This is a genomic window from Enterobacter sp. HK169 (assembly GCF_001719105.1).
GTDB lineage: Bacteria > Pseudomonadota > Gammaproteobacteria > Enterobacterales > Enterobacteriaceae > Enterobacter > Enterobacter asburiae_B.
In genome coordinates this window covers 1,252,386-1,367,728 of sequence record NZ_CP017087.1, presented here as the reverse complement: position 1 = coordinate 1,367,728, position 115,343 = coordinate 1,252,386, and the positions used below count along the sequence as shown (strand labels likewise).

105 protein-coding genes, 4 tRNA genes, 3 pseudogenes and 1 other annotated feature (2 of these 113 cut by a window edge) are annotated in these 115,343 nt (G+C 54.4%); of the genes and pseudogenes, 67 read left to right on the top strand and 45 right to left on the bottom strand.

From position 1 onward, the window contains the following. The 30 genes and pseudogenes from wcaC to ugd all read left to right on the top strand — a co-directional run. Positions 1–149, top strand: partial view of a colanic acid biosynthesis glycosyltransferase WcaC gene (gene wcaC / locus EnteroDNA1_RS06595; protein WP_039263106.1) — the 3' end only. Its footprint begins 1,069 nt before the window's first position; only the last 149 of its 1,218 coding nucleotides appear in the window; its start codon lies beyond the left edge, outside the window; the stop codon is at positions 147–149. After that, on the top strand, positions 124–1,344 hold the full coding sequence (wcaD, locus tag EnteroDNA1_RS06590; RefSeq protein WP_029742034.1) for a colanic acid polymerase WcaD: 1,221 nt from the start codon (positions 124–126) through the stop codon (positions 1,342–1,344). The genes wcaC and wcaD overlap by 26 nt, the downstream gene beginning before the upstream one ends. Before the next feature lie 16 nt (positions 1,345–1,360). Further along, on the top strand, positions 1,361–2,107 hold the full coding sequence (wcaE, locus tag EnteroDNA1_RS06585; protein WP_039263104.1) for a colanic acid biosynthesis glycosyltransferase WcaE: 747 nt from the start codon (positions 1,361–1,363) through the stop codon (positions 2,105–2,107). 15 nt (positions 2,108–2,122) lie between these two features. Further along, positions 2,123–2,671, top strand: coding sequence for a colanic acid biosynthesis acetyltransferase WcaF (gene wcaF / locus EnteroDNA1_RS06580; protein ID WP_069303059.1), 549 nt, complete (start codon positions 2,123–2,125; stop codon positions 2,669–2,671). A gap of 24 nt (positions 2,672–2,695) precedes the next feature. Next, positions 2,696–3,817 (top strand): GDP-mannose 4,6-dehydratase, encoded by a 1,122-nt coding sequence (gene gmd, locus EnteroDNA1_RS06575; protein ID WP_014884502.1) that lies wholly within the window; start codon positions 2,696–2,698, stop codon positions 3,815–3,817. Positions 3,818–3,819: 2 nt separating this feature from the next. After that, positions 3,820–4,785 (top strand): GDP-L-fucose synthase, encoded by a 966-nt coding sequence (fcl, locus tag EnteroDNA1_RS06570; protein ID WP_013097874.1) that lies wholly within the window; start codon positions 3,820–3,822, stop codon positions 4,783–4,785. Positions 4,786–4,787: 2 nt separating this feature from the next. After that, complete coding sequence (locus EnteroDNA1_RS06565) at positions 4,788–5,267, top strand: GDP-mannose mannosyl hydrolase (RefSeq protein ID WP_033145977.1); 480 nt, start codon at positions 4,788–4,790, stop codon at positions 5,265–5,267. After that, positions 5,264–6,487: a colanic acid biosynthesis fucosyltransferase WcaI gene (gene wcaI, locus EnteroDNA1_RS06560; protein ID WP_048980170.1), complete on the top strand. Its 1,224-nt coding sequence runs from the start codon at positions 5,264–5,266 to the stop codon at positions 6,485–6,487. Before EnteroDNA1_RS06565 ends, wcaI begins: the two co-directional genes overlap by 4 nt. A gap of 3 nt (positions 6,488–6,490) precedes the next feature. Then, positions 6,491–7,927: a mannose-1-phosphate guanyltransferase gene (cpsB, locus tag EnteroDNA1_RS06555; RefSeq protein ID WP_069303058.1), complete on the top strand. Its 1,437-nt coding sequence runs from the start codon at positions 6,491–6,493 to the stop codon at positions 7,925–7,927. A 111-nt stretch (positions 7,928–8,038) separates the two neighbouring features. Further along, entirely contained in the window at positions 8,039–9,409 is a 1,371-nt protein-coding gene (gene cpsG, locus EnteroDNA1_RS06550) for a colanic acid biosynthesis phosphomannomutase CpsG (protein WP_045899519.1), read from the top strand. Positions 9,410–9,455: 46 nt separating this feature from the next. After that, positions 9,456–10,850 carry an undecaprenyl-phosphate glucose phosphotransferase gene (gene wcaJ / locus EnteroDNA1_RS06545; RefSeq protein WP_033145973.1) on the top strand — a complete coding sequence of 465 codons (1,395 nt, stop codon included), beginning with the start codon at positions 9,456–9,458 and terminating at the stop codon, positions 10,848–10,850. 1 nt (position 10,851) lies between these two features. Further along, a pseudogene (gene wzxC / locus EnteroDNA1_RS06540) lies at positions 10,852–12,329 on the top strand (colanic acid undecaprenyl disphosphate flippase WzxC). A 17-nt stretch (positions 12,330–12,346) separates the two neighbouring features. Then, entirely contained in the window at positions 12,347–13,627 is a 1,281-nt protein-coding gene (gene wcaK, locus EnteroDNA1_RS06535) for a colanic acid biosynthesis pyruvyl transferase WcaK (RefSeq protein WP_032658813.1), read from the top strand. Continuing rightward, complete coding sequence (gene wcaL, locus EnteroDNA1_RS06530; protein ID WP_064672799.1) at positions 13,624–14,844, top strand: colanic acid biosynthesis glycosyltransferase WcaL; 1,221 nt, start codon at positions 13,624–13,626, stop codon at positions 14,842–14,844. The genes wcaK and wcaL overlap by 4 nt, the downstream gene beginning before the upstream one ends. A 12-nt stretch (positions 14,845–14,856) precedes the next feature. Next, positions 14,857–16,248 carry a colanic acid biosynthesis protein WcaM gene (gene wcaM, locus EnteroDNA1_RS06525; RefSeq protein ID WP_047741609.1) on the top strand — a complete coding sequence of 464 codons (1,392 nt, stop codon included), beginning with the start codon at positions 14,857–14,859 and terminating at the stop codon, positions 16,246–16,248. 176 nt (positions 16,249–16,424) lie between these two features. Next, the gene (galF, locus tag EnteroDNA1_RS06520; RefSeq protein WP_029742022.1) at positions 16,425–17,321 is read left to right on the top strand and encodes a GalU regulator GalF; all 897 of its coding nucleotides are present in this window, start codon (positions 16,425–16,427) and stop codon (positions 17,319–17,321) included. A 353-nt stretch (positions 17,322–17,674) separates the two neighbouring features. Then, positions 17,675–18,748, top strand: a complete 1,074-nt coding sequence (rfbB, locus tag EnteroDNA1_RS06515) for a dTDP-glucose 4,6-dehydratase (RefSeq protein ID WP_069303057.1) — start codon at positions 17,675–17,677, stop codon at positions 18,746–18,748. 1 nt (position 18,749) lies between these two features. After that, on the top strand, positions 18,750–19,619 hold the full coding sequence (gene rfbA, locus EnteroDNA1_RS06510; RefSeq protein ID WP_064672796.1) for a glucose-1-phosphate thymidylyltransferase RfbA: 870 nt from the start codon (positions 18,750–18,752) through the stop codon (positions 19,617–19,619). Then, positions 19,616–20,011, top strand: coding sequence for a sugar 3,4-ketoisomerase (locus EnteroDNA1_RS22460; RefSeq protein WP_064672795.1), 396 nt, complete (start codon positions 19,616–19,618; stop codon positions 20,009–20,011). The genes rfbA and EnteroDNA1_RS22460 overlap by 4 nt, the downstream gene beginning before the upstream one ends. Continuing rightward, positions 20,012–20,467, top strand: a complete 456-nt coding sequence (locus EnteroDNA1_RS22455; protein WP_064672794.1) for an acyltransferase — start codon at positions 20,012–20,014, stop codon at positions 20,465–20,467. A 2-nt stretch (positions 20,468–20,469) separates the two neighbouring features. Next, entirely contained in the window at positions 20,470–21,573 is a 1,104-nt protein-coding gene (locus tag EnteroDNA1_RS06495) for a DegT/DnrJ/EryC1/StrS family aminotransferase (RefSeq protein ID WP_064672793.1), read from the top strand. After that, positions 21,561–22,826 carry an O-antigen translocase gene (locus EnteroDNA1_RS06490; RefSeq protein WP_069303056.1) on the top strand — a complete coding sequence of 422 codons (1,266 nt, stop codon included), beginning with the start codon at positions 21,561–21,563 and terminating at the stop codon, positions 22,824–22,826. The genes EnteroDNA1_RS06495 and EnteroDNA1_RS06490 overlap by 13 nt, the downstream gene beginning before the upstream one ends. Before the next feature lie 25 nt (positions 22,827–22,851). Then, on the top strand, positions 22,852–23,817 hold the full coding sequence (locus tag EnteroDNA1_RS06485; RefSeq protein ID WP_166670504.1) for a glycosyltransferase family 2 protein: 966 nt from the start codon (positions 22,852–22,854) through the stop codon (positions 23,815–23,817). Between the two features lies 1 nt (position 23,818). Then, complete coding sequence (locus EnteroDNA1_RS06480; protein ID WP_064672790.1) at positions 23,819–24,706, top strand: glycosyltransferase family 2 protein; 888 nt, start codon at positions 23,819–23,821, stop codon at positions 24,704–24,706. After that, on the top strand, positions 24,706–25,866 hold the full coding sequence (locus EnteroDNA1_RS06475) for an EpsG family protein (RefSeq protein ID WP_064672789.1): 1,161 nt from the start codon (positions 24,706–24,708) through the stop codon (positions 25,864–25,866). Before EnteroDNA1_RS06480 ends, EnteroDNA1_RS06475 begins: the two co-directional genes overlap by 1 nt. Then, positions 25,853–26,959: a glycosyltransferase gene (locus EnteroDNA1_RS06470; protein ID WP_064672788.1), complete on the top strand. Its 1,107-nt coding sequence runs from the start codon at positions 25,853–25,855 to the stop codon at positions 26,957–26,959. Before EnteroDNA1_RS06475 ends, EnteroDNA1_RS06470 begins: the two co-directional genes overlap by 14 nt. After that, a complete protein-coding gene (locus tag EnteroDNA1_RS06465; RefSeq protein WP_064672787.1) occupies positions 26,956–28,083 on the top strand; it encodes a glycosyltransferase family 4 protein in 1,128 nt (375 codons plus the stop codon). Before EnteroDNA1_RS06470 ends, EnteroDNA1_RS06465 begins: the two co-directional genes overlap by 4 nt. A 95-nt stretch (positions 28,084–28,178) precedes the next feature. Continuing rightward, on the top strand, positions 28,179–29,198 hold the full coding sequence (galE, locus tag EnteroDNA1_RS06460; RefSeq protein ID WP_064672786.1) for a UDP-glucose 4-epimerase GalE: 1,020 nt from the start codon (positions 28,179–28,181) through the stop codon (positions 29,196–29,198). A gap of 121 nt (positions 29,199–29,319) precedes the next feature. After that, complete coding sequence (gndA, locus tag EnteroDNA1_RS06455; protein ID WP_069303055.1) at positions 29,320–30,726, top strand: NADP-dependent phosphogluconate dehydrogenase; 1,407 nt, start codon at positions 29,320–29,322, stop codon at positions 30,724–30,726. Between the two features lie 226 nt (positions 30,727–30,952). After that, positions 30,953–32,119 carry a UDP-glucose 6-dehydrogenase gene (gene ugd, locus EnteroDNA1_RS06450; protein WP_033145958.1) on the top strand — a complete coding sequence of 389 codons (1,167 nt, stop codon included), beginning with the start codon at positions 30,953–30,955 and terminating at the stop codon, positions 32,117–32,119. A gap of 52 nt (positions 32,120–32,171) precedes the next feature. Here the strand turns inward: ugd and EnteroDNA1_RS06445 are convergent, their stop codons facing one another. Next, positions 32,172–33,176: an NAD-dependent epimerase gene (locus EnteroDNA1_RS06445; protein WP_069303054.1), complete on the bottom strand. Its 1,005-nt coding sequence runs from the start codon at positions 33,174–33,176 to the stop codon at positions 32,172–32,174. Positions 33,177–33,367: 191 nt separating this feature from the next. Between EnteroDNA1_RS06445 and wzzB the strand changes: the two genes are divergently transcribed. Beyond that, on the top strand, positions 33,368–34,348 hold the full coding sequence (gene wzzB / locus EnteroDNA1_RS06440) for an LPS O-antigen chain length determinant protein WzzB (RefSeq protein ID WP_064672783.1): 981 nt from the start codon (positions 33,368–33,370) through the stop codon (positions 34,346–34,348). Between the two features lie 39 nt (positions 34,349–34,387). Here the strand turns inward: wzzB and hisIE are convergent, their stop codons facing one another. The 9 genes from hisIE to hisL form a co-directional block, all read right to left on the bottom strand. After that, positions 34,388–34,999 (bottom strand): bifunctional phosphoribosyl-AMP cyclohydrolase/phosphoribosyl-ATP diphosphatase HisIE, encoded by a 612-nt coding sequence (gene hisIE, locus EnteroDNA1_RS06435; protein WP_069303053.1) that lies wholly within the window; start codon positions 34,997–34,999, stop codon positions 34,388–34,390. After that, positions 34,993–35,769 (bottom strand): imidazole glycerol phosphate synthase subunit HisF, encoded by a 777-nt coding sequence (gene hisF, locus EnteroDNA1_RS06430; protein ID WP_023330862.1) that lies wholly within the window; start codon positions 35,767–35,769, stop codon positions 34,993–34,995. Before hisF ends, hisIE begins: the two co-directional genes overlap by 7 nt. After that, on the bottom strand, positions 35,751–36,488 hold the full coding sequence (hisA, locus tag EnteroDNA1_RS06425; protein ID WP_064672782.1) for a 1-(5-phosphoribosyl)-5-[(5-phosphoribosylamino)methylideneamino]imidazole-4-carboxamide isomerase: 738 nt from the start codon (positions 36,486–36,488) through the stop codon (positions 35,751–35,753). Before hisA ends, hisF begins: the two co-directional genes overlap by 19 nt. Next, positions 36,488–37,078 carry an imidazole glycerol phosphate synthase subunit HisH gene (gene hisH, locus EnteroDNA1_RS06420; protein ID WP_032636077.1) on the bottom strand — a complete coding sequence of 197 codons (591 nt, stop codon included), beginning with the start codon at positions 37,076–37,078 and terminating at the stop codon, positions 36,488–36,490. The genes hisA and hisH overlap by 1 nt, the downstream gene beginning before the upstream one ends. Next, positions 37,078–38,145, bottom strand: coding sequence for a bifunctional histidinol-phosphatase/imidazoleglycerol-phosphate dehydratase HisB (gene hisB / locus EnteroDNA1_RS06415; RefSeq protein WP_064672781.1), 1,068 nt, complete (start codon positions 38,143–38,145; stop codon positions 37,078–37,080). The genes hisH and hisB overlap by 1 nt, the downstream gene beginning before the upstream one ends. After that, positions 38,142–39,203 (bottom strand): histidinol-phosphate transaminase, encoded by a 1,062-nt coding sequence (gene hisC / locus EnteroDNA1_RS06410; protein WP_045356756.1) that lies wholly within the window; start codon positions 39,201–39,203, stop codon positions 38,142–38,144. Before hisC ends, hisB begins: the two co-directional genes overlap by 4 nt. Then, complete coding sequence (gene hisD, locus EnteroDNA1_RS06405) at positions 39,200–40,504, bottom strand: histidinol dehydrogenase (protein WP_069303919.1); 1,305 nt, start codon at positions 40,502–40,504, stop codon at positions 39,200–39,202. The genes hisC and hisD overlap by 4 nt, the downstream gene beginning before the upstream one ends. A 5-nt stretch (positions 40,505–40,509) precedes the next feature. Beyond that, the gene (hisG, locus tag EnteroDNA1_RS06400) at positions 40,510–41,409 is read right to left on the bottom strand and encodes an ATP phosphoribosyltransferase (protein WP_028018500.1); all 900 of its coding nucleotides are present in this window, start codon (positions 41,407–41,409) and stop codon (positions 40,510–40,512) included. 45 nt (positions 41,410–41,454) lie between these two features. Next, positions 41,455–41,578 (bottom strand) — a sequence feature (His leader region). Next, entirely contained in the window at positions 41,554–41,604 is a 51-nt protein-coding gene (hisL, locus tag EnteroDNA1_RS22310) for a his operon leader peptide (protein ID WP_001364200.1), read from the bottom strand. It overlaps the preceding feature by 25 nt. A 175-nt stretch (positions 41,605–41,779) precedes the next feature. On the opposite strand from hisL, the gene EnteroDNA1_RS06395 reads away from it, so the two are divergent. The 4 genes from EnteroDNA1_RS06395 to EnteroDNA1_RS06385 all read left to right on the top strand — a co-directional run bounded on the left by EnteroDNA1_RS06395 (position 41,780) and on the right by EnteroDNA1_RS06385 (position 45,205). Beyond that, positions 41,780–42,604, top strand: coding sequence for an SDR family oxidoreductase (locus EnteroDNA1_RS06395; protein WP_024908072.1), 825 nt, complete (start codon positions 41,780–41,782; stop codon positions 42,602–42,604). Between the two features lie 41 nt (positions 42,605–42,645). Then, positions 42,646–43,575 (top strand): LysR substrate-binding domain-containing protein, encoded by a 930-nt coding sequence (locus tag EnteroDNA1_RS06390; protein ID WP_069303052.1) that lies wholly within the window; start codon positions 42,646–42,648, stop codon positions 43,573–43,575. A 219-nt stretch (positions 43,576–43,794) separates the two neighbouring features. Beyond that, positions 43,795–43,857, top strand: coding sequence for a membrane protein YoeI (gene yoeI / locus EnteroDNA1_RS22305; protein ID WP_099458931.1), 63 nt, complete (start codon positions 43,795–43,797; stop codon positions 43,855–43,857). Then, complete coding sequence (locus EnteroDNA1_RS06385; protein WP_023336236.1) at positions 43,847–45,205, top strand: APC family permease; 1,359 nt, start codon at positions 43,847–43,849, stop codon at positions 45,203–45,205. Before yoeI ends, EnteroDNA1_RS06385 begins: the two co-directional genes overlap by 11 nt. A 117-nt stretch (positions 45,206–45,322) precedes the next feature. On the opposite strand, the gene sbcB is transcribed toward EnteroDNA1_RS06385, so the two are convergent. Further along, the gene (sbcB, locus tag EnteroDNA1_RS06380; RefSeq protein ID WP_370650855.1) at positions 45,323–46,759 is read right to left on the bottom strand and encodes an exodeoxyribonuclease I; all 1,437 of its coding nucleotides are present in this window, start codon (positions 46,757–46,759) and stop codon (positions 45,323–45,325) included. 198 nt (positions 46,760–46,957) lie between these two features. Between sbcB and dacD the strand changes: the two genes are divergently transcribed. The 4 genes from dacD (at position 46,958) to EnteroDNA1_RS06360 (ending at position 50,362) form a co-directional block, all read left to right on the top strand. Then, entirely contained in the window at positions 46,958–48,124 is a 1,167-nt protein-coding gene (dacD, locus tag EnteroDNA1_RS06375) for a serine-type D-Ala-D-Ala carboxypeptidase DacD (RefSeq protein ID WP_032658759.1), read from the top strand. 119 nt (positions 48,125–48,243) lie between these two features. After that, positions 48,244–48,717 (top strand): DNA gyrase inhibitor SbmC, encoded by a 474-nt coding sequence (gene sbmC, locus EnteroDNA1_RS06370; protein WP_033145946.1) that lies wholly within the window; start codon positions 48,244–48,246, stop codon positions 48,715–48,717. Between the two features lie 92 nt (positions 48,718–48,809). Beyond that, positions 48,810–49,868 (top strand): FUSC family protein, encoded by a 1,059-nt coding sequence (locus tag EnteroDNA1_RS06365; RefSeq protein WP_023312358.1) that lies wholly within the window; start codon positions 48,810–48,812, stop codon positions 49,866–49,868. A gap of 158 nt (positions 49,869–50,026) precedes the next feature. Further along, complete coding sequence (locus EnteroDNA1_RS06360) at positions 50,027–50,362, top strand: DUF496 family protein (RefSeq protein ID WP_008499467.1); 336 nt, start codon at positions 50,027–50,029, stop codon at positions 50,360–50,362. A 47-nt stretch (positions 50,363–50,409) separates the two neighbouring features. On the opposite strand, the gene EnteroDNA1_RS06355 is transcribed toward EnteroDNA1_RS06360, so the two are convergent. Together EnteroDNA1_RS06355 and EnteroDNA1_RS06350 are read right to left on the bottom strand one after the other, a co-directional pair. After that, complete coding sequence (locus tag EnteroDNA1_RS06355) at positions 50,410–50,745, bottom strand: gamma-glutamylcyclotransferase family protein (protein WP_033145944.1); 336 nt, start codon at positions 50,743–50,745, stop codon at positions 50,410–50,412. 53 nt (positions 50,746–50,798) lie between these two features. Beyond that, a tRNA-Asn gene (locus EnteroDNA1_RS06350) sits at positions 50,799–50,874 on the bottom strand. A 161-nt stretch (positions 50,875–51,035) separates the two neighbouring features. Between EnteroDNA1_RS06350 and emmdR the strand changes: the two genes are divergently transcribed. After that, the gene (gene emmdR, locus EnteroDNA1_RS06345) at positions 51,036–52,490 is read left to right on the top strand and encodes a multidrug efflux MATE transporter EmmdR (protein WP_123244567.1); all 1,455 of its coding nucleotides are present in this window, start codon (positions 51,036–51,038) and stop codon (positions 52,488–52,490) included. Between the two features lie 103 nt (positions 52,491–52,593). Beyond that, positions 52,594–52,669: transfer RNA gene (locus EnteroDNA1_RS06340), tRNA-Asn, on the top strand. 140 nt (positions 52,670–52,809) lie between these two features. Here EnteroDNA1_RS06340 and EnteroDNA1_RS06335 read toward each other — a convergent pair. The 3 genes from EnteroDNA1_RS06335 to shiA all read right to left on the bottom strand — a co-directional run bounded on the left by EnteroDNA1_RS06335 (position 52,810) and on the right by shiA (position 57,445). Beyond that, a complete protein-coding gene (locus tag EnteroDNA1_RS06335) occupies positions 52,810–54,582 on the bottom strand; it encodes an aminopeptidase P family protein (RefSeq protein ID WP_069303051.1) in 1,773 nt (590 codons plus the stop codon). Between the two features lie 18 nt (positions 54,583–54,600). Then, a complete protein-coding gene (locus EnteroDNA1_RS06330) occupies positions 54,601–56,055 on the bottom strand; it encodes an AMP nucleosidase (RefSeq protein ID WP_023312354.1) in 1,455 nt (484 codons plus the stop codon). A gap of 73 nt (positions 56,056–56,128) precedes the next feature. Continuing rightward, a complete protein-coding gene (gene shiA / locus EnteroDNA1_RS06325) occupies positions 56,129–57,445 on the bottom strand; it encodes a shikimate transporter (protein WP_048979815.1) in 1,317 nt (438 codons plus the stop codon). Positions 57,446–57,701: 256 nt separating this feature from the next. Between shiA and pagP the strand changes: the two genes are divergently transcribed. Then, on the top strand, positions 57,702–58,277 hold the full coding sequence (gene pagP, locus EnteroDNA1_RS06320; protein WP_033145939.1) for a lipid IV(A) palmitoyltransferase PagP: 576 nt from the start codon (positions 57,702–57,704) through the stop codon (positions 58,275–58,277). On the opposite strand, the gene EnteroDNA1_RS06315 is transcribed toward pagP, so the two are convergent. The 3 genes from EnteroDNA1_RS06315 to EnteroDNA1_RS06305 are packed head-to-tail and all read right to left on the bottom strand — an operon-like array spanning position 58,274 to position 63,383. Beyond that, complete coding sequence (locus tag EnteroDNA1_RS06315) at positions 58,274–59,239, bottom strand: acyltransferase (RefSeq protein WP_069303050.1); 966 nt, start codon at positions 59,237–59,239, stop codon at positions 58,274–58,276. The genes pagP and EnteroDNA1_RS06315 overlap by 4 nt on opposite strands. Beyond that, entirely contained in the window at positions 59,236–62,298 is a 3,063-nt protein-coding gene (locus EnteroDNA1_RS06310) for an efflux RND transporter permease subunit (RefSeq protein ID WP_069303049.1), read from the bottom strand. Before EnteroDNA1_RS06310 ends, EnteroDNA1_RS06315 begins: the two co-directional genes overlap by 4 nt. After that, the gene (locus EnteroDNA1_RS06305; RefSeq protein WP_069303048.1) at positions 62,298–63,383 is read right to left on the bottom strand and encodes an efflux RND transporter periplasmic adaptor subunit; all 1,086 of its coding nucleotides are present in this window, start codon (positions 63,381–63,383) and stop codon (positions 62,298–62,300) included. Before EnteroDNA1_RS06305 ends, EnteroDNA1_RS06310 begins: the two co-directional genes overlap by 1 nt. Positions 63,384–63,779: 396 nt before the next feature. On the opposite strand from EnteroDNA1_RS06305, the gene EnteroDNA1_RS06300 reads away from it, so the two are divergent. The 3 genes from EnteroDNA1_RS06300 (at position 63,780) to ldtA (ending at position 67,910) form a co-directional block, all read left to right on the top strand. After that, a complete protein-coding gene (locus tag EnteroDNA1_RS06300; protein WP_023312348.1) occupies positions 63,780–64,211 on the top strand; it encodes a universal stress protein in 432 nt (143 codons plus the stop codon). A 47-nt stretch (positions 64,212–64,258) separates the two neighbouring features. Next, positions 64,259–66,952: a cation-transporting P-type ATPase gene (locus EnteroDNA1_RS06295; protein WP_069303047.1), complete on the top strand. Its 2,694-nt coding sequence runs from the start codon at positions 64,259–64,261 to the stop codon at positions 66,950–66,952. Positions 66,953–67,013: 61 nt separating this feature from the next. Further along, entirely contained in the window at positions 67,014–67,910 is an 897-nt protein-coding gene (gene ldtA / locus EnteroDNA1_RS06290) for a L,D-transpeptidase (RefSeq protein ID WP_069303046.1), read from the top strand. A gap of 145 nt (positions 67,911–68,055) precedes the next feature. On the opposite strand, the gene EnteroDNA1_RS06285 is transcribed toward ldtA, so the two are convergent. Beyond that, a tRNA-Asn gene (locus EnteroDNA1_RS06285) sits at positions 68,056–68,131 on the bottom strand. Positions 68,132–68,451: 320 nt separating this feature from the next. Here EnteroDNA1_RS06285 and nac point away from each other — a divergent pair. Further along, positions 68,452–69,369, top strand: coding sequence for a nitrogen assimilation transcriptional regulator NAC (gene nac / locus EnteroDNA1_RS06280; RefSeq protein WP_033145933.1), 918 nt, complete (start codon positions 68,452–68,454; stop codon positions 69,367–69,369). A gap of 96 nt (positions 69,370–69,465) precedes the next feature. After that, positions 69,466–70,416, top strand: a complete 951-nt coding sequence (gene cbl, locus EnteroDNA1_RS06275) for an HTH-type transcriptional regulator Cbl (protein WP_023336219.1) — start codon at positions 69,466–69,468, stop codon at positions 70,414–70,416. A 43-nt stretch (positions 70,417–70,459) separates the two neighbouring features. Here the strand turns inward: cbl and EnteroDNA1_RS06270 are convergent, their stop codons facing one another. After that, on the bottom strand, positions 70,460–71,068 hold the full coding sequence (locus tag EnteroDNA1_RS06270) for a glutathione S-transferase family protein (protein ID WP_083239546.1): 609 nt from the start codon (positions 71,066–71,068) through the stop codon (positions 70,460–70,462). A 170-nt stretch (positions 71,069–71,238) separates the two neighbouring features. Between EnteroDNA1_RS06270 and EnteroDNA1_RS06265 the strand changes: the two genes are divergently transcribed. From EnteroDNA1_RS06265 to EnteroDNA1_RS06255, 3 genes are all read left to right on the top strand, one after another. After that, positions 71,239–72,132 (top strand): LysR substrate-binding domain-containing protein, encoded by an 894-nt coding sequence (locus EnteroDNA1_RS06265; protein WP_069303045.1) that lies wholly within the window; start codon positions 71,239–71,241, stop codon positions 72,130–72,132. 177 nt (positions 72,133–72,309) lie between these two features. Continuing rightward, positions 72,310–72,663 (top strand): type II toxin-antitoxin system RelE/ParE family toxin, encoded by a 354-nt coding sequence (locus EnteroDNA1_RS06260; RefSeq protein ID WP_069303044.1) that lies wholly within the window; start codon positions 72,310–72,312, stop codon positions 72,661–72,663. Positions 72,664–72,667: 4 nt separating this feature from the next. Further along, positions 72,668–72,970: an XRE family transcriptional regulator gene (locus EnteroDNA1_RS06255; protein ID WP_029741460.1), complete on the top strand. Its 303-nt coding sequence runs from the start codon at positions 72,668–72,670 to the stop codon at positions 72,968–72,970. 75 nt (positions 72,971–73,045) lie between these two features. On the opposite strand, the gene EnteroDNA1_RS06250 is transcribed toward EnteroDNA1_RS06255, so the two are convergent. Further along, positions 73,046–73,966: a LysR family transcriptional regulator gene (locus EnteroDNA1_RS06250; RefSeq protein ID WP_069303043.1), complete on the bottom strand. Its 921-nt coding sequence runs from the start codon at positions 73,964–73,966 to the stop codon at positions 73,046–73,048. Between the two features lie 141 nt (positions 73,967–74,107). On the opposite strand from EnteroDNA1_RS06250, the gene EnteroDNA1_RS06245 reads away from it, so the two are divergent. The 3 genes from EnteroDNA1_RS06245 to EnteroDNA1_RS06235 all read left to right on the top strand — a co-directional run bounded on the left by EnteroDNA1_RS06245 (position 74,108) and on the right by EnteroDNA1_RS06235 (position 75,379). After that, entirely contained in the window at positions 74,108–74,497 is a 390-nt protein-coding gene (locus EnteroDNA1_RS06245; protein ID WP_059445031.1) for a RidA family protein, read from the top strand. Positions 74,498–74,788: 291 nt separating this feature from the next. Beyond that, entirely contained in the window at positions 74,789–75,046 is a 258-nt protein-coding gene (locus tag EnteroDNA1_RS06240) for an AbrB/MazE/SpoVT family DNA-binding domain-containing protein (RefSeq protein ID WP_033145928.1), read from the top strand. After that, positions 75,047–75,379 (top strand): type II toxin-antitoxin system PemK/MazF family toxin, encoded by a 333-nt coding sequence (locus tag EnteroDNA1_RS06235; RefSeq protein ID WP_064672767.1) that lies wholly within the window; start codon positions 75,047–75,049, stop codon positions 75,377–75,379. It begins immediately after the preceding gene. Between the two features lie 54 nt (positions 75,380–75,433). Here the strand turns inward: EnteroDNA1_RS06235 and EnteroDNA1_RS06230 are convergent. The 6 genes from EnteroDNA1_RS06230 to EnteroDNA1_RS06205 all read right to left on the bottom strand — a co-directional run bounded on the left by EnteroDNA1_RS06230 (position 75,434) and on the right by EnteroDNA1_RS06205 (position 83,640). Then, positions 75,434–75,509: transfer RNA gene (locus EnteroDNA1_RS06230), tRNA-Asn, on the bottom strand. A gap of 164 nt (positions 75,510–75,673) precedes the next feature. Continuing rightward, on the bottom strand, positions 75,674–77,863 hold the full coding sequence (locus EnteroDNA1_RS06225; RefSeq protein ID WP_045356712.1) for a TonB-dependent siderophore receptor: 2,190 nt from the start codon (positions 77,861–77,863) through the stop codon (positions 75,674–75,676). Positions 77,864–77,889: 26 nt separating this feature from the next. Next, positions 77,890–79,215 carry a lysine N(6)-hydroxylase/L-ornithine N(5)-oxygenase family protein gene (locus EnteroDNA1_RS06220; RefSeq protein ID WP_069303042.1) on the bottom strand — a complete coding sequence of 442 codons (1,326 nt, stop codon included), beginning with the start codon at positions 79,213–79,215 and terminating at the stop codon, positions 77,890–77,892. Continuing rightward, entirely contained in the window at positions 79,212–80,954 is a 1,743-nt protein-coding gene (iucC, locus tag EnteroDNA1_RS06215) for an IucA/IucC family protein (protein ID WP_073001525.1), read from the bottom strand. Before iucC ends, EnteroDNA1_RS06220 begins: the two co-directional genes overlap by 4 nt. Then, entirely contained in the window at positions 80,951–81,898 is a 948-nt protein-coding gene (locus EnteroDNA1_RS06210) for a GNAT family N-acetyltransferase (protein ID WP_069303041.1), read from the bottom strand. Before EnteroDNA1_RS06210 ends, iucC begins: the two co-directional genes overlap by 4 nt. Further along, positions 81,898–83,640: an IucA/IucC family protein gene (locus tag EnteroDNA1_RS06205; RefSeq protein WP_069303040.1), complete on the bottom strand. Its 1,743-nt coding sequence runs from the start codon at positions 83,638–83,640 to the stop codon at positions 81,898–81,900. Before EnteroDNA1_RS06205 ends, EnteroDNA1_RS06210 begins: the two co-directional genes overlap by 1 nt. A 138-nt stretch (positions 83,641–83,778) precedes the next feature. On the opposite strand from EnteroDNA1_RS06205, the gene EnteroDNA1_RS06200 reads away from it, so the two are divergent. Then, positions 83,779–84,990 carry an MFS transporter gene (locus tag EnteroDNA1_RS06200; RefSeq protein ID WP_069303039.1) on the top strand — a complete coding sequence of 404 codons (1,212 nt, stop codon included), beginning with the start codon at positions 83,779–83,781 and terminating at the stop codon, positions 84,988–84,990. On the opposite strand, the gene mtfA is transcribed toward EnteroDNA1_RS06200, so the two are convergent. Continuing rightward, positions 84,987–85,784: a DgsA anti-repressor MtfA gene (mtfA, locus tag EnteroDNA1_RS06195; protein WP_033145920.1), complete on the bottom strand. Its 798-nt coding sequence runs from the start codon at positions 85,782–85,784 to the stop codon at positions 84,987–84,989. The two genes, EnteroDNA1_RS06200 and mtfA, sit on opposite strands and share 4 nt — an antisense overlap. Positions 85,785–85,999: 215 nt before the next feature. Here mtfA and EnteroDNA1_RS21700 point away from each other — a divergent pair, with 215 nt between their 5' ends. The 3 genes from EnteroDNA1_RS21700 to EnteroDNA1_RS06185 all read left to right on the top strand — a co-directional run bounded on the left by EnteroDNA1_RS21700 (position 86,000) and on the right by EnteroDNA1_RS06185 (position 88,664). Further along, positions 86,000–86,146: a DUF2256 domain-containing protein gene (locus EnteroDNA1_RS21700; RefSeq protein ID WP_071891562.1), complete on the top strand. Its 147-nt coding sequence runs from the start codon at positions 86,000–86,002 to the stop codon at positions 86,144–86,146. Then, positions 86,143–87,672, top strand: a complete 1,530-nt coding sequence (locus tag EnteroDNA1_RS06190) for a cryptochrome/photolyase family protein (RefSeq protein ID WP_134211286.1) — start codon at positions 86,143–86,145, stop codon at positions 87,670–87,672. The genes EnteroDNA1_RS21700 and EnteroDNA1_RS06190 overlap by 4 nt, the downstream gene beginning before the upstream one ends. 92 nt (positions 87,673–87,764) lie before the next feature. After that, positions 87,765–88,664: a LysR family transcriptional regulator gene (locus EnteroDNA1_RS06185; protein WP_069303037.1), complete on the top strand. Its 900-nt coding sequence runs from the start codon at positions 87,765–87,767 to the stop codon at positions 88,662–88,664. Here EnteroDNA1_RS06185 and EnteroDNA1_RS06180 read toward each other — a convergent pair. The 4 genes from EnteroDNA1_RS06180 to EnteroDNA1_RS06165 form a co-directional block, all read right to left on the bottom strand. Further along, on the bottom strand, positions 88,639–89,427 hold the full coding sequence (locus EnteroDNA1_RS06180; protein WP_069303036.1) for a substrate-binding domain-containing protein: 789 nt from the start codon (positions 89,425–89,427) through the stop codon (positions 88,639–88,641). The two genes, EnteroDNA1_RS06185 and EnteroDNA1_RS06180, sit on opposite strands and share 26 nt — an antisense overlap. Next, positions 89,424–90,737 carry an MFS transporter gene (locus EnteroDNA1_RS06175; protein WP_069303035.1) on the bottom strand — a complete coding sequence of 438 codons (1,314 nt, stop codon included), beginning with the start codon at positions 90,735–90,737 and terminating at the stop codon, positions 89,424–89,426. Before EnteroDNA1_RS06175 ends, EnteroDNA1_RS06180 begins: the two co-directional genes overlap by 4 nt. A 282-nt stretch (positions 90,738–91,019) precedes the next feature. After that, positions 91,020–92,669 carry a class I fumarate hydratase FumA gene (gene fumA, locus EnteroDNA1_RS06170; RefSeq protein WP_064672760.1) on the bottom strand — a complete coding sequence of 550 codons (1,650 nt, stop codon included), beginning with the start codon at positions 92,667–92,669 and terminating at the stop codon, positions 91,020–91,022. Between the two features lie 55 nt (positions 92,670–92,724). Next, the gene (locus EnteroDNA1_RS06165) at positions 92,725–94,233 is read right to left on the bottom strand and encodes an anion permease (protein ID WP_072196639.1); all 1,509 of its coding nucleotides are present in this window, start codon (positions 94,231–94,233) and stop codon (positions 92,725–92,727) included. Between the two features lie 604 nt (positions 94,234–94,837). Between EnteroDNA1_RS06165 and EnteroDNA1_RS06160 the strand changes: the two genes are divergently transcribed. Continuing rightward, entirely contained in the window at positions 94,838–97,618 is a 2,781-nt protein-coding gene (locus EnteroDNA1_RS06160) for a flavocytochrome c (RefSeq protein WP_069303034.1), read from the top strand. Positions 97,619–97,712: 94 nt separating this feature from the next. Next, positions 97,713–98,675, top strand: coding sequence for an FAD:protein FMN transferase (locus EnteroDNA1_RS06155; RefSeq protein WP_069303033.1), 963 nt, complete (start codon positions 97,713–97,715; stop codon positions 98,673–98,675). Here the strand turns inward: EnteroDNA1_RS06155 and dcuR are convergent. Together dcuR and EnteroDNA1_RS06145 are read right to left on the bottom strand one after the other, a co-directional pair. After that, positions 98,656–99,375 carry a two-component system response regulator DcuR gene (gene dcuR / locus EnteroDNA1_RS06150; RefSeq protein WP_033145914.1) on the bottom strand — a complete coding sequence of 240 codons (720 nt, stop codon included), beginning with the start codon at positions 99,373–99,375 and terminating at the stop codon, positions 98,656–98,658. The genes EnteroDNA1_RS06155 and dcuR overlap by 20 nt on opposite strands. Next, a complete protein-coding gene (locus tag EnteroDNA1_RS06145; RefSeq protein ID WP_039263791.1) occupies positions 99,372–100,988 on the bottom strand; it encodes a sensor histidine kinase in 1,617 nt (538 codons plus the stop codon). Before EnteroDNA1_RS06145 ends, dcuR begins: the two co-directional genes overlap by 4 nt. A 164-nt stretch (positions 100,989–101,152) precedes the next feature. On the opposite strand from EnteroDNA1_RS06145, the gene EnteroDNA1_RS06140 reads away from it, so the two are divergent. After that, positions 101,153–102,016 carry an N-acetylmuramic acid 6-phosphate etherase gene (locus tag EnteroDNA1_RS06140; protein ID WP_069303032.1) on the top strand — a complete coding sequence of 288 codons (864 nt, stop codon included), beginning with the start codon at positions 101,153–101,155 and terminating at the stop codon, positions 102,014–102,016. A gap of 57 nt (positions 102,017–102,073) precedes the next feature. Here EnteroDNA1_RS06140 and ompC read toward each other — a convergent pair. Next, positions 102,074–103,239, bottom strand: a pseudogene (gene ompC / locus EnteroDNA1_RS06135) (porin OmpC). Between the two features lie 284 nt (positions 103,240–103,523). Between ompC and EnteroDNA1_RS06130 the strand changes: the two are divergent. From EnteroDNA1_RS06130 to EnteroDNA1_RS06120, 3 genes are all read left to right on the top strand, one after another. After that, positions 103,524–104,225 (top strand): phosphohydrolase, encoded by a 702-nt coding sequence (locus EnteroDNA1_RS06130; protein ID WP_064672753.1) that lies wholly within the window; start codon positions 103,524–103,526, stop codon positions 104,223–104,225. Between the two features lie 61 nt (positions 104,226–104,286). Beyond that, a complete protein-coding gene (locus EnteroDNA1_RS06125; protein WP_069303031.1) occupies positions 104,287–105,702 on the top strand; it encodes a DNA cytosine methyltransferase in 1,416 nt (471 codons plus the stop codon). After that, positions 105,683–106,174, top strand: coding sequence for a very short patch repair endonuclease (locus EnteroDNA1_RS06120; RefSeq protein WP_047061127.1), 492 nt, complete (start codon positions 105,683–105,685; stop codon positions 106,172–106,174). Before EnteroDNA1_RS06125 ends, EnteroDNA1_RS06120 begins: the two co-directional genes overlap by 20 nt. On the opposite strand, the gene yedA is transcribed toward EnteroDNA1_RS06120, so the two are convergent. Then, on the bottom strand, positions 106,146–107,060 hold the full coding sequence (gene yedA, locus EnteroDNA1_RS06115; RefSeq protein ID WP_069303030.1) for a drug/metabolite exporter YedA: 915 nt from the start codon (positions 107,058–107,060) through the stop codon (positions 106,146–106,148). The two genes, EnteroDNA1_RS06120 and yedA, sit on opposite strands and share 29 nt — an antisense overlap. A 178-nt stretch (positions 107,061–107,238) precedes the next feature. Between yedA and EnteroDNA1_RS06110 the strand changes: the two genes are divergently transcribed. The 3 genes from EnteroDNA1_RS06110 to dgcQ all read left to right on the top strand — a co-directional run bounded on the left by EnteroDNA1_RS06110 (position 107,239) and on the right by dgcQ (position 110,173). Then, positions 107,239–108,150, top strand: a complete 912-nt coding sequence (locus EnteroDNA1_RS06110; RefSeq protein ID WP_032658668.1) for a DUF808 domain-containing protein — start codon at positions 107,239–107,241, stop codon at positions 108,148–108,150. A gap of 78 nt (positions 108,151–108,228) precedes the next feature. Next, positions 108,229–108,411, top strand: a complete 183-nt coding sequence (locus EnteroDNA1_RS06105; protein WP_023312315.1) for a YodC family protein — start codon at positions 108,229–108,231, stop codon at positions 108,409–108,411. A 73-nt stretch (positions 108,412–108,484) separates the two neighbouring features. Then, positions 108,485–110,173 (top strand): cellulose biosynthesis regulator diguanylate cyclase DgcQ, encoded by a 1,689-nt coding sequence (dgcQ, locus tag EnteroDNA1_RS06100; RefSeq protein ID WP_064672749.1) that lies wholly within the window; start codon positions 108,485–108,487, stop codon positions 110,171–110,173. Here dgcQ and EnteroDNA1_RS06095 read toward each other — a convergent pair. Continuing rightward, positions 110,170–110,970: a mannosyl-3-phosphoglycerate phosphatase-related protein gene (locus EnteroDNA1_RS06095; protein WP_033145905.1), complete on the bottom strand. Its 801-nt coding sequence runs from the start codon at positions 110,968–110,970 to the stop codon at positions 110,170–110,172. The two genes, dgcQ and EnteroDNA1_RS06095, sit on opposite strands and share 4 nt — an antisense overlap. A gap of 301 nt (positions 110,971–111,271) precedes the next feature. Further along, positions 111,272–111,499, bottom strand: a complete 228-nt coding sequence (gene yodD, locus EnteroDNA1_RS06090; RefSeq protein WP_008500310.1) for a YodD family peroxide/acid resistance protein — start codon at positions 111,497–111,499, stop codon at positions 111,272–111,274. Positions 111,500–111,628: 129 nt separating this feature from the next. Here yodD and dsrB point away from each other — a divergent pair, with 129 nt between their 5' ends. Beyond that, positions 111,629–111,817 carry a protein DsrB gene (gene dsrB / locus EnteroDNA1_RS22450; RefSeq protein ID WP_013097741.1) on the top strand — a complete coding sequence of 63 codons (189 nt, stop codon included), beginning with the start codon at positions 111,629–111,631 and terminating at the stop codon, positions 111,815–111,817. A gap of 101 nt (positions 111,818–111,918) precedes the next feature. Here the strand turns inward: dsrB and rcsA are convergent, their stop codons facing one another. The 6 genes and pseudogenes from rcsA to fliN all read right to left on the bottom strand — a co-directional run. Beyond that, the gene (rcsA, locus tag EnteroDNA1_RS06080; protein ID WP_069303029.1) at positions 111,919–112,542 is read right to left on the bottom strand and encodes a transcriptional regulator RcsA; all 624 of its coding nucleotides are present in this window, start codon (positions 112,540–112,542) and stop codon (positions 111,919–111,921) included. 287 nt (positions 112,543–112,829) lie between these two features. Further along, positions 112,830–113,622: pseudogene (gene fliR / locus EnteroDNA1_RS06075) on the bottom strand (flagellar biosynthetic protein FliR); the annotation flags it as partial. A gap of 7 nt (positions 113,623–113,629) precedes the next feature. Beyond that, a complete protein-coding gene (fliQ, locus tag EnteroDNA1_RS06070) occupies positions 113,630–113,899 on the bottom strand; it encodes a flagellar biosynthesis protein FliQ (protein ID WP_008500315.1) in 270 nt (89 codons plus the stop codon). A gap of 9 nt (positions 113,900–113,908) precedes the next feature. Further along, positions 113,909–114,646, bottom strand: a complete 738-nt coding sequence (fliP, locus tag EnteroDNA1_RS06065) for a flagellar type III secretion system pore protein FliP (protein ID WP_033145903.1) — start codon at positions 114,644–114,646, stop codon at positions 113,909–113,911. Beyond that, entirely contained in the window at positions 114,646–115,020 is a 375-nt protein-coding gene (gene fliO, locus EnteroDNA1_RS06060; protein WP_023312309.1) for a flagellar biosynthetic protein FliO, read from the bottom strand. The genes fliP and fliO overlap by 1 nt, the downstream gene beginning before the upstream one ends. A 2-nt stretch (positions 115,021–115,022) precedes the next feature. Further along, positions 115,023–115,343 carry the 3' portion of a flagellar motor switch protein FliN gene (gene fliN, locus EnteroDNA1_RS06055; RefSeq protein WP_023312308.1) on the bottom strand. The gene runs 93 nt beyond the window's last position, so only the last 321 of its 414 coding nucleotides appear in the window; the start codon falls outside the window, past its right edge; the stop codon is at positions 115,023–115,025.

Sequence of the window (115,343 nt, the reverse complement as noted above, 5' to 3'; positions counted from 1 at the left end):
AGGTTCTGCCGCTGGTACAGCTGCCGAAGGCGCAGATTGCTGAGATCGTTTTTGGCACTGACCTGGAATCGTTCCGCAACCGCAGCCGCAAGGCCTACAGTGGACAACAGATGCTGGAGGAATATGTCTCGTTCTATCAGAATCTGTAGTTATCTGCTGCTGCCGCTGATCTACCTGCTGGTCAACGTCAAAATTGCCCAGCTCGGCGAAAGCTTCCCGATAACCATCGTGACCTTCCTGCCCGTTCTGCTTCTGCTGTATGTCGATAAAATCAACCTCAAGAAGCTGATGATTGCCTTAGGGCTGGGCACGGGCCTGACGCTGTTTAACTACATCTTTGGCCAGTCGCTGGATGCGAGTAAATACGTCACCTCGACCATGCTGTTTGTTTATATTGTCATTATTATCGGAATGGTCTGGAGTATTCGGTTTAAAACTATTTCTCCGCACAATTATCGGAAAATCCTTAGGTTCTTTTATATTGCCGTTGCGTTAATTGTTATGCTTGCCGCGCTGGAGATGGCGCAAATTATTCTCACCGGCGGCAGCAGCCTGATGGAGATAATTTCGAAATATCTCATTTACAGTAACAGCTATGTATTGAACTTCATCAAGTTTGGCGGGAAGCGTACTACAGCCCTCTATTTTGAACCGGCGTTTTTCGCTCTGGCGTTAATCTCAATTTGGCTCAGCATCAAACAGTTTGGTATCAAAACGCCTAAGACCGATGCTATGATTCTTGCAGGAATTGTTCTGTCTGGATCGTTCTCAGGGGTAATGACATTTATCCTGTTTTACCTGCTGGAGTGGGCGTTCCAGTACCTGAACAAAGATGCGATTAAGAAAAAGCTGCCGCTGGCGATTATCTCCCTGACGGTATTTATGGTAGGCGTGATATTTGCCTTCCCGTACATCTCAGAACGTTTGGGTGATTTGGGAACGGAAGGGTCTTCGTCCTATTATCGCATCATTGGGCCACTGGTGATGGTGGGTTATTCCTTAACCCATATTGATGGGGTAGTAAGATTCGGCTCACTTTACGAATATGTTGCATCATTCGGAATCTTTAACGGTGCGGATGTCGGTAAAACCATAGACAATGGTCTGTATCTGTTAATTATTTATTTTTCGTGGTTCGCCGTACTGTTGACCCTGTGGTATCTGTTTAAAGTTTTCAAAATGATGATTAACGCGTTTGGTGATAACCAGAACTTTCGCGTTCAGCTTTATCTGTTTACTCCGGTGTCGCTCTTTTTTACCGGGTCAATATTTAGCCCGGAATATGCTTTCTTGATTGTCTGTCCGTTTATTCTGCGCAAGGCGCTTAATATTACGAACGTATGACGAAATGAGGTGATTTATGTTTCTTAGCGTCATTACTGTCGCTTTTCGTAATTACGAAGGGGTGGTAAAAACCTGGCGCTCGCTGCGCAACCTGGCGCGCGATCCAAGCCTCACCTTTGAGTGGATTGTGGTCGACGGCGGCTCGAACGATGGCACGGCGGAGTTTCTGGAAAAACTCAACGGTGAGTTCAACTTACGCTACATCAGCGAGAAAGATAAAGGCATCTACGATGCGATGAATAAAGGCATCAACATGGCGCAAGGCCGTTATGCCATCTTCCTGAACTCGGGCGATATTTTCCATGATGACGTGGCGCTGTTTGCCCGTCAGCTGGCTCGCCAGAAAGAGGACGCCATGTATATTGGCGACGCGCTGCTCGATTTTGGCGACGGACATAAAGTGTGCCGCAGCGCGAAGCCAGGCTGGTATATCTATCACAGCCTGCCGGCCAGCCATCAGGCCATTTTCTTCCCGGTAAAAGGTCTGAAAAAACAGCCTTACGATTTGCAGTATAAAGTGTCTTCCGATTATGCGCTGGCAGCCAGCCTGTATAAATCAGGTTACCCGTTCCGTCGAATTAAAGGGCTGGTGTCTGAATTCTCCATGGGCGGCGTGTCAACGTCTAATAATCTGGAATTGTGCCAGGATGCCAAAAACGTGCAGCGTAAAATATTACGCGTGCCGGGGTTCTGGGCGGAATTGTCTTATTTATTACGCCTGCGTACCACAGGCAAAACGAAAACCTTATATAACAAAGCCTGAATATAAGGAAACGCAATGCAGGATTTAAAAGGTTTCTCCGTGCCGAAAGGTTTTCGGGGCGGGAACGGTATTAAGGTACAGCTGTGGTGGGCCGTTCAGGCAACATTGTTTGCCTGGTCGCCGCAAATAATGTACCGCTGGCGAGCTTTTCTATTGCGCCTGTTTGGCGCAAAAATCGGAAAAAACGTAGTCATCCGACCTTCTGTAAAAATTACCTATCCGTGGAAATTAACGCTTGGGGATTACGCATGGGTTGGGGATGACGCGGTGTTATATACCCTGGGCGAAATTACGATTGGCGCAAATTCGGTGGTTTCACAGAAATGTTATTTGTGCACCGGCAGCCACGATTTTATGAGTCAGCATTTTGATATTACCGCTTCGCCTGTTGTGATTGGCGAAAAATGCTGGCTGGCAACGGATGTTTTTGTTGCACCGGGTGTTTCTGTTGGCGATGGCACGGTAGTCGGTGCCCGCAGCAGCGTTTTTAAATCGCTACCGGCAAATAAAGTTTGCCGTGGCAACCCCGCAGTGGTGATACGCGAACGCGTTGAAACTGATTAAATTCATAAGTAGAGGAATATAAACATGTCTAAAGTCGCTCTCATCACCGGCGTTACCGGGCAGGATGGTTCTTACCTGGCAGAGTTCCTGCTGGAAAAAGGGTATGAAGTACACGGTATTAAACGTCGTGCATCTTCTTTCAACACCGAACGTGTGGATCATATTTATCAGGATCCTCACGCGGCGAACCCGAAATTCCATCTGCACTACGGCGACCTGACCGATACCTCCAACCTGACCCGTATCCTGCAGGAAGTACAGCCGGATGAAGTCTACAACCTGGGCGCGATGAGCCACGTAGCGGTCTCCTTCGAATCCCCGGAATACACCGCTGACGTTGATGCCATGGGTACGCTGCGTCTGCTGGAAGCAATCCGCTTCCTCGGCCTTGAGAAGAAAACTCGCTTCTACCAGGCATCCACCTCCGAGCTGTACGGCCTGGTGCAGGAAATCCCACAGAAAGAGACCACGCCGTTCTACCCGCGCTCTCCGTATGCGGTAGCAAAACTGTACGCCTACTGGATCACCGTGAACTACCGTGAATCCTACGGCATGTACGCCTGTAACGGCATCCTGTTCAACCACGAATCTCCGCGTCGCGGCGAAACCTTCGTGACCCGCAAAATCACCCGCGCTATCGCCAACATCGCGCAGGGTCTGGAGTCTTGCCTGCACCTCGGCAACATGGATTCCCTGCGTGACTGGGGCCATGCCAAAGACTACGTGAAAATGCAGTGGATGATGCTGCAGCAGGAACAGCCAGAAGACTTCGTGATTGCAACCGGCGTGCAGTACTCCGTACGTCAGTTCGTTGAAATGGCCGCGGCACAGCTGGGCATCAAGCTGCGCTTCGAAGGTACCGGCGTGGAAGAGAAGGGTATCGTGGTTTCCGTGACCGGCCACGACGCACCGGGCGTGAAGCCAGGCGACGTGATTGTCCAGGTTGACCCGCGCTACTTCCGTCCTGCTGAAGTGGAAACCCTGCTGGGCGACCCAACCAAAGCGCACGAGAAGCTGGGCTGGAAACCAGAAATCACTCTGCAGGAAATGGTTTCCGAGATGGTAGCCAAAGATCTTGAAGCAGCGAAAAAACACTCCCTGCTCAAGTCTCATGGCTACGAGGTTGCCATCGCGCTGGAGTCCTGAGAATGACAAAACAACGTATTTTTGTCGCCGGTCATCGCGGAATGGTGGGTTCCGCGATTGTTCGCCAGCTCGAACAGCGCGGTGACGTGGAAGTGGTTGTCCGCACGCGCGACGAGCTGAACCTGCTCGACAGCCGCGCGGTACAGGACTTCTTTGCTAACGAACGCATTGACCAGGTGTATCTGGCAGCGGCGAAGGTGGGCGGCATTGTCGCTAACAACACCTACCCGGCGGATTTCATCTACGAAAACATGATGATCGAGAGCAACATCATTCACGCGGCGCATCTGCACAACGTGAATAAGCTGCTGTTCCTCGGATCGTCCTGTATTTACCCGAAAATGGCGAAACAGCCGATCGCCGAGAGCGAACTGCTGCAGGGCACGCTTGAAGCGACCAACGAGCCGTACGCGATTGCCAAGATTGCCGGGATCAAGCTGTGCGAGTCCTACAACCGTCAGTACAACCGCGACTATCGTTCGGTGATGCCGACCAACCTGTACGGACCGCACGACAACTTCCACCCGAGCAACTCGCACGTGATCCCGGCGCTGCTGCGCCGCTTCCACGAGGCGACCGCCGAGAACGCGCCGGACGTGGTGGTGTGGGGCAGTGGTACGCCGATGCGTGAATTCCTGCACGTGGACGACATGGCTGCCGCCAGCATTCACGTGATGGAGCTGGATCGCGAGGTGTGGCAGGAGAACACCGAGCCGATGCTGTCGCACATCAACGTCGGTACCGGCGTGGACTGCACCATTCGCGAGCTGGCGCAAACCATCGCGCAGGTAGTGGGCTACAAAGGCCGCGTGGTGTTTGACGCGACGAAACCGGACGGCACGCCGCGCAAGCTGCTGGACGTGACCCGTCTGCATCAGCTGGGCTGGTATCACGAGGTGTCACTGGAGCAGGGGCTGGCCAGTACCTACCAGTGGTTCCTGGAAAACCAGCACCGCTTCCGGGGGTAACGATGTTTTTAAGTCAGGAAGATTTTGCCACGGTAGTGCGTTCGACTCCGCTCATCTCAATTGATTTGATCGTGGAGAACGAACGCGGCGAGTTCTTGCTGGGGAAACGAACCAACCGTCCTGCACAGGGCTTCTGGTTCGTGCCCGGCGGGCGCGTGCAGAAGGATGAGCGGCTCAGCGATGCGTTTGAGCGTCTCACTCTGGCGGAACTGGGCCTGCAGCTGCCGATGGCAGCGGGCCAGTTTTACGGGGTCTGGCAGCACTTCTATGACGATAACTTTTCAGGCACCGGGTTCACCACGCACTACATCGTGCTGGGGTTCCGCCTGAAGGTGAGTGAGGCAGACCTGCGTCTGCCTGACTCTCAGCATGACGACTACCGCTGGCAGACGCCAGAGGCGCTGCTTGCCAGCGACAATGTGCATGACAACAGTCGTGCCTATTTCCTGGCCGATCGTCAGTCCGGAGTGCCGGGCTTATGAAAATTTTAGTGTACGGAATCAACTACTCGCCGGAGCTAACCGGCATCGGGAAATACACCGGCGAGATGGTCGAGTGGATGGCGAGCCAGGGACATGACGTGCGGGTCATTACCGCGCCGCCGTACTACCCGGAGTGGAAAGTCGGGGAGCGCTACTCAAGCTGGCGCTACCGTCGCGAAGAGGGCGCAGCGACCGTCTGGCGCTGCCCGCTGTATGTGCCTAAGCAGCCCTCAACGCTGAAGCGGTTACTTCATCTGGGCAGCTTTGCCCTGAGCAGTTTCTTCCCGCTCATGGCGCAGCGTCGCTGGAAGCCGGATCGTATCATCGGTGTGGTGCCGACGCTGTTCTGCACGCCGGGCATGCGCCTGCTGGGCAAACTCTCCGGCGCGCGCACCCTGCTGCACATTCAGGATTATGAAGTTGACGCCATGCTGGGCCTGGGGATGGCAGGCAAAAGCAAAGGCGGCAAGGTGGCGAAGCTCGCCAGCGCGTTTGAGCGCAGCGGCCTGCATAACGTGGATTACGTCTCGACTATCTCGCGATCGATGATGAACAAGGCGCAGGAGAAGGGCGTTCCGGCAGAGAAGGTGATCTTCTTCCCGAACTGGTCCGAAGTGGCGCGTTTTCGCGATGTGACTGAGCAGGACGCTCAGGCCCTGCGCGCGCAGCTCGGTTTGCCTGAAGATCAAAAAATCATTCTTTACTCAGGCAACATCGGCGAAAAGCAGGGGCTGGAAAGCGTGATTGAAGCGGCCCAGCTGCTGAGTGAACATCCGTGGACGTTTGTGATTGTCGGGCAGGGCGGTGGAAAGGCGCGGCTGGAAAAAATGGCCGGGGAACGCGGCCTGACCAACGTGAAATTTTTCCCGCTTCAGTCTTACGAGGCATTGCCTGCGCTGCTGAAGATGGGCGACTGCCATCTGGTGGTGCAAAAACGCGGCGCCGCGGACGCTGTGCTGCCGTCCAAGCTGACCAACATTCTGGCAGTGGGCGGTAACGCGGTGATCACGGCAGAAGCCGAAACAGAATTAGGCCAGCTGTGCGACAGCTATCCGGGGATTGCCGTGTGCGTGGAGCCGGAATCGGTCCCGGCGCTGGTAACCGGAATTGAGAAGGCACTTGCCATGCCAAAAGTGAACACGGTGGCACGTGAATATGCCGAACGCACGCTCGAGAAAGAGAACGTGCTGAGCCAATTTATTGCAGATATACGGGGATAAATCATGAGTCAAACCACTTTGTATCCGGTTGTGATGGCTGGTGGCTCTGGTAGCCGGTTGTGGCCGCTGTCCCGCGTGCTCTATCCAAAACAGTTCCTCTGCCTGAAAGGGGATCTCACCATGCTGCAGACGACGGTAAACCGTCTGCACGGCGTGGAGTGTGAAAGCCCGGTGGTGATTTGTAACGAACAGCACCGCTTTATTGTTGCCGAGCAGCTGCGCCAGCTGAATAAGCTCACCGAAAACATCATCCTGGAGCCTGCCGGACGCAATACCGCGCCCGCGATCGCCCTGGCGGCGCTGGCGGCAAAACGCAGCAGCCCGGACTGTGACCCGCTGATGCTGGTCCTGGCGGCAGACCACGTTATCCAGCAGGAAGACGCCTTCCGCGACGCGGTGCGTGCGGCGATCCCTTACGCCGAGAGCGGCAAGCTGGTGACCTTCGGCATCGTGCCGGATCTGCCGGAAACCGGCTATGGCTATATTCGTCGCGGCAGCGTGACGCCGGGTGAAGGCGACAGCGTGGCGTTTGACGTGGCGCAGTTTGTTGAAAAACCGAATCTGGAAACCGCGCAGGCGTATGTCGCCAGCGGGGAGTATTACTGGAACAGCGGGATGTTCCTGTTCCGCGCCGGACGCTATCTGGAAGAGCTGCGCAAATACCGCCCGGATATTCTGGACGCCTGCGAGAAAGCGATGGCGGTGGTGGACCCGGATCTCGACTTCATCCGCGTGGATGAAGAGGCGTTCCTCGCCTGCCCGGAAGAGTCCATTGACTATGCGGTGATGGAACGTACGGCGGACGCCGTCGTGGTACCGATGGATGCGGGCTGGAGCGATGTCGGCTCCTGGTCCTCCCTGTGGGAGATCAGCGCCCATACCCCGGAGGGTAACGTCCACCACGGCGATGTTATTAGCCACAAAACGGAAAACAGCTACGTCTACGCCGAATCCGGCCTGGTGACCACGGTCGGGGTGAAGGATCTGGTGGTTGTCCAGACCAAGGACGCCGTGCTGATTGCCGACCGTAACGCCGTGCAGGACGTTAAAAAAGTGGTGGAGCAGATCAAGGCCGATGGCCGTCACGAGCACCATATTCACCGCGAAGTCTACCGTCCGTGGGGGAAATATGACTCCATTGACTCCGGTGAACGCTACCAGGTGAAACGCATCACCGTGAAGCCGGGCGAGGGGCTGTCGGTGCAGATGCACCATCACCGCGCCGAGCACTGGGTGGTGGTCGCGGGTACCGCTAAAGTCACCATCGACGGTGAAGTCAAACTGCTGGGCGAAAACGAGTCCATTTATATTCCGCTGGGGGCGACGCACTGTCTGGAGAACCCGGGGAAAATTCCTCTCGACTTAATTGAGGTGCGCTCCGGCTCGTATCTGGAAGAGGACGATATCGTGCGCTTTCAGGACCGCTACGGGCGGGTGTAGCACTCTGCATTATGCCCGGTGGCGCTGCGCTTACCGGGCCTGCGAATGACAAAAAAATCAATTTGGCCATTACGTGGTCAGGGCCGACTGTTGCCTGAAAAAGGGGTCATCATGGAAAAATTAACCTGTTTTAAAGCCTACGATATTCGCGGCAAGCTGGGCGAAGAGCTGAATGAAGATATCGCGTGGCGCATTGGCCGCGCGTACGGCGAATATTTAAAACCGCAGACCATTGTGCTGGGCGGCGACGTGCGTCTGACCAGTGAATCCCTCAAGCTGGCCCTGGCGAAAGGGCTGCAGGACGCGGGCGTGGACGTGCTGGATATCGGCCTTTCCGGGACCGAGGAGATTTACTTTGCCACCTTCCACCTGGGCGTGGACGGCGGTATCGAAGTGACGGCCAGCCACAACCCGATGGACTACAACGGGATGAAGCTGGTGCGCAAGGGCGCCCGTCCTATCAGCGGCGACACCGGCCTGCGCGACGTGCAGCGCCTGGCGGAAGCCAACGACTTCCCGCCGGTGAACGACGCGAAGCGCGGCAGCTACAAAAAAATCAACCTGCAGAAAGAGTACGTCGACCACCTGCTGGGCTACATCAACGTGGCGAACCTCAAGCCGCTGAAGCTGGTCATCAACTCCGGTAACGGCGCGGCCGGCCCGGTTGTCGATGCGCTGGAAGCCCGCTTTAAGGCGCTGAACGTGCCGGTGACCTTCGTCAAGGTGCACAACACCCCGGACGGCAACTTCCCGAACGGTATTCCTAACCCGCTGCTGCCGGAGTGCCGCGACGACACCCGCAACGCGGTGATTGAGCACGGCGCGGACATGGGCATCGCCTTTGACGGCGACTTCGACCGCTGCTTCCTGTTCGACGAGAAAGGGCAATTCATCGAGGGCTACTACATTGTCGGCCTGCTGGCGGAAGCGTTCCTCGAGAAAAACCCGGGCGCGAAAATCATCCATGACCCGCGCCTTTCCTGGAACACCGTCGACGTGGTCTCCGCGGCGGGCGGCACGCCGGTGATGTCCAAAACCGGCCATGCCTTCATCAAAGAGCGCATGCGCGAAGAAGACGCCATCTACGGCGGCGAGATGAGCGCCCACCACTACTTCCGTGATTTTGCCTACTGCGACAGCGGGATGATCCCGTGGCTGCTGGTGACCGAGCTGCTGTGCCTGAAGGGGCAGACGCTGGGCGAGCTGGTGCGCGACCGCATGGCGGCGTTCCCGGCGAGCGGGGAGATCAACAGCAAGCTGGCGCAGCCGGCCGAGGCCATTGCCCGCGTGGAGCAGCACTTTGCGATCCACGCGCTGGAAATTGACCGTACGGACGGCATCAGCATGGCGTTCCCGCAGTGGCGCTTTAACCTGCGCTCGTCCAACACCGAGCCGGTGGTGCGCCTGAACGTGGAGTCCCGTGCTGACACGGCGCTGATGGAAGCCCGAACGAAGGACATTCTGGCGCTGTTGAATCAGTAATAATTGCCCCTCCCGGCGGGAGGGGGAACCGAATACAGGAACAACGATGACGAATCTAAAAAAACGCGAACGAGCGAGAACGAATGCATCGTTAATCTCTATGGTGCAGCGTTTTTCTGATATCACCATCATGGTCGGTGGATTGTGGGCGGTGTGTCGGATCGGCGGGCTGCCGTTCTTATATATGCATCTGCTGATGGCTCTCATTGCGCTGGTCGTGTTTCAGATGATCGGCGGGATGACCGATTTCTACCGCTCGTGGCGCGGCGTGAAAATGACCACCGAACTGATGCTGTTGCTGCAGAACTGGACCCTGAGTCTGATCTTCAGCGCAGGCCTGGTGGCCTTCAGCCATGATTTTGATAATCGCCTCGTCACCTATCTCTGCTGGTATTTGATCACCAGCGTCGGCATGGTGGTGTGCCGTTCCCTGATCCGCTTCGGCGCGGGCTGGCTGCGTAACCGCGGTTATAACCGTCGCTTCGTTGCGGTAGCGGGCGATCTTCCGGTTGGTAAGGTTCTGCTCGACAGCTTCCGCAAAGAGCCGTGGTTAGGGTTTGAAGTGGTCGGGATTTACCACGACGCGAAGCCGGGCGGCGTGCCGTCGGACTGGGCGGGCAATTACGAACAGCTTATTGAAGACGCGAAAGCCGGTAAAATTCACAACGTTTACATCGCTATGCAGATGAGAGACGAATCCCGCATTAAGCAACTGATGCGCGAGCTGGCGGACACCACCTGTTCGGTGATCCTGATCCCGGACGTCTTTACCTTCAACATCCTCCATTCACGCATTGAAGAAGTGAACGGCGTGCCGGTGGTACCGCTGTACGACACCCCGCTGTCGGGCATTAACCGCGTGCTGAAGCGCGCGGAAGATATCGTGCTCTCTTCGCTGATTTTACTGCTCATCTCCCCGGTGCTGTGCTGCATTGCCCTCGCGGTGAAGCTGAGCTCTCCCGGCCCGGTTATCTTCCGCCAGACCCGCTACGGTATGGACGGTAAGCCGATTATGGTGTGGAAATTCCGCTCCATGAAGGTGATGGAAAACGACAAGGTGGTGACCCAGGCAACGCAGAACGATCCGCGCGTCACCCGCGTGGGGAACTTCCTGCGCCGCACCTCGCTGGACGAGCTGCCGCAGTTTATCAACGTCTTCACCGGCGGCATGTCGATTGTTGGCCCGCGTCCGCACGCGGTGGCGCACAACGAGCAGTACCGCTCGCTGATTGAAGGCTACATGCTGCGCCATAAGGTGAAGCCGGGCATTACCGGCTGGGCGCAGATCAACGGCTGGCGCGGCGAAACCGACACGCTGGAAAAAATGGAAAAACGTATCGAATTCGATCTGGAGTACATCCGTGAATGGAGTATCTGGTTCGATATCAAGATTGTTTTTCTGACCATCTTCAAAGGTTTCGTGAACAAAGCGGCGTACTAAGATGAGCTTACGTGAAAAAACCATCAGCGGGGCGAAGTGGTCAGCGATGGCGACCATCGTCATCATTGGCCTCGGTCTGGTGCAGATGACCGTGCTGGCGCGCATTATTGATAATCACCAGTTCGGCCTTTTGACCGTCTCGCTGGTGATTATCGCGCTGGCCGATACGCTGTCTGATTTTGGTATCGCCAACTCGATTATCCAGCGCAAAGAGATCAGCCATCTTGAGCTGACCACGCTCTACTGGCTGAACGTGGGGCTGGGTATTTTCGTGTTCGTGCTGGTGTTCCTGCTGAGCGACACCATCGCCAGCGTGCTGCACAACCCGGATCTGGCTCCGCTGATGCGCACGCTGTCGTTTGCTTTCGTGGTGATCCCGCACGGGCAGCAGTTCCGCGCGCTGATGCAGAAAGAGCTGGAGTTCAACAAGATCGGCATGATCGAGACCAGCGCGGTGCTGGCGGGCTTTACCTTCACCGTGGTGAGCGCCCATTTCTGGCCGCTGGCGATGACCGCTATCCTCGGATACCTGGTTAACTCTGCCGTGCGTACGCTGCTGTTCGGCTACTTTGGCCGCAAGATCTACCGTCCCGGGCTGCATTTCTCTCTCGCATCCGTCTCGTCCAACCTGCGCTTTGGCGCGTGGCTGACGGCGGACAGCATTATCAACTATGTGAATACCAACCTGTCGACGCTGGTGCTGGCGCGTATTCTTGGCGCGAGCGTGGCGGGGGCTACAACCTGGCCTACAACGTCGCGGTGGTGCCGCCGATGAAGCTGAACCCGATAATCACCCGCGTGCTGTTCCCGGCCTTCGCCAAGATCCAGGACGACACCGAGAAGCTGCGCGTTAACTTCTACAAGCTGCTTTCCGTGGTGGGGATCATTAACTTCCCGGTGCTGCTGGGGCTGATGGTGGTTTCCAGCAACTTCGTGCCGCTAGTGTTTGGCGAGAAGTGGAACGGCATCATCCCGATCCTGCAGCTGCTGTGCGTGGTGGGGCTGCTGCGCTCCGTGGGGAATCCGATTGGTTCCCTGCTGATGGCAAAAGCGCGCGTCGACATTAGCTTTAAGTTCAACGTGTTCAAAACCTTCCTGTTTATTCCGGCGATTATCGTCGGCGGGCATATGGCGGGCGCCATCGGCGTCACGCTGGGCTTCCTGCTGGTGCAGATAATCAATACCGTTCTGAGCTACTTCATCATGATCAAGCCGGTGCTGGGCTCCAGCTACCGTCAGTACATCCTGAGCCTGTGGCTGCCGTTCTATCTCTCGTTGCCGACCCTGGCGGTGAGCTACGGCCTGGGCATCATCCTCAGCGGTCACCTGCCGCTGGCCGCGCTGCTGGCGGTACAGGTTGCCGCGGGCGCGCTGGCATTTGGCATGATGATTGTGCTGTCACGCAATGCGCTGGTGGTGGAGATGAAGCGCCAGTTTTGCCGTAACGAAAAAATGAAAACGCTGCTTCGCGCAGGCTAGTTATTTAAGAGGCCATTATGAAATTATTAATTCTTGGCAACCATACCTGCGGCAACCGTGGCGACAGCGCCATCCTGCGCGGTTTACTGGATGCAATTAACACCCTTAAGCCTGAGACTGAAGTGGACGTGATGAGCCGTTATCCGGTCAGCTCATCCTGGTTACTGAACCGCCCGGTGATGGGCGACCCGCTCTATAGCCAGATGAAACAGCATAACAACGCCGCGGGCGTGATGGGCCGCGTGAAGAAAGTGCTGCGCCGTCGCTACCAGCACCAGGTGCTGCTTTCCCGCGTGACCGATACCGGCAAGCTGCGCAATATCGCTATCGCGCAGGGCTTTACCGATTTTGTCCGTCTGCTGTCCGGCTACGACGCCATTATCCAGGTCGGCGGTTCGTTCTTCGTCGATCTCTACGGCGTGCCGCAGTTTGAGCATGCGCTCTGCACCTTTATGGCGAAAAAGCCGCTGTTTATGATTGGCCACAGCGTCGGGCCATTCCAGGATCCGCAGTTTAACCAGCTCGCAAACTACGTGTTCGGCCACTGCGACGCGCTGATCCTGCGCGAGTCGGTCAGCCTCGACATGATGAAGCGCAGCGAAATTGACACCTCAAAAGTTGAGCACGGCGTGGACACCGCGTGGCTGGTGGATCACCAGGACGACAGCTTCCAGCCGAGCTACGCGGTGCAGCACTGGCTCGACGTGGCGGCGAAACAGAAAACCGTCGCGATTACCCTGCGCGAGCTGGCGCCCTTCGATAAGCGTTTAGGTACGACCCAGGCGGCGTATGAGAAAGCCTTCGCCGACGTGGTGAACCGCGTGCTGGACAGCGGGTACCAGGTGCTGGCGCTCTCCACCTGCACCGGCATCGACAGCTACAACAAAGACGACCGTATGGTGGCGCTGAACCTGCGCAATCTGGTGAACGATCCGTCCCGCTATCACGTGGTGATGGACGAACTTAACGATCTGGAGATGGGCAAGCTGCTCTCCGCCTGCGACCTGACCGTCGGCACGCGCCTGCACTCCGCCATTATCTCCATGAACTTTGGCACGCCGGCCATTGCCATCAACTACGAACACAAATCAGCAGGCATCATGCAGCAGCTCGGTATGCCGGAAATGGCCGTGGATATCCGTCATCTGCTCGATGGTTCGCTCGGTGCGATGGTGGGCGACACGCTCGGCCAGCTGCCTGCGATCAATGAACGCCTGGCGGTGGCGGTGAAAGCCGAGCGCGAGAAGGGCATTGGGATGGTGAAATCGGTACTTGACCGCGTACGGGAGGGGAAATGAAGGTTGGTTTCTTCTTACTGAAATTTCCGCTGTCGTCTGAAACGTTTGTCCTGAACCAAATCACCGCGTTTATCGATATGGGATATGACGTGGAGATTATCGCCCTGCAAAAGGGCGATACCAAAAATACCCATGCGGCGTATGCCCAGTATGGGCTGGAGGCGAAAACCCGCTGGCTGCAGGATGAGCCTTCCGGGAGACTGAGTAAGCTGCGCCACCGGGCCAGCCAGACCTTGCGCGGGATCCACCGCGCGTCGACGTGGCGAGCGCTGAATGTTTCCCGCTATGGTTCCGAATCCCGCAATCTGATCCTCTCGGCCATCTGCGGGCAAACCGCGCAGCCGTATCGTGCCGACGTGTTTATCGCCCACTTTGGCCCGGCGGGCGTCACCGCCGCGAAGCTGCGCGAGCTGGGCGTGATTGACGGCAAAATTGCGACCATCTTCCACGGTATCGATATCTCCAGCCGCGAAGTGCTGAACCACTACACGCCGGAGTATCAGCAGCTGTTCAGGCGCGGCGACATGATGCTGCCTATCAGCGACCTGTGGGCCGGACGCCTGAAAAACATGGGCTGCCCGGGAGAGAAAATTGCCGTTTCGCGTATGGGCGTGGACTTAACGCGCTTCACTCGCCGTCCTGTCAAGGTGCCGGGAAAACCGCTGCAGATCATCTCCGTTGCTCGCCTGACCGAGAAGAAAGGCCTCCATGTGGCTATTGAAGCCTGCCGCCAGCTGAAAGCGCGCGGGGTGGATTTCCACTATCGCATTCTCGGCATTGGGCCGTGGGAGCGTCGTCTGCGCACGCTTATCGAACAGTATCAGCTGGAAGATGTCGTAGAGATGCCGGGGTTCAAGCCGAGCCACGAGGTCAAGGCCATGCTCGACGAGGCTGATGTCTTTCTGCTGCCTTCCGTAACGGGCGCAGATGGCGATATGGAAGGCATTCCGGTGGCGCTGATGGAGGCGATGGCCGTAGGTATTCCGGTGGTATCAACCCTGCACAGCGGGATCCCGGAGCTGATTAAGTCTGACCACTCCGGCTGGCTGGTGCCGGAGAATAACGCGATGGCCCTTGCGGACCGATTAGCAGCCTTCAGCGATATTGACCAGCAGGCGCTGGAGCCCGTGCTCCAGAACGCCCGACAAAAAGTGGAAACCGATTTTAACCAGCAGGTGATTAACCGCCAGTTAGCGAGCCTGCTGCAAACGTTGTAACGCCGAGGATGTATGCTGAAAAAGATTACCCGACGCACCTTTGTCTCTTCTCTCTCCGTTCTGGCGGCCACGCCGCTGCTGTCGTCACGCATCGCGCGGGCGGCAAGCGGCAGAACGGTCTCTGTTAATCAGTACAATAACAACGACTGGATCGCCGCCTTTAAGCAGGCGTTTAATGACGGCGACACCGTCGTGGTCCCGGCCGGGCTCACCTGCGAAAACATCAATACGGGTATTTTCATTCCCGACGGTAAAACGCTGCTGATCCGCGGGGCGTTAACCGGCAACGGGCGCGGCCGCTTTGTTCTGCAGGAAGGCAGCAAAGTGATAGGCGAAGGTGCTGGCCGCACGGAGAACATCACGCTCGACGTTCGCGGTTCTGACTGCGTCATCAAAGGGCTGGCCATGAGCGGTTTTGGCCCGGTGACGCAGATCTACATCGGCGGCAAGAAACCGAGCGTAATGCGCAATTTGCTGATTGATAACATCAGCGTAAGCCAGGCCAACTACGCCATCCTGCGCCAGGGTTTCCACAACCAGGTGGACGGTGCCCGCATCACCAACAGTAAATTTAGCCATCTCCAGGGGGATGCGATCGAGTGGAACGTCGCCATCAACGATCGCAATATCCTGATCTCTGACCATGTCATCGACAACATCAACTGCACCAACGGCAAGATCAACTGGGGCATCGGCATTGGCCTCGCCGGCAGCACCTACGATAACGACTATCCGGAGAAGCAAACCGTCAAGAACTTCGTGGTGGCAAACATCACCGGCAGCAACTGTCGCCAGCTGGTGCACGTTGAAAACGGTAAACATTTTGTTATTCGCAATATCAAGGCCAAAAATATTACCCCCGATTTCAGTAAAAAGGCGGGTATAGACAACGCCACGGTGGCCATCTATGGCTGTGATAATTTCATTATTGATAATGTCGATATGGTGAACAGTGCGGGAATGTTAATCGGCTATGGGGTGATAAAAGGCGATTATTTGTCCATCCCGCAGAACTTCAAGCTCAACAATATTCATCTCGATAATCGTCAGCTTGCGTATAAATTGCGCGGAATACAGATTTCATCCGGTAACGCCACCTCGTTTGTGGCGATAACCAACGTGGAAATGCAGCGTGCAACGCTTGAGCTGCACAACAAGCCGCAACATCTTTTTTTACGCAATATCAATGTGATGCAGGAAGCCGCTGTGGGGCCCGCCCTGAAGATTAACTTCGACCTGCGTAAGGATGTGCGGGGTAAATTCATGGCGAAAGACGAGACGTTGCTGTCGCTGGCGAACATAAAAGCAGTGAATGAGAAGGGGCAAAGCTCGGTCGATATTGACCGGGTCGACCAGCAGGTGGTGAATGTGGAAAGGCTTAACTTTGCGCTTCCGCACAGATAATCGACAATCATCAGTTTTGAGACTATTCCTGGCATAAAAGCGCGATCTAATCAGATTACAACTACAGAAATTTGTGATGCTAAGGCGTAACATTGCCCAAGGATTACGGCAAATCATGCTGGCGAAAACAGGTTTAAGAGCTATAATTCGTCAACCATTTTAAGGTGGAAGAAATAATGATTAATTTGAAAGCAGTCATTCCGGTAGCAGGCTTGGGCATGCATATGCTGCCAGCCACAAAAGCCATTCCTAAAGAGATGCTGCCGATCGTCGACAAGCCAATGATTCAGTACATTGTCGATGAGATTGTTGCTGCAGGGATCAAAGAAATCGTCCTGGTTACGCACTCCTCCAAGAATGCGGTAGAAAACCACTTCGACACCTCTTACGAACTCGAAGCGCTGCTTGAGCAGCGCGTCAAACGCCAGCTGCTGGCGGAAGTGCAGTCTATTTGCCCGCCGGGCGTGACCATCATGAACGTGCGTCAGGCGCAGCCGCTGGGCCTGGGCCACTCTATCCTGTGTGCTCGTCCGGTTGTGGGTGATAACCCATTCATTGTTGTTCTTCCGGACATCATCATCGATACCGCTTCTGCCGATCCGCTGCGTTACAACCTGGCGGCAATGGTGGCGCGTTTCAATGAAACCGGCCGTAGCCAGGTGCTGGCGAAACGCATGAAGGGCGATCTCTCCGAGTACTCCGTTATCCAGACTAAAGAACCGCTGGAAACGGAAGGGCAGGTGAGCCGCATCGTTGAGTTCATCGAAAAACCGGATCAACCACAGACACTGGACTCAGACCTGATGGCGGTTGGCCGTTATGTTCTGAACGCTGATATCTGGGCAGAGCTGGAAAAAACCGAGCCAGGCGCCTGGGATCGTATTCAGCTGACTGACGCGATTGCCGAACTGGCGAAAAAACAGTCCGTTGACGCGATGCTGATGACCGGCGACAGCTATGACTGCGGTAAGAAAATGGGGTATATGCAGGCGTTCGTGAACTATGGACTGCGTAACCTGAAGGAAGGGGCGAAGTTCAGAACCCGTATTGAGAAGTTGCTCGCAAACGACTGATATTCCTGCAACGTCTTGGACAAGCGGCAGTCATTATTTTGGTGTATTGAAACATAGCCAAAATGATGACTGCCGTTTTTTATTATTAATCCTATGATTACATAGAGTTACAGGGTTTAAATCTGGATCGCTTTGTAGCGATTTGTGCTTGTTTCTGAGGTCGTTTAGGACGACAATTAACGCCAGTTTTTTGTCTGGATCCAGACAAAAAAATCATTTAATCAGAGATCGCTCAGTGCACTGGTAGCTGTTAAGCCAGGGGCGGTAGCGTGCTCAATTTCTGAAACCGTCAATAAATGCTCAGGTTTCAGAACGCCAGTATCCAGACATATATACTAGACGGAACAGATAACGTGAAAATTCTTGTGACGGGCGGGGCCGGCTTTATCGGCTCAGCGGTTGTACGACATATTATTAAAAATACCCAGGACGACGTCGTCAATGTGGATAAGCTGACCTATGCCGGCAACCTTGAGTCGCTTAGTGAAGTCAGCGAAAGCGATCGATATGTTTTTGAGCATGCGGATATTTGCGATAAAGACGCCATGGATCGCATTTTCGCAAAACATAAGCCTGATGCGGTGATGCACCTGGCCGCCGAAAGTCACGTCGATCGTTCTATTACCGGCCCGGCTGCGTTTATCGAAACCAATATCGTCGGCACTTATGTACTGCTGGAAGCCGCTCGTGCTTACTGGTCAACGTTGGATGAGCAAGCGAAGAAAGCCTTCCGTTTCCATCACATCTCTACCGACGAAGTGTATGGTGATTTGCCGCATCCTGATGAGCACCCGGCATCAGCTGAGCTGCCGCTCTTCACTGAAACCACGGCTTATGCGCCTAGCAGCCCGTATTCAGCATCAAAAGCCTCAAGCGACCATCTTGTTCGTGCCTGGCTGCGTACCTATGGTTTCCCAACTATTGTCACCAACTGTTCGAATAACTACGGCCCGTACCATTTCCCGGAAAAACTGATCCCACTGGTTATCCTGAATGCGCTGGACGGAAAAGCTCTGCCTATTTACGGCAAGGGTGACCAGATTCGTGACTGGTTGTATGTGGAAGATCATGCGCGTGCACTGTACACCGTTGTCACTAAAGGTAAACCGGGTGAAACGTACAACATTGGTGGTCATAACGAGAAGCAGAACCTGGACGTGGTCCATACGATTTGCGATCTGCTTGATGAGATTGTGCCTAAAGAAGAGTCTTATCGCGATCAGATTATGTATGTTGCTGACCGTCCGGGCCATGACCGTCGCTATGCGATTGATGCCGATAAGATTAGCCAGACGTTAGGCTGGAAGCCTGAGGAAACTTTCGAGAGCGGGATCCGTAAAACGGTGGAGTGGTACTTAAATAATACTGAGTGGTGCCGTCGTGTTCAGGATGGTAGCTATCAACGTGAACGTTTAGGATTAGAATAATATGAAAGGTATCATTCTTGCAGGTGGATCAGGTACTCGACTTTATCCTATAACGATGGGCATATCTAAGCAGTTACTCCCTGTTTACGACAAGCCAATGATTTATTATCCACTATCAGTGCTTATGCTAGCTGGTATCAAGGATATTTTAATTATTACTACCCCTGAAGATCAGCAAGGATTTGTCAGACTGTTAGGCGATGGCAGTCAATTTGGAGTTAATCTATCCTTTACTGTACAGCCTTCGCCGGATGGGTTAGCGCAAGCATTTATAATTGGCGAGAAGTTTATTGGTAAAGACCCGGTATGCCTTGTTCTGGGGGATAACATCTTCTTTGGCCAGGGCTTTACACCAAAATTAAGAAGCGCAGCAGAGCGTAACTCGGGGGCGACAGTTTTTGGTTATCAAGTTATGGACCCCGAACGTTTTGGCGTTGTTGAATTTGACAGCAATTTCAAAGCACTGAGTATTGAAGAAAAACCCTCACATCCGAAATCAAACTGGGCAGTTACCGGGTTATATTTCTATGATAATAATGTTGTAGACATTGCTAAAACAATCAAACCATCCGCACGAGGTGAGATTGAAATCACCTCAGTAAATGAAGTCTATCTCAATAATAACTTATTAACCGTTGAGTTATTGGGACGTGGTTTTGCATGGCTTGATACCGGAACACACGATAGCTTGATTGAAGCGGGCAGTTTTGTCGAAACGGTTCAAAAGCGCCAGGGGATGATGGTTGCCTGTCCAGAAGAGATCGCATGGCGTAATGGTTGGTTAAGTGATGATGAACTTTTAGCGCTAGGAACAAAGCTAAGTAAAAATTCTTATGGGCAATATTTAATCAAATTAGCGAGCCGTATATGAAAGTCGAACTTATCCCTTTACAAATTCATGGTGATGAACGGGGTTCATTAGTATCGTTAGAAAGGAATTCTAATATACCCTTTGATATCAGACGCGTATATTACATTTTCGACACTGAAAATGGGGTTACGCGTGGATATCATGCGCATAAAAAACTCATGCAAATGGCCATCGTTCTGAAAGGATCCTGCGATTTTATTTTAGATGACGGAAATGAAAGAATTTCTATCACTTTAAATAATCCTGCTCAAGGTTTACTGATTAACTCGTTCATTTGGCGAGAAATGAAAAACTTCACTCCCGATTGTGTACTGATGATATTAGCAGACAATGAATATGATGAGTCTGATTATATCAGGGATTATGATCAGTTCCGGTCGATGGCAAAATAAATGTTCATACATAAATTAAGCGATGTGCAGTCCGCTAATATTGGTGAGAATACGCGAGTATGGCAATTCTCGGTAATTTTAAAAGATGCAGTCATTGGTAATGATTGTAATATTTGTGCTCATACCTTGATCGAAAATGATGTCATAATAGGCGATCGAGTGACCATCAAATCTGGTGTGTATATTTGGGATGGTATAACAATTGAGGACGATGTATTTATTGGCCCCTGTGTTGCATTTACAAATGATAAAAAGCCGCGTTCAAAAGTTTACCCCGAAAAATTTTCGAGTATCCTGGTAAAAAAAGGGGCTTCTATTGGTGCTAATGCCACTATTCTTCCGGGAATCGTGATAGGTGAAGGTGCGATGGTTGGCGCAGGGGCTGTAGTAACGAAGGATGTACCGGCAAATACGACAGTTGTTGGCAATCCTGCAAGAATATTATTGGAGAAGTAATAATGGTTGACTTTCTGAACTTAAAAAAAATCAATAATCGATATGAAAGCGAACTTAAAGAGGCATGTTCACGGGTTATTGACTCCGGCTGGTATATAATGGGTGCGGAACTTGTCAATTTTGAAAAAGAATATGCAAAATGGTGTGGTGTAAAACACGCTATTGGCGTTGCTAATGGTTTAGATGCGCTGATTTTAGTACTTCGTGCCTGGAAAGAGTTGGGAAAACTGAATGATGGTGATGAGGTTATAGTTCCTGCTAATACATATATTGCCTCTATCTTAGCCATCACCCAAAACCAACTGACACCGATTCTTGTAGAACCCGATCCTTCAACATTTAATCTGAGTGTGGAAGGGGTTAGAAAAGCGATTACTGGTAAAACAAAAGCGATTTTACCTGTGCATTTATATGGAAGAATCTCGCCAATGAAAGGGATTATGGAGATTGCTTTTGAATATGATTTACTCGTGCTTGAAGACTGTGCTCAGTCTCATGGTGCGATAATTGACGGGCAAAAATGTGGCTCCTGGGGGCATGCAGCAGGTTTCAGTTTCTATCCGGGAAAAAATCTGGGCGCGCTCGGTGATGCAGGTGCGATAACAACTAACGATGATAACTTAGCGCAGGTTCTTGTTGCACTACGTAATTATGGTTCGCATGTAAAATATCAGAATAAATATAAAGGTATTAATAGCCGATTAGATGAAATCCAGGCTGCAATGCTTTCGGTTAAATTAAAATATCTGGATGATGATATTTCACGCCGTAGATATATTGCTGAAAAATATTTAACATCTATTAACCATCCTGATGTCATTCTTCCAGCTCTTGATGCTCAGCAAGAGCACGTCTGGCATTTGTTTGTCATTAAAACAAATCACAGAGACTCGTTGAAGAAATATTTGGATAGTAATAATGTTCAAACCCTTGTTCATTATCCTCTGCCGCCACATCACCAGATTGCATATGAGGAACTGAAACATTTGGATTTACCTGTTTCAGAATCACTTCATAACAGCGTATTATCTTTGCCGATGGATCCGACAATGACAGAGGCAGATATTGAGTATGTGATTAAAACAATAAATGGATGGTTGCTTTGAGTTTTGCAAAAGTAACGATACTAAGTGGTGTAATTACCTGTTTTAGGCTTGCATGTGGTCTAATAATATCAAAAGTTGTTGCTATTTATACAGGCCCGGCAGGTATTTCGAATCTGGGACAGTTACAGAACTTTGTAACCTTTATTAATGGGTTTATCTCATCCCAGGTTTCACAGGGTGTTAATCGCTATTCGGCTGAGCATAAGGACAATTATGAAAATGCTAAGCCCTACTGGCGGGCTGCAATAAAGCTTTCAACGATAGCCTGTTGTTTTATAATGTGCCTGGGGATTCTTTCCTCAGGTCATTTGGCTGAGTATCTTTTCCATAATAAAGAGTTTTACTGGCTTATAATTTTAGCATTGATGGTATTACCGCTAAATATTATAAATAGTATTTTTTTAGGTGTATTGAATGGGCTAGGTGATCACAATAAATTTTTCCTGGCAAATATTTTTTCCATTGCTTCATCCGTTATATCCATGACCGGCCTTGTCTATTTTTTGGGGCTTAAAGGTGCACTTATTTCAGCCGCTTTAAATAATGCAGTTGCCGGCTTTTGGTTAATAGTTATTATATTTAAAAAACCATGGTTTAAATTCAAGTATTGGTATGGTACGACCCCTCGAGAGCAAGTTAATGAGATGGGTAAGTACTTTGCAATGGGCATAATTGGTGCCTTAACAGGTCCGATTTCCCTGATTGTTGTCAGAACTCTGTTGACAAATAATTTTTCGTTAGAATATTCAGGGTATTGGCAGGCCGTTAGTAAAATATCAGAAGCCTATCTTGCGGTGTTAACCACTGCTATGACGGTTTATTATTTTCCTAAAACGGCTGCAGCGAAAACACTCTCTGACCATTTAAGCATATTGAAAACAGGTGCACGACTTGTTGTACCTCTTTCTCTTGTGATGGCGTTAGGTATTTTCTATTTAAAAGACTTTATTATAAGTTTTTTATTCACAAAGGATTTTCAACGTGCTGGCGTTCTTTTTTTGTATCAGAATATAGGCGATTTTTTCAGGATTTGTAGTTGGCTCTTCGCAACTATTCTACTGGCGAAAGGATACTTTGTGATAAATGCGACGTTAGAAGTATCATTCGCCCTTCTGTATCCTTTATTAGTTAAATTGCTTATCTCCATTTATGGGTTTGAAGGGGTAACCCTGGCATATTGTTCAACGTATTTTATTTATCTCATTGCTACTGCAATAATTTATTTGTGGCATATAAAATATAAAGTGAGTTAATGGAATGAGGATTACACCCGAAGACTTGAGCGTTATTATTCCGGCATACAATGAAGAAGCAAATATTCTAACTATTCTGAAAACCCTTGATAAGCAGTCTTTGGAGGGGTTTAGCGTCATTGTCGTTGACGATGGTTCACTGGACAATACAGCTGCTCTCGTAGAAATGTATGAACCGAAGCAGTTTAGCCTTCAATTACTCAAGCAAGACAATAAGGGTGCCGCACAGGCTAGGGAAACTGCTATTCGCTATTCCAAATCGAAATATATTGCAGTAATCGATAGTGATGACAGCTTAGCTGAGGATTCTCTGGAAAAAGCATTTAAACCTTTAGTCTCTGAACCCTCCCATGATATTTCCTTATTTAATTTGAATTATGTTGACTCTATAGATAAAAACGTCACAACTAAGTTTATTTGTTATACTCCTAACAAAAAATTGAAAGGCTCGGAAGTTTTTTCAAATTGTATTAGGTCATGGGGAGTGCATGCGTTTGGTATTTATAATAGAAATATAATTTTAACAGCATACGAATCATATAATACTTTGAATAAAGAGTGCGTTAATTACCTTAATAATGATGAGGTGATTTCACGCATCTCTTTTGATTTAGCTAATACTATCTTTTTATCCGATGGTGATTATTTTTTTGTAAACAATACTAACTCAACAACGCGCAGAATCAACCATAATTATTATAAAGTAATGCATAATGCTTTCTTTCTATTAAATTATATTGAACATAAAACTAATTCGCAAAACAAAAGTATACTAATTAACGATGCGTATGCTTTAATTATCAGTACTATATGGGGCGTGTCGGTTAGATATTTTAAGTGGTATAAGTCGCTTACATCGAGTAAGAGAGCAGAATGGCACTCAATGATAAGCCATTCAGTAAAATCTGTTATTCGCGATCTGAAAGTTAGAAATATGGTCGTCACGAAAAAAAACAAATTACAATTAATTTTATTAGGTATTATATTTTAATATGGATGCTATTTTAGTTACGATAATCGTTGCAAGTTATAATGCAGAAAAATATATTGTTGAAACCTTGGATTCCTGCATTAATCAAACTTACAAATCAATTCAGATAATTATAGCAGATGACAACTCAAAGGATAACAGCGTCCAGATTATTGAAAATTGGCTCAATGAAAAAAGAATATCACACCCTCATATTGAGTGCCTGTTGATCAAAAATGAGACCAATAAAGGTACAACGGCTAACTTTAACAGCGCGATTAAACACGTTAAAGGGCAGTGGATTAAATGTATAGGATCAGATGATATTTTGATTGCTACCTCTATCAGTGAATTTATTGAAAGAGTACAACGGGTACCTTCTAATGAAAATTATGGTGCATTCTTTACTTATTTTGAAACCTTTGGAACAGATGTCACTACACCAGATAAGTACCCGCTACCTTGGACAAGAGATGTTTGTAAGATGGCACCTTCTAACATCAAAAAAAATCTAGCAAACATCCACTTTAATAATTTGGCACCTGGTGCATTTATAAATCATAAATACCTGATCACGTTTGATGAGCGGTATCGATTACTTGAGGATTTACCTTTTTGGTTAAAACTTATAAATAATGATATACAGACAGGTTTCTTTGATTTTACAAGCGTTAAGTATCGGGTGCATGATGCGCAAGCCACATCCAGAAACTCAACTATAAATGTTCATCTTTATAATGATTTACTGTTAGTAAATGAGACCAGGTTAAAAGATAAACATTATATTGGCTATTTGCATAATAAATTAAATTTATACATTTCCTTTAATAATGTGCGTGCTTTCAAATATATCAAAGCAATGAACCCTGTTCAGGTTATAATAACTCTTTATGAAAAGGTTCGTAGATAATGTTTATACTAATGAACGTTATCCCTTTGTTAATTCTTTCGCTAATATGGGGAAGGTTTAATACAGGCTCTAAAAACATTCTTAGAATGATTATTTGGATTGTTTTAGTTTTCTCTTTTACAACTTTTTATATTAATGGCGTAGACTGGAGTATTTATTATACGCGGTTCATAAATGATGAAGAACTGTATTTAGCATTTGAGCCAGGGTTTGTTATTTACCTTAAAACCTTGCTGTTTATTGCAAACAATAACTTTGGGTATGCAATAATGCTATTTTACGCTCTGGCGTTTGCATTGCTAGGATATAATTTAAAAAAAATTAAAATAAATGAACCTCTTTTTATTGCCGCTTTGTTGATTGTTTTTGGGTATACATTAATATTAGAACAACTACGCCAATTTATTGCCTGCATCATAGTCTTTGCGGCAATAATAAACTATTCACTTAATAAATCATTGTTGCGGCTAATTGTAGGTGTAATCATCGCTGCTACAATGCATGTCTCAGCATTGATAATTATACCAGCGATTTTTTTATGCAAATTAAAGAGTAGAAAACTATTCATTTCGGTAACAGTTGCATCTATCTCTTTATTTGCCTTCTTGCTTATCTTTGGTGTAAAAATAATAATTTTACTTGCTCAAGTGAATTTCGCATTTAGAAAGATACTTTTTTATATTGAGCAGAATCCTATCTCGATACAGTTTGGATGGTTAAATCTACTAGTTCTGCTCTTCGTTGTTTTTTATGTTTCCTATTCTTATCAGATTGAGAAGAATGAAAGCTTGAGATTATTAAATCGATTTATTTTTGTTGGCGCTGTTATTTATCTTTATAGCGGGGCGATAACGTTCTTAACCAGGGTTACCTTCTATTTTATCTTTGTGGCAATTTTTATCTTTTCACTGTGTGCAAGAGAAAATTATAGACGGATTTTTGAGGTTAAAAGCTATAACACGCTGTTCCTTAATTTATATTTCTTTGTCTTTTTAACGTTTTGCTTCTTGTCATATTTCCGTAACCCTTCCGCTCCAGTATCTTTTGGCAATATGAATTATCATATCGCGACATTATTTGATGAAAGAGAAATAGGAAGAATAGCCAACGGTGTTCTGGGCGATGCGCTTAATGGAGAATCAAATAATGTGCAAAAATAAACTGCTATTCGTTATCACAGGACTGGGTCTTGGTGGTGCGGAACGGCAATTGTGCATCCTGGCTGATAAGTTTTATCAACGTGGGTATGATGTCATGATTGTCTCCTTAAATGGAGAGACAGTCGTACGCCCCGAAGAAAAAAACATCAAAATCCTTAATTTGAATTTAAAGAAGAGCCCGCTCTCGTTTTTTAAAGTGATATTCCACTGTCGAAAAATACTCAAAGAATATCAGCCTTCTGTTGTTCATAGCCATATGTTTCATGCAAATCTCTTAATGAGATTAGTCGGTTTTTTATTTAAAAAGAGTTATAAACTTGTTTGTACCGCTCACAGTAAAAATGAAGGCGGCGCATTACGAATGTTCATTTATCGTCTTACTGATAAATTTGCAGATGTAAATACTAATGTGAGTAGAGAGGCTCTGGATGAATTTATTCGTAATAAGGCTTTTTCAAAATCGAAGTCCGAGGTAGTATACAACGGTATTGACGTAGATAAATTTGATTATAACGCCGAGAGCAGGACATCTATCAGACATCAGCTAAATATTGATGACAAAGAAAAAGTCATTCTTGCAGTTGGACGACTAACCCCAGCAAAAGATTACCCTAATCTCATTAACGCTTTTAATATACTGCCGGATGATTTTAGGTTAATTATCATCGGCGAGGGGGAGTTGCGTAATGATATTGAGCGACATATTAATCGTTTAAACTTAACATCGCGAGTAACCTTGCTTGGTAGCATTGATTCAGTCAATGATTATTATTCTGCATGTGATTTATTTGTACTGTCATCTGAATGGGAAGGATTCGGATTAGTTGTTGCAGAAGCGATGGCCTGTAAATGCATTGCTGTATGTACAGATGCTGGCGGAGTGAAAGAGGTGATAGGTAATCCTCAGTACGTTGTACCTGTTTCAAATTTCCAGGCTTTGTCTGATAAAATAATTGAGATATGTGAATTAAATACTGAGCAAAAAAAGATTATTAGAAATCAAAACCGTAACCATATTGTAAAGAATTTTTCCATTACATCTGTGGTGGATCGTTGGTTAAGTATTTACAAAACACAACAGGTTGATAAATGAAAATTTTGCTCATAGGGAATCAATCTAGCACCATTATTCTTTTTAGAAAAAAATTGATTGAACAACTTGTGACCAGAGGAATTAAGGTTCACGTCCTTGTTATGGATAATGACAGAGGAAATTTTCAAACGATATCAATGTTTGGTGCTATGCCTGAGCAATATGATTTTTCACGGTCAGGAATGAATCCACTTTCAGATCTAATTAACACGGTTGCATTGTCAAAAAAGATCCGACATATTAATCCTGATGTTGTTTTTTGTTTTTTTCCAAAGCCGGTAATTTTTGGCACTCTGGCAGCAAAACTTGCTGGTGTCAAAAATATCTATAATCTTCTTGAAGGGTTAGGCTTCTGCTATACCGCTCATTTCAAAAAGGATTCGTTTAAAAAGAGGTTGCTAAAGGCAATACAGACTTTTTTATATAAGTTAACTTTGCCCCGAGCTAAAAAAGTGCTTTTCCTAAATCACGACGATTATCAAGACTTAGTAGTACAAAATAATATCGAAATTTCTGATTTTGAGGTAATTGGCGGCATTGGTGTCGATCTTAATGATTATTCTTATAATAAACCAAAAACGGATACTATACATTTTGGAATGGTATCCCGCTTATTGGTTGAAAAAGGCGTCAGAGAGTTTGTTCAGGCCGCAAAAATCGTTAAATCTAAATTTCCTCAAGTGAGATTTAGTATCGCTGGCGCTATAGATGACAATCCAGGTGGTATTACTCGAGACCAACTTAACAGTTGGGAAAACGAAGGTCATGTTGAGTTTTTAGGCCAGATATCAGATGTAAAAAGCTATCTCAATGATCTAAGTGTTTTTGTGTTACCTTCTTATCGTGAAGGCATTCCACGTAGTACTCAAGAGGCCATGTCTATTGGCCGTGCGATTATTACTACTGACGTTCCCGGCTGTCGTGAAACGATCGTCCACGGTATAAATGGGTTGATGGTTCCACCTTGGGACGTTGAAGCACTTGCAAGTGCAATGACTTCTGTCATTAATAATTCAGATCAGATAGTATCAATGGGTATAGAAAGTCGCCGCATTGCGGAAGCGAAATTTGATGATAAAGCTGCTACAGAGAAATTAATTAATATCTTAATTGCGCATGATTAAATCTTGTAATATATTAATCTGGCACTAAATAAGCTCTGCATTATTGCTGTTCTTATACTAATGATTATTAACTGATAATTAAGGTCAGAAATTATATGGCTATTCTTGTTACAGGCGGAGTTGGTTACATAGGTTCTCATACTGTGTTAACACTGCTTGAAAATAGTGAAAAAGTTATAATACTGGATAACTTATCAAACTCTTCTTTAGAATCATTGAACAGAATAAAATCTATCACAGGCATTGAACCTGTTTTTTATCAGGGTGATATTTTAGATAGTACACTTTTGCAAAAAATATTTTCTAAGCATAGCATAACTGATGTCATTCACTTTGCTGGTCTTAAGTCAGTTGGCGAATCTGTATCACAGCCCCTTAAATATTATGAGGTAAATATTTTAGGAAGTCTGTGCTTATTGGGTGAAATGCTCAAGGCAGGAGTTAAAAATTTCATTTTTAGTTCGTCCGCTACGGTTTACGGTGAACCAGAAACCATTCCATTAACAGAATCTTGTCGGACCGGAGGAACAACGAATCCTTACGGCACATCAAAATTGATGGTCGAAAAAATTCTTATCGATTTAGCAATTGCCCATCCGTCATTTAATATCACTATTCTGAGATATTTCAATCCTGTTGGCGCGCATCCATCAGGTCTTATTGGTGAAGATCCTAACGGTATTCCTAACAATCTTATGCCTTATATCTGCCAGGTCGCCATTGGTAAACGCGAACGGCTTTCGATTTATGGTAATGATTATCAGACGAAAGATGGTACCGGTGTTCGTGACTTTATTCACGTTATGGATCTTGCCGAAGGTCATGTGGCTGCATTAAAACGCCGAAACGATGCATCTAATCTCAATATTTATAATCTCGGAACAGGAAAAGGTTATTCTGTGCTCGAACTTTTGGATGCGTTCAAACGAGTGACAACACTTTCAGTACCCTATGTGTTTGCCTCAAGACGTCAGGGCGATATTGCTGAATGTTGGTCAGATCCTTCTAAAGCACGTGATGAGCTCGGCTGGACGGCTCAACGGGATCTCGAGGATATGGTCCGGGATGCATGGAACTGGCAGCAAAAGAACCCTAACGGCTTCAAAAATAATTGATAGTAAAAGAGCATCTTACGCCACCAGTAAATATTATTGGATTTCTGCATCCTGAGTTAACATAAGTCCAACATTGAACTGCGTGATGATTCGCAGCTACCACACCTGACAGGAGTATGTAATGTCCAAACAACAGATCGGCGTCGTCGGTATGGCAGTGATGGGGCGCAACCTGGCGCTCAACATCGAAAGCCGTGGTTATACCGTCTCCGTTTTCAACCGCTCCCGTGATAAGACCGAAGAAGTGATTGCCGAGAACCCAGGCAAGAAACTGGTTCCTTTCTATACGGTGAAAGAGTTCGTTGAATCTCTGGAAACGCCTCGTCGTATCCTGTTAATGGTGAAAGCAGGCGCAGGTACCGATGCAGCTATCGACTCCCTGAAGCCTTACCTTGAAAAAGGTGACATCATCATTGATGGCGGTAACACCTTCTTCCAGGACACCATTCGTCGTAACCGTGAGCTGTCTGCTGAAGGCTTCAATTTCATCGGTACCGGTGTATCTGGTGGTGAAGAGGGCGCACTGAAGGGCCCATCCATCATGCCTGGTGGACAGAAAGAAGCATACGAACTGGTTGCGCCTATTCTGACTAAAATCGCTGCCGTTGCCGAAGATGGCGAGCCGTGTGTGACTTATATCGGTCCGGACGGTGCTGGTCACTATGTCAAAATGGTGCACAACGGCATCGAATACGGCGACATGCAGCTGATTGCTGAGGCTTATTCCCTGCTGAAAGGCGGTCTGAACCTTTCCAATGAAGAACTCGCGGAAACTTTCACCGAGTGGAACAAAGGCGAGCTGAACAGCTATCTGATCGACATCACCAAAGATATCTTCACGAAGAAAGATGAAGAGGGTAAATACCTGGTTGATGTGATTCTGGATGAAGCTGCGAACAAAGGTACCGGTAAATGGACCAGCCAGAGCTCTCTGGATTTGGGCGAACCGCTGTCTCTGATCACCGAATCCGTCTTCGCGCGTTACATTTCTTCTCTGAAAGAGCAGCGCGTCGCGGCATCTAAAGTGCTGTCTGGCCCGCAGGCTAAACCAACGGGTGATAAAGCCGAATTCGTTGAGAAAGTGCGCCGTGCACTGTACCTGGGTAAAATCGTTTCTTACGCGCAGGGCTTCTCTCAGCTGCGTGCAGCGTCAGACGAGAACAACTGGGATCTGAACTACGGTGAGATCGCGAAGATCTTCCGCGCGGGTTGCATCATTCGTGCGCAATTCCTGCAGAAAATCACCGATGCCTATGCTGAAAACGCCGGTATCGCCAACCTGCTGCTGGCACCGTACTTCAAGAAAATTGCGGATGAATATCAGCAGGCGCTGCGTGACGTGGTTGCCTACGCTGTCCAGAACGGTATCCCGGTTCCGACCTTCTCTGCTGCAGTAGCCTACTACGACAGCTACCGTGCTGCTGTGCTGCCAGCTAACCTGATTCAGGCACAGCGTGACTACTTCGGTGCGCATACTTACAAACGTACCGATAAAGAAGGCGTGTTCCATACCGAATGGATGGAATAAGTTAACTTACTCGCTGTAATCAAAACCCGGAGCTTGTCTCCGGGTTTTTTTATGCAAAAAGTGTCGCCTGTTATTCGAAGTAGTCTGAATCTCGCCCCGCTCGTAGTGATTACTCCTGGTTTGCCTTGACAGTTCAGTTTGCCAGGAGGTACAAAGCCCAACAGTTATGTTTATCGCGATGGTCTGGCGGCCATCAGTACAGTTAACTCACAGAAGTCATTAGCGAATGAAAATAACAATCTCCGGAACAGGGTATGTCGGTCTTTCTAACGGCATTCTGATTGCCCAGAATCATGAAGTGGTTGCGCTGGATATCGTGCAGGCCAAAGTGGATATGCTCAATCAGAAAAAATCGCCGATTGTGGATAAAGAAATTCAGGACTATCTCAGCAATAAATCGCTGAATTTCCGCGCCACGACAGATAAAGAAGATGCATACCGCGATGCTGATTACGTCATCATTGCGACGCCTACTGACTACGATCCTAAAACCAATTACTTCAACACCTCAACTGTAGAGGCGGTGATCAAGGACGTTATCGCGATCAACCCTGATGCGGTGATGGTTATTAAATCGACCATTCCTGTTGGGTTTACCAAATCTATTAAAGAAAAGTTCGGTATTGATAATATCTTCTTCTCGCCTGAATTCCTGCGTGAGGGGAGAGCGCTTTACGATAACCTGCATCCTTCGCGTATCGTCATTGGCGAACGTTCAGAGCGCGCTGAACGCTTTGCTGCGCTGCTTCAGGAAGGCGCAGTGAAGAAAGATATTCAGGTGCTGTTCACAGACTCCACCGAAGCTGAGGCGATTAAGCTCTTCGCGAATACCTACCTGGCAATGCGAGTGGCTTATTTCAATGAGCTGGACAGCTATGCAGAGAGTCTTGGCCTGAATACCCGCCAGATTATTGAAGGTGTGTGTCTCGACCCGCGTATTGGCAACCACTACAACAACCCGTCATTTGGCTACGGCGGCTATTGCCTGCCAAAAGATACTAAACAATTGCTGGCAAACTATCAGGCTGTGCCGAACAACCTCATTTCGGCGATTGTTGACGCTAACCGTACACGTAAAGATTTCATCTCCGATTCCATCCTTGCGCGTCAACCGAAAGTGGTCGGCGTATACCGTCTGATCATGAAGAGTGGCTCCGATAATTTCCGCGCCTCTTCCATTCAGGGGATCATGAAGCGCATTAAGGCGAAAGGGGTTGAGGTTGTTATCTATGAGCCTGCCATGCCGGACGATCAGTTCTTCAATTCCCGGGTGATCCGCGATCTGGATGCCTTTAAGAAAGAAGCCGATGTCATCATTTCAAACCGCATGGCGGAAGAGCTGGCTGACGTGGCGGATAAGGTTTATACCCGCGATCTGTTTGGTAGCGACTGATTCTCTGCGTTATTTTGTAAAAAACCCGGCTGAATTGCCGGGTTTTTTATTTTCAAACCTTGTAGAAATCGCGGTACCAGCCGACGAAGTTCTTCACCCCTTCTTTAACCGAGGTTTGCGGTTTAAATCCGATCACCTTATAAAGCGCCTCGGTATCGGCACTGGTTTCCAGAACATCGCCTGGCTGGAGAGGTAGCATGTTTTTCTCTGCTTTTTTACCCAGCGCGTCTTCCAGGGCGGTAATGTAATCCATCAGTTCGACTGGCGAGCTGTTACCGATGTTGTAGACCCGGTAAGGCGCTGAACTGGTCGCCGGGGAGCCGGTCTCAACGGTCCAGTTTGTGTCTGATTGAGGAATAACATCCTGCAGACGAATAATTGCTTCAGCGATGTCATCAATGTACGTGAAGTCGCGCTTCATCTTACCGTAGTTATAGACATCGATGCTTTTGCCTTCAATGATCGCTTTAGTAAACTTAAATAGCGCCATGTCCGGGCGTCCCCACGGACCGTACACGGTGAAGAAGCGCAGGCCGGTGGTCGGCAAGTTGTAAAGATGCGAATAGGTGTGCGACATCAACTCGTTGGCTTTTTTGGTCGCGGCATAGAGCGAGACCGGGTGATCCACGGAGTCGTCAGTGGAGAAAGGCATCTTGCGGTTGAGACCGTATACTGAGCTCGATGAGGCATACAGAAGATGCTGAACATTGTTATGGCGGCAGCCTTCCAGCACGTTGAGATGCCCAATAAGGTTGGCATCTGCATACGCGTGAGGGTTTTCAAGAGAGTAGCGTACACCCGCCTGCGCGGCCAGATGAATCACACGATCAAACTTCTCACTGGCGAAAAGCGTGGCCATATCTTCCCGGTCAGCTAATTCCAGCTTGTGGAAGGTGAAACTCTCAGATTTTAACAGTTCCAGGCGCGCCAGCTTCAGGTTGACATCGTAGTATTCATTGAGGTTATCGATACCAACAACCTGATGACCAGCCTCAAGGAGGCGTTTACTGACATTCGCACCGATAAAACCTGCAGCGCCCGTGACTAAAAATTTCATAGCTTCCCTCATAAACCCTATTTTATAGATGCCGTAACGCATCACATGGCGTCTATGATAGCGCGAAGGGTGTAAGTTACATAACCCATCTTTCCGATATTACTCATCGGATTCTTATAGAAAAATCGCCAGTAATGGATAAACTATACAAACAAAATTATGTTTGCCCTTTTTTATCAGTTAGGGATTGTATGACGCAAAATAACAATAGCCAGGTCAGCCGAGGCAATGACCCGGAGCAAATTGATTTACTTGATTTAATGCTGCAGCTGTGGCGTGGGAAGTGGGTGATAGCAGCCTTTGTTGTTGTTTGTATCGCCCTGGCAATTGGATATTTATCCGTTGCAAAAGAAAAGTGGACCTCTAGCGCAATTATTGCACAACCTGACGCAGCTCAGATTGCCAGCTATTCTAATGCGTTGAATATCCTGTATGGTACCGCCGCACCTACAATGAATGACAACCAAACGCGTGCTATCGGCCGTTTTAGCGCCTCATTCTCGGCGTTGTCGCAGGCGCTTGAAAACCAGGCTGTACCTGAAAAACTGACGATTGAGCCCAAGGTTAAAGACCAGCCATTCCCGTTAATTGTATCGTATACCAGTTCATCGGCAGAAGCCGCGCAAAAGCAGCTAGCGCAGTACATTCAGCAGGTTGATGAGCAAACGGCTAAAGAACTCGCCGCTGACCTTAATGACAATATTAAGGAGCAGATAAAGACCCTGAACGATTCTCTGAAAAACCAGGAGAAGGTCGCTCAGGAGCAAAAAGATCTGCGTATCAAACAGATTGCTGAGGCACTCAAGAACGCTGAAGCGGCGAAAATTACCTCGCCTCAGCTTCAGCAAACCCAGGAGGTGACTCAGGAAACATTGTTCCTTCTGGGAAGTGAGGGGCTGAAATCAATGATTGACAACGAAGCTTCTCTCCCGTTGGTCTTTCCCAGAGCTTATTACCAGACCAGGCGAAATCTGCTGGACATCCAGAATCTGAGCGTTAACCCAGACTCGATCCACGTTTACCGTTATGTCATGAAGCCGGAACTCCCTGTACGACGTGACAGCCCGAAAAAAGCAATTACTCTTATTCTTGCTGTACTGCTGGGCGGGTTGCTTGGTTCCGGTTTTGTGCTTGGCCGCAGCGCATTGCGCAACTACAAACCAAAAGTCTGATTTGCAGATAAAAAAAACCGGGGATATTCCCCGGTTTTTTTATTTGTGACGTTTGCGAAGATTCTCTATCACCGCCGTCAAATCCAGCTCCTGATCCTGCAGCAGCACCAGCAGGTGATACATCAAATCAGACGCTTCATTCGTCAGCTCCTCGCGGTCATGCACGGTTGCGGCCAGCGCCGTCTCAACGCCTTCTTCTCCAACCTTCTGTGCGATGCGCTTTGTTCCGCTGGCGTACAGCTTCGCGGTGTAGGAACTTTCAGGATCCGCCGTTTTACGCTCTGCCAGCAGCTGTTCCAGTTGATACAGGAACAACCACTGGTGGCTCGCCTCGCCGAAGCAGCTGCTGGTGCCCTTATGGCAGGTTGGGCCGATTGGGTTTGCCAGCACCAGCAGGGTGTCGTTATCGCAGTCAGGCGTTATGCTCACTACATTCAGGAAATGACCCGAGGTTTCGCCTTTGGTCCACAGGCGCTGTTTCGTGCGCGAGTAGAAGGTCACTTTGCCGCTGTCGATTGTTTTCGCCAGCGCGTCCTGGTTCATATACCCCAGCATCAACACTTCGCCTGAGACGGCATGCTGGACAACCACCGGCAGTAACCCGTCAGTTTTTTCCCAGTCCAGCTGCGCCTGTTGTTGCTCTGTTAACATACCCTGATCTCCACGCCCTGGTCGGCCAGGTACGTTTTTAACTCACCAATATTAATAATCTGTTTGTGGAACACGGACGCGGCCAGCGCGCCGTCCACGTTCGCATCGCGGAAGGCTTCAAGAAAGTGTTCCATGGTGCCCGCGCCGCCGGAGGCGATCAGCGGAACGTGGCAGACCGCACGGACTTTTTTCAGCTGCTCGAGGTCATACCCGTTACGCACGCCGTCCTGGTTCATCATGTTGAGGACAATTTCGCCCGCGCCACGCTTCTGCACTTCCTGCACCCAGTCGAGCGTTTCCCACTGCGTCACGCGCGTGCGGCTTTCATCTCCGGTGTACTGGTTCACGTGGTACTTGCCCGTTGCGGCGTCATACCAGGTGTCGATCCCAACCACAATACACTGCACGCCAAAACGATCGGCGAGGCGGGTGATCAGCTCCGGGTCGGCCAGGGCAGGGGAGTTAATCGAAATCTTGTCGGCGCCAAACGAGAGAATTTTGGCCGCGTCGTCTGCGGACTTAATCCCGCCCGCCACGCAGAACGGAATGTCGATCACTTCCGCCACGCGTGCCACCCAGCTTTTGTCGACCACGCGGCCATCGCTGGACGCGGTAATATCGTAGAACACCAGCTCGTCTGCGCCTTCATCAGCATAGCGTTTTGCCAGCGGAACGATGTCGCCAATGATCTCGTGGTTGCGGAACTGCACGCCTTTCACGACCTGGCCGTCACGTACGTCCAGGCAAGGGATTATCCGTTTTGCCAGCATTGAATCGCCTCCGTCACAGTAAATTTACCTTCCAGCAGGGCCCGACCCACAATCACACCCTTCACACCGGTACCGCGCAGCGCGGCCACGTCGCCTATATCACCAATTCCGCCCGAAGACTGGAACGCTACCTGCGGATACCGTGCGCAGACCTCTTCATACAGCGAGACGTTAGAGCCCGCCAGCGTTCCGTCCCGGGAGATGTCCGTACACAACACGTGCTTCAGGCCAACGGGGAGATAGATATCGACCAATTCTTCCAGCGTCACGCCGGAGTTTTCCTGCCAGCCGCTCACGGCAACCTGCTTATTACCCTGTTCGTCAATACGCACGTCCAGCGCCAGCACCAGGGCATCGGCACCAAAGCGGCGGAACCAGCCTTTCACTGTCTCAGGATCTTTCACGGCGGTTGAACCCACCACCACGCGGGCCACGCCAGCGTCCAGCAGCGCCGCGACGTCATCTTCCGTACGCACGCCGCCGCCGACCTGGACGGGCACATCAACGCCCGCAACAAGTTGTTTTAGCAGTGGGATCTGGCGCTTCGCCGGATCTTTCGCGCCCGTCAAATCCACCAGGTGCAGTACCTGCGCACCCTGAGCGGCATAACCCTGCAGACGCGGCAGCGGGTCGTTTCCGTAGTCGCGCTGCTGGCCGTAATCGCCCTGATGCAGACGGACAACCGTACCGTCAATTAAATCTAACGCGGGAATAATCATCACATCTCCAGGAAGTTTTTCAGCAGCTGCGCGCCCGCGGCGCCAGATCGCTCCGGGTGAAACTGTACACCGAAGAAATTGTCTTTCTGTACGGCCGCCGTAAACGCCTCGCCGTAGGTGCACTGGGCGATCGTATTCACGTTCACCGGCATGGCGTAGCTGTGCACGAAGTAAAAATACGCGCCGTCTTCGATGCCGCGAAATAGCCTGTCGCCCGCTTTGGCGTAGACGCGGTTCCAGCCCATATGCGGCAGAGGCAGGCCGCGATCGGTCATTTTCGGCACGTCTTCATCAATAATGCCCAGCAGGTCAACGCCGTTGCTCTCTTCGCTGCGGCGGCCCAGGATCTGCATGCCCAGACAAATGCCCAGTACCGGTTGGGTACAGGCTTTGATCAGGTCGACCAGCTCTCGTTCGCGAATCTGATCCATCGCCGCCTGCGCGGTGCCCACGCCCGGTAAAAAGAGTTTGTCGGCGCGCAGCACCACGTCCGGGTCACGGCTTACCACCGGCTCATAGCCGTGGCGCGCAATCGCCGATTTGACGGAGTTCAGGTTGGCGCATCCGGTATCCAGAATGACCACGTTCATTACAGCACTCCTTTCGATGAAGGCAGGGCGTCACCTTCCACGCGAATTGCCTGGCGCAGGGTACGGCCAAAGGCTTTAAAGAGACTCTCCACGCGGTGGTGGTCGTTCTTGCCCTTGGTCTTCAGGTGCAGCGTCAGGCCCATGGTGTAGGACAAGGAGCGGAAGAAGTGCTCCACCATTTCGGTGCTCAGATCGCCCACGCGCTGGTAGGTGAAATCAGCTTTGTATTCCAGGTGCGGACGGCCGGAGATGTCCATCGCGCAGCGCGCCAGACACTCGTCCATCGGCAGGACAAAGCCGAAACGGTTAATGCCGCGCTTGTCGCCGAGCGCCAGCTTCAGGGCTTCACCCAGCGCCAGGCCGGTATCTTCCACGGTGTGGTGATCGTCTATGTAGAGATCGCCTTTTACCGTAATTTCCATGCGGAAACCGCCGTGGGTGGCAATCTGGTCCAGCATGTGATCGAAGAAACCGACGCCGGTGTGGATCTTGCTGCCGCCTTCACGGTCCAGCCAGACCTTCACATCAATCTGCGTCTCTTTGGTGTTGCGCTCTACGTGGGAATAGCGGTCGCGCTTTGTCAGCTGCTCGCCAATCTTCGCCCAGTTAAGGTTGTTGCGATCGTAGCGCAGCCCCGCGATGCCCATGTTTTCCGCCAGCGTGATATCGGTGATGCGATCGCCGATGACATAGCTGTTGGTTTTATCCAGCGCATCTTCAGCCAGGTAGTGCTCTACCAGCTTCACCTTTGGCTTACGGCAGTCACACTCGTCGGCCGGCATGTGCGGGCAAATCAGCACTTCATCAAATACCACGCCCTGAGAGGTCAGCACCTGCATCATCAGATTATGCGGGCCGTCAAAGTCCGCCTGCGGGAAGCTGTCGGTACCCAGACCATCCTGGTTGGTGATCATCACCAGCTTAAAGCCTGCTTTTTGCAGCTTAAGCAGCACCGGGATCACGTCCGGTTCAAAAGCCAGCTTGTCGAATCGGTCGACCTGAAAATCGGCTGGTGGCTCCGAAATAAGGGTGCCGTCACGATCGATGAAAAGGATCTTCTGGGTCATACTTTCTCCGCTTTCAGGGCGTCAATCACGCGCTGGCTCTCTGCATGGGTGCCTACGGTAATGCGCAGGCAGCCGCTCAGAGAAGGTTGTTTATTCTGGTCTCGTAAGATAATGCCCTGATCCCATAAAGATTTAAATACGGCACTCGATGCGGTGAAGCGCACCAGGATGTAGTTAGTTTCCGAGTCGAATACCTGCTCCACGCAAGGGATATCCTTCAGGGCGGTCACCAGATACTGACGTTCCTCCAGAATTTGCGCCACGCGCTCGCGCATCGCGTTGATCCCCTGAGGCGTTAGCGCCTGTGCCGCAATATCGGCAACCGGCGTTGAGAGCGGGTACGGGGCGATCACTTTCAGCAGCAGGTCGATGACCTCTTTATTCGCCAGCGTAAAGCCGCAGCGCAGACCCGCAAGGGCAAAGGCTTTCGACAGCGTGCGCAGCACCACCAGGTGCGGATACTCTTCCAGCCAGCCTGCCAGCGTCGCCTGTGGGCAGAACTCGATGTAGGCTTCGTCGGCAACCACCAGCGCTTTACCGCGCGTCATTTCCAGCAAAGTGCGGATATCCTGCGGGTTGATAATCTGTCCGGTCGGGTTGTTCGGGCTACAGACAAACACCACTTTTACGCCATCGAGATTGTCGGCAATCCCCTGAAGATCCAGCTGCCAGTTCTCCAGCGCCTGCACGTTGCGACACGCTACGCCGAAGGTTTCCGCGCTGACGCTGTACATGCCGTAGGTAGGCTGGCAGTACATCACCGCGTCTTTGCCCGGCTCGCAGAAGGCGCGGATCAGCAGTTCAATGCCCTCATCCGCGCCGCGGCTGACCAGCACCTGCTCTGGCTTCACGCCCGCGTACTGCGCGTAGTTTTCAATAACGGCCTTTGGCTGACACTCCGGATAGCGGTTCAGCGTTTGCTGCGACAGTTCAAACTGCACCGCCGTCGGGAATTCGTTGGCGTTCAGCCAGACATCCCCTTTACCGCCCAGACGACGCGCCGACTGGTAAGGCGTCAGGCGACGGACATTTTCGCGGGCTAACTCTTCAATGTTCATGCTTGCTCCTTCAGGGCTGCAACGCGCAGCGTAACGGCATTTTTGTGGGCGGTCAGCCGCTCGGCGGCGGCCAGGGTTTCAATAGTAGACGCCAGTGACGCAAACCCTTCGCGGGAGAGCTCCTGCACGGTCATGCGTTTCTGGAAATCCGCCAGGCCCAGGCTCGAACAGGTAGAGGTGTAGCCATACGTGGGCAGCACGTGGTTGGTGCCGGAGGCGTAATCGCCCGCGGACTCCGGTGACCAGTCGCCGAGGAACACCGAGCCCGCGCTGGTAATGCTGTCAACCAGATCGCGCGCGTTGCGGGTCTGAATGATCAGGTGCTCCGGGCCGTACTGGTTGGAGATGGTAATACACTGGTCCAGGTCGCGCGCCACAATCAGGCGGCTGGCCGCTAGCGCCTGACGTGCCGTGTCGGCGCGGGGCAGGTCGGCAAGCTGGCGCTCAACGGCTTCGCCCACGCATTTCGCCATATCGGCGTCCGGCGTCAGCAGGATGACCTGCGAGTCCGGGCCGTGTTCCGCCTGAGAAAGCAGGTCGGAGGCCACGAAGTCCGGCGTTGCGCCGCTGTCGGCAATCACCAGCACTTCAGACGGGCCGGCAGGCATATCGATGGCCGCGCCGTCCAGACGCTGGCTGACCTGGCGCTTGGCTTCGGTCACGTACGCATTGCCCGGGCCAAAAATTTTGTCGACCTTCGGAATGGATTCTGTGCCAAACGCCAGGGCCGAAATCGCCTGCGCGCCGCCCACTTTATAGACCGCCTGCACGCCGCACAGCTTCGCCGCATAAAGGATCTCGTCGGCAATCGGTGGCGGAGAACACAGCACCACTTTCTGACACCCGGCAATTCGCGCGGGTGTCGCCAGCATCAGTACGGTGGAGAAAAGCGGGGCAGAGCCGCCAGGGATATAGAGGCCAACGGACGCAACCGGGCGCGTGACCTGCTGGCAACGCACGCCGGGCAGGGTTTCTACATCCACGGTCTGCAGCTTTTGCGCGGTGTGGAATGTATCAATGTTTTTCACCGCGACGGCCATCGCCTGCTTGATATCGTCACCCAGACGATTGCTGGCATCAATGATTTCCTGCTCGGTAACCCGTAATGCGCCAACTTCCGTCTTGTCAAACTTCGCGCTGTATTCACGCAGCGCGTCATCGCCACGGGCTTTGACGTTATCCAGGATCTCCGCCACGGTGCGTGAGATGCTCTCAGAGGCGGAAATCGCCGGGCGCATCAGCAGCTCGCGCTGCTGTGCGTCGCTACAGGTATTCCAGTCGATGATTGTGTTAAAGCTCATGGCCATTACTCCATCATCTTCTCAATAGGCAGCACCAGGATGGAGCTTGCGCCCAGCGCCTTCAGTTTTTCCATGGTTTCCCAGAACAGGGTTTCGCTGCTCACCATGTGCATCGCCACGCGCTGCTGATCGCCCGCCAGCGGCAGGATGGTTGGACGCTCAGCGCCCGGCAGCAGGGCTATCACTTCATCCAGACGCTCGGTTGGGGCGTGCATCATGATGTATTTGGACTCACGCGCCTGAATCACGCCCTGAATGCGGGTCAGCAGCTTGTCGATCAGCTGCTGCTTGGCGTCGGCCATGTCGCCGTCGCGCTGAATCAGGCACGCTTTAGAGCGGTAGATCACTTCTACTTCGCGCAGACCGTTGGCTTCCAGCGTCGCGCCGGTAGAGACGAGGTCACAGATGGCGTCCGCCAGACCCGCACGCGGCGCCACTTCAACGGAGCCGTTCAGCAGACAGGATTTAAACTGCACGCCTTTCTGGTCGAGATAACGCTTTAACAGGTGAGGGTAAGAGGTGGCGATACGTTTGCCGTTCAGCGCGGCCGGGCCGTCCCACGCTTCGTCAACCGGCGTAGCCAGGGACAGGCGGCAGCCGCCGAAGTCCAGACGACGGAGGGTGAAGTAACGCGGATCTTCACCCTGCGCGCGGCGGGTCAGCAGCTCTTCTTCCAGCACGTTTTCCCCGATAATGCCGAGGTCAACGACGCCATCCATGACCAGGCCGGGAATATCGTCATCACGCACGCGCAGAATGTCGATGGGCATGTTTTCAGCCAGAGCAATCAGGCGCTGGGTGTGCAGGTTAATTTTAATCCCGCAGCGGGCCAGCAGTTCGCGTGAGTCATCGCTCAAACGGCCTGATTTTTGAATAGCTATGCGTAAGCGTGAGTTATCTAACATTCTTTATTCCTCGTTAACCTGTTTTAACCTGCCTGAATTTGGTCCAAAAAAAAGCCCCCGGAAGAAGATCTTCCGGGGGCTTTTTCATGCGTTCATGCACCACTGGAAGATCCAAACGTCTTCCAGCACACATCGCCTGAAAGACTAGTCAGGATGATGGTGATGATGGTGGTGTTTAAATTGAACGCGTGTCATATAAATTCTCGATGAATGCTTATTCATTTGATGTCTTTTAACCTAAACCAGTTGTACGACATATTGCAAGGGCTTTTTTTGATCATTAATTCATTTCATATTGATGCTATGAATTGTGTGTTCTGCCGGGCTGGCGTAGCCTTATAAAAGACGAGTGAGAGTCAGGAGAATTCGCATGAAAAAGGTCGCGATTGTCGGTTTAGGGTGGCTGGGAATGCCGCTGGCGATGTCATTAGCCGCGAAAGGCTGGCAGGTGACCGGGAGCAAAACCACGGCGGATGGGGTAGAGGCAGCGCGCATGTGCGGTATTGATGGCGTTGAGCTGCGCCTTGAACCGGAGCTGGTGTGTGATGCTGACGATCTGGACACGCTGATGAACGTCGATGCGCTGGTGATCACGCTCCCCGCGCGGCGCAGTGGCCCGGGCGAGTCGTTTTATCTGCAGGCGATGCAGGAGATCGTCGACAGCGCGCTGGCGCACCATGTTCCGCGCATCATTTTTACCAGCTCGACGTCGGTGTATGGCGAAGTTGAGGGCGTGGTGAAAGAGAGTTCCGAGCGCCGTCCCGTGACGGCGAGCGGTCAGGTTCTGAAAGAGCTGGAAGACTGGCTGCATAATCTTCCCGGCACGCAGGTCGATATCGTCCGTCTGGCGGGGCTGGTGGGTCCAGGCCGCCATCCGGGACGCTTTTTTGCCGGTAAGTCTGCGCCAGACGGCCAGCATGTCGTCAATCTTGTGCATCTTGACGATGTTGTTGCTGCGATTGAGCTACTCTTACAGGCTCCGAAAGGTGGACACATCTATAATATATGTGCACCTTCTCATCCGGCACGCAGCACGTTTTACCCGCTGATGGCACGTCAGCTGGGTCTGGCTCCGCCGGTTTTTGGTGAGGCAAAGGATGACAGCAAAGGCAAAATTGTTGATGGCAATCGCATTTGTCATGAGCTGGGGTTTGAGTATCAGTATCCCGATCCGCTGGTGATGCCCATGGAATAAGACCCGCAGCGGAGACGATCGCGCACCAGAAGGGGGCGAGCATGAAACCGCTGCTGGATGTTCTTATTATTCTGGATGCTCTGGAAAAAGAGGGGAGCTTTGCCGCTGCGTCAGCAAAGCTCTACAAAACCCCATCTGCGTTGAGCTATACCGTTCAAAAACTGGAAAGCGATCTCAATATCCAGATCCTCGATCGCACCGGGCACCGCGCACGTTTCACCCGTACCGGACAGATGCTGCTGGAAAAAGGCCGTGAAGTCCTCCATACCGTTCGTGAACTCGAAAAGCAGGCCGTAAAACTCCATCAGGGGTGGGAAAACGAGCTGGTTATTGGCGTGGATGATACCTTTCCGTTTTCTCTCCTGACGCCGCTGATTGAAGCCTTCTATCAACACCACAGCGTGACCCGGCTTATTTTTATCAACGGCGTGCTGGGGGGCTCCTGGGATGCCTTAACGCAGGGCAGGGCGGATATTTTTGTCGGTGCACTCCATGAGCCTCCCCAGCTGAGTGATTTTGGTTTTGCCCGGCTGGGCGTACTGGAGCAGGTATTTGCCGTAGCGCCCCATCATCCTCTGGCTCAGGAGCCAGAGCCTGTTAACCGTCGCGTGATTAAAGGCTATCGCGCCATCGTGGTCGGGGACAGCTCTCGTCCGGAATGCTCGGTCTCCTCGCAGCTGCTTGATGAGCAGGAGGCCATTACCGTTTTCGACTTTAAAACCAAGCTGGAACTGCAAATAAGCGGCCTGGGCTGCGGCTATTTACCGCGCTATCTGGCGCAGCGGTTTATTGACAGCGGCGCGCTTGTTGAAAAACAGGTACTTGCTCAAAGCAGTAATGAATCGGTGTGGGTAGGCTGGAATGAACAAACTGCCGGGCTTGCAAGCGCCTGGTGGCGAGACGAGATTTTAGCAAATAGTGCTATCGCCGCCGTTTACTCTCAGCCCGACGTCCAGAAATCAGCCAGTTAGTAAAAAGAAAATTGTCCCATGCTTTGCAAAGTATTGCCTTTTGTATCCGATGTGGGGCAAAATGCCGCCGCTGCAACCAAATGAATAATCGACGATATAAAAGGCGTCGGTTATTTTTTTTTGCATGTACGAAACGAAACTAAAAACCAAGAGGCCGGGCTTCGTACCGGATAGATATTTACTAAAATCCGACAGTTGTTGTCGCTGAGGAAGAAAGAAATGGGGCAATTTTTCGCTTACGTGGCGGTTATCACCGTAAAGGAGAATAACTATGTCGCATAACGCAACTCCAAACACCTCTCGCGTGGAATTACGTAAAACGCTTACGTTGATTCCGGTTGTTATGATGGGCCTTGCCTATATGCAACCGATGACGCTGTTCGATACATTCGGTATCGTATCAGGCCTCACAGACGGTCATGTGGCAACGGCGTACGCCTTTGCGCTGGTCGCCATTCTCTTTACTGCGCTGAGCTACGGTAAACTGGTTCGCCGTTTCCCGTCTGCAGGCTCTGCCTATACCTATGCCCAAAAATCCATCAGCCCGGCGGTTGGCTTCATGGTGGGCTGGTCATCTCTGCTGGACTATCTGTTCATGCCGATGATCAATATTCTGCTGGCAAAAATTTACTTCGAAGCGCTGGTGCCTTCTGTTCCATCGTGGATCTTCGTTGTCGCGCTGGTGGCCTTTATGACCATCTCTAACCTGCGCAGCATCAAGACCGTGGCGAACTTCAACACCCTGATTGTTATACTGCAGATGGGTATTGTGGCGGTTATCGTTGGCCTGATCATCTACGGTGTTTCTCACGGTGAAGGTGCAGGTACGCTGACCAGCACGCGTCCATTCTGGTCTGAAGGTGCGCACGTTGTGCCGATGATTACCGGTGCGACGATTCTGTGCTTCTCGTTCCTGGGCTTTGACGGTATCTCTTCTCTGTCCGAAGAGACCAAAGATGCTGAGCGCGTGATCCCGAAAGCGATTTTCCTGACAGCGCTGATTGGCGGCCTGATCTTTATCGGAGCTTCCTACTTCCTGCAGCTGTACTTCCCGGACATCTCTCGCTTTAAAGATCCAGATGCGTCACAGCCTGAAATCATGCTGTATGTTGCGGGTAAAACCTTCCAGTGGGGCGTGCTGATCTTCTCCAGCGTGACCGTACTGGCGTCCGGCATGGCGGCACACGCAGGCGTTTCTCGTCTGATGTACGTGATGGGCCGTGACGGCGTATTCCCAACCCGTTTCTTTGGCTACGTTCATCCGAAATGGCGTACTCCGGCGTGGAACGTGCTGCTGGTTGGAGCTATTGCCCTGCTGGCGATTAAATTCGACCTGGTGACGGCGACCGCGCTGATTAACTTCGGTGCGCTGGTGGCGTTTACCTTCGTTAACCTCTCCGTGATCTCACAGTTCTGGATCCGTGAGAAGCGCAACAAAACGCTGAAAGACCACTTCAACTATCTGGTGCTTCCAGTATGTGGTGCCCTGACCGTGGGCGCGCTGTGGATTAACCTGGAAGAGAGCTCTATGGTTCTGGGTCTGATCTGGGGTGCTATCGGTTTGGTTTACCTGGCCTGCGTCACGAAGAGCTTCCGTAACCCGGTTCCTCAGTACGAAGACGTCGCGTAATGACTCGCCGGGTGGCGCTAGCGCTTGCCCGGCCTACAAAACGACACACCCGTTGGCCTGTGCCAGCGGGCAAAAAAAGCCGGAGACATCGCCTCCGGCTTTTTTTATACCCCTCGCTCAGACAATCTCTTGAGCGTACTGGAACAGGGATTTCAACAGCGCCTGTTTCTCAGCATTCCCCTCATACTGGCCATAAAGCATTTCCAGCTCCTGGGCATAGCTATTAAGGAACTCAGGGGTAAAGACATTGCGACGATGCTGCAGCCAGCGATCCTGCTCAGCCTCGTCCAGCGTGCCGGGGAAGTTACGCGCGCGGTAGTTAAACATCAGCTTTTCGATGCGTTTATCGGCAAAGGTGATATCCAGCGCCGGCAGGTTACGCGGCTCGGTTTGCAGAACGATATTCATCGCCGCGCGGTCGGCATCGCTGAAGAAGCCGTTGTAGAGCTGGGCATCCACGTTTTCAGACGGCACGAACGGCTCCGCCTCGGCAAAGATAGCAACTACTTTCTCGCGCACCTGCGGGTTATCGCGCAGCACTTTCAGGTTATCGAGGCAGCGCTGACGGTTAATGCCCAGTCTGTCCGCATCTTCCGGGCGCAGCGTATTCGCCTGCGCGAGTACCGGACATTTATTGATATGCACCAGTTTGACCGGCACCGCGGGCAGATCGCCGAGTTCATTTTTCGGGGTATAGAGCCGTTCGCGCAGGGTATCGCTGTCGAGCTCCAGCAGCGGCGAAATATCGCCGGCTAAATCCACCATGATGACCGCATTACGGTTGTCCGGATGCCACGCCAGCGGGGCGACCCAGCTGGTATTACCGCGCCAGGCACCAAACATGCCGGAAATATGCACCAGGGGTTTCATCTGCGGCACGTCGATAAGGGTCATCAGCTTCTGCTTGCTGCGGTGGCTCAGCAGATACTCAAACAGCCGGGGCTGCGCGTTTTTCACCAGCTTCGCCATGGCAATGGTGGCATAGACGTCCGCCATCGCGTCGTGGGCATTGCTGTGCTCGATGCCGTTGGCGCGCGTCAGGTGTTCCAGCCGGAAGCTGGTCAGCCCTTCCTCGTTTTCCGGCCAGTTAATGCCCTCAGGACGCAGGGCATAACAGGCGCGCATGATGTCGAGCAAATCCCAGCGTGAATTGCGGTTCTGCCAGCTCCAGGCATAGGGATCGTAGAAGTTGCGATAGAAGATGTTGCGCGTTACTTCGTCATCGAAGCGGATGTTGTTGTAACCGACCACGCAGGTATTGGGGACGGTAAACAGATCGTGGATGCGTCGGGCGAATTCTGCCTCGTTAACGCCTTTCTCGCGCGCTTCCTGAGGCGTGATCCCGGTGACCATGACCGCCCCGGGCTGCGGCAGGTAGTCATCAGCCGGCTTGCAGTAAAAGACCTCAGGCTCGCCAATAATGTTGAATTCGTCGTCGGTACGGATGGCGGCAAACTGCGCCGGTCGGTCCAGCGCCGGGTGTGTGCCAAAGGTTTCGTAGTCATGGAATAAAAAAGTCGGGCGAGCGGCAGAGTCAGACACCAGTAATACCATCCTGTTAAAAAATGACGTCACTATGGTAAACGATCGTGCGGTTCAGACCGAATAAAAAGCACCTCCGTGACGCAAATTTGCGCGCCAGCTTCAGAGAAAAACCTGTGCTCTGTCACATTTTTTTGCAATTAAGCCAGGTAACGACATCAGAACTCCCGTAAAAAGGTCATCGATTTTTAATGACCTGAGGATATACCGTTGAAACGCCGTCTGTTTATTGCTGTTTCTTTACTCGCTTCGAGTGTCTCATCTGCTTTTGCGGCCGAACCACTGGATTTTTCGCCGCAGCCTCCGGCCATTCAGGCTGGCTCCTGGGTGCTGATGGACTACACGACTGGTCAGATCTTAACGGCGGGCAACGAACATCAACAACGTAATCCGGCGAGCCTGACCAAGTTGATGACGGGGTATGTGGTTGATCGGGCCATTGATAGCCATCGCATTACGCCGGACGATATTGTCACCGTCGGGCGTGACGCGTGGGCAAAAGGCAACCCGGTTTTTGACGGCTCATCGCTGATGTTCCTGAAAGAGGGCGATCGCGTCTCCGTGCGTGATTTAAGCCGCGGTCTGATTGTCGATTCCGGCAACGACGCCTGCGTGGCGCTGGCCGATCACGTGGCGGGCGGTCAGCCGCAGTTTGTGAAGATGATGAACGACTACGTGCAGAAGCTGAACCTGCGCGATACGCACTTTGAAACCGTCCACGGGCTGGACGCGCCGGGCCAGCACAGCTCGGCCTATGACCTGGCCGTACTCTCCCGGGCCATCATTCACGGCGAGCCTGAGTTTTACCATATGTACAGCGAAAAGAGCCTGACCTGGAACGGGATCACCCAGCAAAACCGTAACGGCCTGCTGTGGGATAAAACCATGAACGTGGACGGGCTTAAAACGGGGCACACCTCGGGGGCGGGCTTTAACCTGATTGCGTCCGCCGTTGACGGCCAGCGCCGTTTAATCGCGGTGGTGATGGGGGCGGACAGCCCGAAGGGGCGTGAGGACCAGGCCCGGAAACTGCTGCACTGGGGGCAGCAGAACTTCGATACGGTGCAAATCCTGCATAGCGGTAAAAAAGTGGGGACAGAGCGTATCTGGTACGGCGATAAGGAGCAGGTGAAACTGGGCACCGACCAGGACTTCTGGCTGGCCTTGCCGAAAGCGGAAGTGCCGAACATCAAAGCCAAATACGTGCTGGATAAAAAAGAGCTGGAAGCGCCGATTGCTGCGCATCAGCGGGTCGGGGAGATCCAGCTCTATGACCGTGACAAGGTGGTGGCGCACTGGCCGCTGGTGACGCTGGAAGCCGTTGATAAGGGCGGACTGTTCTCTCGCATGAGCGATTATCTCCACCACACGCTTTAACCGCTGATGGGCAGACTGGCAGGGTTGCGAGTCTGCTCACATAATAAACACTCCTCGTTTGCCGATAATAGTAATCCAGCTTTATAGTGTATAAATATACAGTGATAAATGGAGGCAGCATGGACTACAGCATCAAGCAGCAACAGAAACGTAAGATTGCCGGTTTTCATTTGGTCGGACCGTGGGAACAAACGGTTAAACAGGGCTTTGAACAGCTGGTGATGTGGGTGGACGGGCGCCACATTGAGCCGCTGGAGTGGGTTGCGGTCTACTACGATAACCCCGATGAGGTCCCGGCAGAAAAACTGCGCTGCGATACGGCCGTTACGGTACCGGATGATTTCGTTATTCCGGAAAACAGCGAAGGCGTCATGATGACGGAAATCGCGGCCGGGGATTATGCCGTGGCGACGGCGCGCGTGGAAAACTACGACTTCGCCACGCCGTGGTATCAGTTCTTCAACTCTCTGCTGCAGGACAATAAGTACCAGATGGCGCTTAAACCCTGCTTCGAACGCTATCTCAATGACGGCAATGCAGACGGCTACTGGGATATCGAAATGTATATCGCGGTAGAGCATAAAACGGCTTAAGCCTGCTAAATGAAGGGTTTTTCAGCCGGGAGCGATCCGCCCGGCTGAAAACACAGTACAATTGTGATTTGCCGTGTAGCTGGAGAGCGGGTGTGCGTCCCGACAAATCATTAACCCCTTTTGAAATTCGCTTGTACAAACATTACCGCGTGGTGCATGGGTGCCGCATCGCGCTGGCGTTCGTATTGACGTTTGTACTGGTCCGTTTGCTTGATGTTCCGGAAGGGACGTGGCCGCTGATCACCCTGGTGGTGGTGATGGGGCCCATCTCGTTTTGGGGGAACGTTGTTCCGCGCGCCTTTGAGCGAATTGGCGGGACGGTTTTAGGCTCGGCCCTTGGGCTTATTGCCCTGAAGCTGGAGCTCATCTCATTTCCCGTGATGCTGGCATGGTGCGGGGCCGCCATGTTCCTGTGCGGCTGGCTGGCGTTGGGCAAAAGACCGTATCAGGCCTTGCTGATTGGGATTACTCTCGCGGTGGTTGTCGGTGCGCCCGCCGGGGATATGACCACCGCGCTGTGGCGAAGCGGGGATGTCATCCTGGGGTCACTGCTGGCCATGCTCTTCACCGGCATCTGGCCGCAGCGCGCTTTTCTGCACTGGCGTATTCAGATGGCGAACTACGTCACCGCCTTTAACCGCGTCTATCAGGCCGGTTTTTCCCCGAATCTGGTCGAACGTCCCCGGCTGGAAAAGCATCTGCAAACAATCCTCAACGACGTGGTCAAAATGCGCGGCCTGATCACGCCCGCCAGCAAAGAAACCCATATTCAGAAATCGATTTTCGAAGCCATCCAGACGGTAAGCCGCAATCTGGTCTGCATGCTTGAACTGCAAATCAACGCCCACTGGGCCTCGCGTCCCAGCCATCTGTTGATGCTTAACGCGCAGACTCTCAAAGAGACCCAGCAGATGACGCAGCAAACGCTGTTGACCATCGCCCATGCGCTCTATGAAGGGAACCCGCAGCCGATACTGGCCAACAGCGAGCGGCTGAATGAGATCGTCGCGGAGCTGAAGCAGTTAATCAATGAACGCCAGAGCGACAACGTTGCGGAAACGCCTATTCATGGCTACGTCTGGCTGAGCATGGAACTGGCGCGTCAGCTTGAGCTGTTATCGCACCTTATTTGCCGGGCGCTGCGCAAATAAAAGGCGTATGTGACGGCTGCTGCTTCGATTCAGCAGCAATTGGGGTTATGATAGCTTTAAACGATATACTCATTGTCATTCGCAGCCGCTGTCAGTAAGGTTATTGTTACAACGGTTGCCTTAACGAATCCGAATCTCACATTATCAGGGGTGTAAAAATGGAAACTACCAAGCCTTCGTTCCAGGATGTTCTGGAATTCGTCCGCCTGTTCCGCCGCAAAAACAAGCTGCAGCGTGAAATCCAGGACGTTGAGAAGAAGATCCGTGACAACCAGAAACGTGTTCTGCTCCTCGACAACCTGAGCGACTACATCAAGCCAGGTATGAGCGTTGAAGCTATTCAGGGCATTATCGCCAGCATGAAGAGCGACTATGAAGACCGCGTTGATGACTACATCATCAAAAACGCTGAGCTGTCCAAAGAGCGTCGTGACATCTCTAAAAAGCTGAAAGTGATGGGCGAAATCAAAAACGGCGAAGCAAAAAGCGAGTAATCGCAGCGAATAGTGAAAAAGGCTCTCTGGTGACAGAGAGCCTTTTTTTATGATTCAGAACGCGGCTGTAGCTGATAAATCCAGGCCTGAACCTGCTTGCCTTCAAGGGTGGTCACCGTGACCTCAACCCGATCGTAGCCGTCTTCAAATTCGTCCAGCATTTGCCAGTGTGCGGCAAGGTTATCCGAGATAAACAGATAGCCTTCGACGCGGGGGCCGTCAGGGTGGAGCACAATTCCCGGGAAGTCCGCCGCGGCGCCCCAGCCGCGTTCGTAAAACGTGCCGGATACGGAACCGGCCAGCCATTCGCCGCCGATGTCTTCAAGAATATGCGCATTAGAGTGGCCCGGGCGCAGCGTGCCGTAGACAAACAGAGCGTTCATTTTCCCTCATCCGCAAAGCAAAAAGCCTGCTTTAAAAGCAGGCTTTTTAAATTTGGCTCCTCTGACTGGACTCGAACCAGTGACATACGGATTAACAGTCCGCCGTTCTACCGACTGAACTACAGAGGAATCGTTGTGGAGGCTTATCTTAGCGGCGAAAAAACTTTTGTCAAACCTGATCTTAGGGAAAATCGACTGATTGCTGATTCTGTCGTCAGTTTGTTGTAAATCCACACATCTTTTTCTGGAAAATACTTTGCAGGATTAGCATTTGTCCCCCATCATTTGAAATGGAGTTTCAACTTTTCTCGCTAAGGTCCATTTTGAACGTCACTGCCTCCTTACGCCAGGCGATAACGCGCACGCCATGGTATGCAAAACGTAAAAGCTATCGTGTCCTGTTCTGGCGTGAAATCACCCCCCTTGCCGTGCCTATCTTCCTGGAAAATACCTGCGTTCTGCTGATGGGGGTTTTGAGCACCTTCCTGGTGAGCTGGCTGGGTAAAGAGGCGATGGCTGGGGTTGGGCTGGCGGACAGTTTTAACATGGTGGTGATCTCGTTCTTTGCCGCCATAGACCTCGGGACGACGGTGGTGGTGGCCTTTAGCCTCGGCAAGCTTGACCCCAAACGTGCACGCGAGGCGGCCCGCCAGTCGCTGATGATCATGACCATTTTTTCGATCGTTCTGGCGGCGGTGATCCACTATTTCGGTAAAGAGATTATCGATTTTGTCGCCGGGGAGGCCACTAACGAGGTTAAAGACCTGGCGCTGACCTACCTGGAAATGACCGTCTTAAGCTATCCGGCGGCGGCCATTGCGCTGATTGGCAGCGGTGCGCTGCGCGGGGCGGGCAACACCAAAATTCCGCTGCTGATCAACGGCGGGATGAATATCCTGAATATCATTATCAGCAGCGTGCTGATCTACGGCGTGTTCTCGTGGGAGGGGCTGGGGTTCGTCGGTGCCGGACTGGGGTTAACCATTTCACGCTATATCGGTGCGGCAGCCATCATCGGGGTGCTGATGGCGGGGATTACCCCCTCGCTGCGTCTGACGCTAAAAAGCTATTTCCGCCCCTTTAATTTCGCCATTATCTGGGAAGTGATGGGGATCGGCATTCCCGCGAGCATAGAATCGGTGTTGTTCAACGGCGGGAAGCTGCTCACGCAGATGTTTGTTGCCGGGATGGGCACCGACGTTATCGCCGGTAACTTTATCGCCTTCTCTATTGCCTCGCTGATTAACCTGCCGGGTAACGCGCTGGGTTCAGCATCCACCATTATTACGGGTAAGCGGCTCGGGAAAGGGCAGATAGGCCAGGCGGAGCGGCAGCTGCGGCACGTGTTCTGGTTGTCGACCATTGGACTGACGCTGATCGCCTGGGGAACCGCGCCGTTTGCCGGGCTGATGGCCTCGTTCTATACCCACGAAGACGACGTTAAAGAGGTTGTTAAGATCCTCATCTGGCTCAACGCGGCCTTTATGCCCATCTGGGCGGCCTCATGGGTATTACCCGCCGGGCTGAAAGGGGCGCGCGATGCCCGCTTTGCGATGTGGGTATCGATGCTCGGCATGTGGGGATGTCGCGTTGTCGCGGGGTATACGCTCGGGGTGATGCTCGGATGGGGTGTGGTCGGCGTCTGGCTGGGGATGTTCCTCGACTGGGCCGTGCGGGGCGCGCTGTTCTACTGGCGGATGGTCAGCGGACGATGGCTGTGGAAATATCCGCGAAAAAATGCCTGACAATTGCGCGAAGTGGAGAATAATTCGGCAAACGATCGGAAATGTGCATTCTGCCTTTGACATCCCGGGGGAGCATCGATAATATGCGCCCCGTTCACACGATTCCTCTGTAGTTCAGTCGGTAGAACGGCGGACTGTTAATCCGTATGTCACTGGTTCGAGTCCAGTCAGAGGAGCCAAATTTGAAAAGCCTGCTTTTAAAGCAGGCTTTTTGCTTTTCTGCATCTGGTAAAATTGTCGGGTGGCGGCTTCGCCTTACCCGACCTACGGGATTGTAGGCCCGGTAAGCGCAGCGCCACCGGGCAACCAACAAGCCGCACTATCGATCCAAACCAATCGGCGCCGTCGCCTCAACCAGCCACTCACGCGCATCGCTATTCACCAGAGGTGAAAGCACCTCGCGAACCTGCCGGTGATACGCATCCAGCCACTGCTTTTCCTGCTCGCTCAGCAGATGCAGCTCAACCTGACTTAAGTCGATCGGGATCAGCGTCAGCGAGGCAAATTTGCAGAAACCCGGACGGCTCTCCACAATCTCCACCTGGTTTTCAATACGAATACCGTGGCTATCGCCCAGATAGTAGCCTGGCTCGATAGTCATGATATTGCCCGCCACCAGCGGCCACGGATTAACCTTTTTGGCGATGCGATGCGGGTTCTCGTGGATCAGCAGCTGGTGCCCCACGCCGTGTCCCGTGCCGTGATCGTAATCCAGCCCCATCTCCCACAGCGGGCGACGCGCAAACGCATCCAGCTGATGCCCCTGAGTCCCGGAAGGGAACTGCAGGGTAATGAGCGACAGGAAGCCTCTCAGCACGGCAGTGTAGTGCAGGCGCTGCTGCGGATCGACTTTCCCCCACGCCAGCGTGCGGGTGGCGTCGGTGGTGCCGTTAACATACTGACCGCCGGAATCGTTCAGGTAAAAATGGTCATGACCGATGGGCTTATTGCTGGCCTCGCTCGAATGATAGTGGCACATCGCCGCATTGCTCGAAGAGGCGGAGATGGTTTCAAAACTCTGCTCGATAAACCCCGGCTGCTGTTGACGGAACGCAAGCTGCTGCGCCTGCGCGTCCAGCTCGGTGAGCGGTTGTCCTGCCGCCTCGCGCCGCGGCACTTCGCGGCTCAGCCAGGCGAGGAAGTTGACCCACGCGGCCCCGTCCCGGTGATGGCACTCGCGATAACCTGCCAGCTCGACCGGGTTTTTAGTCGCTTTCATCAGGGTGATGGGATCGGTCCGCCAGACAATTTCTCCCCGTGGTTCAACGGCGAAGCGCAGGGCAACCGGCGCGGAATCGGCATCAATCATCACCCGTTTGCCTACGGCAATCTGCTGGCAGCGTTCAATAAAGGTATCCTGCGGCGCAATGGTGAACGCATTGCGCACACCGTCAGGCAGGGCGCTGAGCTTATTGTCGTTAACAAACCACTCAACGTGACCGTCACGACCGAGAAGGGCAAAGGAGAGCGGTACCGGGCTGTAAGGGATATCCGCACCGCGGACGTTTAACAGCCAGGCGATGTTATCCGGCAGGGTGACGGCGAGATAATCCACATTGTTTGCGGCCAGCACGGCGGCGACGCGCTGACGTTTGTCCGCGCTGCGTTCGCCGCTGTGTTCAACCGGCATCTCACGGATAAGCCCCGCCGGTGCGGCAGGGCGATCGGTCCATAGCGTGTCAAACGGCGAGGCCTTCAGCGGCACCAGCTCGCACGGCGTGGCAGACAGTTGCTCAAATTCCGCGTTGGTCATCAGCAGCGCGTCAAAACCGATGCGCGTCCCTGACTCAACGTTTTCTGCCAGCCATTCCGCCAGCGGCTCGTTGTGCAGGTGGTGGATCTCAACCTCATCCGTATTGACCTGAACGCGCGCCTGAACCTGATAGCGCCCGTCGACGAACAGCAGCGCTTTGTTTTTCAGCACCAGCGCCACGCCGGCCGAACCGTCAAAGCCCGTCAGCCAGGCCAGCTTTTCGTCGTAAGGCGCGCAGTATTCGCTCTGCCAGGCATCCGCGCGCGGGACGATCATCCCGTCGAGATGGCTGGCCTCAAGCCAGTGGCGCAGGGCAGAGAGCGGTGATGTGCTGGACATTGTTTTTCCTTATCGTGATTAGCGGAACGGCGGCTCGTTGAAGGTGCGCAGCTTGCGCGAATGCAGCTTGTCGCCCTCCGCGCGAAGTAAATCAATGGCGCGAATACCAATCTGCAGATGCTCAGAGATAGCCCCTTCGTAGAAACGGTTGGCCTGGCCCGGCAGCTTAATTTCACCGTGCAGCGGCTTATCGGAGACGCACAGCAGCGTGCCGTAAGGAACGCGGAAGCGATATCCCTGCGCGGCAATGGTGGCGCTCTCCATATCGATCGCTACCGCGCGGCTCAGGTTGAACCGCAGCGCGGAGGCGGAGTAGCGCAGCTCCCAGTTGCGGTCATCCGTTGTGACGACCGTACCGGTGCGCAGGCGCTGTTTAACCTCTTCGCCCGGCATGCCGCTGACCTCTTTGGTGGCGTCATACAGCGCGCGCTGTACTTCGGCGATGCTCGGGATTGGGATATCCGGCGGCAGCACCGCATCAAGCACGTGATCATCGCGCAGATAGGCGTGGGCCAGCACGTAGTCGCCAATCAGCTGGCTTTCGCGCAGGCCGCCGCAGTGGCCAATCATCAGCCACACGTCCGGGCGCAGTACCGCCAGATGGTCGCAGATGGTCTTGGCATTTGACGGGCCAACGCCGATGTTAATCAGCGTGATGCCCTGGCCGTCGGCGGTGATCAGGTGCCAGGCGGGCATCTGGTGCTTTTTCCACGCCAGGTCGGAAATGGCCTGCTCGGGCGCTTCGGTTTCAGCGGTGATCCAGATCCCGCCCGCGCAGGACAGCGCGATATACGGGCTCTCCGGGTCGAGGATCTGGCTGCAGCCCCAGCGGACAAACTCGTCGACGTAGCGGGTGTAGTTGGTAAAGAGCACGAACGGCTGGAAATGTTCGACTGGCGTACCGGTGTAGTGACGCAGACGCGCCAGGGAGAAATCGACCCGTCGGGCATCAAAGTGCGACAGGGGAGAAAATTCTGCCGGGTGATAAATCCCGTCGGCCGTCTCATCGCCAATCTGGGAAAGTTCCGTCGTCGGGAAGTGGCGGGTCAGCCCCGCGCTCATGGAGCGGTCAAGGGTTAACGCCGAACCGTCAATCACGTACGGATACGGGATCTCATGCTGCGAGGGCTCAACGGCAATGTGCGCGCCGTAATCCTGGTACAGTAGCGTAAGCTGTTCTTCAAGATACGGGCGGAACAGCGCAGGGCGGGTGACGGTGGTGCTGTAGCAGCCGGAGTGGGTAAAGCGCGCGTAGGCGCGGGTTTTGGGATTACTGCTGGCGCTGCCGTCCCAGGTCACAGAGAGCGATGGATAAACAAAAAGGCCCTCGGTTCTGGCCTTTTGGTCGGGAAGTTTCCCTGTTTCGATATATTCGCTGATGGCGCCGCGCAGCGCGTTGACGGACTGTTCATACAGCGCGTCGAGTTTTTCCAGCGCCTGAGCCGGGGTCAGGCTGGAGCCCTTATTATTCATCTCTGTCTCCTTGTTCCACAGGTGTGCGACTCTACCCGATAGTATGTCACACGCCTGTGAAACAAAAGGGAGATCAGCCGTGGCTCGTCTCTTTCATCAGCAGCGCCGTCGCCGCCGACAGCAGGCAGCCGGCCAGCAGATAAATCGCCACGCTGTGCCAGTTGCCGCCGGAGAAGGTCACCAGCGCGGCGGCAATAAACGGCGTAAATCCGCCACCGACCACGCTTGCGACCTGATAGCCCACGCCCGCGCCGCTGTAGCGGTAGCTTGCGCCAAACAGTTCGGTGAACATCGGCTGCTGCACGCACACCACCATGTCGTGAGCGATATTGGCGAGCATGATGGCGAAGAAGACAATCCAGAAGATCGACTGCGCCTCGAGCGCCATAAAGAATGGCCAGGCGCTGAGGGTGCCAATCAGCGCCCCGGTGATGTAAACGCGACGGCGGCCAAACCTGTCAGCCAGCCAGGCGAAGCAGGGGATAGTCAGACAGCTTATCCCGCCGACCAGCAGGCCAATATTCAGGAACAGCTCGCGGGGAAGACCGAGGTTCTGCGTCGAGTAGTTCAGGGCAAAGGCGGTGACGATATACATCGTCAGCAACTCGCACAGGCGCAGGGCGATAATTTTCAGAAAAGCGCCAGGGTGCTGAACCAGCGCTTCCATCACAGGCAGACGCTTTTTGGCGAGCGGTTTTTCCAGCTGTTGTTTTTCAAACTCAGCCGACTCCTCCATCCCGTTACGGATCCACAGCGCGGCGATGACCAGCACGATGCTGAAGATGAACGGAATACGCCAGCCCCAGCTCAGGAACTGCTCGTCGGTGGTGAGCTGGCTGATTAGCGATACCAGCCCGGTGGAAAGCAGAAGGCCCACGCCGTACCCGACCTGTACGCCGCTGCTGTAAAACGCTTTCTTATTTTTCGGCGCGCTCTCTACGGACAGAAGCGCCGCACCGCCCCATTCGCCGCCGACGGCGAAGCCCTGGATGGCGCGCAGGGTGACCAGCAGTACCGGCGCCCACCAGCCGATAGAGGCAAACGAGGGGAGAATACCAATCAGCGCGGTGGCGATCCCCATCATCCAGACGGTGAGCATCAGCATGCGCTTGCGGCCCAGGCGGTCGCCGAAGTGGCCGAAGATCACACCGCCCAGCGGGCGAAACAGAAAGCCGACGCCGAAAGTGGCAAACGCGGCAAGCGTGCCCATCGCAGGGCTGACCTGGGGAAAAAACTCGCGGTTAAACACCAGGGCGGCAGTGATGCCGTAAAGCAGAAAATCATACCAGTCGACGACGGCACCCGCGAAGCTGCCTAAGGCTGCGCGGCGGGCACGATTGAGCGAAGGTGTCTCCTCGTTGGGACGATCGGAGATGAGGGTGGAGTCCATAGTTGTCCTGTCCGTACTGATTTTTTAATTATTGGTATAAGAAAAGGTCACTCACGTTGCGCCCGTCATATAAACGGAACCTATGAGACTACCGCGACAGAACGCCTGAGAAAACGTTTTTATCTTTCCGGATGGTGCTGAATAAATAAATTTCATCCCCGCCTGCAGCGAGATAATTGTGTCTTCTGGCTCCGTTAAAGGCTGAATGGTTTACAGTAATAGTGACCGCTGCGTAAGTTAAGCTGAGGGAATAACGATGCAACGCACCTTTTCGGCATTCTGGATGGTCCTGTTTTTATTCGTCGCACCGCTTCATGCGGAGCCCAACGTCTATGGTGAACAGCGTATCAGCGGCTGGTGGAATGCGCTGACGGATGATATTTCGCAAACCTGGGAAGAGCCCCAACGTTACGACCTGTACCTGCCGTTTCTGAGCTGGCACGCTCGCTTTATGTACGACAAAGAAAAAACCGACAATTACAATGAAATGCCGTGGGGCGGCGGGCTGGGCGTTTCCCGCTATAACGAAGAGGGCAACTGGAGCGCGCTGTTCGCGATGATGTTCAAGGACTCGCATAACGAATGGCAGCCCGCGATGGGCTATGGCTGGGAGAAGGGCTGGTATCTGGATGATGCCAAAGATTTCCGTCTTGGGCTCGGTGCCGCGGCGGGCATCACGGCGCGAGATGATTTTGCAAATTATGTCCCGCTACCGTTCATCTTCCCGCTGTTTTCGGCCGGGTATAAGCGCGTTACTGTCCAGTTCACCTATATTCCCGGAACCTATAACAACGGCAACGTGCTCTTTGCCTGGCTGCGCTTAGGCTTCTAAAGGGTGATCACCTTTTTTGCCACGGCGTTAGACAATACCAGCATGGAGAACAGAACTGAGGTGACGAAGGTGAGCACAATCAGCGCCAGCTTCATACCGAGAGAGGTCACCGGTATCAGCGCCGTCAGCAGATGAAACACCGAGTAGTGCACAATATACACGCCGGTCATCGTTTTGCTGATGGCGGCCAGAATGGACTCCTTAAATTCAGCATTGCGGCGAAAGCGCACGCCGTTCGCCGCAATCACCAGCGCGATGATCAAAATGTAAATCTGCGAGCCGGTGAGAATAAAGGCGTTTCTGTCCGCCTTGAACAGCGCGAAGAAAAAGTGGCGCTCGTAAAACCAGGTGAAGAGGTAGATAAACGGGATGGCGACAACCGCCGCCCTGACGACATTTTTGCGGCTAATCCACTCGGCAATTTTCGGGTCGCAAAAGAGTTGCCCCGTCAGATAAAACAGCAGCCATGTCCACAGCCGATACTGCGGTGAAAGAGAAAGGGCGTGCGTTCCAGGATAGAGCGCTGACAGCAGATCGTATCCGTAGGAAAAGAGCAGCAGGGCGGCAATCGCGCCGCAGAACAGCCTTCGCCGCTGGCTGAGCCACTCCACCGCCGGGTGGAAGGTGTAAATCACCACAAACGCAAACACGAACCAGGGCTGGATTAAATACCCGCGCTGATAGGGCTCCCACAGGTAGTAGATCGTTATCCAGAACAGAAAAACAATCACCAGACTTTTAATTTTACCCAGCTGCCAGCGGGTGCCGTGCCGTGATTGTCCGTCGAGATAGCCCGCAACGACAAAAAACAGCGGTGTGGCGATGGTTGAAATAAAGGTTAAAAACCCCAGGATCCAGTGATAGTCATAATCATAATGATCCCAGGTGTTGTAGATGGTAAAGAAGGTCACCGCCGTCATACAGCCCAGCGTCTTGATAATGTTCAGCCCTGTCGCATTCATTGTTGTTTGGCTTCGTCCTTACGATGGAAACACGCATAGATCACGGGGAGTACCAGCAGCGTCAGGATTGTAGCAAACCCCAGTCCAAACATAATCACAACGGCCATGCTCTGGAAGAAAACGTCCAGCAGCAGCGGAGCCAGGCCAAGTACGGTCGTAAACGCGGTGAGCAGAATGGGGCGCAGGCGCGAGGTCGCGGCATATACGATCGCGCTGTGCTGATCCTGTTGCGTTTTCTGCTGTTCGATCTCTTCCACCAGCACGATGCCGTTGCGGATGAGCATTCCGCTCAGGCTCAGCAGACCAATAAGCGCCATAAAGCCAAAGGGAATGCCGGTAAGTAAAAATCCCGGCGTGACGCCAATCAGTGCCAGCGGTACGGTCAGCCAGATGGCGACCGCATTTTTTACCGAGCTGAACATCAGAACCGTAATGACAAACATCACCAGATACCCGAGAGGTAGCGTAGTGAATAGCCCCTGCTGCGCTTCGCTGGAGTTTTCCGCGTCGCCCCCCCACTCGATGCTGTAGCCGTGTGGCAGGGGAAGGGCATCTACTTGCGGCTTCACCCGGGCGAGAATGTCCCCGGAGGTTTGCTGGCTCAGCGGGTCCGGGTCCGTCTGCACCGTCAGCACCCGCGAGCGGTCGCGTCGAAGGATGAGCGGATCTTCCCACTCCAGCGAGAAGCGGCTGACGACGTTACTCAGCGGGATATACTGCTGCCGCGTCTGGCTCCAGACCAGCACGTTGTTCAGGTGACTGGCGTCCAGCCGTTCGCTCTCAGGCGGGCGCACCACGACCGGAAGCAGGTCACTGCCTTCCCGGTACAGCCCCGCCCGGCTGCCGGAGAAGTTCATCTCCAGCGCGTTGTCGACGTCCTGCTTATCTACGCCAAGCTCGCGGCCCAGGGCGGCAACGTACTGTGGGCGGATCACCTTGCTGCGGTTTTGCCAGTCGTTCCTGACGCTGCCCGTGGCCGGATCGCGGGTGAGGATGTCGTCCACCTGGCTGGCAATCAGGCGCAGCCTGTCAGGGTCCGGGCCTTTAATGCGCACCTCAATGGCGCTGTCGCCGGAGGGGCCAAACATCACGCGTTTGGTGCTGGCGTTGACCTGCGGATAGTTTCGCGCGATGTACTCGTCCACGTGGCGCGTCAGGGCGGAGATGTTGCGCTGGTCGTCCATGCGCACCATGATCTGCGCATAGTTGCTGTACTGGCGCTGTCCGCTGTAGGTCAGAATAAAGCGCATACTTCCCTGACCAATGGTTGAGACGGTGGTCTCCACGCCAGGCTGGCCGTTAATGGTTTTTTCGATATCGCTGGTCATTTTCTCAGTCCACTTGATATCGGTACCGTAGGGTAACCACAGGTCGACAAAGAAAATGGGCGTATTAGACGACGGGAAAAAGTTTTGCCGTACGGCGCCGAAGCCCCAGACAGACGCTGCCAGCAGCGCAGCCATCACAATGAGCGTCGGTGCCTTATGGCGCAGCAGCGTGTTAAGCAGGCGCTGGTAGGCGCGGTAGAGTCGTTTATCGTAAGGGTCTGACTCGTCGGTTTTATCGGGCGCGCTGTTGTTTTTAAACAACCACCACTTAATCAGCACCGGGGTGAGGGTGAGCGCCGAAAACCAGCTCAGCATCAGGGAAATCAGCAGCACCTGGAACAGGGATTTACAGTATTCCCCGGTGGAATCCTGCGACAGCCCGATAGGGGCAAACGCCAGGATGGCAATCACCGTCGCCCCCAGCAGCGGCAGGGCGGAGCGGCGGATGATGTAGTTTACGGCGGTTAACAGCGGGGAGCCCTGCTGTCGGGCAATCAATACCCCTTCGACAATCACGATGGCGTTATCCACCAGCATGCTGAGGGCGATAATCAGCGCCCCAAGCGAGATGCGCTGTAGCTCAATGCCACACAGATACATAATCAGCAGCGTGCCCAGCACGTTAAGGGCGAGAGAAACCGCAATGATGATCCCGCTGCGTACGCCCATAAAAATCAGCAGCACGCCGATGACAATCGCCAGCGCCATCAGGAAGTTAATAATAAAACCGTTAACGGAGTGGCCCACTTCGGCTGCCTGATCGTAAAACAGGTCTATCCGTATGCCGGCCGGTTTTTCCGCCGACATCTGGTTTAGCTTCGCCTCCAGCGCGTGGCCCACGTCGATCACGTTCACCCCGGGAATAAACGAGACGCCCATGGTGACGGCTTTTTTGCCGTTGGCATGGTAGATACTCGCTGGCGATTCGTTCAGCCCGCGCGACAGCGTGGCGATATCCCGCAGACGCGTCGCCGCCCCGGTGCCGGAAGGCGTGATGATGAGATCCGCCAGTTCATCAAGATTTCCGAACTCACCGGTCGGGTGCAGGCGAATGGATTCGGTGCCGGAGGTGATTTCTCCTGCGCTGGAAACAACGTTAAGTCTGCTGAGCAGGGCGGAAAGCTGGTTCAGCGTAATGCCGCGCGCGGCCATTTTGCTCAGGGAGATATCAATGTTGACCTGCTGGCTAATCGCCCCACCGATGGCGACCTTCGCAACCCCCGGGACCAGAATTAACTCGCGGCGAAGCTGCTCCGCGTATCTCACCAGTTCAGGGTTACTGAATTCATTCCCGGAAATGGCGAAGAAGAAGCCGAACACGTCGCCGAAATCGTCATTTACAAAGGGCGTGACGACGCCGTGCGGGAACTGACGCGAGGCATCGCCCACGCGGCGGCGCAGTTCATCCCAAATCTGCGGCAGCTCGTTCGAGTGATAGCGTGACGCGATGTTAACGGTGATTTGCGACAGACCGTTTGACGAGATAGAGCTGACGTTATCCAGATAAGGCAGCTGCTGAAGGGCATTCTCCAGCGGAAGCGTCACCTCTTCTTCAACCTGCTGAGCGGATGCGCCGGGGTAGTGGGTGACCACCACTGCGGTTTTGATGCTAAAGGCGGGATCTTCCAGCCTGCCGATATTCAACAGGGCAAAAATCCCCCCGATGCCCAGCAGCAGGATCGTTAGCCAGACGCGAACAGGGTTATTGATAAATTGACGAGAGATATCCATTACAGTCCCCGTTCACGCGTCCAGATACGCACCGGCTGGTTAGCATGGAGCTCCCCAACGCCCGCGGCCACCACGCGCTCGCCCGCCTTAAGCCCGCTGGTAATCACCACGCCTTCGGTGCTCACTTGCCCCACGCTGACCTTGCGGTCTTCAAGATGGAGCGCGTCGCCTTCGCCCGTTACGACCCAGACGTGCGGCTCATTGCGCGGGCTGTTGTCCGGGTTAAAGACTGCCTCAACCGGTACGACCAGCGCCTGAGCGCCCGCGCCCGCCGGGAGGTTGGTTAAATTGATGGTCACCGTACCGCTTACGCCACCGACGGCGGGAAAATCATCTGGCCGCGGCATGGTGAGTATCACCTGCCAGGTCAGGGTATTGCTGTCGCTGCTGCCCGAATGCTCTTTGTAGACGGCGGTAAATTCCCGATCCGGAATGGCGTTAATTCTCACCACGGGCCGATACTGCGCGTTGCGGATATCAAAGGTCTTAAACAGGTTTTCAGGGATGCTGAACACCACGTCAAGCAGGTCGGTGCGGGTTAACGTGGCAATGGGCTGACCGGGGGACACCACCTGATGATTTCGGACATGTACGCTGGCCGCCGTCCCGCTGAAGGGGGCGACGAGCGTCATCTGATTCAGCTCTTCCCGGGCAATCTGCAGCGCCGCATTCGCCGAATCGCGGTTCGCACGCTGCACGTCCATTTCCGCTTTCGAAATCGCCTGCCGGCCCGCCAGCGTCTGGAAGCGATCGAACTGCCTCTGGGCCAGCGTCGCCGCCGTTTGTCTGTCGTTAACCCGCTGCTGGGCTTCACGGGCGTTCAGTCTGGCAAGCTGTTGCCCCTGCTTGACGGCTGCGCCCTGACGCACATCCAGCGCTTCAATTTGACCTGCGCGCTTGAAGGAAAGGTCTGTGGCATCGCCCGATTCAATGCGGGCGGGGAAAACGCGCTGCTGGGCGTGACCGGGAACCGTCACCTCCGCCACTTTTACCATCCTGGGAAGGGGAGAGTCTTGCTTCGGTTTCGGGTCGCACGCCGTGAGCGTTAACAAAACGAACGGTAAAAGAGAGAGGTAGCGGTTCACTGTATTCCCCTAATAAATAACTGTTTTATTTATTCCATAACCTGGACAGGGGTGACACTATTCTGCCAGAACAGTGACGACCATATAGGTAAATAAACCAATCGCCGTGCTGGCGATAATGGCAAGCGCAATAAACATACCCAGACGGATCAGGCTTAAACCATACATACATTCCTCCATGAGCCGGAAGCGGTAGCTGACTATGAGCATAGTCGGCGAAAAGATAAATGTTAAATAACCATTATCAGTGGGGAAGCGCTAAACCTGATATTCCTGTGCTACGTTTAATGTTAATCATCTTTTTTTTCCGTAACTGGCATTAAGGGCAACCCCCTGCATTTAATGCGTTTTTTTGCTTCATTCACTCTCGTGTTGGTTATAAAAAGGATGCTCGATATGTATAAAAACATTCTCGTTCCGGTGGATGTCTACGAGACAAGCCTGGCGGATAAAGCGTTGCAGCATGCACAGTTTCTGGCGCAAAGCGCATCGGGTGACATTCATTTGCTGCACGTCATGCCCAAATTTTCAGCCGAACTGACGCGTGGTTTTATTTCAGATGCGCGCAAAATGGATGAATATATGATTAATAATTCGAAAGAAAAGCTGTCTGACCTGGTCAAAAAAGTAAATCTGCCAGAAGAGCGTGTTCATCTCCACGTCCGTAGCGGGAATGTTCGTGATGAGGTTATTAAGCTGGCGGATGAACTTACCGTCGGCGCGATTATTGTCGGCTCGCGAAATCCAAATATTCAAACCCATTTGTTAGGATCGGAGGCGGCAAGTATTGTTCGTTACGCACATGTTCCTGTTTTCGTTATTCGTTAATTACAGAGAAGCAAGGTGATTTCTGAATAGAATCTGAGGAAGGAACGATGAAAACAGGAAAACCTGAATGTCCGTATTATCAACAAACCGTTGATGAAACCCTGTCGAATATTCACTCCACCCTGGAAGGCCTTAGCGGCACAGAGGCATCAGCCCGGCTTCAGCAGCACGGTGAGAATGCGTTACCGCAAAAAAAGGGCAAACCCGCCTGGCTGCGCTTCCTGGCGCATTTTAACGACGTATTGATTTACGTTCTGCTGGTGGCCGCGTTGCTTAAGCTCTTCATGGGCCACTGGGTAGACATGTTTGTGATCCTTGGGGTTGCCATCATTAACGCGCTGATTGGCCATATCCAGGAGAGCAATGCTGAAAAATCGCTGCAGAGCATTCGCAATATGCTCTCCAGCGAAGCCGTGGTGGTACGACAGGGGAATCACGAAACGATCCCCACCACGGCGCTGGTCCCGGGAGATATCGTGGTGATCCGCGCCGGGGATCGTATCCCTGCGGACCTGCGCGTGATTGAAGCGCATAACCTTCGCGTGGAGGAGGCCATCCTGACCGGCGAATCCACCGTTGTTGAGAAAAACAGCGATGCGTTAAGCGGGGAACTGCCCTTAGGTGACCGGTATAATCTGCTCTACTCAGGCACTACCGTTAGCTCCGGCGGCGGTAAAGGCGTGGTGGTGGCAACCGGGGGCGAGACCGAGCTGGGCCACATCAATCAGATGATGTCCGACATTGAAAAACACCGCACGCCGCTGATGGTGCAGATGGATAAGCTCGGTAAGACCATCTTCATCACTATCCTGGTGATGATGGTGGCGCTGTTTGTCTTTAGCCTCCTGTTCCGGGATATGCCAGTTTCAGAACTGGTGCTGTCGCTTATTAGCCTCGCCGTTGCCGCCGTGCCGGAAGGCCTGCCGGCCATCATTTCCATCATCCTTTCGCTTGGCGTACAGGCCATGGCGCGTCGCAAGGCTATCATTCGCAAGCTGCCTACGGTGGAAACGCTGGGGGCGATGACGGTCATCTGCTCGGATAAAACCGGCACCCTGACGATGAATGAAATGACGGTCAAAGCGGTGATTACCGCTGACACGACCTATCGCGTAGAGGGCGACAGCTACGAACCGGTGGGGAATATTCACCCCGTAGATGACCCGACGCCCGTCAGCGTGACGCAGGGTTCCCTGCTGGAACGCTACCTGCGCACCATTGACCTCTGTAATGACAGCCAGCTGATCAAAGACGAGCAGGGGCTGTGGAAAATCACCGGGGGGCCAACCGAGGGCGCGCTGAAGGTGCTGGCGGCGAAAATCCCGCTCCCACCGGTCGACACCGAAATGCGCAGTAAAATCCCGTTTGATTCGCAGTATAAATACATGTCCACGCTGTACCGGCTGGGCGATGAAGAGGTGATTTTAATCACCGGCGCGCCGGACGTCCTGTTCCGCCTCTGCCAGTACCAGCAGACGAATGACGGGCTGCAGCCGTTCGATCAGCCTTACTGGGAAGGGAAGATTGAAGAGTATGCCCGGGAAGGTCTGCGCATGGTGGCCGCGGCCTGGAAACCTGCCCGCGAGGGACAACGCGAGCTGGATCACCCGGACCTGCATGACGGCGTGATCCTGCTGGGTATCGCAGGAATGATGGATCCGCCGCGTCCTGAGGCCATTACCGCCATTGCCGACTGTCTGCAGGCCGGGATCCGCGTGAAAATGATCACCGGTGACCACCCGCAAACGGCCATGAGCATTGGGCAAATGTTGGGGATTGGTAACGCCGCAAGCGCTATCACCGGACGTGAGCTGGAGGCGATGGACGATCGTCAGCTGAGCGACGCCGCACAGCAGTACGATATTTTCGCCCGAACCAGCCCGGAGGATAAATTCCGCCTTGTGCAGGCTCTGCAAAGTAAACAGGAAGTCGTGGGCATGACCGGGGATGGCGTAAATGATGCCCCCGCGCTCAAGCGGGCGGATGTGGGTATCGCCATGGGGATTAAGGGGACTGAAGTGACCAAGGAAGCCGCCGACATGGTGTTAACGGATGACAACTTTGCCACCATTGCCAGCGCGGTGCACGAGGGACGCCGGGTTTACGATAACCTGAAAAAGACCATTCTGTTCGTTATCCCCAGCAACATCGCGCAGGCTCTGCTGATCATCATCGCGCTGCTGGCGGGGAACCTGATCCCGCTGACGCCGGTCCTGATCCTGTGGATGAACATGGCGACGTCGGCAACGCTGTCGTTTGGCCTGGCGTTTGAAGCGGGTGAGAAGGACATCATGAACCGGCCACCGCGCAAGGCGAATCTCCATGTGATGGACGGCTATGCCATCTGGCGCGTGGTGTTTGTCGGTCTGATGATTGCCATCAGCGCCTTCGTGCTGGAAGCCTGGCTACAGCCGCGCGGCTATTCGGCAGAATTTATCCGCACCGTGCTGCTGCAAACCCTGGTCACTGCGCAGTGGTTCTACATGCTCAACTGCCGCGTTAATGACGGCTTCTCGCTGAGCAAAGGCCTGCTGGCGAACAAAGGGATTTGGATCGTGAGCGGCGTACTGCTGGCGCTACAGCTTCTTATCATTTACGCACCGTTCATGCAGATGCTGTTTGGCACCGAAGCGCTGCCGTTCCGCTACTGGGTCATCACCTTCCTGATTGGTTTTGTGATGTTCCTTATTGTCGAGGCGGAGAAAGTGCTGACGCGCAGGTGGCGCAAAACCGAGGCGTGATAGCGTAAACTGAGAAAGCCTGCCTGAGTCCGGGCTTTCTCTTTTTTGAGCGCAGAAAACTATGATTCGACTTACCTGGTTCGTCCTTACGCTGTGTGCCGCTGTACCCGGTGCGTTTGCCGTAACCTATACGCTTCCGCCGGAAGGCAGTCGTCTGGTGGGTACCCGGATTATCATCACCGTTCCCGAAGGCAACACGCTGCCTCTGGAAGCCTTTGCCGCGCAGCACGGGCAGGGGCTGAGCAACTTGCTGGAAGCAAACCCGGGCGTGGATCCTTTTTTGCCCAAACCCGGCACCCGGCTGGTGATACCCCAGCAGCTGATTTTGCCTGACACCGTCCGCGAGGGCATTATCGTCAATGCGGCAGAAATGCGCCTTTACTATTACCCGCCAGGCGGTAACACCGTTGAAGTGCTGCCCATCGGCATCGGTCAGGCCGGGCGTGAAACCCCGCGTAACTGGGTGACGGCCGTTGAGCGTAAGCAGGAGGGGCCAACCTGGTCTCCAACGCCGAATACGCGCCGTGCCTATGCGGCAGAAGGGAAAACGCTGCCGGCATTCGTGCCCGCCGGGCCGGATAACCCGATGGGGCTGTATGCGATTTATATCGGCAGGCTGTATGCCATTCACGGCACAAACTCGAATTTCGGCATCGGGCTGCGGGTGAGTCAGGGCTGTATTCGTCTGCGTAATAACGACATCAAGTATCTTTTCGATAACGTTCCCGTGGGAACCCGCGTGCAGCTTATCGATCGGCCCGTAAAAATGACCACGGAGCCGGACGGCAGCCGCTGGGTGGAAGTTCACGAGCCATTATCACGTAACCGTGCGGAATTTGAGTCAACCCGGAAAGTGCCGCTGCCTATTTCAGCCGCGCAGCGGACGCAGCTGATAAACGAGGGCGCGGGCGCTGAACTGGAACGGCGGTCGGGGATGCCGGTTAAGATCGGCATGTGAAGGGATAGTGCGGGCTGGTGCCCTCACCCCAGCCCTCTCCCACGGGAGAGGGTGCAAACACTAAAAACGGCAACCCGGTTGCCGTTTTGCATTTACCTTGCGCAGAAAAGCAAAAAGCCTGCTTTAAAAGCAGGCTTTTCAAATTTGGCTCCTCTGACTGGACTCGAACCAGTGACATACGGATTAACAGTCCGCCGTTCTACCGACTGAACTACAGAGGAATCGTGTGAACGGGGCGCATATTATCGACCTGCGTTCGCCTTGTCAAAGGGTGGATCAACGCCTTTTGATCGTTTGCTGACAAAATCGGCAAAGTGATGTTTTTGGCAGCGGAATGCACCGTCATGGTGCGGGTATACCCCTAATGGGGCAGATCATAAACTGCTGTTTCGGTAATAAAACCCCCCTCCATGATTAGGTTTCCTTATTTTCAGGCGCTTAGCGAACAATTTGGACCGCCTGGTAAAAGTGGCATTCATATTGCAAAACCTGTTCAACAACGACAGCCGGTTCCGGCACAGCATTTCGAACAGGGGGCAAAATGAACTTAAGACGACTGAAATACTTCGTAAAAATCGTCGATATCGGCAGCCTGACTCAAGCGGCAGAAGTGCTGCATATCGCGCAGCCTGCGCTGAGCCAGCAGGTGGCTACTCTGGAAGGCGAGATGGATCAGCAGCTGTTGATCCGCACCAAACGCGGCGTCACGCCAACGGAAGCAGGCAAGATCCTGTATACCCATGCGCGCACCATCCTCCGCCAATGTGAACAGGCGCAGCTGGCGGTGAATAACGTGGGACAGACCCTGAGCGGGCACGTGTCTATCGGCCTGGCGCCGGGAACGGCCGCGTCCTCTATTACCATGCCGCTGCTGCAGGCCGTCCGCGCCGAGCTGCCTGAAGTGCTGGTGTACCTGCACGAAAACAGCGGTTCCGTGCTGAATGACAAACTGCTCAACGGCCAGCTGGATATGGCGGTCCTTTACGATCGCTCCCCGGTCGCTGGCATCACCAGCCAGCCGCTGCTGAAAGAAGATCTCTATCTCGTGGGCACCCGCGACTGTCCGGGCCAGAGCGTAGACCTTACCGCCGTGGCAGAGATGAACCTTTATCTGCCGCGCGACTACAGCGCCGTGCGCGTGCGCGTGGACGAAGCGTTCTCCCTGCGCCGCCTGACGGCCAAAATCATCGGTGAAATTGACTCAATCTCCACGCTCACCGCGGCCATTGCCAGCGGAATGGGGGTGACGGTTCTGCCGGAATCCGCAGCACGCTCGCTGTGCAGCGCGGCAAACGGCTGGATGGCGCGGATCACCACGCCTTCGATGAGCCTGCCGCTGTCGCTGAACATGTCTGCACGCGGTTCGCTGACGCCGCAGGCGCAGGCGGTAAAAGAGATTTTGATGTCGCTGGTCAGCAAGCCGTCGCTTGAGAACCGTGAACTCCAGCTCGTGAGCTGATATTCCATAAAAGCATAAGATGCTGGTTTTTATTATTTGTTCTGCAGCGCGGCTGACTCTAACAATAGAGCTATGTCAGATGCGCCGGAGTGAATCGTGAATTTCCAGCAACTTAAAATTATCCGTGAGGCGGCCAGGCGGGACTACAACCTGACCGAGGTCGCCAATATGCTTTATACCTCTCAGTCCGGCGTCAGCCGCCACATCCGCGAGCTGGAAGAGGAGCTGGGCATAGAGATCTTTATCCGTCGCGGCAAGCGGCTGCTCGGCATGACGGAGCCCGGTAAGGCTTTGCTCACCATCGCTGAGCGGATCCTCAACGAGGCCAGCAACGTGCGTCGTCTGGCGGATCTCTTTACCAATGACGCCTCGGGCGTACTCACCATTGCCACCACCCACACCCAGGCGCGCTACAGCCTGCCGCCGGTGATTAAAGCGTTCCGTGAGCTTTTCCCCGACGTCCGTCTGGAGCTCATCCAGGGCACGCCGCAGGAAATTGAAGTGCTGCTGCAAAACGGTGGGGCGGATATCGGCATTGCCAGCGAACGCCTGAGCAACGACCCGCTGCTGGTGGCCTTTCCCTGGTTCCGCTGGTACCACAGCCTGTTACTCCCGGTCGATCATCCGCTGAATCAGGTTTCCCCTCTGACGCTGGAAGACGTTGCGAAATGGCCGCTGATCACCTACCGCCAGGGGATCACCGGACGCTCGCGCATAGACGAGGCCTTCAACCGCAAAGGGCTAACGCCGGACGTGGTGCTGAGCGCGCAGGATTCTGACGTGATCAAAACCTACGTCGAGCTGGGTCTGGGCATTGGTCTGGTGGCGGAACAGTCCAGCGGAGAACGCGAGGACGGGAACCTGGTGCGTCTTGATACGCGTCACCTGTTTGACGCCAACACCGTATGGCTTGGCCTGAAGCGCGGGCAGCTGCAGCGCAACTACGTGTGGCGCTTTATCGAGCTCTGCAACGCCGGGCTGTCGGTGGATGAGATTAAACGCCAGGTGATGGAGCCGGAAGAAGTGGCGATTGATTATCAGATTTAGGTGCTGGTTTGTCCGGTAGCGCTGCGCTGACCGGGCTCATCGCTTAGTTGAACGGATATTTTTTAAAGACCGCCTGTGATTCGAATGATTCGGCAACCGCCTGAATCTCTCTAAAATCCGCTGCGTTAACGACGTGCGGGATCATCGACTGAATAAACGTCCAGACAACCGTGCTCGTGACGGCAACCTGATCGGGAACGGCGGAGGCCGGACGCGTCTTCAGCAAGGCATTCCATTCCCTGCAGGCCGCCAGCAGCTGGGTTGTAACGCGTTCGACCCATAAAGCGTGCTGCTTTTCCACCGGGCGCTGGTGGTGTTCATACACATTTTGCACGGCTTTCTCCGCGGCGGCGAGGATAAAGCCCAGCGTCTGAAGATCGTTTGCCAGCGCATCCGACGTGACGGGCAGAAGCCTCCGCTCGGGTGCGGCCTGAGCCTCGAAATAATTCAGTATCAGCGACGAATCCATCAAACGTATTCCGTTATCCAGAATCAGCGTGGGCGCTTTTACCGCGGGATTGATTCGGGAGAACGCTTCGAAAGTGCTAAAGACCGACAGCGGCTGGCTTTCAAACTCAACGCCATAAAGCTCAAGGGAGATCGCCACGCGCCGTACATAAGGTGAATCCATCATGCCAACAAGCTTAATCATCGTTCCCGTTTTCCTGTCTCTGTGAAATAACGCGTCATTGAAGAGGATGAACAGACAGTACAATACAAACTTCCTGGCGAATATCTTCAGTATCTTACCGTAAAGGTTAGTATTACTGACATGTGGGCAAGTTGCCGTTATACATCCAGCGCGGATAAGGGAGTGCTTTCATGTCGGATTTTCCACCCATTGCCAGTTTGCGAAGCTTTGAAGCCGTCGCCCGTCTTGGCAGCGTGACGCTGGCGGCGAAAGAACTCCACGTTACCCATTCCGCTATCAGCCAGCAGATCAAAGTGCTGGAGGAGATGGTGGGCGTAAAGCTCTTTATCCGTCAGGGACGCGGGGTGCAGATTAACGAAGAAGGGTGGCTCTATGCCTTACAGGTACGCGAGGCGTTGAACCATATCGCAGATGCCACCCGGCTTGTACAGGTGAAGCCGAGAAAGCAGGAGCTGACGCTGGCGATGGTGCCGTCTTTTGGATGCCACTGGCTGTTGCCGCGTCTGGAACGCTTTCGGGCGAAATATCCACTTATCACTCTTCGGATCCAGGCCAGCCTGACGGTCACCAGCCTGCAGCAGGAAGGAACAGACATCGCGATACGGATGGGGAAGGGAAACTGGGAAGGGAGTGAAAACCATTACCTTTTTTCCGATGAACTCATTGTGGTGGCCGCACCCGGCTATAACGACGGTGTGCTGCCCGCTACGCCGGCTGAGATTGCAAAAAGTCATATTATTTTTTCCATGGAGTCGTGGAAAACGTGGTGCGTAAATGCGGGGCTGGAGAAAGAGATCGTGCCTGGCGGTTTATGCATTAACGACTCGAATTTAATTATCGAAGCCGTTCGGCTCGGGAAAGGCATCGCGCTGGAGCGTCGCTCTCTGGTTCAGGATGCCATCACCCGGGGGGAACTGGTCCAGCTAACCTCAATTACCGCGCCGTATCCCTGGCCTTACTGGCTGGTGAAAGCGCAGTCAACGGAGACGAAGCCCGAGGTGGCTCTTTTTGTCGCGTGGCTGGATGAGGAAGTGGCGGCCTGGCGGCAGTTGCTGGGCTGCTGAACTTTTTCCGATTCTGCTCGTAACAAAATGAATATCCAACAAGGGATACATAGAATTACTCCGGCACGCATTCAGTATTTCCGTAACCCCACAAGATTCTGCTTTTACATCTCAGCATAATCATCGCTATAGCTTTGCACGTATATAGCTTTTGATCTATATTGGATGGGAGGTCTTGTGTGGGCAATTAACACGACGGACAGGTTTGATCGCTGGTTCACTTCGCTTGACGATACCGAACGCGCCAGCGTACTTGCAGCACTGCTTGTTTTGCGAGAGAAGGGGCCGGGTTTATCGAGACCCTACGCTGATACGCTTAAAGGCTCTCGTCACAGCAACATGAAAGAGCTACGTATTCAGAGTAAGGGCGATCCCTTGCGGGCATTTTTCGCCTTTGATCCAAACCGCACGGGTATCGTGCTTTGTGCGGGCAATAAGGTCGGCAATGAAAGGCGATTCTACGATGAGATGCTTCTCGTTGCTGACCAGGAATTCACTCACTGGCTGGATACATTAAAAGAGAGGGAATAGCGCGATGGGAAGAACCCTTGAGCAGCTTATAGCGGATGAAAAGCCGGAGGTTGTCGCCAGCGCTCAGGCGATAGCAACGGATATTTTGCTCAACATTCATCTTGCTGAGTTACGCGAGAAAGTACAAAAAACGCAGGTAGAAATGGCGCAGGCGTTGGGTATCAGGCAACCTACCGTTGCGGTAATGGAAAAGCCCGGGCGCGATTTGAAACTCTCTTCTCTCAAGCGCTACGTTGAGGCGGCGGGCGGAAAGCTGCGGCTTGATGTGGAGCTGCCGGACGGCTCGCACTATGAGTTTGTGCTGTAGGGCAGAAAAGCATAAAGCCTGCTTCAAAACCGCCAGCATGACCGTCACTCGGCGGTGATGAGCGAATAGATGCAGTTACTTATTTGTAGAAGTGGGGACATGCTGCTGCATCAATTCAACGATCCAATCAATAAAAACGCGCAGTTTGGCGTTAACGTGGCGGTTCGGCGGAAAGGCCAGGTACAGAGGCATTGGGTTAATACGCCAGTCTTCAAATAGCGGAATCAAGGAGCCACAAGCCTGATGTGCTGCCGCCATATAAACGGGTAGTGCAATCACGCCTAATCCCGCGAGCCCGGCTTCGAGGTAGGCATTACCATCATCCACTGCAAGCACGTAGCTGCCCGTGATTTCAATATGTTCGCTCTCACCGTGCAGTACCAGAGGATCAACCTTGCCGGTGCGTGAGGACAAGAATCCCACTATGCGATGGTCCGTGTTTTCCAGCTCTCGCGGATGCGCAGGTGCGCCGAGGCGTTCCACATAGCTCGGTGCGACGTAAACACCGATTTGCAAATCGCCGATATGGCGTGCGATCAGGGACTGGTCGTTGATTTCACCGCCGCGCACGACGCAATCCACGTTGTCGCCGATCAGATCCACCACCCGGTCACTCACGCCCATGTCGAACTGGATATCAGGGTAGCGCGCGTGAAAAGCCGGTAGCGCGGGCACCAGCACCAGGCGGGCGAGAGGAGTGGGCACGTCCACCCGTAGTCGCCCCCGGGGCATCATCGTTGCACTGGACAGGCTGTTTTCAGCATCTTCCATGTCCGCCAGCAGGCGGATGACGCGCTCGTAGTAGACCGCGCCATCAGGAGTCACACCGAGCCTGCGGGTGGTGCGGTGGAGCAGCTTGACGCGCAGGCGCGCTTCCAGCTGCTGAATAAGCTGCGTCACCGTGGTTTTACTCATATGAAGCGTTTGGGCAGCCTTGGTGAAACTGCCTGCCTCCACCACGCGAGCAAAGGCGCGCATCGCATCGAAACGATCCATCCCAAGTCCTCTCTTTTCACCGATTGTTTGGATATTACAAACAATGATGGACAAAGTCGCTTGTTTATCCGCCCGATCCGACACCTGTAAAGTGTCTTTATGTTCACCGGGCAGATTTCGCCCCATTACAGAGGCACAAACATGACAACACGCGAAGCCGTTTTTCCCTTCGGTCGGCAGGCGCTCTACGAGCGCAACCGGTATTCACCCGCCATCAAATCTAACGGCTTCCTGTTTGTTTCGGGACAGGTTGGTAGCCGGGAGGATGGTTCGCCTGAAGAGGATCTCAACGCGCAGATCCGGCTGGCATTCGATAACCTTAATGCTGTTCTTGCGGCTGCGGGCTGCACGTTCGATGACGTGGTTGACGTTACCCTCTTTGTCGTCGATCCCGAGTCAAACCTCGACGCTATCTGGAGTATCCTGCCAGAATATTGGGGGGAAGCGCCTTACCCTACGTTGACCGGGATCGGCGTGACGTGGCTGTACGGATTCCAGTTTGAGATTAAGGTGATTGCCAGGCTGCCCTGAGCGTTACGGGTCTTTCCGACGGTCAAAAGACAATACAGCGGGCGCAGCTCCGATCCGGAAGCCGCCTCGCATTTCGTTTATCCGATTCGCCATAATCCTTTGAACCGCAAAAACAGTTTTCTATTATCAGCCTTCTTAGTTCCGCGCTTCGTTCCCGCCTGCACTGCCCTTCGATGGATAACGGCTTTATGGACACCTAAATACGAAAAGGAAATCACCATGAATCTGATGAATAATTGTGCACTTCCCGCCATGAATGTTATATTAAAATATAATATCCGGAGGTGCGCTATGTATACAACTCGTCTGAAAAAGGTCGGCGGATCCATCATGCTGGCGGTTCCTCCCGCCGTGCTGAAAACGCTGGAACTGTCGACGGACAGCGAAGTCGGCATGACCATTAATAATGGCTGCCTGATTATTGAACCCCAGAAGCGGCCTCACTATTCGCTTGAGGAACTGCTGGCGCAGTGCGATCCGCACGCTGAAATGAGCGAAGAGGAGCGGGAATGGATCGATGCGCCTGCGGTGGGCAGGGAGATCCTGTAAATGGACAGAGGGGAAATCTGGCTTGTTTCACTGGATCCGATTGCTGGCCACGAGCAAAGTGGAAAACGTCCGGTTCTTATCGTATCGAAGGCATCGTTTAACAAGCTGACCCGGTTACCGGTAGTGGTTCCCGTCACCAGCGGCGGAAACTTTGCACGTACGGCAGGTTTCACCGTTTCACTGGAAGGGGCGGGAACAACAACAACGGGCGTTATTCGCTGCGACCAGCCCAGAACCATTGATATGGCTGCCCGGAACGGCATGCGGCTGGAACGCATACCTGACGCCGTTGTAAATGAAGTGCTTGCCAGGCTGGATGCGATTCTGAATTAACATCAGTGACGCAGAAAAGCAAAAAGCCTGCTTCAAAAGCAGGCTTTTCAAATTTGGCTCCTCTGACTGGACTCGAACCAGTGACATACGGATTAACAGTCCGCCGTTCTACCGACTGAACTACAGAGGAATCGTGTGAACGGGGCGAATATTATCGACCTGCGTTCACCTTGTCAAAGGGGGAAATTAAACTTTTCGTTCGTTTGCCGACAATTTCAGCAAATCGCTGATTTTATAGCAAATTCGCGTTGAAATTACACAGCAAAATGCGCCGCCCGCAGGCGGCGCGCAGGATCAGAACAGTACGGAGTAGTTCAGACCAAACGTACGTCCGCGGCCTTTATAGGTATACAGCCCCGGTGCGCCGTAGGTTGGGCTATACAGCCCCGGTGCGCGCTGGCCCCAGGCGGTGGTGTAGTCTTTGTCCAGCAGGTTTTCCACGCTGAAGCTGACCTTACCCACCGGCAGGGCGTAGCTGCCCAGGAAGTCGACCGTGTTATAGCCATCGATCTTCTTGCCGTCGGAGTCTGACACGTCAAAGGTCTGCGTGCTCTGTACGCGCAGGGTCCAGTCGCCCGGTGCCCAGTTGACCCATGCGCTGGCTTTCGACGGGCTTGCGCTGTCAACCGTCAGCTTCTCCCATTTGCCGTTTTCGCGCGTTTCAGACTTGATGGCGTTAAAGTTCGCACCGGTGCTCCAGTCGCTGTCGGTGAAGAAATAGTCCACCTGACCTTCAACCCCGTAGATACGACGCTTGTCGTCTTCCAGGTTGATGGTCATATCCGTCTTGTTGATGGTGATGGTTTTATCAGAGAGCGAGTAATACGCCGCGACCTGCGTGCGCAGGTTATCGCCGGTGTAACGCCAGCCCAGCTCATAAGCGTTGACCTTGATACCGTCCAGCGTCGAGTCGTTCACGTTGACGCTGTTCAGCAGGCGATAGTGACCGTTGCTGAGCTGATAGGTGCCGGAGCCGTAGTACTTCGCCAGGTCCGGAATTTCGAAGCCCTGGGAGAAGTTAAACCACAGCTGCTGCTGTTCGGTCAGGCGACCGAGGATCCCGGCGTTAAACAGGAAGTTGTTGTAATCGGTTTTCCCGCCCGGCACCGCGTCGGCGGAGGTGGCTTTCCCGGTGGCGATGGCCTGCTGCTGGGTATAACCGACAAAGTCGTCTACCTTGTTCTCGGTGTACTGATAACGTACGCCGCCGCTCAGGGTGATGGCGTCAATGTCGTAGCTGGCCTGCAGGAACGGGGCGAGGTTGGTGATGCTGTAGCCCGGGTAACGGCCCACGTTGTAGGCGTTATCCAGCTCCATGCCGCCGCTCGCCGCGGCCTTGCTCAGGTTGAAGAACTGCTGGTTGGCATCGAAGGTTTCGTGGTCGGCATCCACACCCCAGGTCAGCGTTAAATCGTCCACCGGCTTGCTGTTCAGCGTCAGCTTGCCGCCGTAAAAATCGGTTTTCTGCTGGGACGCGCCGATGCTGCTCACCACGCCTTTGGTCAGGGTCGGGAACGGATAATAGGTCAGGCTCTCGTCGCGATAGTAAATCTGCGCGACCAGATCCTGGCCCCAGAAATCGGTATTGGAGTACTGCAGGTTAATCAGATGGCGCTCGGTGCCCGGTACGCGGTCAGAATCAAGATTATCTTTGTTGTACGCGGTCGCATCGCCTGTTACCGCCGAGAAGTTCTTCCCGAGATACAGGCCATGCTTGCCGTCGGACTCGCTCTTGTAGTACTGGGTCGTCAGCTGCAGCTGCTGACGATCGTCAATGTTGATGGTGCCTGTGCCCATCACATCTATACGGTCGGAATACTGGAGGCCGGTCTGGGTGTTATCGATAATCACCTCGTTGCCTTTGCCGTCATACCAGCCGCCGTAGCGCTGATACGACACCGACAGACGACCGGAGGCGTTGTCGTTACCGCCGCTTACGGCTGCCGACACGTTCTCATCGTGATCGTTGTGGCTGTTAAACCCGCTCTTTGCCCCGGTCTGGAACTCCACTTCGGTATCCGGCTGGCCCTTTTTGGTGACGATGTTCACCAGGCCGCCGGTGCTGCCGCCGCCGTAGAGCGAGGTGGCGCCGGAGATCACTTCGATACGGTCAATGTTGAACGGATCGATAGAGTCCAGCTGGCGGCTGTCGCTGCGGGACGAGTTCAGGCGAACGCCGTCCACCATCACCATCATGGAGCGGCCGCGCAGGTTCATGCCGTAGTTGGTACGGCCCTGGCTGCTGACGTCCATACCTGGGATCAGCTGTGCCAGCACTTCTTTAATCTCTTTCCCGCCCTGAACCTGCTGCTCAATTTCAGCCCGTTCAATGACCCAGGTGGTCTGCGCCATCTCCGCCACGCTGCGGTGCGCGCGGCTGGCGGAGACCACGATATTTTCTTCCTTTTGTTCTTCCGCCCACGCAGAGGTAGAAAGCATTGCAAGCAAGCAAGGATTTAAAACCCAAAGATGAGAACGTTTCATTGTTATGTTGATCCTGATTGTGTGTGTCAGTACTCGGTGGTTTTTGCTAACGATTTAAAAACCGGGCTGTTCTCCGGGCTGGTGGTGCTGCGCCAGTGGATAACGCCGGGTGTGGTAGCCAGCTCAAACGGCTCGTCGGCGTGCGCGCGATTAAGAATTCGCGCCGCGCGCCAGGCCATCAGGCTGAGCTGGGGTTCGGCAATGCCGAGACGGTGCATCCCGGCATTCACGGCGAACAGGCGGTTGCTCTGCGGGCCGTCCCATTCGAGGGTGAAATCGTTGTTAATGCAGAAGGCTTCGTCCGTATCCAGATGCAGGCGGTGAGACAGCGGCGCGAGGAACGCGGGCTGCACGGCGCGGTAGCCGGTGGCGAAAATCACCACGTCACTCTCCAGCTGCTCGCGGCCGCCGTCGAGGTGATGCTGAATGCTCAGGCGATGGCCGTTTTCCTGGCGCGTCAGGGACGTCACCGAGCGGGACGGCAGGAGATGCGCCCAGGGTTTTTCACGCAGCACTTCGAAGCGGTGGTACATGGCGCGGTAAATCGCCAGCAGGGACTCGGTGGTAATCCCGTCGGACGTCATCTTCTGCTCGTGCAGCATCTGCCGACGGGCCTCTTCACCCAGCGTGGAGAAGCTGTCCACGTACTCCGGCGTGAAATACTCGTTGGCAAAGGCGGCTTCATCCAGCGCATTATAGTTATTGCGGCGTGATACCCAGTTCAGGCTCAGCGGCTGGCCCCATTCGCCGCGGAAGATATTCAAAAACAGGTCGGCGCCGCTCTGGCCGCCGCCGACGACGGTGACGCGCTTGCCCGCGAGATCCGGCGTGCGCAGCATCATCTCGCTGGCGTGGAAGCAGGTATCGTCCTGCGCGGTAACGCAGTCAGGCAGGTTGATCTGTTTGCCAATCCCCACGCAGACGTGGCGCGCCAGGAAACGGTCGCGCTGGGTCACCACCTCAAACAGGCCGCTTTTCTCATCAAAGCTCACCTGCTGTACCTGCTGGCTGAAGGCGAGATTGGTGAGGTTTTCCGCCGCCCAGCACAGGTAGTCCGCAAACTCTTCGCGGGAGACGGTGCGCTGCTCGGTAGTCAGGAAGCGGTAGAACTTTTTGCGCTGCACCAGGTAGTTCAGGAAGCTGTGGCGGTTGGTCGGCTCCACGGCGCTGACCAGATCCTTCAGGAAGCTGGTCTGCATGTGGCAGTCCGGCACCATCATCCCCGGGTGCCAGGAGAAGTGCGGTTTACGCTCAAGGAACAGCGAGCTAAAGCCGTCCAGCCCTTCGGCCAGAGCGGCGATGCTGAGGTTAAACGGGCCAATACCAATGCCGATGAAATCATAGGTTTTCATTGCGCTGACTCCCGGGAGGCGAGAAAAAGAGGGTTATCAAGGTCGGTGACGTAGTTCGGCAGCATGCGGCTGCCGCCGTCGTGTTCGGAGAAGGTCAGTTTGACCGGGTTGAGGATCACGCGAATAATCTGCGGCTTGAAGAGATCGAATTTGGCGAAGCGCTCTGCCAGATCCGGGTGCGCCGCCATATAACCCCGTAATACCCCGGCCAGAGTCTGGTAGAAGCGCGTTTCGCTCACGCCGCTTTGCAGCGTGAGGCGCGAGATAAAGCGCAGCACCGTCACAAAGTTACCGGTTTGCAGATCGTGAATAATGTAATCCGCGCTCAGGCGCGCCGTGACGGCCTTCACCTGCTCCGGCAGGCTCCGGGCCTGCGGGAAATCCTCATCCACCAGGCGCATATCGCCCTGGAAATCTTTCAGCAGGATGCGCTGCGGGACGTAGTCCTTCATCACCAGCGTCACGTTCTGGCCGTGGGCGATCAGCGCCACGCCGTAGCGGCAGAGCAGGTGATAGAACGGGAGCACCGTTGCCTCAAACAGCTTTTCCAGCCACGCGTCGGCGCTTAGCCCCGAGCGTTTAATCCACGCGTCGATCAGCGGGCGCCCGGCATTGTCGGTTTCCATCAGCGCCGCCATCAGCACCGCCTGTTCACCGTCTTCTACATAACAGGACGGATTCTCGCGCCAGATCACCCCCAGCATCTCCTGATAGCGGTAGGGCGCTTTCGGCAATGCGGCATAGCCCTGATGCGACAGATAACCGGCGGCGGGTTCGCCAAGCACCTGCGCACCTGAGCGGGCAAGCGTAGCGTCGGTAGCGAACTGCTGCTGCAGCCAGCGCGAAGCCAGCGGCCCGGCGGCAATGTACTTGCCCGGGATGCCGCGATAGCAGGAGGTGTTGTAGATGGTCAGCGGAAGCTTGATGTCATACGGCGCGCGACGGCTGGCGTTAGTGAGCGTGCGCAGGGACTGCTGCGCCAGATACTCGTCGCCAAATTCGCCCAGCTCAACCATCTCACCGCGCGCCAGCTGCGCCAGGAAATGAACGGCGATCTTCTGCTGCCACTGCCACGGGTGCAGCGGCACCGGCAGCCAGCCGTCGTTGAGACCCAGCGCGTGCCAGCGGGCGTCAAAGCGGGCGCGCTCGGCGTTGTCCATGGCGCTGGCCAGCAGGGCGCTGATATCGCAATCGGCGTCGCTGCTCCAGACCAGATGCTCCCGCTGAACGGCGACCCAGTGCAGGCGAAAACGTCCGCGATACTCAGGCGCGTACTGACGCAGCGCGTCCAGGCCCCAGCCGCGGCGACCTTTGTTGAAAATAAACTTCGGGTGACCGCTCATCAGACACTGTAATTCGTCCGGGTCGAGGTGGATCAGCGCGTCCGCGTCCAGCGCTTCACGGGCCTGCAGCAGCTGCATGTCGCCGCGCAGCGTGGCGTAGAGATCTTCCATATGCTCTGCCGTTTGCGCGTCGCTCATCTCCAGCACTTTCGCCAGCTGCAGCAGCGCGCGTTCCGCTTCCACGGCATCGCCGCTGGCGGCGATCAGGCTGTCCGGGTCGATATGCAGCCAGCCCCAGATCCCGCGCATGGCGCAAAACTGCCATGTTTCGCTGCCCATGGTGATGTGCCAGACGTTCGACGAAACCGGCTCAGCGCGCAGGGTGCGTTCGTACTCCAGCTCGGCGAGGATCTTTGCCACCATCTCGCGGTTCACTTTCTGCCAGAGCGCGTTCACAGTTCCACCTCGCTGAAGAAGCGGTGGCGCTGGCTCATGATGAGGCGCGAGCGCTTGTGCGGGAAGTCGAACTCTTTCACCGTGTCGAAACCGGCGGAGGCCAGATGGCGGAACAGGCGCTGGTTGTCGAAGCGCGGCTCGGCTACGATACGCGCGGTGCGCGGTTCATCGAGATAAAGATAATGGCTCAGGCCGCGCAGCCAGCTGCGGATGTACTGCGCGCCGCGCCAGTTCTCTTCGCCCACCAGCATGTGCAGCCCGCGGTCAAATGGCTGCCAGCGGTAGTGGCGGCCAATGCGGTCTTCTGGCGCCCAGTAGAGCTCAAAATAGCCGAACGGCTGGTCGTCGAAGCAGCCGATAACCGGGTAGCAGTAGGTCGAGTCAAGCTGACGGCGGAGGTAGCTTTCCTGCTCGGCCTGCGGGCCCGCCATCTCCCAGAAGGCGTTCACGCGCGGGTTGTTCATCCAGCGCGTAAAGCGCTCGCCGTCCAGCGCCACGTCGGCCACGCGGAAGCTGAGGGTGCGCTTAATTTGCGGATCGTAACGACGGTACACTTCGCCCTGCGGGCGGTGAGGACGCAGCGGGAAGTACAGCTGACGGCTCTCATCAAACTGCATCCCGCCGCTGGCCTGCGGCCGTTCGCCTTTCAGCCACAGCGGCAGCTGCCAGAAGGTTTCGCGTGCCAGATAGTCCCCGTGGGCCAGGCTAAACAGCGCCTGCGCCTGGGGGGCATCCTGCCAGGCTGCCCAGGGCAGGGTAATGCCGGTCAGCGCGGGCGCGGCAACAAACAGCTGATCCAGGGCTTCGACCAGCCAGCCGTCCGGGATCCCATTCAGACGCTCCAGCACCGCGCTGCCGTCGAGACCCAACGTCAGCGGCAGCGCGCGATCCGTTGCGGTGCAGCGAAAGCCGTAGCCTGAATGGACGATATTCGCGATTGCCATTACGCCTTCTCCTTGTAAAACGGGTTGCTAAAGTCGAAATAGATCACCGCCGGATCGACGATGGTGTTTTCATTGCGATCGTGCAGGTAGCAGAAGAAGTTGCCTTTGCAGTTCCAGGTCGGGCTGTCGAGCACGTAGTCGAGGCAGCGGGTCTGCTTCGCCGTGCGGCGCAGTTCGGCCAGCGCGTCGCGCACGCGGGACATCAGGCTCTCCTCACTGTCGAAACCGGCGGCGGCGAGGGCGGCGGTGACGGCAAGGGTAGAGTTCAGCAGCAGGTAATAAGGGAAGTAGCGCAGCAGCTGGCTCTCACCGAAGCGGTTTTCCACCTCGGTTTCGCCCGCTGAATTCAGCCACGCGTCGGCACCTTCGGTCCACGCGCTGCCCTGGCAGTCGCGGTAAATCAGCCCGACGGGGAAATCCTGCTGCATCTCAACGAGGATATTTTGCTGGTGCGCCAGCAGGACCAGGCCGTAGTCCGCCTCGGCGCTGAACAGCGGGAGCAACACGCGGTCGCAATAGGCGTCCAGCCAGCAGCGGGCGGCCTTGGCGAGGGGTAAATCCAGACGCTGGCTCAGACGGCGCACCGCGGAGGCCAGCAGGCTGTCGCCGCCGTCCGGCGCGGCCTGGGTCAGGCTCACCAGCACGTTGGTCTGGGTGTCTGGCGTATCGAACAGCAGATTGACGCGCAGGGCCATCAGGCTCTCTTCCTGAATAACGCCGCTTTCGTCACGCAGCCCCGCCCAGCCGTCCTCCTGCATCACGCGCATGGTCGGGTAGCGGGCCTGTAATTCTTGCCAGCGTTCCGTTTTCGCCAGGCGCGCCAGGCGCATTCCGCGCTTAACTTCTTTGACCGACAGCGTGCGCACGGAGTTGGTCAGCCGCACGCTGAGGGAGAACTTAATCATGTCGCTGTTGGTTTCGCTGTACAGCGAGCGGGAGGAGCTGGTGGGTAGCCACTGCGCGCCCGCTTCGCCCAGGTCCTGCAATGCACCGTTTTTCGCCAGACGCTGGCACCAGTCCTGCTCCAGCAGATAGTCGGCCTGCCACGGATGCATCGGCAGCAGCCAGCGGGTGTCGGTGAAGTGGCCGAGGAGCTCAGGCGCGCTCTGGGCCGCGAAGCGCAGCAGGCGCTCGCGCAGGGAGACGTTCAGGCTGTCGCCGGCAACGAGCGCGCTCTCAACGGCAAACCAGCGCAGCGGGAAGCGGGAGGCGAAATCAGGAAGATAGCGACGCGCCTCTGTTTCGTTGAACGGCTCGTGCGACTTCGGCGCCGGGTGAAACGCGTGGCCGACCAGCAGCGCCTGTTCCGCTTCAGCAAACGTCAGCGGCTTATCGCGCAGGTTTACCCAGCCGTGGCGCAGATCGATCACCTGCCAGGTGTGGGCATGGCTTTCGAGAACGCGCTGCTTAAAACGCGCCAGCGTATCGGCATCCAGCGAGCCTTTTACTGACGGTTTTTCAAGAATTAAATCAACCAGTTGATCAAATGTGACGGCGTCACCGTCATCACTGTTGCTCTGAAGAAGCGTGGCCGGGAAACAGTACTGATGATGCTGGGTGGGAGAGAAATAGCGTACCGGAACCCGAAGCGCCTGGGTTTGGGACAGCGGGATATGAATGTTCGGTAACGCATCCGCAGCGGTAGCGGGGAGATAGCGCCAGTCCTTCGTTTCGCGCAACAGGGCGTTCAAAAAACACTGGGCTGCAACGTCTGTACCGGCAGAGCGGGGCAGAGCACGCATAGATGTACCTCATTCCATGATTGATAATAATTCTCGTTATGATATTCATTCTGTTTACAGTCGCAACCATTTTTGCAATATTTGTTTTCATAAACTTCATGATTTCCACACATTTATTGACACTATGTTCACATTCTCATGCGCACTGACTCTGAAGTATTGACCGAAAAGGTCACCTCAAAAGCCAACTGGCCCCTGGCGCTATGTGCGGGTTTATTAGGTATCGGACAAAACGGCCTGCTGGTAATGCTCCCGCAGCTGGTGACCCTGACCGGGCTGTCGCTTTCGGTCTGGGCCGGGCTGCTGATGTTTGGATCCATGCTCTTTTTACCGGCCTCGCCCTGGTGGGGACGCCAGAGCGAGCGGCGGGGATGTAAGGCCGTGATGCTGGCCTCGCTGAGCGGCTATCTGGCCAGTTTCGCCGTCATGGCGCTGGTGGTCTGGGCGATGGCGGCCGGAAGGCTGGATACCGTCTGGGGACTGGCGGGACTGATTCTTTCACGTCTGCTTTACGGACTGACGGTCTCGGGGCTGGTGCCTGCGGCCCAGACGTGGGCTATTCAGCGTGCGGGGCTGGAGAAGAGAATGGCGGCGCTGGCGACGATAAGCTCCGGCCTCAGCTGCGGACGTTTGCTCGGCCCGCCGCTGGCGGCGCTAATGCTCAGCGTCAGCCCGGTGGCGCCGCTCTGGCTGATGGCGATCGCGCCGTTAATCGCGCTGCTGCTGGTGCTTCGCGAAGCCGAAGACCCGCCGCTGCCGCCGGTGGCGCACCAGGCGACCCGCCTGCAGGCCTCGATGCTGCCGTTCCTGCTGCTGGCGCTGCTGCTGGCGGCGCTGGTCAGCCTGATGCAGCTTGGCCTGTCACCGCATATTAGCCCTCTGCTGGAGGGCAACGCCCGGGAGATCAGCCATCATGTTGCGCTTCTTCTGAGCCTGGCCGCGCTGGCCACGCTCGCGGCGCAGTTTCTGGTGGTCCGCCCGCAGCATTTCACCCCGGTGACCTTGCTCTGCATCGCGGCGGTGTTAATGGTTGCAGGGCTTGGGCTGATGACCGTCGCCGGTTTAACGCTGTTCTACGTGGGGATTGTTATCACTTCACTCGGGGCGGCGATGGCCACGCCGGGCTACCAGCTTCTGCTGAACGACAGGCTGACCACCGGGAAAGGCGCGGGCGTCATCGCCACCAGCCACACGTTAGGCTACGGCGTTAGCGCGCTGCTGGTGCCCGTGGTGACGCGCTTTTACGGCGAGCAGTCTTTGACGGTGGCCGCGTGGGGAATGGCAGTGCTGTTTTTAGCGTTGAGCATAGGGGTACGGTCAACCGAGCGGACCCCTTCCGAAAAGCCTTAATGGATCTGGCGGGAGGAATGGCCGCCAGACTCCTCATTTTGCCGCAGACGCTGGAGCGGATCCTGCTGATAAAACTGGCAGAAACGCTGCCACAGCGCCGGGAAGCGGGGCGCGAAGAGCTCGGGCGCGCTGAAGAAATACTCCGACAGCACCGCAAAGCACTCGGCCGGGTCGGTTGCCGCATAGGCGTCAATGCTGGCCGCACTTTCGCCCACCAGGTCTATTTCATCCTGAATGTTATCCATCGCCGCGTGCAGATCGTGCTCCCAGCCCGCCACCTCGCGAAGCGGGATCAGCGGTACTCCGCTGGCGCGATCGCCGTTGCGGGTATCGAGCTTATGCGCCACTTCATGGATAACCAGATTAAAACCGGACGCATCGAACGAGTCCTGAATGTCGAGCCAGTTGAGGATAATCGGCCCCTGCTGCCAGCTTTGTCCGGACTGCACCACGCGCTGGTTGTGCACCAGCCCAATGTCATCTTCCCACTCGTCATCGACGATAAAGGGGGCCGGATAGATCAGCACCTCGTGGAAACCGTCCAGCCACTCAATGCCGAGCTCAAGCACCGGCAGACAGAAAAGCAGGGCGATGCGCGCGTTTTTAAGGGGATCGAGTTCGAAACCCTGCAGTGGAACCAGGCGTTTTTGCTGTAAAAAACGATCCGCCAGCTGAACCAGTTTCGCTTGTTCATCCGGCTTAAGATTAGCCAGAACAGGGATCGTCAGCGCGTCATCCCATGGCAGCGCCATATCCCGGCCAGCTTCATTCGTTTTCCAGGGCCACTTTATCATCGCTTTGCTCGCAAACTCGTCACTTGAACAAAAATGGGAAAGTCAGGTTTGGTTAAGATGCCAGAAAATCGCTCACTGCGACAATTCCAGCCTGAATAAACTATCATTCGTACGTAGCGGTGGGTAGCGGTTTACGGGCATCACCTTCATTTTGTGAAGTCTGTCGTAGCCCGCATCCACCGGTCTGGTGAAGAAATCAGTACGGTATTGAAAAGATGAGCGATTTCAAAGGTAACAAGCAGGACCTGCCCAGCCGGGCGTGCGCGCACTGCCAGCGGCCCATGACGTGGCGCAAGAAATGGGCGAAATGCTGGGATGAGGTCAAATACTGTTCCGAGCGCTGTCGCAGGAGCCACCGTTGACCGAACTGCGCCTGATCCTGGGCGATCAGCTTAATCCGCACCACAGCTGGTTCGATGCCTGTAATCCAAATATCATTTACGTGATGCTGGAGCTGCGGGCCGAAACCGCGTACGTGCTTCACCACGCTCAGAAAGTGATCGCCATTTTTGCGGCCATGCGCGCGTTTGCCTCTGCGTTAAAGGAGAAGGGGCATCGGGTGAGGTATGTCCGGCTCTCTGACGACTCAAACCGCGGCGCGCTGGAAGACAATCTCAACGCGCTTGTCGCGCATTACGGCGCCGACAGGGTGATATGGCAGGAGCCCGACGAATGGCGCCTGGACACGCAGCTGCAGGCGTGGGCGAAAGCGGCGTCCGTCGAAACGGCCTGCGTCAGCAGCGAGCATTTCTTCACCACCCGTGAACAGGTGAGCGCGTTCTTTGCGACGCGCAAAAGCTGGCGAATGGAGTACTTTTACCGGGAAATGCGTCGTCAGAACGGCATACTGTTAACCTCAGAAGGCGAGCCGGAAGGGGGGAAATGGAATTTTGATGCTGAAAATCGCAAACGCTGGTCCGGCGAGCCGCCCGCGCCGGACGACTCGCGTCCGCGCCACGATTATTCAGCCTTATGGGCGGAGATCCAGCGCTGCGGCGTAAACACCTTCGGCGAACCGCAGGCCGGGAATTTTCGCTGGCCGCTCAACCGTTCGGAAGCTAAAGCCAGGCTGGATGAATTTATCGCTCGCGTGCTCCCGCAGTTCGGCGCCTGGCAGGACGCGATGCACGCTGAGGAGCCTTTTCTGTTCCACTCGTTAATTTCATTCGCGCTGAACACCAAAATGCTTAATCCCCGGGAAGTGGTGGCTGCCGCCCAGCAGGCATGGCGTTCGGGCCATGCGCCGCTGCCTGCCGTCGAAGGGTTTATCCGACAAATTCTCGGCTGGCGGGAGTACGTGCGTGGGATCTACTGGTCGCAGATGCCGGGCTATCGGAAGCTGAATGCCTTAGACCAGCACGCCCCGCTGCCGGACTGGTTCTGGACCGGCAGGACGCAGATGCGCTGCCTGGCGCATGCCGTTGGACAGTCGCTCACCGAGGCTTACGCCCACCATATCCAGCGCCTGATGGTCATCGGGAACTTTAGCCTGCTCAGCGGCCTGTCGCCGCAGGCGGTTCATGAATGGTATCTGGGGGTCTATATTGATGCCTTTGAATGGGTGGAGCTGCCCAATACCCTCGGCATGAGCCAGTTTGGCGATGGCGGGTTGCTGGCCAGTAAACCCTACGTCTCGAGCGCGTCGTATATTCATAAGATGAGTAATTACTGTCAGGGGTGCCGGTATCAACACAGCCAGCGTACCGGAGAGCTGGCGTGCCCCTTCAATGCCCTTTACTGGGATTTCTTTGCGCGCAACCAGGCGCGTCTGGGTAACAATCCCCGCCTGGGCATTGTCTTTAAACAGCTTGCGGACATGAAGGAAGAGGAGCGGCAGGCCATTGCCGATCGCGCCGGGTATATTCGCCTGCATCTCAACGAGCTATGACGTATTTCACCACCGCGCCGGTTGCGGCGGGTTAATAAGACGCTATTATTTTTGACTTTGTTGCGTATTCCCTGACAGGACATCCAGACGCCATGCCCGTGAATTTTGACCTTAACGATCTTTATGCTTTCAGAGCGTTAGTGGAATACGGTAACTTCCGTGTCGCTGCTGAATCTATCTGCTTATCCCAGTCGGCGCTGAGCCGCAGGATTGAAAAGCTGGAAGCCGCGCTGGGAAACCGGCTGTTTGACCGTACCACCCGCCGCGTGGCCTTAACGTTATACGGGCAAAACTTTGCTGAACGCTCCGCGCAGCTGCTCGACAACGTTGAGTCAATGCTGGCGGATGTCGATAAGGTCAGCGAAGAGCGGACGGGGCTGATCACGGTTGCCACGGTCCCTTCCGCGGCCTGTTACTTTATGCCCGATGTGATCCGTCGTTTTCAGTCTCGCTATCCGCGGGTTCGCATTAAGCTCATCGACAGCAGCGCGGGGAATGTGATTGACGCCGTGGCCCGAAGCCAGGCTGATTTTGGTATCTGCTTCGCAGGAAACCTGCCGTCTGACATCGAATTTTGCCCGCTGGTGGAGGATGTCTATGTTGCGGCGTGCCGAAAGGATCACCCCCTGGCGCAGAAGAGTCACCTGACGTGGCAGGCCTTTTACCAGCAGGATTATATCTCCCTCGATAAAACGTCAGGTAACCGTAACCTGCTCGATCGGATGCTGGGGGATATCGTTCCCGAACGCCCCAGCGTCTGCGAAACGCGCCACGTTACCACGATGCTCGGTATGGTAGAGGCGGGGATCGGCATTGCTGCCGTTCCCGCCATGTCGATGCCGACGTCAGAGCACACGATGCTGACGCATCTGCCGCTGGTGGCGCCGGAAGTGAAACGCACCGTGGGGCTTATCCGGCGCCGGGGGCGCATCCAGTCCTATATTGCGGCTGAACTGGAAAAACAGATCACCGAGCAGTATCGCCGGCCGTAACGGGGATCATCCCCGTCTTCTGGATGACGGCCCTGGAGGGCGGTGAGGCGAGATAGGTCAGCAGCGCTTTCCCCTCCGCGGGATGTTCTGCGTGACGGGTGACCGCACCCGCGAAGCGCGTGATGTACTGCAGATTATCCGGGATTTTCCCGATAAAGGTGACGCCCTGAACCGGCAGCAGCTCGCTGACCTGCTGGAAACCGACGGCGTATTTTCCTTTCGCCACTTCTGAGGCGACCGGGATACGCTCGACCATTGTCGCTTTACCCGCCACTTCTTTTTCGATCCCCATTTTTTTGAACAACGTCTGGCTGACGTACCTGCCGCTGGCGCTGTCAGAGTAGGCGATGGAGCTGGCCTGCAGCAGCGTTTTACGCAAAGCTGCCTCGCTGCTGATATCAGGGACATCCGCACCTTTTTTCACCACCATGCCAACGGGGGAGTCCGCGAGTTCCGTTCGCGAACCCGACTGGGTCTGGCCGGCTTTTTCGAGCTTCTCCAGCGCATCGCCCACCATAATCACCACGTCGGCTTTCTCGCCGCGCGCCAGTCGGTTTGGGATCGCCTGCGGCGTAGCGCCCATTGAGGGGCCAGGGATGATCACGATTTTATCCCCGGTCCTGCGTTCATAGTCCGGGGCCAGCTTTTCCAGGGCGGCCTTGAAGCCGCCTGAAATCATGACTTTCACGTCCTGGGCACAGGCATTAACGCTCAGGAGCGTCAGCACCAGCGCGCTGGCGGTAAAGCGATAGGTGCGTTTCATACTGCCCCCTGTGACTTGACGGTGTTTTGCAGCGATACCGCGCGGCGGCGGTAGAGGTAGAGCGTGGCCAGCAGGGCGCACACGGCGGCGAAACTCATCCAGTAGCCAGGCGAGGCTTTGTCACCGGTGTATTCAATCAGCGCGGTGGACATGACCGGGGTAAAGCCGCCAAAGACCGCCGTTGCCAGGCTGTAAGCCAGAGAGAACCCCGCCACGCGCACTTCAGCAGGCATAATCTCCGTCAGGGCCGGGATCATCGCGCCGTTGTACAGGCCGTAGAGGAAGGAGAGCCACAGCAGCACGATCAGCATCATGGAGAAGCTGGGCGCGCTCGCCAGCAGCGTCAGGGCAGGGTAGCTGGTCGCCAGCGCCAGCAGGGCCATGGCAATCAGCACCGGCTTGCGCCCGAAGCGATCCGACAGCGCGCCGCCCACCGGCAGCCAGATGAAGTTAGAAATCGCCACCAGCAGCGTGACCAGCAGGCTGTCCGAGGCGCTGAGCATCAGCACCTTTTTGCCAAAGGTGGGGGCGTAGACGGTGATCAGGTAGAACGCGGTGGTGGTCATCGCCACCATCAGCATGCCTGCGACCACCACCTGCCAGTTGCCAAGGAGCGTTTTAAAGACCTGACGAATCTCCAGATGCTGGCGGCGCGCGCTGAACTCTTCCGTCTCCTCCAGCTTGCGGCGCAGGAAAAAGATAAACGGCACGATTAAACAGCCGAACAGGAACGGGATGCGCCAGCCCCATTCGCGAATGGCGCTCTCCTCCATCAGGGCATTCAGGGCAAAGCCCATCGCCGCGGCGACCATAATAGCGACCTGCTGGCTGCCGGACTGCCAGCTGGTGTAAAACCCTTTGCGGCCCGGCGTGGCGATTTCAGCCAGATAAACCGAGACGCCTCCAAGCTCCGCACCGGCGGAAAAGCCCTGCAGCAGACGGCCCGTCAGCACCAGCAGCGGCGCCCACAGACCGATGCTTTGATAAGAGGGGATAAGCACGATCAGGAACGTCCCCGCCGCCATGATGGAAAGCGTGACGATTAGCCCCTTTCTGCGACCTACCTTGTCGATATACGCGCCTAGCACGATGGCGCCTATTGGACGCATCAAAAAGCCCGCGCCGAAGACGGCGAAGGTCATCATCAGCGACGCAAATTCACTGCTCGCCGGGAAGAACGTATGGGCGATGTAGGTGGCATAGAAGCCGAACAGAAAGAAATCGAACTGCTCAAGAAAGTTGCCGGACGTCACGCGGAGTATGGCGCCCGCTTTCGAGCGTACGGTTGCATGTGAGGTTGAGGAAAACATGGTTATCTCCAGTTTATTGTTGACGTTTTACGCGTCTGTTTTTGAAAACTGGATCAGGATGAGGAAATAGATAAGCGCAAATGCCGCATCGGCTGATGCATGTTTTGCATGAATAGCCTTCGCGGGATCAATACAATTAATGACAACAATAACTTAACAATTAATTGATTTTTTATTCACCACTTTTTGCTAAGTGGCTGATATCACGGTTTTGTGACATGACGCAGGCGCATGTCTGTCTGCGACTGCCGGGCAGCGTTGCGCCACCCGGCCTGTCTCAACCTAGCGCTGTGAACAACCCGCGCACTGTTTGTTCTGGATCTGCTGGAAGAAATCGTTGCCTTTGTCATCCACCAGGATAAACGCCGGGAAGTTCTCGACTTCAATTTTCCAGATGGCTTCCATTCCCAGCTCCGGATACGCGACGCATTCCAGGCTCTTAATGCTGTTTTGCGCCAGCACCGCCGCCGGGCCGCCAATGCTGCCCAGGTAGAAGCCGCCGTGTTTATGGCAGGCGTCGGTTACCTGCTGGCTGCGGTTGCCTTTCGCCAGCATGATCATGCTCGCGCCGTGGGATTGCAGTAAGTCCACATACGAGTCCATACGGCCAGCCGTGGTCGGGCCGAGTGAGCCAGAGGCGTAGCCTTCCGGCGTTTTGGCCGGTCCTGCGTAGTAGATCGGATGGTCTTTAACGTACTGCGGCAGTTCTTCACCGTTGTCGAGCAGCTCTTTCAGCTTCGCGTGGGCAATATCGCGCGCCACGATGATGGTCCCGTTCAGCGACAGGCGGGTAGAGACCGGGTGCGCGGAAAGCTGCGCCAGGATCTCATTCATCGGCTTGTTCAGATTGATGCTCACCACGTCGCCTTCGCCCTGCTGGCGCAGTGATTCAGGAATATACTGACCCGGGTTGTGTTCCAGCTTCTCAATCCAAATCCCGTCGCGGTTGATCTTCGCTTTAATGTTGCGGTCTGCGGAGCAGGAGACGCCCATGCCGATTGGGCAGGAGGCGCCGTGGCGCGGCAGGCGGATCACGCGGATATCGTGGGCGAAGTATTTACCGCCGAACTGCGCGCCGAGGCCGAGGTTCTGCGCTTCCTGGAGCAGTTCCTGTTCGAGCTGAACGTCGCGGAACGCCTGGCCGTGTTCGTTACCTTCCGTCGGCAGCGCGTCGTAGTAGCGCGTGGAAGCGAGCTTCACGGTTTTCAGCGTGGCTTCCGCTGACGTTCCGCCTATCACAAACGCGATATGGTAAGGCGGGCAGGCCGCAGTGCCCAGGGTGCGCATCTTCTCAACCAGGTAGTTTTTCAGCTTCGCCGGGGTGATCAGCGCTTTGGTTTCCTGATAGAGGTAGGTTTTGTTGGCAGAACCGCCGCCTTTTGCCATGCACAGGAATTTGTATTCGTCCCCGTCCACGCTGTAGAGATCGATCTGCGCGGGCAGGTTGGTGCCGGTATTTACCTCTTTATACATGTCCAGCGCCGCATTCTGCGAGTAGCGCAGGTTATCTTCAATGTAGGTGTTATACACGCCCTGGCTCAGCGCCGCTTCGTCACCGCCGCCGGTCCAGACGCGCTGGCCTTTTTTACCCATGATGATCGCGGTGCCGGTATCCTGACAGGTTGGCAGCACGCCTTTTGCGGCAATTTCAGAGTTACGCAGGAACTGCAGGGCAACGTATTTGTCGTTCTGGCTGGCTTCCGGGTCGTTGAGAATGGCGGCAACCTGCTTCTGGTGGGAAGGACGCAGCATAAACGCGGCATCGTGGAAGGCCTGCTGCGCCAGCAGGGTCAGGGCTTCCGGCTCCACTTTCAGCACTTCCTGACCGTCGAATTCGGCAACGGAAACGTGCTCTTTGGTCAGCAGGTAGTATTCGGTGTCGTCATGGGAAAGGGGGAAGGGGTTCTGGTAGATAAATGGTTTGTTTGACATAGCGTATTGCTCCACAAAAATAAAACCGCCGGAGGAGAAGTCCGGCGGTCAGGAATCAGAACATCATGGACATCCACGGATAACCAATCAGCAGCAGGGCCGCCAGGAAGATGGCACCGAAGATGGTGCCGAGGCGCCAGTAGTCTTTGGTTGGCAGGTAGCCGCTACCGTAGTAAATCGGGCTTGGGCCAGTACCGTACGGGGTGATGATCCCCATGACGCCCAGCGAGGTCACCATCAGCAGAACGAACACTTCCATATTCATGCCCGGGATGGTGGAGGCGATGGTCAGCATCGCTGGCAGCAGCGCCGTGGTGTGCGCGGTGGTGCTGGCAAACAGGTAGTGCAGCAGGTAGAACGCCAGCAGCAGGACGACGGTCGCCACGCCCGGAGAGATACCGCTCATTAACAGACCGCCTTCTTTACCTAACCAGCTGATAAAGCCGGTAGAGGAGAGGCCATCCGCCAGTGCCACCAGGGTGGCGAACCAGACGAAGGTGTTCCATGCGGCCTTGTTACCGGTGATATCGTTCCACTCCAGCACGCCGGTCCACAGCATCAGACCGACGATGAGCAGGGCCGCCATGGCAGGCTCAATCCACGCGGCGGCGAAGATCCACATCAGCAGCGCGCAGCATACGAACACCAGCAGCAGAATTTCATTGCGGGACAGTTTGCCGAGTTTTTCCAGCTCGCGGGTCGCCCACAGCGGCACTTCGTTATTCACTTTGACTTCAGGTGGGTAGAACCAGTAGGCCAGCAGCGGCATGGTCAGAATCAGCAGGATACCCAGCGGCAGGAAGGCGAGGAACCAGGTGCCCCAGGAGATATCAATCCCAACCGTACTTTTCACCAGCGCCAGGGCCAGCAGGTTTGGCGCGAGGGCGGAGAGGAACATTGAGCTGGTGATACAGGCTGCGGTGATCGCCACCCACATCAGGTATGAACCAATCTTACGCGCGCTTGGGTCGTTAGGTTTTGAACCGTACAGCGGCGGCAGGTTAGCGATAATCGGGTAGATGGTCCCGCCGCTGCGCGCGGTGTTGGACGGGGTGAACGGTGCCAGCAGCAGGTCAGCAAACGTGATGGCGTAACCGAGCGTCAGGCTGCGACGGCCGAGGTACTTCACCAGAATCAGCGCCAGACGGCGGCCGAAGCGGGTTTTGTCATAGCCAGCGGCGAACATAAAGGCACCGAAAATCAGCCAGACGGTAGAGTTACCAAACCCGCTCACCGCCCACTTAAAGGAGGCGCCCGCCAGCTTGAATTTCGGGTCAGCCAGCTGATCGGGGCTGAACAGCACCCACTGACTGCACAGGGCGATGGCAACCACGCCGGTCAGGCCGATCACCGCACCCGGCAGCGGTTCGAAGATCAGACCGACGATCACGCCGACAAAGATGGCGAAGTAGTGCCATGCGTAAGGCGGCAAGCCTTCAGGAACGGGAACAAACAGCAGCAGTACGGCGACGATGACGGGTAGCGCCATCATCAGCAATCGTTTTGCGTTTCCATTTGATGCCTGGTTCGCCACAGGGGGCGTTACAGCAGTTTTTGTATTCATAGTTTCACGTCTTAAGTTGTCAAAAATTCGGTCGCACTGAAAAAGCACTTTCTTAAGTTTCTTTGCTTTTTTTAGTTATTAAAGGTGCTTTCCTGTATTTTCAGTAATAGCGATTTAACGCGTTTTCGTGTGCGTTAAATTAAAAAATGATGATGTTTTTATATTGCGCTTTTGAATGCCATAACTATTGATCGCGATCAAAAAAATAGAATTGCAGCGTTATTTTTATGCTTTTATTAATAACCACTCTGGCGTATGTGGTTATTGCCTGTTTTTTGCGTGTTTTTTATCATTTCTTTAACAATATAGATTTTGGTGTGATTGCAACATTTTGTTTTTATTGGTTTTGTGTGTTTTGTGGTGAATTGGTTTTACCATTCATATTTTAACGGTTTTTAAATTATTGTGAATGACTGAATTACAATCGCTAACACCAATGTGTTATTTGTGTTATCGCAGGGATTAAATAGTTTTTTAACTAACGTAATAACTTTAGAAACTAAAAAAATCATTATATTAATATCATGACATCGGCATATAACGACGAAATAAAAAATCAATCCGATAACGAATTCTTAATTTTTAAAAGTTTGGAGTTTCTATTATGAGCACTAACGAACGCATTCTTAGCCCCTTCACATTACCGAATGGCACTGAACTGAAAAACCGTTTGTTAATGGCCCCTATGACAACCTGTACCGGCTATTTTGACGGCACCGTCACCAGCGAGCTGGTGGAGTACTATCGGGCCCGTTCCGGCAGCATTGGCACCATCATTGTGGAATGCTGCTTCGTCGACGATCTCGGTCTCGCCTTCCCGGGTGCCATCGGTATTGATAATGACGAGAAAATTGCCGGGCTGGCGAAAATCGCGGAGGCCATCAAATCCAAAGGATCGAAGGCGCTGCTGCAGATCTACCACGGCGGCCGCATGGTCGACCCAAAACTGATTGGTGGCCGTACCCCGGTTGGTCCGAGCGCCGTAGCCGCGCCGCGTGAAGGTGCCGCAACGCCGGTTGCTCTGACCGCTGAAGAAGTGGAAGGCATGATCGGCAAGTTTGGTGAGGCGGTGCGCCGCGCCATCCAGGCCGGTTTCGACGGCGTGGAAATCCACGGGGCGAACACCTATCTGATTCAGCAGTTCTACTCCCCGAATTCAAACCAGCGCGACGACGAGTGGGGCGGCAGCCGCGATAACCGCGCGAAGTTCCCGCTGGCCGTGCTGGACATTACCCACAAAATGGTGCGCCAGTACGCGGACGATGCGTTTATTATTGGCTACCGCTTCTCCCCTGAAGAGATGGAAGTCCCGGGCATCCGCTTTGACGACACCATGTACCTGCTGGAAAAACTGGCGGCGCGCGGCGTGGACTATCTGCACTTCTCCGTCGGCGCGACCCTGCGTCCTTCCATTGTCGACACCCAGGATCCAACTCCGCTTATCGAAAAATACTGCGCGATGCGTTCTGAAACGCTGGCGCAGGTTCCGGTCATGGGCGTGGGCGGCGTGGTGAATGCTTCCGATGTGAATGAAGCGCTGGACCGCGGTTACGACCTGATTGCCGTTGGCCGCGCCACCATCGCTTACCCGGACTGGACCGACCGCATCGCGGCCGGGGAAAGCCTGGAGCTGTTTATGGACAGCACCAAACGCGAAGAGCTGAGCATTCCTGAACCGCTGTGGCGCTTCTCGCTGGTGGAAGCGATGATCCGCGACATGAGCATGGGCGAATCCAAATTCAAACCGGGTACCTTTGCTGAGAAGGTGCAGGATGACGCTAACGAACTGGTGATTAACGTCAGCCTTGAAACCGACCGCATTGCGGACATCGAACTGGCCTCCGGCCCGAGCGAAGACGTTGAGTTTGTAACCAGCTTTGAAGAGATCCGTACCCGCATTCTGGACGCCAATACCCCGCACGTGGATGCCATCACCGGCGCAACCAGCCAGAGCGAGGCGGTGAAGAAAGCGGTCTCGAAAGCGATGCTGAAATCCAGCAAAGCGCTGGCCGCGGAAGAGGGCGTTGATCCGAACGAAACCCGCAGCGTGGACGTGGTCGTTGTCGGCAGCGGCGGCGCCGGTCTGGCTGCGGCGATCCAGGCTCACGACGAAGGCGCGAGCGTGCTGATTGTCGAGAAAATGCCGACCATCGGCGGGAACACCATTAAAGCCTCTGCCGGTATGAATGCCGCCGAAACCCGCTTCCAGCGCGTGAAGGGCATTCAGGACAGCAAAGAGCTGTTCTATCAGGAAAGCCTGAAAGGCGGCGGCAACAAGAACAACCCGGAACTGCTGCGTCGCTTCGTCGAGAACGCGCCGCAGGCAATTGAGTGGCTGGCCACGCGCGGCATCATGCTGAACGACATCACCACCACCGGCGGGATGAGCATCGACCGTACTCACCGTCCAAAAGACGGTTCAGCGGTGGGCGGCTATCTGATCAGCGGCCTGGTGCGTAACGTCAACAAACGCAACATCGAGGTGATGCTGGATACCTCCGTCAGCGACATCATCTTCGAGAACGGTGAAGTGACCGGCGTACGCCTGACTACCGAAGAGAACGAAACCGTCACCGTGGCAACAAAAAGCGTGATTGTCGCCACCGGCGGCTTCAGCGCCAACAGCCAGATGGTGGTGAAATACCGTCCTGATCTGGAAGGGTTCGTCACCACCAACCACAAAGGGGCAACCGGCGGCGGCATCGCGCTGCTGGAGCGCATCGGGGCGGGTACCGTGGATATGGGCGAAATTCAGATTCACCCAACCGTAGAGCAGAAAACCTCGTACCTGATTTCCGAATCCATTCGCGGCGGCGGGGCGATTCTGGTCAATCAGAAAGGGGAACGCTTCTACAACGAAATGTCGACCCGCGATAAGGTCTCGGCGTCAATCATCGCGCTGCCGGAGAAATACGCATACATCGTCTTTGACGAGCACGTACGTGCCAAAAACAAAGCCGCTGATGAGTACATCGCGAAAGGTTTCGTGACCAGCGCCAGCTCGCCAAAAGCCCTGGCTGAAGCGCTGGGTATGGATCACCACGCTTTCCTCGCGACGCTGGAACGTTACAACGGCTTCGTTGAAAAACAGCACGATGATGATTTTGGCCGTACCACCGCGCTGCGTGCGCCTATCAACGAAGGGCCGTTCTACGCCATTCAGATTGCACCGGGCGTGCACCACACCATGGGCGGCGTGACCATCAACACCGAAACCTGCGTGCTGGACAGCAACCACAACGTGCTGCCAGGGGCGTTTGCGGCCGGTGAAGTGGTCGGCGGGATCCACGGCGGTAACCGTATCGGCGGTAACGCAGTGGCAGATATCATTATTTTTGGTACGCTTGCAGGACATCAGGCGGCTATGCGTTCGAAAAAGCAGTAAGACCCCTGTGTTGTAGGCCGGATACGCCCAGCGCTATCCGGCATTTTCCCCGGCGGCGCGGTGCCTGCCGGGGCTACATCTGAGGAATACAGCCATGCCTGATAGCCATCGCGTTTACAGCTACTCCGCCGTCCTGATGGGCTCACCCATTCTCCTGAAACTCTTCTCCCACGACGAAGCCCTCGCGTCCCGCGTGTTTCGCCTGATCAAACAGTACGAAGATCTGCTCACCGTTAACCGCGCGCGCTCGCAGGTGATGGACATCAACCATGCGGCTGGCCAGCATCCGGTTACCGTCAGCCGGCCGGTGTTTGAGCTGATCCGCTGTGCCAAAGCGGCAAGCCTGTTCAGGGACAGCGCCTTTAACCTGGCGATAGGTCCGCTGGTGAAGCGCTGGAAAATTGGCTTTCAGGGGGACAGCGTTCCGCCTGCCGATGAAATCGCGTCGCTGCTGGCGATAACCCGTCCTGAAGATGTCCTTCTTGATGAGGCCAGCAGCAGCGTGTTCTTGACCAGAGCGGGGATGGAGATCGACCTGGGGGCCATTGCCAAAGGCTATATCGCCGACAGGGTGCGTGATTACCTGCATAAAGAGGGCGCTGAGCTGGGGCTGATCAACCTCGGCGGAAACATTCAGACGTTAGGCTCGCCGGAAGGGGGCTGGGGCGTGGGGCTGAAAAAACCGTTCGCCGGTGACGCGCTGATCGGCACGATGACCGTAGAGAACCTGTCCGTCGTGACGTCGGGAACCTACGAGCGCTACTTTGAGCAAAACGGCAGGCGCTATCACCATATTCTCGATCCGCGCACCGGGTATCCGCTGGACAACGAGCTGGACAGCGTAACGATTGTTTCGAAGGACTCCATCGACGGCGATATCTGGACCACGCTGATGTACGGTATGGGCGTAGAGAAGGGCTGTGCCGCCCTGCGCGCGCGCCCCGATATTGAAGCTATCTTTGTGACCAAAACAAAAGAAGTGGTGTTCTCTTCAGCACACCACTTCCGCTTTACCCTGCTGGATAACGACTACCGCGTTACTGACAGTATTGCTTGAGCAGGCCGGTCTGCTCCGGCTGGAGACGGTAGCGATACACCGGACGGCCGGTGGCGCCGTAGTGAATGCTGGTGAACAGAATGTTGATTTGTGCGAGCCAAATCAGGTACTTGCGGCAGGATACGCGGGAGATATTGACCGCGCTTGCCAGGTCATCGGTAGAAAATTCCGTCTCCGGGTGAGCGTCAATCCACTGGCAAATCGTGCGCAGCGTTTGCGGCGTTAACCCCTTCGGCAGCTTTTTACTGTCCGCCAGTTCCGGCGCCCCGCCGTGGATCAGCCGGTCGACGTCGGCCTGCTCATAATACTGGTGCGAACCCATCAGGCTGTGCTTTGCCTTCCAGCCGTTCAGCGCCTCTTCAAAGCGTGGGAACTGGAACGGCTTGATCAGATAATCCACCACGCCGTAGTGGATGGAGGTCTGGATCGTGGCGGCGTCGGCAGCCGACGAGATCATAATCACATCGATTGGGCGACCGGATGCGCGAATAACGGGCAGCAGATCCAGCCCGTTATCCTGCTGCATATAGACATCCAGCAGCACCAGATCGACAGGCTGCCCGGGGTTATTAATGATGGCCTCGGCCTGGTTTAGCGTGGAGGCGACGCCGCAGCAGCTAAAACCATCAACACGGTTGACATACAGACGGTTGAGGTCGGCTACCATGGCGTCATCATCGACAATTAATACATTTATCACGCGATATTCCTCTCGCTATCCCAGGGGATGTGAACAAAAAATTGGGTAAATACGCCTGGCTCAGACTCGACGGTGATATCGCCGCCGAGGTTCTGGATTTGCTGGCGAGCAAGGAACAGCCCAACGCCGCGGTTTTCACCTTTTGTTGAGAAGCCCTTTGTAAAAATAGCCTCCAGCTGAGCGGGTTCAATGCCGGGGCCATCGTCGCTGACTTCGCAGCTGAGCCAGCCATTCTGATAATGCAGCAGCAGGCCGATCTCACCTTCCTGCTGTCCTTCCATCGCGTCGAGCGCGTTTTCAATGAGGTTACCCAGCACGGTGATCAGCACCGCGACCTGCTCTTCGCTCGCGGTATCCGGTATCTGGCATTCATCCGCCAGCGTCAGGGTGACGCCCGCTTCTTTCGCCCGATTGATTTTACCCAGCAGGAACCCGGCAATAACCGGGGATTTTACCTTGCTCTGTATCGTACCGATATCCGTCTGGTAATTATGTGCCGTCTGGATGATGTACTCTTCCAGCTTGTCGTAGCGCTTCATGTGCAGCAGGCCCAGGATCACATGCAGTTTATTCATAAACTCGTGCGTGTGGCTGCGCAGGGCGTCGACGTAGTTGACCATGCCATCAATACGCTGCATCAACTGGCTGATTTCCGTTTTATCACGGAAGGTGGTGATGGCGCCGATTACCCGATCCTGACTTTTAACGGGCACCATGTTGCACAGCAATAGACGCCCGTTACAGCTGATCTCCTGATCCTGGCGCGCGACGCCCGTCTTTGAGACTTCGCGCAGGCTGGCCAGCAGGGGGGCGCTGGCGTTTTCGGTCTGCTTGCCGGAGGGGAGAAGCAATATTTCTCTGGCGGTCTGGTTGATCATCGTCACGCGCCCGTGAATATCGACAGCCAGCACCCCCTCGCGAAGCGACTGCAGCATCGCCTGACGCTGTTCGAACAAGGCGGAAATTTCGTAAGGTTCGAGCCCGAACAGGATGCGTTTCAGGACCCGCACCAGACCCCAAATCGCCATGGAGCTCATAAAAATACTGAATAAAATTGTCCAGACGGCGTTTAGCCGCCCGCGAGCGATCTGCTCTTCAACCTTTTTCAGGGAGATACCTACCGCCACCACGCCGATCTGCTCGTGCTGGCCGTCGTAGACTGGGGTGAAGACGCGAAGCGCTTCGGCGAGCGCACCCCGGTTTACCGATACGTTCTCTTTGCCTTCAAGCGCGGGAGTTAAATCGTCACCGATAAAATGCAGCCCCAGCAGCGCCTCGTTCGGGTGAGAGTAGCGGATCCCGCGCATATCGGTGACCACGGTGAACAGCAGATCGTTTCGTTTCGTCACCGCCTGGGCGATGGGCTGAATAATATTCTCCTGCGGTGCCTGCATCAGGCCGCGCTGGATCTCCGGGCTGTTGGCCAGCGTTCTGGCAATACCCAGAGCCGTATCTTTTACATCATCGCGGGTCGCCCGGGTGATTTGCACGGAGTAGAGCGCAAAAACCACCAGCAGCACAGAGGCAATAATCGCGCACACCATCAGCGTGACCAGGGTGTTGAGCTTCATGGGGCGCTTGCGCGTCGGAAGGAAAGGCTGCAAATCGCTCATCAACACTCCGCGATGATTAAGAAAGGGGTAATTATCGCCGATGACGCGCTTTTCTTAAAGCCATGTAAAGGCGTGGATTTGGTCCTCTTTTCGTGACCCTCCTCGCAGGTCATCTATATAAAACACTTTATAGTGTGTGGGTACTCATAATAAGGAGGCTGTTTATGAGCGTTATGCTTACCGGTTCGGTCAAGGAAAGACGGCACGCCAGCACGATGAATATTGATAGATTGTCCACGCTGGACATGCTGAAAGTCATTCACCAGGATGATGCACTCATTTCTGCTGCGATTACCCCCTGTTTAGATACTATTGCCCGCGTGGTGGACAACGCCGCCGCGACGCTCAGCCACGGCGGTCGCCTGATCGTCGTTGGGGCGGGGCCGTCAGGGCGCGTAGCGCAACAGGTTGCCGATGAATATGCGCCGGGCAAAACCCCTGTGATGGCCGTTACGGCACAAGAAGGGGAAGGGAGCTACGAGCGCGGCGTTGCCGATCTGCAGGCCATCAAGTTTGGTGAACACGATATGATGCTGGCCGTGACCGTCAGCGGAAAAACGCCGTGGGTCTGGGGGGCAATGCGACATGCGTGGTCGCTGGGTTCACCGGTCGCTATTGTTACCGGTGATGCGCAAAGCGAAGCCGCGCAGCTTGCGAGCATGGTTATCGCTCCGGAGCTGGGGGCCGACGTCGTCGCAGGCTATATCAACACCAAAGCGGGGATCGCGCAAAAAATGATCCTCTCGATGATTGCCACCGGGCTGGCCGTCCGAACCGGACGGGTTTACAGCAACCTGCGCGTGGATCTTGAGGCAAGCACGACCAAATGGGCTGAACGGCAAATCGCCATTGTGATGGAAGCGGGGGGATGCACACGGGCCGAGGCAAAAGCCGCGCTGGAGAGCTGTAACCATAACTGTAAAACGGCGGTGTTGATGGTGCTGACGGGGCTGGATGCGTGGAAAGCCCATGAACTGCTGGCGCAAAATAACGGGTTTATCCGCGTGGCGCTGCAGGAAGCGCCGTAATAGAGATAGTGAACAAATAAAAAAGGCCGCAATTGCGGCCTTTGGTATTTTGGGGAATTAGAACTGGTAGGTCATGCCTACGCCAACGATGTCATCAGTTGAGATGCCATTGGCTTCGTAGAAGCTTTCATCGTTGTCCAGCAGGTTGATTTTATAATCAACGTAAGTGGAGAAGTTTTTGTTGAAGCTGTAGGTCATACCGAGATCGATATAGTTCACCAGATCCTGATCAACATAGTCGTAATTATTACCTGGGTTGTAATCATTGCCGCCAATGTCTTAACTTTGGAATAAACCCATGCCAGAGACGGACGCAGGCCGAAGTCGAACTGGTACTGCGCTACGGCTTCAAAGTTCTGGGTCTGGTTGGCGATACCAACATTACCATATGGCGTCATGTTGCGGGTTTCCGCATACATCATGGCCAGGTAAACACCCTGCGCATCATATTTTGCCCCAATGGTCCAGGCTTCAGCGCGTTCGCCACCTGCATATGGGCTGTAGCGGTTGTAGTTACCTGCACCGTATGCAACCTGTTTGTTCGTGCGGTCGGAAGATGAATATGCCGCACCCAGGCTCAGTCCGAAGTCAAAATCATAGGTGGTAGACATACCAAAGCCGTCGCCGTTCTGGAAACGAACATTGTCATGGCCATTTTTCGTGCCTTCCTGACCTTCTGTTGCATCCTGACCTTCGTTCGCACCCTGATACTGCAGCGCGAAATTCAGCCCCTCAGCCAGACCGAAGAAATCCTGGTTACGATAGGTTGCCAGACCGTTAGCACGACCGTTCATAAAGTTATCGGTCCAGGTGTAAGAGTCACCGCCAAATACAGGCAGCATATCGGTCCAGGCTTCAACGTCGTACACGACGCCGTAATTACGGCCATAATCAAATGAACCGTATTCACCATATTTCAGGCCAGCATACGCCAGGCGGTTAAACGATTTGTCACCCGCGCCCTCGGTATTATTAGCGAAGGTTTTATATTCCCACTGGCCGTAACCGATCAGATCGTTAGCGATCTGGGTTTCGCCTTTGAAACCAATCTGCACATAGGTTTCGTCGCCGTCGTCGCCAGGGTTGTCAGAGAAAGTATGACGCGCGTCGACTTTGCCGTACAGGTCAACTTTGTTGCCGTTTTTGTTGTACATTTCAGCCGCATTGGCTGCGCCTGCCATTAATAACGCGGGTACCACAATTGCCAGAACTTTTCTTTTCATTATATATTCCCTTCAAGCATAATTTATATGAATATATGTAATCACCCTCCGCAATTACAGGCTTGATACTATTCCAGGAAGTGTTATTTAGTTTCAAAAATAAATGTAATTAAATCCTATGAAATATTGCCAAACATTTCTATTAATCTCTTTATTTTTCTGCTGAATTAATTCATTGAATTTATACGGTGTAATTATTATTAAGTATTTCGTGGCTCTATTTTTAAATTGATTTAATTCGTCTATGTTATAATTTATGCACTTTTAAACAACAGGATATGACGATGGAACTTGCCCGGTGGCAGCAGCGATTTGAGCGCTGGCTTGAGGAAAACCACAGCACCGACGATACCGCACATGATATTTCGCATTTTCGTCGGGTCTGGATGACGGCGCAAAAAATCATGGCTGATCAGGCGGTGGAGCCGCTGGTGATCCTGACCGCATGCTATTTCCACGATATTGTCAGCCTGCCGAAAAACCATCCCGAACGCGGCCGGTCATCCCAGATGGCAGCGCGCAGGACGTGTGACATTCTGCGCCGCGACTTCCCTGAGTTTCCGCCAGAGCACGCAGCCGCCGTTGCGCACGCGATTGAGGCGCACAGCTTCAGCGCCGGGATTGCGCCACAGAGCATGGAAGCCAAAATTGTGCAGGACGCAGACCGGCTGGAAGCGTTAGGCGCGATCGGCCTGGCGCGCGTCTTTGCCGTCTCGGGCGCGCTGGGCGTGCCGCTTTTTGATGCAGACGATCCCTTTGCCGATGCGCGTATCCTTGATGACCGTGCGTTTGCCCTCGACCATTTTCAGACCAAGCTGCTGCGATTGCCTGATACAATGCAAACGGAAATGGGCCGCGAGCTGGCACGCCACAATGCCGATTTCCTGATCCAGTTTATGGCGAAACTCAGTGCCGAATTACACGGCGACTGCATCGGGCTGGATAGCCAGGTGTTGAGCCGCTTCCGTCGCAGTTTGCGCAACTGAACTGTGGTAATCTGTTTCCAGTCTTTACTCTCCGGTTAAAAGAATGCAGGAAAATCGATCAGTGACAGAGCCCGCGCCCGAGCAGGCTGAGAAATCAACGGCAACGGTGCAGGCGTTGCTGCGCCAGCTGTTGGATATCTATGATGCTAAAACGCTGGCCAATCTGCTGGTGGCGCACGGCGAGAGCCACTGGAGCCCGGCGATCCTTAAGCGTCTGCTGACCAGCGAACGCGCAGGGCGTCGCCTGAGTGAAGGCGAGTTTCGTTATCTGCAAAACCTGCTTCCGCGTCCTCCTGCCGCGCATCCGAACTATGCCTTCCGCTTTATCGATCTGTTTGCCGGTATCGGCGGTATCCGACACGGTTTTGAAGCTATCGGCGGACAGTGCGTGTTTACCAGCGAGTGGAACAAGCATGCCGTCCGGACTTACAAGGCCAACTGGTACTGCGATCCGCACGAGCACCAGTTCAACGCGGATATCCGCGATGTCACCCTGAGCCATAAAAGCGGCGTGAGCGATGAACAGGCCGCCGAGCACATCCGCCAGACGATCCCGGCGCATGACGTGCTGCTGGCCGGCTTCCCGTGTCAGCCCTTCTCGCTGGCCGGTGTCTCCAAAAAGAATGCCCTTGGACGTGCCCACGGCTTTGCCTGCGATACCCAGGGAACGCTGTTTTTTGATGTGGCGCGCATTATTGACGCCCGTCGCCCGGCCATCTTTGTGCTGGAAAACGTCAAAAATCTAAAGAGCCACGACGGCGGAAAAACCTTCCGCATTATTATGCAGACCCTGGATGAGCTGGGTTATGACGTGGCCGACTCGCAGGACATGGGCGCGGACGATCCTAAAATCATTGATGGGAAACATTTTCTGCCCCAGCATCGCGAACGTATCGTGCTGGTGGGTTTCCGCCGCGACCTCAATCTCAAGGGGGATTTCACCCTTCGTGATATCCCGTCTTTGTATCCCGAGCGTCGTCCTACCGTTGCTGACCTGCTGGAACCTGTCGTTGACGCGAAATTTATCCTTACCCCGGTGCTGTGGAAATACCTCTACCGCTATGCCAAGAAACATCAGGCGAAGGGCAACGGCTTCGGTTTTGGGATGGTAAACCCCAACGATCCGCACAGCGTGACCCGTACGTTGTCCGCTCGCTACTATAAGGATGGGGCAGAGATCCTGATCGACAGAGGCTGGGACAAGGCGCTGGGTGAAAAAGATTTCGACGATCCGCACAACCAGCGTCACCGTCCGCGACGCTTAACGCCGCGGGAATGCGCCCGGTTGATGGGATTTGAGACCCCGCAGGGTTACCGCTTCCGCATTCCGGTTTCGGATACCCAGGCGTACCGCCAGTTTGGTAATTCGGTGGTGGTTCCCGCGTTCGCCGCCGTGGCAAAACTGCTGGCCTCGCGCATCAGACAGGCGGTGGCACTCCGTCAGGGTGAGGCCGTCAATGACGGATGTTCACGATAAGGCCACGCGCAGCAAAAATATGCGTGCCATCGGCACGCGTAACACCGCCATCGAAAAGCGCCTGGCCGGGCTGCTGACGCAGGCGGGGTTTGATTTCCGCGTGCAGGATCCCGCGCTTGCGGGTCGCCCGGATTTCGTCATCGACGCCTGGCAGTGCATCATCTTTACCCACGGCTGCTTCTGGCATCACCATGACTGCTACCTGTTTAAGGTTCCCGCGACGCGCACCGATTTCTGGCTGGATAAAATTGGCAAGAACGTCGAGCGCGACAGTCGGGATCTCACCGCGCTGATTGCGCAGGGCTGGCGGGTGCTGATCGTCTGGGAATGTGCGCTGAGAGGCAGATTAAAACTGAACGATACCGATCTGACCGAGCGGCTGGAGGAGTGGATCTGCGGCGGCGGCCAGACCGCGCAGATCGACACGCAGGGTATTCACCTGCTTACGGTTTCTCCACCTCGCAAGGCGTGACCACCGGTTTTGCGGGCAGTAAATATTTGCCCAGAGTGACCAGCACGACGGCAAAAACAATCACCCCTAATGCCAGCCATTCAACGGAAGAGAGCGTTTCTCCCCCCAATCCCGTCCCGAGCAGCACGGCCACGACCGGGTTGACGTAGGCATAGCTGGTGGCGACTGCCGGCGAGACATTGCGGATCAGGAACATATAGGCGTTAATGGCGATGATGGAACCAAACAGCGCCAGGTAGCCTACCGCCAGAAAGCCCGACAGCGGCGGCAGGGTCGTCAGCTTTTCTCCCGTCAGCGTGGAGGCGAGCAGCAGTACAATCCCGGCGGCGAGCATCTCAATCGCGCCCGCCATCATGCCGGTCGGCAGTTCGATACGCGAACCGTAGACGGAACCAAACGCCCAGCTCATCGAGCCAATCAGAATGATGATTGCGCCCCACGGATTCCCGCTCAGGTTACCGCCGCTGTTCAGCAGAATGATGCCGGCAAGGCCAATACCAATCCCCAGCCATTCCAGCTTGCGGGTGCGGATACCGAAAAGGCGGCTAAAGCAGAGGGTAAACAGCGGTACGGTGGCAACGACCACGGCGGCGATCCCGGACGGTACGTTCTGGTGCTCGGCAATCGTTACAAACCCATTTCCCACCGCCAGCAGCAGCAGGCCGATTAGGGCGGCATTCAGCATCGGGCGCAGAGGGGGAAGCTTATGCCCGCGCAGCAGCAGGAAGGCCAGCAGCAGCACGCCAGCCGAGAGAAAGCGGATGCCCGCCATCATCAGTGGCGGCCAGCTTTCCACGCCGATGCGAATGACAAAGTAGGTTGAGCCCCAGATGATGTACAGCGAAAAGAGTGCCCCAATGAGCGGAAGCAAGTGCCGGAAACGCATAATCCCTCACGACGAAATAAAAAGGTCGCTGATAGTAAACGCGAAAACTATCGCGCTGGCGAGCCCTTTAATTGTGTAGCTGATGTGAATTTTTTGTTGACGCGAGGTGGGTGTTTCCGGGTTTGCGCTTTTGCTCCATACTATTCACTTAATTACCAAAAAATGAAGGATTAAGATTTTGGCAGGAAGTAGCTTATTAACATTGCTGGATGATATTGCGACCTTACTGGATGACATTTCAGTGATGGGGAAACTGGCGGCGAAAAAAACCGCAGGGGTGCTGGGAGATGATTTATCGCTTAACGCCCAACAGGTGAGTGGGGTAAGGGCTAACCGTGAACTGCCGGTGGTGTGGGGCGTGGCAAAAGGCTCCTTCCTGAATAAGGTGATTCTGGTCCCGCTGGCGCTGCTGATCAGCGCGTTTATTCCCTGGGCCATCACGCCGCTGCTGATGATTGGCGGGGCATTTCTCTGCTTCGAGGGCGTAGAGAAGGTCCTGCACTCCTTTAGCGCGCGCAAGCAGAGCGATACGCCGGAGATGCGCCAGCAGCGTCTTGAAGCGCTGGCCGCTCAGGATCCGAAAACCTTCGAGCGCGATAAGGTCAAAGGCGCTATTCGGACCGACTTTATCCTGTCCGCAGAGATTGTCGCCATTACGCTGGGCATCGTGTCTGACGCGCCGCTCCTGAATCAGGTTCTGATCCTCTCCGGCATCGCCATTCTGGTCACCGTCGGCGTCTACGGCCTGGTGGGACTGATCGTCAAGCTGGATGATATCGGCTACTGGCTGGAGGAGAAATCGAGCGCGGTGGCAAGAGGCATCGGCAAAAGCCTGCTGGTGCTGGCTCCGTGGCTGATGAAGAGTTTGTCGGTGGTGGGCACGCTGGCGATGTTCCTCGTGGGCGGCGGGATCGTGGTGCACGGTATCGCGCCGCTGCACCATGCGATCGAACATTTTTCCTCGGCGCAGGGGGCCGTTGTCGCGGCGATTCTGCCCACGCTGCTGAATCTGGTGCTGGGCTTCATCATTGGCGCTATCGTGGTCGCGGCGGTGAAGCTGGTTGAAAAAATTCGCGGCACGTCGCACTAATTGTTACCCGTTATGGGATGCAAAAAGACCATTCCTCGTCTAAATTGAAACAGTTTCACCCTGATACAGGAGGCAGGTATGGTCTTTTTGGTCAGTGATGAAGTTAAGCCTAAGAAGGGCGGCCCACGTATGATTGTGACCGGGTATTCCAGCGGAATGGTGGAATGTCGGTGGCACGATGGCTATGGCATCAAGCGGGAAGCATTTCGTGAAGATGAGCTTCAGCCGGGGGACGGGCAGCACCAGCGGGATAAGGCTTAATCACATAACGCCCGGCTTTGCCGGGCGTTTTTATCTCCAGTACCGGGTGTAAGGCAGCGATCAGGGAGTGTGTGTGCAGCGCGATACCTTTGTTGTAAGACAATCTTTTTTGCAATGGCTGCATAAGCGTAGCAATCCGGGGTTGATTGTTAATCTCTGTTTCCTGGTTGTTCTGGTATTTTCGACTCTACTGACCTGGCGTGAAGTGGTGGTACTGGAAGAAGCGTACATCTCCAGCCAGCGTAACCATCTGGATACGGTCGCCAGTTCGCTGGACAGGCAGCTGCAGAACAGCGTCGACAGGATGCTGTTGTTCCGTCAGGGCATGCATGATGCGATCCAGACGCCGCTGGCATTTGATGTACTTCAGAATGCGGTGTCACGCTTTAGCTCAGTCCGCATGCTCCCCACCTGGCAGCTTGCCGTTGATAAAAAACGCACCCTTCCCATTAACGGTGTCTCGGATGCCTTCGTCGAGAAAACCACGTTTCTGAATCGTGACGCCGAACGCCTCAGCCACGAGATTTCTGCCACGCTCGAAGTGGGGTATCTGCTCAGGCTGGCGTCGTCGAGAGCACAAACGGAAGCGCGCGTGATCTACGTCTCCCGCGCCGGGTTTTTCATTTCCACCGATACGCCGGATCAGGCGGGCGACATTACCTCCCGCTATTACCATCTTGTCACGCAGTCCTGGTTTACCCAGCAGTCAGAACGGAACAATCGCGCTCGCGCGGTGCGCTGGTTCATCTCCACCCCCTCATCCTGGACCAATGATGAACGTATGATCACCGCCAGCGTTCCCATCTATTTCGACCATTACTGGTATGGCGTCGTGGCGATGGATTTTACGTTGGGCACCATGCAGCGTCTGCTGGCCGATGCGACGGAAGACCGAACGGAAGGGGAGTATCAGCTGTACGATACCCGGCTCAATATGATTGCCACCTCTGCCCATACGGAAAACGCGGTTAACCATTTTGACGAACGCGAAACGGCGCAGATTGCGCAGGCGATTGAGCACGCCACCGGCGGCGGGATCCGCCTCGGAAGCCGTTTTGTGAGCTGGGAACGACTCGATCACTTCGACGGCGTTGTCCTGCGGATCCACACCCTGCACGAAGGGGTACAGGACGACTTCGGCAGCATCAGTATCGTGCTGGCGCTGATGTGGGCGCTCTTTACCGCCATGCTGTTGATCTCGTGGCTGGTGATCCGTCGTATGGTGAGTAACATGTACACGCTTCAGCACTCGCTCCAGTGGCAGGCCTGGCATGATCCGCTTACCCGGCTGAATAATCGCGGCGCGCTGTTCGACCGCGCAAAATTGCTGGCGGAAACCTGTCGCCAGCAGTCGCTGCCGTTCTCGGTGATTCAGATCGATCTCGACCATTTTAAAAACATCAACGACCGCTTCGGCCATCAGGCCGGGGATAAGGTGCTCTCCCACACGGCAGGCCTGATTGCCAGCGCGTTACGCAAGAATGATGTGGCAGGGCGCGTAGGCGGGGAAGAGTTTTGCGTCGTCCTGCCGGGGATCGGTCTGGAGGAGGCGAGAAGCGTCGCGGACCGTATACGTTGCCGGATCAACAGTAAGGAGATCCTGGTGAAGAAGAGCACGACCCTGCGCGTCAGCGCGTCGCTGGGGGTCAGCAGCGCGGATGAAGCGGGTAACTACGAGTTTGAACAGCTGCAGTCCGTGGCGGACGTCCGGCTGTATCAGGCCAAACAGAGCGGGCGTAACCGGGTCGTCTGGCGGGATTAGGAGAGGAAGTGATCCAGCCCCTCCTGCCAGCCCGCCGGGCCGGGCTGCCGGGTGTGATAAACCCGGGCAGGGTTATCGTCCCGTAGCGTGATGCCCTGGCGGTTAATGCCCTTAATCACCACCGCGAAGTCAACGCTGTCGAGCAGCGGCGCATCATTGGGACCGTCGCCGAGCCCCAGCGTGGTGGGTTCAATCTCTTCCAGCTCGCGGTATTGCTCAATCAGCCAGTTCACCGCAACGTCTTTGCCGCAGCGGGCGTCCAGAACATGCCAGAAGCGTGCGCCCTGCAGGCATTTCAGGCCGACATTCGCCAGCTCCTCTTCAAACTGGACCAGTTTCTCGTCGGTATCGCGCCAGATGAGCGTGACGGACGCTTCATGCTTGCGGGCAAGCGCCGAACGGTAGCGCGTCAGGCCGGTCCACTCGCTGATAACGTGCTCATCCACGTCGTCAAAGGTAGTGAATTTATAGCCCGTCTGCAGGCGAATTTGTTCGATTCGCGGGCGAATATCCCGGTGCGTCATCCCCCTTATCTGGCGCTGAACCTTATCCCAGCGCACGTCAGGCTGAATCACCGCGCCGTTCTCGGCAATAAAAGGCAAGCCTTCCAGCCCCAGATCCAGCTGGAGATCGAGCATCTCTGCCGCGGTCTTGCTGCTGCAAAGAATAACCGGAACCTGATTATCCAGCAGCCTGTCCAGCCAGGGCATGGCGGGTTGCCACTCATAGGTGTGAATATCCAGCAGTGAACCATCCAGGTCAGAGAAAATCAGCAATGTATCCCGCAATGAAGGCATAGCGACTCCTGGTAACAGATGCGTCTCGCTCTAAGAAAATTCCTAAAAAATAATGAAGGCGAAAACCGGAGAAAAGAGGAATGCTCCTGGCAAACCCGCATTCGGCGTGTGTTATTGCTCATAACAAAAAGCATTATGTTAAAAATATTATATTCATCGTAAGAATATATGCTTGTCAGCCAAATTCGTTGGGGATAGTGTGGCATGTACATCAGATTTCCTGGTGTAACGAATTTTCAAGTGCTTCTTGCATAAGCAAGTTTTGATCCCGGTCATCCCCATGGCCGGGATTTTTTTCGCCCTACCGATTGGCTTCAGACACGCTAAAGTCGTGAATATCAAGCTCGAAGGCCTCCGCCAGCTCGCGATAGGTGTGATAATCCCTTCCGTTGACAATGACGCGGTCCGAATTGTCGTCCGACCGGCGGACTTCTGACTCACTGATCTCATTGATGGCGGCCAGCAGGGCATCGACATCCACCTCGACTTCGCGCTTGATGGTGTCGCTGTACTCTTTATCGGTCTTCATTACGGGGTTCCTCTTTCAGCCGTGTCCAACGGTAAGTATAGACTGTGTATAAAAACGCCAATCACGCCGGGCGGCGATGTGCGTTTTTGCGTTTTGTTCTACACTGGCTCAAAACCAGAGGAGGAATGTATGAAGGTCAACGATCGGGTAACCGTTAAAACGGACGGTGGGCCGCGCCGCCCGGGTGTGGTGCTGGCAATTGAAGAGTTTAGCGAAGGCACAATGTACCTGGTATCGCTTGAAGACTACCCGCTCGGCATCTGGTTTTTTAACGAACTGGGGCATCCGGACGGCATTTTTGTCGAGAAGGCGGAGTAGCACGGCGTCGGGTAGCACATCGCGTGCCCGACAACCTTTCCAGAAGCAAAAATCTCTGGCCAGGCCAGAGATCAAAGGTAGGGTGCACAGGTCTTAAGCGACTAACGCATGTTGACGAAAATCCCGTTCGTCACATTATCGGTCAGGCGTACCACGTGGTAGATCACTTGCTTATTATGCGTTTTAATTTTCCTTTTAATATTTCCTTTGTGTGACGAAACGGTTTTCGCTTTAATATTCATCTGGTCAGAGATCTGAATAGTTCCTTGTCCCGCCATCCACATTCGCAGCATACTTGATTCAGTCCTGCTTAATGATAGGGTGGGTAAGTTAACCGCTCCTACATTTTTAACTTCTTTATTCAAATAATCACCCAGAATGTCATCCAGCGACTCGGGTTTAATCGATTTAGAACTGATCAATAAATTTTTACGGACCAACAAATACTCATCGAAATGGATATTCGCGATCGCCATAAAAACAATAAACAGGGTTTTTGGATGCTGATTAATGATTTGCTTAATGCGCTGACTGTTGGCTGGATCGTGAATGAAACAGTCCTCATTAATAAACACCACGCCTGGTTTTAGTTCGTCACAAGCGGCTGCGAGTTCGTCAACGGTGTGTGCATCGTTGATGTCTCTCTTTCTTACCCCTCTGCTTGCCAGGTACCCGGTTAACCCTAGCCGGGTGTAGCTGCATAAATCCATAATGATCGTTGACATGGCATACCCTCACTCAATGCGTAACGATAATTCACCATCTGCCTGAGAGCTCAAAACAGCCATACGGGATGGAAAAAAATAATAAACCTGTGAGCATGACAAAGACTTTCAGGCGGACTCACTATCCCGTAAAGTTACGTATAATTTGCCAGGAATCTTCTTAAAGTAAAGTAAATATTAAGTATTGTGAGATGGTTAGAAACAATTAAACCGCGTCAGATATATCCTGGAAGATGTTTTACGCATTTTATTTTAGGAATATCCTCAGAAAGACAATGGCAACAGTGAGGGTTATTATTTACGTGGCAGCTCGCTGACAATATCCGCTAACAGGTTGAATATCTCGCCGAATAAATGTTCACAGAAGGGAGCGATAAGTGGCATCAGTAATGACATTAATAAAATCCCCACCGTCAGCGTCAGCGGAAAACCAATGACAAACACTGAAAGCTGCGGCGCCATTCGGTTGAGTAAACCTAACGCAAGGTTGACGGTCAGCAGCAGGGTGATGATCGGCAGCGCCAGCATCAGCCCGTTGAGGAAAATCAGCCCCGCAGCGCGGGTAAGCGCGAGGAAAGCGTTGCTGTTCACCGGATTTTCGCCAATCGGCAGCGTATGGAAGGTATCCACCAGCATGGAGATAAGCCAGAGATGGCCGTTGAACGACAGGAACAGCAGCATGGCGAGCAGATCGATAATGCGCGCCAGCACGGGCATGTTGAGATGACTGCCGGGATCGACAAACGTGGCGAACGAGAGCCCCATCTGCAGGCCGATCAGTTCCCCTGCGGTACGCACCGCGGCAAAGGCGAGCTGCATGGTAAAGCCGACGGCGACGCCAATCATCACCTGCTGCAGGGCCACCCACACCGCGTTCGCCGAGAAGATCGGAATATCCACGGGGGGAAGAGAGGGCGCGACGATAATGGAGATGATAATGCCCAGCCCCACCTTGACGCGCTTGGGTATCGATTTCTCACTGAGAATCGGGGCGGTGGATATCAGCGCCATGATGCGCAGCATCGGCCAAAAATAGACGCCGAGCCACTGAACCCACTGGTCGCTGGTGAAGTGCAGCATCGTCAGGTCAGCCGATGATGTACGGCAGATTGGTAAACAGGTTGCGCATATAGTCCAGCAACAGGTTCAGCATCCACGGCCCGGCCACGATAATCGCCACGAACACGGCGATGATTTTCGGGATGAACGACAGCGTCATTTCGTTAATCTGCGTGGCGGCCTGCAGGATACTGATAATCAGACCGGTAACCAGCGCGACAAGCAGCAGCGGCGCGGCAACGGCAATCGCGATTTTCATCGCTTCCGTGCCCATCATCATGACCGATTCGGGTGTCATTGCCGTTCCTTAACTGTAGAAACTCTGCGCCAGCGAACTGACCAGCAGCTGCCAGCCGTCGACCAGTACAAAGAGCATGATCTTAAAGGGCAGGGCAATGGTCGCGGGCGGCACCATCATCATCCCGAGCGCCATCAGGACGCTGGCGATCACCAGGTCGATAATCAGGAACGGAATAAAGATGGTAAAGCCAATCTGGAACGCGGTTTTCAGCTCGCTGGTGACATAGGCAGGCAGAAGAATACGCATTGGCACCGCTTCCGGTCCCTGCATCTCGCCGGTGTTGGACAGGCGGGCAAAGAGGGCCAGGTCGGCTTCGCGCGTCTGGCGCAGCATAAATTCCCGCAGCGGCTGCGCGCCTTTATCCAGCGCCTCCTGCATGGAGATTTTGTCTTCGCTGAACGGCTGATAGGCGTCGGTATAAATCTTGTCGATAACCGGCGACATAATGAAAAAGGTCAAAAACAGCGCCAGCCCCAGCAGAACCTGGTTTGGCGGCGCGGAAGGGGTTCCCAGCGCGTTTCGCAGCAGACCAAAGACGATGATGATGCGGGTGAAGCTGGTCATCATCAGCAGGATGGCCGGAATAAACGTCAGCGAGGTGATGAACACCAGCGTCTGCACCGGAAGCGACCAGCTTTGTCCGCCGCCCGCGAGAGGGGTGGAGACCAGACCGGGCAGCTGTGCATAGACCGCGGGAGCAAACAGGCCAACGCCCGCAAGCGTCAGGGATAACAAACGGCGCATCAGGATCTCCCGGAACGCTTAAGCAAACTCTTCATGACGGACTGAAAATCCGCAGGGGCGTCTGCGCGCTCGTCCACCACAACAGGGGCGGGCGGCAGCTTATGTAATACGCTGATGTTTGAGGCCGTGACGCCCAGGACCAGGCGCGCGTCGTCTACCTCGACGATGACCACGCGCTCGCGTGGACCCAGCGTGGTGCTGGCGCTGACCTTCAGGCCGCGGGCACCGGCGGTTTTACCCGCCAGGCCAAAGCGTTTCGCCAGCCAGGCGGCGATAAGAATAAAGGCAATAATACCGAACAATGCCCCGCTCACCTGGAGCAGAGGCGAGCCGGGAACGGCAGAAGGCTGTGATATTGTTGCCTGGGTTTTCATGCTTAACGGCTCAGACGACGCATACGTTCAGACGGGGTAATGATGTCGGTGATGCGTACGCCGTATTTATCGGCAACCACCACCACTTCACCCTGGGCAATCAGATAACCGTTGATCAGAATATCCAGCGGCTCGCCGGCCAGACCGTCAAGGGCCACCACGGAACCCTGCGTCAGGCGCAGCAGCTCTTTAATGGTCATGCGGGTGCGTCCCAGCTCAACGGTCAGCTTAACCGGGATATCCATAATCAGGTCGATGTCCTGCAGCGTGCCGCTGACGTCACCGCCGCCGAGCTGCTGGAATACGGCATCCGCTGCACTTTT

Coding starts and splice junctions, on each gene's coding strand:
- fliO (WP_023312309.1), bottom strand. CDS start 115,020: ATGAAAACCCAGGCAACAATATCACAGCCTTCTGCCGTTCCCGGCTCG.
- EnteroDNA1_RS06390 (WP_069303052.1), top strand. CDS start 42,646: ATGAAACCGCTGCTGGATGTTCTTATTATTCTGGATGCTCTGGAAAAA.
- EnteroDNA1_RS06490 (WP_069303056.1), top strand. CDS start 21,561: ATGGTTGCTTTGAGTTTTGCAAAAGTAACGATACTAAGTGGTGTAATT.
- EnteroDNA1_RS06250 (WP_069303043.1), bottom strand. CDS start 73,966: ATGGATCGTTTCGATGCGATGCGCGCCTTTGCTCGCGTGGTGGAGGCA.
- wzzB (WP_064672783.1), top strand. CDS start 33,368: ATGACGCAAAATAACAATAGCCAGGTCAGCCGAGGCAATGACCCGGAG.
- wcaF (WP_069303059.1), top strand. CDS start 2,123: ATGCAGGATTTAAAAGGTTTCTCCGTGCCGAAAGGTTTTCGGGGCGGG.
- ugd (WP_033145958.1), top strand. CDS start 30,953: ATGAAAATAACAATCTCCGGAACAGGGTATGTCGGTCTTTCTAACGGC.
- hisB (WP_064672781.1), bottom strand. CDS start 38,145: ATGACCCAGAAGATCCTTTTCATCGATCGTGACGGCACCCTTATTTCG.
- EnteroDNA1_RS22455 (WP_064672794.1), top strand. CDS start 20,012: ATGTTCATACATAAATTAAGCGATGTGCAGTCCGCTAATATTGGTGAG.
- EnteroDNA1_RS06300 (WP_023312348.1), top strand. CDS start 63,780: ATGTATAAAAACATTCTCGTTCCGGTGGATGTCTACGAGACAAGCCTG.
- EnteroDNA1_RS06095 (WP_033145905.1), bottom strand. CDS start 110,970: ATGCCTTCATTGCGGGATACATTGCTGATTTTCTCTGACCTGGATGGT.
- EnteroDNA1_RS06395 (WP_024908072.1), top strand. CDS start 41,780: ATGAAAAAGGTCGCGATTGTCGGTTTAGGGTGGCTGGGAATGCCGCTG.
- EnteroDNA1_RS06165 (WP_072196639.1), bottom strand. CDS start 94,233: ATGAATACAAAAACTGCTGTAACGCCCCCTGTGGCGAACCAGGCATCA.
- dsrB (WP_013097741.1), top strand. CDS start 111,629: ATGAAGGTCAACGATCGGGTAACCGTTAAAACGGACGGTGGGCCGCGC.
- EnteroDNA1_RS06225 (WP_045356712.1), bottom strand. CDS start 77,863: ATGAAACGTTCTCATCTTTGGGTTTTAAATCCTTGCTTGCTTGCAATG.
- EnteroDNA1_RS06235 (WP_064672767.1), top strand. CDS start 75,047: ATGGACAGAGGGGAAATCTGGCTTGTTTCACTGGATCCGATTGCTGGC.
- EnteroDNA1_RS06480 (WP_064672790.1), top strand. CDS start 23,819: ATGGATGCTATTTTAGTTACGATAATCGTTGCAAGTTATAATGCAGAA.
- EnteroDNA1_RS06470 (WP_064672788.1), top strand. CDS start 25,853: ATGTGCAAAAATAAACTGCTATTCGTTATCACAGGACTGGGTCTTGGT.
- hisD (WP_069303919.1), bottom strand. CDS start 40,504: ATGAGCTTTAACACAATCATCGACTGGAATACCTGTAGCGACGCACAG.
- fumA (WP_064672760.1), bottom strand. CDS start 92,669: ATGTCAAACAAACCATTTATCTACCAGAACCCCTTCCCCCTTTCCCAT.
- EnteroDNA1_RS06445 (WP_069303054.1), bottom strand. CDS start 33,176: ATGAAATTTTTAGTCACGGGCGCTGCAGGTTTTATCGGTGCGAATGTC.
- fliQ (WP_008500315.1), bottom strand. CDS start 113,899: ATGACACCCGAATCGGTCATGATGATGGGCACGGAAGCGATGAAAATC.
- EnteroDNA1_RS06120 (WP_047061127.1), top strand. CDS start 105,683: ATGACGGATGTTCACGATAAGGCCACGCGCAGCAAAAATATGCGTGCC.
- EnteroDNA1_RS06180 (WP_069303036.1), bottom strand. CDS start 89,427: ATGAAACGCACCTATCGCTTTACCGCCAGCGCGCTGGTGCTGACGCTC.
- wcaJ (WP_033145973.1), top strand. CDS start 9,456: ATGACGAATCTAAAAAAACGCGAACGAGCGAGAACGAATGCATCGTTA.
- pagP (WP_033145939.1), top strand. CDS start 57,702: ATGCAACGCACCTTTTCGGCATTCTGGATGGTCCTGTTTTTATTCGTC.
- EnteroDNA1_RS22460 (WP_064672795.1), top strand. CDS start 19,616: ATGAAAGTCGAACTTATCCCTTTACAAATTCATGGTGATGAACGGGGT.
- sbmC (WP_033145946.1), top strand. CDS start 48,244: ATGGACTACAGCATCAAGCAGCAACAGAAACGTAAGATTGCCGGTTTT.
- yedA (WP_069303030.1), bottom strand. CDS start 107,060: ATGCGTTTCCGGCACTTGCTTCCGCTCATTGGGGCACTCTTTTCGCTG.
- wcaE (WP_039263104.1), top strand. CDS start 1,361: ATGTTTCTTAGCGTCATTACTGTCGCTTTTCGTAATTACGAAGGGGTG.
- EnteroDNA1_RS06495 (WP_064672793.1), top strand. CDS start 20,470: ATGGTTGACTTTCTGAACTTAAAAAAAATCAATAATCGATATGAAAGC.
- nac (WP_033145933.1), top strand. CDS start 68,452: ATGAACTTAAGACGACTGAAATACTTCGTAAAAATCGTCGATATCGGC.
- mtfA (WP_033145920.1), bottom strand. CDS start 85,784: ATGATAAAGTGGCCCTGGAAAACGAATGAAGCTGGCCGGGATATGGCG.
- cpsG (WP_045899519.1), top strand. CDS start 8,039: ATGGAAAAATTAACCTGTTTTAAAGCCTACGATATTCGCGGCAAGCTG.
- EnteroDNA1_RS06185 (WP_069303037.1), top strand. CDS start 87,765: ATGCCCGTGAATTTTGACCTTAACGATCTTTATGCTTTCAGAGCGTTA.
- hisC (WP_045356756.1), bottom strand. CDS start 39,203: ATGAACATTGAAGAGTTAGCCCGCGAAAATGTCCGTCGCCTGACGCCT.
- EnteroDNA1_RS06130 (WP_064672753.1), top strand. CDS start 103,524: ATGGAACTTGCCCGGTGGCAGCAGCGATTTGAGCGCTGGCTTGAGGAA.
- wcaI (WP_048980170.1), top strand. CDS start 5,264: ATGAAAATTTTAGTGTACGGAATCAACTACTCGCCGGAGCTAACCGGC.
- rcsA (WP_069303029.1), bottom strand. CDS start 112,542: ATGTCAACGATCATTATGGATTTATGCAGCTACACCCGGCTAGGGTTA.
- EnteroDNA1_RS06220 (WP_069303042.1), bottom strand. CDS start 79,215: ATGAAAACCTATGATTTCATCGGCATTGGTATTGGCCCGTTTAACCTC.
- EnteroDNA1_RS06475 (WP_064672789.1), top strand. CDS start 24,706: ATGTTTATACTAATGAACGTTATCCCTTTGTTAATTCTTTCGCTAATA.
- galF (WP_029742022.1), top strand. CDS start 16,425: ATGATTAATTTGAAAGCAGTCATTCCGGTAGCAGGCTTGGGCATGCAT.
- gndA (WP_069303055.1), top strand. CDS start 29,320: ATGTCCAAACAACAGATCGGCGTCGTCGGTATGGCAGTGATGGGGCGC.
- EnteroDNA1_RS06145 (WP_039263791.1), bottom strand. CDS start 100,988: ATGAGCGATTTGCAGCCTTTCCTTCCGACGCGCAAGCGCCCCATGAAG.
- cpsB (WP_069303058.1), top strand. CDS start 6,491: ATGAGTCAAACCACTTTGTATCCGGTTGTGATGGCTGGTGGCTCTGGT.
- fliP (WP_033145903.1), bottom strand. CDS start 114,646: ATGCGCCGTTTGTTATCCCTGACGCTTGCGGGCGTTGGCCTGTTTGCT.
- wcaD (WP_029742034.1), top strand. CDS start 124: ATGTCTCGTTCTATCAGAATCTGTAGTTATCTGCTGCTGCCGCTGATC.
- EnteroDNA1_RS06245 (WP_059445031.1), top strand. CDS start 74,108: ATGACAACACGCGAAGCCGTTTTTCCCTTCGGTCGGCAGGCGCTCTAC.
- fcl (WP_013097874.1), top strand. CDS start 3,820: ATGACAAAACAACGTATTTTTGTCGCCGGTCATCGCGGAATGGTGGGT.
- wcaK (WP_032658813.1), top strand. CDS start 12,347: ATGAAATTATTAATTCTTGGCAACCATACCTGCGGCAACCGTGGCGAC.
- EnteroDNA1_RS06175 (WP_069303035.1), bottom strand. CDS start 90,737: ATGTTTTCCTCAACCTCACATGCAACCGTACGCTCGAAAGCGGGCGCC.
- hisIE (WP_069303053.1), bottom strand. CDS start 34,999: ATGTTAACAGAGCAACAACAGGCGCAGCTGGACTGGGAAAAAACTGAC.
- wcaL (WP_064672799.1), top strand. CDS start 13,624: ATGAAGGTTGGTTTCTTCTTACTGAAATTTCCGCTGTCGTCTGAAACG.
- wcaM (WP_047741609.1), top strand. CDS start 14,857: ATGCTGAAAAAGATTACCCGACGCACCTTTGTCTCTTCTCTCTCCGTT.
- gmd (WP_014884502.1), top strand. CDS start 2,696: ATGTCTAAAGTCGCTCTCATCACCGGCGTTACCGGGCAGGATGGTTCT.
- EnteroDNA1_RS06295 (WP_069303047.1), top strand. CDS start 64,259: ATGAAAACAGGAAAACCTGAATGTCCGTATTATCAACAAACCGTTGAT.
- EnteroDNA1_RS06385 (WP_023336236.1), top strand. CDS start 43,847: ATGTCGCATAACGCAACTCCAAACACCTCTCGCGTGGAATTACGTAAA.
- rfbA (WP_064672796.1), top strand. CDS start 18,750: ATGAAAGGTATCATTCTTGCAGGTGGATCAGGTACTCGACTTTATCCT.
- EnteroDNA1_RS06270 (WP_083239546.1), bottom strand. CDS start 71,068: ATGATTAAGCTTGTTGGCATGATGGATTCACCTTATGTACGGCGCGTG.
- galE (WP_064672786.1), top strand. CDS start 28,179: ATGGCTATTCTTGTTACAGGCGGAGTTGGTTACATAGGTTCTCATACT.
- hisG (WP_028018500.1), bottom strand. CDS start 41,409: ATGTTAGATAACTCACGCTTACGCATAGCTATTCAAAAATCAGGCCGT.
- EnteroDNA1_RS06205 (WP_069303040.1), bottom strand. CDS start 83,640: ATGCGTGCTCTGCCCCGCTCTGCCGGTACAGACGTTGCAGCCCAGTGT.
- ldtA (WP_069303046.1), top strand. CDS start 67,014: ATGATTCGACTTACCTGGTTCGTCCTTACGCTGTGTGCCGCTGTACCC.
- EnteroDNA1_RS06240 (WP_033145928.1), top strand. CDS start 74,789: ATGTATACAACTCGTCTGAAAAAGGTCGGCGGATCCATCATGCTGGCG.
- EnteroDNA1_RS06255 (WP_029741460.1), top strand. CDS start 72,668: ATGGGAAGAACCCTTGAGCAGCTTATAGCGGATGAAAAGCCGGAGGTT.
- yodD (WP_008500310.1), bottom strand. CDS start 111,499: ATGAAGACCGATAAAGAGTACAGCGACACCATCAAGCGCGAAGTCGAG.
- hisF (WP_023330862.1), bottom strand. CDS start 35,769: ATGCTGGCAAAACGGATAATCCCTTGCCTGGACGTACGTGACGGCCAG.
- EnteroDNA1_RS06140 (WP_069303032.1), top strand. CDS start 101,153: ATGAGCGTTATGCTTACCGGTTCGGTCAAGGAAAGACGGCACGCCAGC.
- hisA (WP_064672782.1), bottom strand. CDS start 36,488: ATGATTATTCCCGCGTTAGATTTAATTGACGGTACGGTTGTCCGTCTG.
- emmdR (WP_123244567.1), top strand. CDS start 51,036: ATGGAGTTTCAACTTTTCTCGCTAAGGTCCATTTTGAACGTCACTGCC.
- EnteroDNA1_RS06265 (WP_069303045.1), top strand. CDS start 71,239: ATGTCGGATTTTCCACCCATTGCCAGTTTGCGAAGCTTTGAAGCCGTC.
- EnteroDNA1_RS06160 (WP_069303034.1), top strand. CDS start 94,838: ATGAGCACTAACGAACGCATTCTTAGCCCCTTCACATTACCGAATGGC.
- EnteroDNA1_RS06155 (WP_069303033.1), top strand. CDS start 97,713: ATGCCTGATAGCCATCGCGTTTACAGCTACTCCGCCGTCCTGATGGGC.
- EnteroDNA1_RS06315 (WP_069303050.1), bottom strand. CDS start 59,239: ATGAATGCGACAGGGCTGAACATTATCAAGACGCTGGGCTGTATGACG.
- EnteroDNA1_RS06210 (WP_069303041.1), bottom strand. CDS start 81,898: ATGGCAATCGCGAATATCGTCCATTCAGGCTACGGCTTTCGCTGCACC.
- EnteroDNA1_RS06310 (WP_069303049.1), bottom strand. CDS start 62,298: ATGGATATCTCTCGTCAATTTATCAATAACCCTGTTCGCGTCTGGCTA.
- EnteroDNA1_RS06335 (WP_069303051.1), bottom strand. CDS start 54,582: ATGTCCAGCACATCACCGCTCTCTGCCCTGCGCCACTGGCTTGAGGCC.
- sbcB (WP_370650855.1), bottom strand. CDS start 46,759: ATGGTATTACTGGTGTCTGACTCTGCCGCTCGCCCGACTTTTTTATTC.
- EnteroDNA1_RS21700 (WP_071891562.1), top strand. CDS start 86,000: ATGAGCGATTTCAAAGGTAACAAGCAGGACCTGCCCAGCCGGGCGTGC.
- hisH (WP_032636077.1), bottom strand. CDS start 37,078: ATGAACGTGGTCATTCTGGATACCGGATGCGCCAACCTGAACTCCGTC.
- EnteroDNA1_RS06565 (WP_033145977.1), top strand. CDS start 4,788: ATGTTTTTAAGTCAGGAAGATTTTGCCACGGTAGTGCGTTCGACTCCG.
- EnteroDNA1_RS06105 (WP_023312315.1), top strand. CDS start 108,229: ATGGTCTTTTTGGTCAGTGATGAAGTTAAGCCTAAGAAGGGCGGCCCA.
- shiA (WP_048979815.1), bottom strand. CDS start 57,445: ATGGACTCCACCCTCATCTCCGATCGTCCCAACGAGGAGACACCTTCG.
- EnteroDNA1_RS06465 (WP_064672787.1), top strand. CDS start 26,956: ATGAAAATTTTGCTCATAGGGAATCAATCTAGCACCATTATTCTTTTT.
- EnteroDNA1_RS06355 (WP_033145944.1), bottom strand. CDS start 50,745: ATGAACGCTCTGTTTGTCTACGGCACGCTGCGCCCGGGCCACTCTAAT.
- EnteroDNA1_RS06200 (WP_069303039.1), top strand. CDS start 83,779: ATGCGCACTGACTCTGAAGTATTGACCGAAAAGGTCACCTCAAAAGCC.
- EnteroDNA1_RS06360 (WP_008499467.1), top strand. CDS start 50,027: ATGGAAACTACCAAGCCTTCGTTCCAGGATGTTCTGGAATTCGTCCGC.
- EnteroDNA1_RS06330 (WP_023312354.1), bottom strand. CDS start 56,055: ATGAATAATAAGGGCTCCAGCCTGACCCCGGCTCAGGCGCTGGAAAAA.